Consider the following 111,749-nt stretch of genomic DNA (forward strand, 5'->3'; position numbering starts at 1 on the left):
ACGGGCGTGTTCGGCGCACTCAGCCTCGGATCATTGTACTCCAGTTCTTTCCCGCCCAGGCACGGGCTTTCTATCCAGGACCGTAAGGCCTCGATGGTGGCTTTCTCCACGCGCTCCGTCGTTTCCGTCACACGTCCAAGGCGTGAAAGGTGATCGATCCACCGAAGGAGCGTGACGATGATCAGAATGATGACGCCCATCGTCACGACGAAAAGGATGACGCGGCCCTGGTCGCCATAGGCTCCGGTTGCAAGTGCGATAATGCCAACGAGGCTGAAGAGGAACGAGCCGACAAAGGTGGCCAGCACATTTTGCGTCGTGCTGTCTTCCATTACGAGCTTGGTGGCCCGTGGTGTGACGTTGTTCGTTGCCGCTGAATAGGCGGCGACCATCGTGCTCAATGAGAAGGTGGTGACCGTCAGCATGCTCGAGGCGATGATGCCGAGGATCTTATCGACAGCGTCGGCACCGATCTTCGCGGGAAGCTCTGCCGGGATGTAGGAGGAGAAGGCGACGGCGAGAAGTGCGGTCACGACCCCTCCGACGGAGAACAACGTGGCCCTGAACCATATGCGCCGCACGATCTGGTTGAGCCACCACTGCCATTTCGATGTCATATAGTCCCCGCTCCATTACAACCCGATCGTCCACAATCGCCGACGACCCGGTTTCACTCCGACACTTTTCAGAGCGATAACGACGTCACGCAGAGGGCGTTCCGTAAATGGGATCGCCGCGCTTCTGGTCGGGCTGGACGCGTTTGCCGTGGTTTACGTGAGCCGCGATTTCGCGGCGCTAGTGCCGTGCGGATGGAAAAAAGGCCGAGGCTGCAAGCGCCAACCAGCCGAAGATCATGCCGAGACCGCCCGCGGGCGCGGCCATGGGAAAGAGGCTTTCGCCGGTAAAATGCTTGGAGACGAGATCGCCGGCGAAGAGTGCGGTTCCAAGGCCGAGAAGAAGGGCAGTGGGCAGGGCGGTCTTGACACGATCCCAACCAAGGTAAAGACCGAGGAGCACCGGCGCATGGGCAAGACACATGGCGGACGCATTGCCGAGCAGCACTGTCGCGCCCGTATGGGTGGCTGCGGCGGCAAGTGCGACGCCGGAGGCGCCGAGAACGCCGCTCAAAAACAGTGTCCCGGCTTTCAGGATAGCCTGGTTCATGGCTGCGCCTCTCCCTGGTTTTGCATGTGAAAGGCCAGTCTTTCGACCGGCGCCCAAATGATGTCCCGTAGCTTCGGGTTTTCGATCGTCTCATCCATGGCGCGGCGGAAGCAGAGCAGCCACTCATCCCTTTCGCTTGCGCCGATCGGTGCGACGAAATGGCGGCGGCGCAGCATGGGGTGGCCGTATTTCTCCACATAGACCGGCGGCCCGCCAAGATAGCCGGTCAGATAATCGTAGAACTTGCTCTCGCTGCCGGACAGATCGGCGGGATGGATGGCGCGGCAATGGGCGGCTTCCGGCAATGTGTCCATCAGCTGATAGAAGCGGCGGGTGAGCGCCCGCACGGTGGCGTCTCCACCAATGGCTTCATAGAGAGTGATCGTATCGTCTGCCACGCCTTAGCCGTCTCCGTTTGCTCCGCTTTTGGCGCGTCCTCAGGGAAAGTGCAAATGGAAAGGCCAGGATGCGGCAATTTGCGTTGGCGCATCCTGATGATCGTCAAAGACGATCAGCCGAAATTGCGGATGAGGTCGAGGCCCTGGTTCAGCAGCGCATTGGCCTCGTCTTCATTTGCCGCTTCCACATAGCAGCGCATTTCCGGGGCATTGCCCGAGGGGCGGAAGTGGATGGTGTTGCCATTTGTGAGCGTCACCCGCAGGCCGTCTATATCGCTGGTGGACTGGACTGCGCCGACGGGCTTGAGGAACGCTTCGAGATTGCTGCGCGAGGCACGCAGATGCTCCATCAGAGCCGAGCTCTTCTCCTGGGCGAAATCCTGCAGGCGGTCGGCGGCTGCGACCGGCAGCGAGTAGGCAGCGGCGACCTCGGACAGGGTCTTGCCTTCGCGTGCCTTCAATTGCAGCGTGGCGAGGATCGGCAGGAAGCAGTCGCGGGTGGGAAGGGGCGCGATCTGCTTGCCGTGCAGGGTAAAGGGCGTTGCCGTCAGGAAGCCGCCATTGGCCTCGAAGCCGACCACGTGGTCGCGACCTTCCGACAGCGCATCGGCCATGCTGGCGATGACGAAGGGCGAGCCGACTTTGGTGCGCACCACCTTGAAGTCACCCGCCGCCTCGATGCCGGAATTGGAGGTGACCGGCGTGACGACGACACCTGCTTTGAGAAAGTTCGAGGTAATGAGACCAATGAGATCGCCACGCAGCGGCGTGCCGGTTTCATCGGCAAGCAAAGGCCGGTCGCCGTCGCCATCGGCGGAGACAATCGCATCCAGACCATGCTCCGGCGCCCAGGCCTTCAGTTTCTCCAGCGTGTCGGGAGAAACGGCTTCGGTATCGACCGGAATGAAGCTCTCCGAGCGGCCAAGCGGCACGACGTCGGCGCCGCAATGGGCCAGGACGTCGACGAAGAGATCGCGCGCCACGGTGCTGTGCTGATAGACGCCGATCTTGAGGCCCTTCAGCGCATCGTCATGCAGGAGGCCAATGTTGCGCTCATAGAAGAGTTCGTTTGCCTCGCCGCCGCGGTTCTCGGCCGTGCTTTCCTCAACCGTCAGCTCGTCCTGCTTCAGGCTTGCGGCCAGATTGGCAATCGCGGTTTCGTCCTGCTTGTCGATTTCGCCATCGGGGCGGTAGAACTTGATGCCGTTGCGGTCTGCGGGAATGTGAGAGCCGGTGATCATCAGGGCCGCTGCCTTGAGCGACAGGCCGTAAAGCGCCAGCGCGGGCGTTGGCAGCGCGCCGCAATCGAGCGGCTTGAGGCCGGCGGCCTTCAGCGCGCCGATGCAGCTTGCGGCAATCGCCGGGCTCGAGTCGCGAAAGTCCTGTCCGATGAGGATCGGGTCGCCCTGTTTTGCCAGGCCGGAGTTCAGAAGATGATGGGCGAAGGCTGTGGCATAAAGGGCGGAAGCCTTGCCCTTCAGATCTTCCGACAGGCCGCGCAGACCGCTCGTTCCAAACTTCAAACTCATCTCAAAAAAGCTCCTTGTTCAAAATCTATTCGAGGCCCGAGACGTGGGCTCACAGTTTTCTAACCCGGAACATGCGGCATTGATCCCGGCCTGTCATCAGGAAAGACGGTATTGCGTTAACGTGCGAGCGGCATCGATCCTCTCGCAAAGCCTGCAACCGGTGGCTTTTGCCGGCCTTTTTGCTTACAGACTTTTTCTGGCACTGCTCCATATCGGCGCATTGCTTCCAGGGGATGACAAAGCAATGGACACTGTATCGATCGACAATCGCGGCGATTTTGGCCTTTGGGCCATTGAGCGTGCCAAGGAGATCATCGCGGTTGAAGCTTCGGCGCTCGCGATCGCGTCACGCGATGGCAAGGACGAGGAGATCCGCGACGCGGCGAATGCGCTGGGTGCGGCCATCTCCGCCGCACTTCTGGAAGTCTATGACGGGCTGGTGCCCGAGGAGTGATCGGCGCCGCGAAGGCCTGAATAGCGAAGCGCGATGAAGGCGGTGAGGCAGGCGACGGCAAAAGCATTGAGGTTGAACAGCTTGCCCAGATCCTCCGCGCTCCAGATGTGCAGCGCATCGCCGATCAGGTAGCGCGTGGTCAAGAACCCGGCAAAGACGACGCCCGTCAGGCCGATCTGCCAGAGTTTTTCGCCTGCCCTGAAAGATAGCGCCACGAGCATGATGCAGGCGGCAAAGAACAACTCGGTGCCCGATCCCGTGCCGAAGAGCTTGGTTTCGAACACCGTGTCGATGGTGCCGACGAGGGGAAGCGCAATTCTTGCCGCCAGCGCGGACCGCCTGGCGATGAAGGGGATGGCGAGAAAGAAGGGCATGGACAGCACGCTGATCCATGCCGCCTCGACCCCATTGCCGACGACCCACCAGATGGTCGGCGGGTAGAAGGGCTTGTTGGCAATGATGACCCAGGCCACGGTGACGGTGGCTGCCGTCAACGCGTCCTGTTTCGCGCTTGCGCCTCTGTCTGTCATTTGCCGACCGGTTTCAGCAGATAGTGTCCGACGCCCCAAACCTCGCCCTTGTCGTGGCCGAAAAGCCCCGCGGTGGCGAGGAAGAACAGTCTCCAGCGGCGGTGCCACAGCGAAGCGTCCTTGCCGTAAACACGCTGCAGGATCGGCGTGATCCTCTCCGACTTGGCGTCAAAATTGGCAAGCCAGTCCATGGCAGTCCGGCGGTAATGCGTGCCGGACCAGCGCCATTCGGCTTCCACGGCGTAGACATCGGCGAAACGATGCGGGAGATCATGCGCCGGCATGATGCCGCCGGTGAAGAAGTGATGCGCGATCCAATCGGCAGGGTCGTTCGGATCGAAGCGGTAGGAGCGGCTCTTGTGGGTGAAGACGTGGATGAACAGCCTGCCATCCGTCTTCAGCCAGCCATTGGTGCGTTCGAAAAGAGCGCGCCAGTTGGACATGTGCTCGAACATCTCGACCGAAACGATGCGGTCATAGGTCCCTGATGGCGAAAAGTCGTTCATGTCCGCGGTGATGACGGTGAGGTTGCTGAGGCCCTGGCGCTCTGCCTCACCGACAATATAGGCGCGCTGCGAGGCGGAATTGGAAACAGAGGTGATGCGGGCATTGGGAAACTGCCGCGCCAGATAAAGCGATAGCGAACCCCAGCCGCAACCAAGCTCCAGAACATCCATGCCGTCATGGATATCGGCGTGCTTGACGGTTTCAGCCAGTGCCGCGGTTTCAGCATCGGCGAGCGTGCTGGAATCGCCGAGGTAATAGCAGCAGGAATATTTTCGCTGCGGCCCGAGCACCAGAGAGAAGAATTCCGCCGGGACTTCGTAATGCTGGCGGTTGGCATCATCGGTGTGCGTGGCGACAGGAAAATCCGCCATGTCACGGGCGAAGGCCGCCTCCTTGCTCTCCGGCACCTTCTCCAGCCGGCGCTTGGTGCGGTTGCAGAGGAAATCGATGCCGGTCAGCGTGAGGCCGTCGGACAGCGGTGCCTTTTCGGCTGCGTTGATGGCGAATGCCAACATGTTCATGTCATGCCTCCTCTTTGCGTGGACCGGGGAAAAATGCGTTGACGCGTCGCTGAAGCGCGCGGAATTTCTCGCCGCGCGAACGCAGCATGTGCTCTTCAAGCGGCGGGATGCCGGACGCATGGACGAGCAGCCAGTACATCAACGCTGGCGCCAGCAGCGCTGCCCAGGCGAAAGGCGAGGGGCCCGTCAGCGCCAGCAGCGGCCATGAGCACCAGTAGAGCCACTCGAAGAAATAGTTGGGGTGGCGGGAATAGCGCCACAGGCCTTCCTCGCAGACTTCGGTCTTGGCTTCCGGCTTCTTGCGGAAGCGTGCCAGTTGCCGGTCCGACAGTGCTTCGCCGGCAATCGCCAGAAGACCGATGACGACGGCGATCAGATCCAGCGAGTGGGGGAAGCTGGCTGTGCTGAAGGCTGCCAGATAGATGGCAAGGACCAGAATGAACCCGGCAAGAGCCTGAATCTGCAGAAACAGGAAGAGGCGTTTAGAGGCATTGTCGCCCCATTCCTCGACGAGCTTGGCGTAACGCGGATCTTCGCCGCCGCCCTTGGTGCGAGAGCCGATGTGGCTGCCCAGCCGGATGGACCAGACGGCCACGAGCAGGAATGCGGCAAGCCTGCGCTCCTGCGTGCCATCGGCAATGACGATTGCGACGATGCCGCCGATACCGACGGCAAAAGACCAGATCGTATCGATCCAGCCGCTTGCCCCCGTGCGGCGTTGCACGGCCCAGGCCGCAATCATGGCAAGCGACAGGCCAAGGGCAATCAGAAACAGGAAGAGGACATCCATAGGAAAGTTCTTTCCGTGATCAGCATGATGAGTCTGCCAAATCTACGGAGAACGACCGGTCGCGGTTTCCTTGCAGAAGAAAAAAAATTCTTCCGCCATTTCTTGTGATCCGAAATCAAGGTCGGCGCGTTGTTCTCGTCATCGGTGCGCAGTGACGCCTCTTGTTAAAGGATTTGAGCATGAAAACGGTTCTTAGACTGTCCATCCTTGCCCTTGCTTTGAGTGGTGGCAGTGCCTTTGCAGATACGATCGAGGGTCAATGGGCGCGCGGCGATGGCAATGCCAAGGTCCGGATTGCGCCTTGCGGCTCCGACATCTGCGCCATCAACACCTGGATCAAGCCAGGCACACCAAAGGAAAAGACGGGCGACAAGCTGGTGATGAGCATCAAGCCGACATCTAACGGCGAATATTCCGGCACCGCTTTCGATCCGCAGCGCGACCTGACCTACAAGCTGACCGTCTCCGTCAAAGGCGCCAGCATGACCACCAAGGGGTGCGTATTGGCAGGCATCGTCTGCAAGGGCGTCAACTGGACGCGTATCAACTGATACTGGGATGCAGGGCGCGACAGCTTTGCGCGCTGTGCGTCCAGAAGTGCTTTAAGACGTGGGAGTTCTCATGAAACGGTTCGTCATCGCCTATATCGCGACCATGGTCTTCTTCCTGGCCATCGATGCGGTGTGGCTCAGCACCATGGCGGACCGTCTCTACCGCCCTCTGTTGGGTGATCTTCTGGCGCCGCAGTTCCGCCTTGTCCCCGCCGTGCTCTTCTATCTGATCTATTGTGCGGCCTTGAGCTTCTTTGCGGTTCTTCCCGGCCTCGACCAGCGCCGGCTGGTGGTGGCGCTGCGCAACGGCGCCTTCTTCGGCTTTGCCGCCTATGGAACTTACGATCTCACCAATCAGGCGACGCTCGTGACCTGGCCGACGACACTGACTATTGCCGATCTCATCTGGGGATCGGTTCTTTCCGCGGCCACGGCGTTCTGCTCCTGCTGGCTGACGGGAAAGCTGAATGGGCGTTCTGCCCATTAAGGACCCGGCCGTTTCCGTCTTGCGTATCGAGATGGCCGGGTTCAAGACGTGATGTTACCTCTCTTCTCAGGACGATCATGCCCAACAGTTTTCTGCCGATGCTCGGAACGGTTCTTGCCATGAGCATGATGACGCCTGCGATCGCTGCATCGGACAGCCCGACCAAGGGTGAGGAGAGGGTCGATGTCGGCGGCTTCAAGCTGAACAGCATCCTGCTGCCCGCCGGAAAGAAGGCCGATCTTCCGCCGATCGTCTTCATCCATGGCGCGAGTGCCAGCCTCTACGATCCGCTCTTTTCCTTCCGCGAGCCGCTGGAAGGGCGCGCGAAGCTGCTCTTCGTCGACCGGCCAGGGCACGGTCTTTCCGATATCGGGCCGAAGGAAAACATCCTGCCGGACGCCCAGGCCGATGCGATTGCCGAGGCGATGAAGAAGCGCGGCATCCGCAAGGCGATCATCGTCGGCCACTCCTTCGGCGGCGCGATCACCGCCGCCTTCGCACTGCGCCACAAGGATATGGTCGAAGGGCTCGTCTTTCTGTCACCCGCACTCTACCCGTGGCCGGGTGGCATCAGCTGGTATTATGACGCCGCGCGCGTGCCCGTGGCAGGCATATTCTTCAGCACCCTGATTGCCCCGCCTGCCGGGCTGATTGTGCTGAACGGTGCGGTCAAAGGCGTCTTCGCACCAAACCCCATGCCATCCGATTATGTTTCGAAGACGAAAGCCTACCGCGCCCTGCGCCCCGTCGCCTTTCGTCACAATGCCCAGGAAGTGGGCGCGCTGAACGGCTGGGCAAAAGATGCTTCTGCGAATTATCGGCAGATCAGAGCGAAGACGATTATCATTGCCGGGGATAAGGACGGCGTGGTCTCGACCGAGATCCACTCCAAGCATCTTGCCCGCGATATCCCAGGAGCAGAGCTCATCGTCGTCCATAATCTCGGCCACAAGTCGGATTACGTCGCCCGCGATCTGGTCGTCGCCGCGCTGGAGAAAATCGCTGGCAAGCCCCGCAATCTGAAAGCCATCGCCAAGACGGTGGAAACGCGGATTGCCAGCGACAAGGGCGCGATGTGACGGCAGGACGATATCTCGACTAGTCACGTCCGCACTTGTCGATCTTCATTGCATGCCGTATGTCTCAATCCAATAGTTCAAGGATTGTTGAAATATGGACGAGCGTCAGGCGCTTTCTTCATTCGCGGCACTTGCCCAGGAAACCCGGCTTCGCATCGTGCGGGCCCTGGTCGTTGCGGGGCCGGATGGACTTGCGGCCGGTAAAATTGCCGAACGCATGGGCGTTTCTGCCACCAATGTCTCATTCCACCTCAAGGAACTGGAACGGTCCGGGCTGATCAACCAGCAACGGATGTCACGCTCCATCATCTATCGTGCCAGTTTCGAGACGCTTGCCGAGCTTGTGACCTTCCTGATGGAAGACTGCTGCGCTGGCCACTCCGCGATCCGGCATAATGTCCCGCTGTCCGAAGGTCATGGGTCTGCTGCAAGAGTGAACGCCGTTGAATAAGTCGCGCGTTTCTGCCTCTCTCGTTTCAGCGCTCGGCCTGACGCAGATCATCGGCTATGGCACGCTCTATTACAGCTTCAGCATCCTTGCGCCCGGCATGGCGCAGGATCTTGGGCTTTCGCTGGCGCAGGTGTTCGGGGTGTTCTCCGTTTCCCTTTTTATCGGCGGGCTTTCGGCAATTTACATTGGCAGGCAGATGGACCGGTTGGGTGCGGCAACCATCATGGCGGTCGGGTCCGCGCTGGCATCGGTGATGCTCGTGCTGTGCGCCGCAGCACCTTCGGTTGCGACGTTTGCCATTGCCATCATCCTGCTCGAGGTTTCGTCCGGCATGGTGCAATATCAGGCGGCCTTCGCCACGCTGGTGGAGAGCGATGCCCATAGCGCTTCGCGGAGCATCGCCTATCTGACGCTGATTGGCGGCTTTGCCTCGACGATCTTCTGGCCGATCTCCAGCGTGCTTGCCGGCCATCTTTCCTGGCGTGAAATCTATCTCGTCTTTGCGGCGCTCAACCTTGTTATCTGCATGCCGCTGCATGTCTGGATCAGGAGCCTCGGCAAGACGGCGCGCGGTTTGCCCGCTCGCGCGAAACCGACCGTTGTCGGCGCCGTTCCGCCGCATAGGCGCCAGCGGACCATGCTCATCGTGTCCGTCGCTTTCGCGCTTCTGGGATTTACGCTTTCCGCCATGCTGGCGCATATGGTGCCTATGCTCGGATCAATCGGGCTGGGTGCTGCCGCGGTCGTGATCGGTTCTCTCTTTGGCCCGGCCCAGGTTCTGAGCCGTCTGATCAACATGGTGTTTGGAAAGCGTCTTTCGCCGCCGGGCCTCGCCGTTTTGTCCGCGGTGCTGATCGTGTCCGGAGTGGTGATGCTGCTGCTCAGCGCAGACTGGTTGCCGGGTGCAGTGGCCTTTGCCATCTGTCTCGGGCTTGGCTCCGGCATCAACAGCATTGCGCAGGGGAGCCTGCCGCTTTATCTCGCCGGCTCCGAAGGCTATGGCGCAATGACCGGCAAGCTGACCGCGGCGCGGCTTGCGGTTGGCGCTTTCGCGCCATTCGCCTTTGCTGCCGCCACGGAAAATGTGGGCCTAAGCTTTGCTCTTGCGGCAAATGCAGGACTTGGCGCGCTCAGCATTGCCGCTTTCGTCATTGTCGCGCGGTCCTGCCGGGTTCAAGTAGCGTAAGTGCGCCGCCGGTCAGACCGAATTCAGAGATACCCGCTTCTCAAGTGCTGCTGCTTCTTCCTTTCGCTCGCTGTAACGGCTGGTCAGATAGGGTGAGGCATCGCGTGTCAGAAGGGTGAACTTCACCAGTTCCTCACACACATCGACGACGCGATCATAATAGGAGGATGGCTTCATCCGCCCCTCGGCATCGAATTCCTGAAATGCTCTGGCGACCGAAGACTGGTTGGGAATGGTGATCATCCGCATCCAGCGGCCGAGGATGCGCATCTGGTTGACCGCATTGAAGGACTGGCTGCCGCCGGAAACCTCCATCACGGCGAGCGTCTTGCCCTGGGTGGGGCGCACGGAACCGAGCGACAGGGGAATCCAGTCGATCTGCGATTTCATGATACCGGTCATGGCGCCGTGGCGCTCCGGGCTGATCCAGACCTGCCCCTCCGACCATTGCGAGAGGTCGCGTAGTTCCTGTACCTTGGGATGACTGGCTGGTGCTTCATCCGGAAGCGGAAGTCCAGCGGGATCGAACAACCGCACTTCGCACCCCAAATGCTCCAGCAGGCGCCGGACCTCGAAGGCGAGGAGCCTGCTATAGGACACTTCTCTCAGCGATCCATAGAGTATGAGGATGCGCGGGCTGTGGACCGACATTGCAGGCCGCAGGGCCTCGGCCGCGATGGGATCGAGATGCTCGCTGCTTAAGGCGGGGAGGTGCTCAGACAATACGCTTTCCCTCATGATCGAGAACCTGTTCTCCATCTTCCTTGGTGAAGGCACCCTGATGGCTGTCGGGCAGAATTTCCAGCACCACTTCCGACGGACGGCAGAGCCGTGTTCCGAGCGGCGTAACCACGAAAGGCCGGTTGATCAGGATCGGCTCCTTCACCATGGCATCCAGCAGCTGCTCGTCGCTCAACGCCGGATCGTCCAATCCCAGTTCGGCATAGGGCGTGCCCTTTTCCCGGATCGCTTCGCGGACCGTCAGTCCAGCATCGGTGATCATCGCCTTCAACTCTGCGCGTGATGGCGGGGTTTGGAGATACTCGATGACCGTGGGTTCGATACCGGCGTTGCGGATCATGGCCAGCGTATTGCGCGACGTTCCGCAGGACGGATTGTGATAGATGGTCACATGCATGGTTATGCCTCCTTGGCTTGGGCGTTCTTTGAAACGGATGGGGCGCTTTCGTACCAAGCCTTCGAGCGGTTCACGATCCAGACGACGGACAGCATGACGGGCACCTCGATGAGCACGCCGACGACCGTTGCGAGTGCGGCACCAGACTGGAAGCCGAACAGGCTGATGGCTGCGGCCACCGCAAGCTCAAAAAAGTTGCTGGCGCCGATCAGGGCCGATGGGCCAGCAACGCAGTGCTGTTCGCCCGCCATCCGGTTGAGCAGATAGGCGAGGCCCGAATTGAGGTACACCTGGATCAGGATTGGAACCGCCAGAAGTCCGATAATGGCAGGCTGAGCGATGATCTGCTCGCCCTGAAAGCCAAAAAGCAAGATTAGCGTTGCCAGCAGTGCGACGAGAGAGAGCGGCTGCAGTTTCGATAGCAGGGCGTCCAGAGACCGCGTCGTCCCATCGGCGGTCAGCAGCTTTCGTAGGACCTGCGCGATGGCCACCGGGATTAGGATGTAGAGGACAACCGAGATTGTCAGCGTGGCCCACGGGACGGTGATTGCCGACAGCCCGAGCAACAAGGCGACGATCGGGGCAAAGGCGACAATCATGATTGCGTCGTTAAGCGCGACCTGAGACAGTGTGAAGTGCGGTTCACCCTTCGTCAAATTCGACCAGACGAAAACCATGGCTGTGCAAGGTGCGGCCGCCAGGATTATCAAGCCGGCAATATACGAGTCGATCTGGTCAGCGGGCAGCATCGGGCGGAAGAGCCAGCCGATAAATAACCAGCCCAAAAGTGCCATCGAGAAGGGTTTCATAGCCCAGTTGATGAACAGCGTCACGCCGATACCTCGCCAATAGCTGCCGACTTTCGCCAGCGAGCCGAAGTCGATCTTCAGCAGCATGGGGATGACCATCAACCATATGAGGATCGCAACTGGAATGTTGACGTTAGCGATCTCGGCAGCGCCAATGGTCTGGAAGAGGTTTGGCATCAGATGGCCAAAGGCAATCCCGACGATGATGCACAGAAAGACCCAGACGGTCAGGTACCGTTCGAACATGGACATCAGGCGCTCTCTCCTTCGGTTATGGTAGACCCTTCCATCCGGCCAATCTGTGCGAGCCTCTGTTCGAGGGCGAGGCGGTCGATGGATGTGATCGGCAGGCTTAAAAATGCTGATATGCGGTTCTTGAGAAACCGTGCCGCCTGCGCGAAGGCACGTTGAATTTCGACCTCGGTTCCCACGACTGCTGCCGGATCTTCGACGCCCCAATGGGCTGTTACGGGATGGCCGATCCAGACGAGGCAGGCCTCTCCGGCGGCGCTGTCGCAAACCGTGAAGATAAAGTCCATCTCCGGGGCATCTGGAGCGGCGAATGCCTCCCAGCTTTTGGAAGAGAAGCCTGTTGACGGATAGCCGAGCGTCTCAAGCTCCTTTAATGCGTGCGCATTCACCTCTCCCTTGGGCTGGCTGCCAGCGGAAAAGGCCTTGAATCGTCCTTCTCCATCCTTGGCAAGAATGGATTCGGCGAGGATTGAACGTGCGGAATTGCCCGTGCACAGGAAGAGCACGTTGTAGGTCTTGTCGGTCATGGTGGCGTTCCGTGTTAGGTTGTTGGCCTGCTCAGTTTCATGATCTTTGCCGAAGCGGGGCAGAGGCCCGATAACTGGCGGGTTGATAGGATTGCTTTCGGTGCGGCGTCGTGTCTGATGAGTGCAAAGCCGATGCTCTCAAAGAAATCCGCGGCACTTGTCGTCGCGAGATAGACCTCCGCGGACGGGTGCACCTCAGCCAGCGTCAGTTCGACCAACTGCCGTCCCAGCCCCTGCGAGCGGAAACCCGGCAGGATGACGACCGAGCGCAGGAGAGCATTCTTCTCATCGCAATGCTCGAGGCCGGAATAGCCGACGGCACGACCTTCCTCATCGACTGCGGAAAAGTATCTGCGGTCGGGTCCTTCGAGGTCTTCGACCAGCAGGCCTTCCGCCTCAAGTGCCTCGCGTTGCGCTTCCGACGCGGCTATCTGCTGGAGGATCAATTTGCGCATGGCGTCGCGCCTTCGGGCATGCAGCAGGGCGTCAAATCGGCGATCAGCGGGGCGCAGAGCGCGGCGTTGCCGTTGCAGCAATCCTTGAGCAGGAAAAGCGTCAGCGCACGAAAACCATCGAGATCGGCGCGATAGATAATGGAGCGGCTTTGCCGGTCGCTTTTCACGATGCCTGCTCGCTGCAAAATGCCGAGATGTGCCGACATCGTGTTTTGGGGCACGTCCACCAACCGAGCCAGTTCACCGGCCGCCACACCATCGGGCTCCGCCTTCACGAGGAGACGGAAGGTTTCAAGACGCGTGGGTTGCGCAAGGGCCGACAGCGCTGCAATGGCAAGATTAGTATCCATATATCCAGAATAATGGATATTTTGTCTGAGTCAACAGCGTGCGTGTTTCGGGCGTGGAGAACGCCGCAGGCTCTTGGTTTGCCTCAGTTTTCGATCAGATTGGCAACCGGCGCTGACAGCGAAAACACCAGCCCGTCCCTGTCGAAATCAATCCGACTCGTGCCTCCGAGATAGGAGGAGAGCGCCTTGTCGATCATCCTCGATCCAAAGCCGCGGCGGGTCGGCTGGAAGACTTCGGGGCCGCCGGTTTCTTTCCAGGTGAGGTCGAGGGTGGGACGGTCGGCGTCTTCGTTGAGTTTCCAGGTGAGCGAGACGATGCCGGTGTCGTTGGAGAGCGCGCCGTATTTGAAGGCGTTGGTGGCGAGTTCGTGGAAGGCGAGGGTAAGCGCAAGCGCGCATTTGGCCGAGAGATCGATCTCGGGGCCATCGATCAAAACCCGGCCGGCGCTATGTTCAGCAACGACGGCGTCCGCGAGTGTGCGCAGTTGCGTCGGGTTGTGGTGTGCGTTGATGAGGATGTCATGCCCGCGGCTCAGAGCGCCCAGGCGCGAAAGAAAGGTTGGCTTGGCGGTTGCCATGTCGGCGTCGTCTTTCAACGTTTGCGACGCGACGGCCTGCACCAGGGCGAGGATATTCTTGATGCGGTGCGCAAGCTCGTTGCGCAACAGGATCTGCTCATCCTCGAAGGACTTCAGAGCCGTGATGTCTCTTGAAATGGACAGGATGCCTTCGACCGCACCTTTGTCATCGAAAAGCGGGGAGACCTTCACATCCCAATAGCGCGGCGTGCCCTTGGCCGTATTGGCAAAGCCTGTGAAGCGCGCGGCGCGGCCGGCGCGCGCCTCTTCCAGTGCCGCGACGGCGTTGGCATTGCCTTGCCCTTCCCAAAAGTCGGGCCAGGGGCAGCCTTTGAACCGAGAAAAATCCTCGATCTCCATCACCCTCTGGCCGCCCTCGTTCATGAATTGCAAAGAGCCATCCAAGCCGATGACTTTGATGCAGTCATCCGAAGCGGCAAATGCCGCGGCAATGAAGCGGGAACTATTCGGGCCATCCAGCACTGGAAATTACCTTGAGCAAAATGCGGGTCTGCAAGAAATACCGCTTAATTCAATACCATAACCATTTAAGGCGCAACAGAAGAAGAAGTTCCTATCAATACTTCGTTAACGACGTGACGTGAGTTCTTTCACGTTGGATTTTCTGCGCTATGCATTGAGCAAAATTGCCTTGCCGGGGAGCGCTGACAAGCACGTTCAACGTCCAGGTCCCGAATTTCGTGGCCAGTCCGTATTGTTAGGGACGCCTGCTCCACAGGCGGTCACGAAGCGTCATGCCCATAAGCATGGCGAGGACGAAGAGGGTGACCTGCGGCGCACCGCCGGTGAGCGCTGTTACCGAGAGAGATGCGATTGCCGGGCCGGGGCAGAAACCAACGAGCCCCCAGCCGAGACCGAAAAGCGCTGAGCCGATGATGAGCGGCGCATCGATCTTCTGGTTTGTCGGCAGGTGGAACACATCGTCCAGCACGGGGTGCCCCATGCGCTGTGCTGCCCGCACGCCGATAAAGGCAATAGAGACGGCGCCGCCGAGGACGAAAGCGAGGCTCGGGTCCCAATTGCCGAAGACATCCAGAAAGGCTTGGACGCGGGCAGGGTTCAGCATGCCGGAAAGTGACAGGCCGAGGCCGAAGATCAGGCCGGACGCCAGTGCTGCGGAAAATCGAAGGATCGAGCGGTTCATCATCCGATGCTCCGCAGGACGGCAACGGCGGCGATGCCCGTTGCCAGAAATGTCGCGACCGCCGCCATGGAGCGGGAAGACAGCCGCGCGAGCCCCAGCACGCCATGGCCGCTGGTGCAGCCGGAGCCCATGCGCGAGCCGAAACCGACCAGCAATCCTGCGAGCGCGATGCGTGGCCAGGGCGTGGTGATCTCGATCTGCGGCCAGCCACCGAAGAGAGAAAGATAGGCCATCGGCCCGAGCAGCAGGCCCAGCACAAAGGCGAGATTGGTGGTGAGCCCGACGCCTTGGGTCAGGCGTCCGACAATGCCGCTGATACCGGCAATGCGGCCGTTGAGGACAAGCAGCATGACGGCGGAGGCGCCGATCAACAGGCCGCCGGCAAGGGAGGCGATATAAGGGCTCATGCCGTCTCCTTCGCGCAGAAAATGTTATAGAGCGCGGCGACCAGTTGGGCGGCCTTTTCCTCCGTCAGCCGGTAGAAAATCTGCTTGCCATCGCGCCTGGTATCGACAATGCCGGAGCCTCTGAGCACAGTGAGGTGCTGGGAGAGATGCGGCTGGTGCAGATCGAGCCGCTCCTCCAGATCGCCAACGGAGAACTCCCCTTCGACCAGGGTGCAGACGATCATCAGCCGCGCCGGGTGCGACAGGGTTTTCAGCAGGGTGGCGACATCTGCGGCGCGGTCTGCCATTTCGGCGGGCGAAAGCGCCAGGTCTTTTGGCAAAGCGGTCATTCCCAAACGGCTCCCTGCAAGGCATCCAGCGGAAACTTGAGATAGCGTTTGCCGTTCGCCTCCGGCTCCGGCAGGCGGCCACCGCAGATATTCACCTGTAGCGCATGAAGCATGAGCTTCGGCATGGGGAGCGTCTTGTCGCGTTGTGTGCGAAGCGTAACGAAATCCTGCCTGCTGACGCCTGCAATATGCGGGTTGGAGGCTTTTTGTTCGGCGACCGTACTTTCCCAACGGGGCGTCCGCCCGTTCGGCTGATAATCATGGCCGGTGAAGAGCCGCGTTTCATGCGGCAGGGCCAGAATATCCTGAATGGAATGCCAGAGGGCGTCCGCATCCCCGCCAGGGAAAACCGCGCGCGCCGTGCCGCCATCCGGCATGAACAGCGTGTCGTGGATGAAGGCCGCATCGCCGATGACATAGGTGATCGAGGCGAGCGTGTGGCCGGGGGAGAAGAGAACCCGCGCATCGAGTGAGCCGATTTTGAACGTCTCGCCATGGGCAAACAGGTGGTCCCATTGCGACCCGTCGGTCGCGAGGTCCGGCCAGTTATAGATATCCTTCCACAGTGCCTGGACATCCGCGACGCGCTCGCCGATGGCGCTGCGGGCACCTGTCTTGTGTTTCAGATAGTGCGCGGCAGAGAAATGATCGGCATGCGGATGCGTGTCGAGAATCCATTCGACTGTGAGACCCTGGGCACGCACGTAATCGAGGATCGCATCGGCATTGATGGTGGCTGTGGCGCCGGACTTCTCGTCGAAATCCAACACCGGATCGATGATGGCGCATTTGCCGGCATCGGGATCAGAGACCATATATTGAATGCTGGAGGTGCGGGCGTCGAAGAAACCTCGCACCTGCGGCCGCCGAGAAGTGTGGCGGGCAAGCCACGTCTCTGCGACGCCCATGTCGAAGCCATGGGCACGGCCAAAGGCAGCGACATCGGCTGCTTTCATCCGCCCATCTAGAACTTCGCCGATCACATAGAGGCTGAGCGAACGAGTGCCGCCTCTGCAATGGGCGAAAACCGGGCCATCGGACTGGCGCATGGCATCCTGGAAGGCTCGCACGTCCGCCTCGGTGATGGTACTCATCGTCACCGGAATGTGGCTATAGGCCAGACCATATCGGCCCGCTGCCTGCGCCTCCACTTTCGTGCCGAGTTGAGCCGTGTCCTCGCCATCCGGACGATTGTTGATGAATGTCGTGAAGCCTTGAGAGTGAAGAGCCTCGATGTCTTCGACACTTGGCTGGGTCGAGACCGATAGCTTGTCGGAGATTTTGGTGACAGGCATAGATGCCCTCCATCCTAAGTCATTATATATTATTTTATAATGTATAATGATATGGGCTGCAAGTGCTAAAGCTTTTCGCGATCTTTCAGATTCGCTCCTTCGCTTTAGACCCTTGTTTTGTCGCATGTCGTTATCGCAAAACCGCTGCACACTTTTGCGCGGACCATGCTTTAAAGCGTGGCGCGATCTTCAGATTCCCTCGCCACGCTTCAGCTCTTTGTCTTATAGTCTGTCACTATCGCCAGACCGCTGCGCCCTCTTGCGCGGCAGGCTTCAGTATTTCGGAATGGACGATGGCTTTCGGTCGAACGTTTCCGTCGTGCCGTCCGGCCTGTACAACGTCCAGGAGCCACTGAGATTTTGCGAGAGCCTTCCCTCACTTTTGCCGTCGCGGCTGACGGCATATCCGCCTCCAAGATTCTGCTGGAGTTCGTAGGTGCTTCCATCTTTCTTGAAGCATCGCGAGGCGTTCATCCCGCACTCGGCGAAGGCGCTGTTTGCTGCAAGCAGCATGATGGAAGATAGGATAAGTGGCTTCATGAGTTTGATCCTTTCGCTTTGTGTTCAGTTGGAAGTGACATCGATTTGAACTGTTCTGGGTGACCACCGCAGGATCCGCCCGGGTGAAGAATCCATCCGGAGGGGCAGGCGGCGGAGATCGATGCGCTCATCTCCCGGCCGAGACGGAGCACAACGCCTTCGTCCCTTTGGGTGGGCAACGTTTCGCCGTGATACCGGGAGATGCGTGCGACTATGAAAGGTCACCGTATGCGTGAACTGGCGTTACTGCCTTCGCATCGCGCATAGTCTGCCGCATCGCTGGCAAAGTCCTTCGCCGCATCGGCGGCATCGGCTGCGTCCTCTGCATATTCCGTCAGGGCGCGAATATAGGTCGCGACGTCGTTCTTGTAGGAGCGCATGTCATACTCCGAACAATTGGAATAAAGCACGCAGGAAGGCTGTGAAATTTTGGAGGGTGCCCTGGGAATGCGGACATCGCTGGAAGGCTCGGAGCAGCCCAGTGCCAGTGTTGGAGCGATCATGAAAACTGTACAAAGAAACGAAACGCGTCGCATGCTGGAAACCTCCGTTTGCATGGCTGATGAAAATTTGTGCCAGGGTTAAGGTGTTGCGCGGAACCGTGCAGTCTCTTGTCTGTCCATCGCGCCCACTTCACTATCGTTTTGCCCATTTGTCCTTTATGGTCGCGGGCTAAATGCCGCTGCGGAAAGACGACCCCGCTTTGCGTCCTGCCAAGGGCAGGTCGCCATGTGTTCGACCCGTCTGACCCTGAGATTCTCTCCCAATCTCTTCATTCGATGCGTCCTTCGTGGGTGGCGGTTACGACCGCCGTTGCCGAGTGGGTGCGATCGGTGAGTAGGGACTTGCCTTAGCCAATTGTCTTAGCCTCAGTGGCCGCTATCCGATCGGCGGATGGCTCTCACTGAGCGGCTGGCATTCTCCCCGGCATCAACCTGCGTGTACAGGCAAGACGATCGTCGAGCGGCGATCTGCATCTTTCAAAGCAGAATCCGTCCTCAATCGCGCGATACATGCCCGAAGACGAAATGGTTGCCGTTTCCATTGCCGCATCGGTTGCACCGCAACTTCCGTTCCAGCGGCATCAGTTGTTGCGACTTGCCAAACCGTCGCTGTAATTCCCATCGCTCCAGCATGCTCACCTCTCCGCATTGTCCGCATTTACCGCTGACCGAATACCATTGCGGCAGGTCGGCAAATGTAACCTCGTTGGCCTTTTGTCCTGCTATTTCGTCGCCTGCGCCCACCAGATCGATACCGCGACGGTGGCGCATGTCACTCCCGCTCGCCATTCGGTATCCATCCGCGCGTAAATCCTCGTCCCATCGCGGCGACGGCGACCGAAAGCTGTTGTTGCAGATGCTCGATCTCATCCAGCAGCGTTTCCACCGCCGCCTTCGCATCCCCGTCGTGGCATTGGATGACATATGCCGCAACATCCACGACTTGTTCGTTGATTTCGGCACACACGTTCCCGATCTCCTGTTTCAGAGCCACCTGCTCGTTGATGTGAAAGATGATTGATCCCTGTCCGGTCAGTCAGGCATCAAGTCGGTAATCTCGCCATGAGAGACCAGGAGACGGGGATCGGCCATGTCGCCACTCTCCTCATCCACGGTGACGGCATAGGCAGCAACACCAATATGGCGAGACGCCATTGCACCGGCAATCTTCTCGGCAGAGGCGGCGCTGGAAGCCTGTCGAATATCCCCCGGCACAATACCGCCGCGCCCCTTCTTGAACTGCACCACGATGATCTTCTCAGCTCCGGACATTGCTCGCTCTCTCATTTGTTCTATAAATGTTCTCATTTTTGGGAAGAGTCAAGACGGTGGTTTGACGCGATTTCGAAGGCGTGTCTCCAGCAGACCAAATATCCGCAGAAGATGGGATCGCGAGCGCCATATGCACGTCGAACAGAACTATTGGAAAATGGCGCACCCGACAGGATTCGAACCTGTGACCTTTGGAATCGGAATCCAACACTCTATCCAGCTGAGCTACGGGTGCACTCGTGACGCGTTTTTGAGTCGCGTTTGGATATGCCGGGTTTCTTAAACCAGCTTTCCTGTCTCTTCAATCCGTAAAATGTCGCCGGCGACAATGATATTGCCGATGAATCGGTATGATTAAAAATCATCTATTACTTCTTGCACGCTTTGCTTGTGTCTAATTCTTACGGGCTGGAATTTGTACTTCATCTTTCGCCGGTTGCATGATGAGTGGCTAGTTAACGAGAACGTGCATGATGATTTTTCGCGCTCGAGTTTGAGAAGAGCGAGATTAGTGGTTTGTTTACAATATATTGGTTGTAAGAACCAATATTTATGCGATGCTAATAGTAGGAAATTCTTATCGTTTCCACCATGGAAGATTTCATCCGTACGAACCCTAGACCTATGGATTAATTACTATTAAACATTGTTCTAATAAACATATGCCGCTAATGACCTCTCAAGCGGATGAATCACAGGAGGCCGGGATGACTTTGAATATGGCTTTTGACCAAGGTCGCGCGAAGGGTAAATACTCGGAAGCCGATGAGCCGTCGCTTGGGCATTCCAAGCTCTCGAAGCTCGATGTCGATTACTCCATTCTTTCCGAAGCAGTACTTTACAGGCTCCGCAGGGCGCAACTCGCGGTGGTGGGGGACTTCAACGAGAGCCTTCTTGCCTACGGTCTTCGTCCGGCTGATTTCTCCGTGCTGATCGTTGTGGCGAACAATACCGATCTGAAGCAGAGCGATGTTGCGGAGGCGCTTGGAATTCAGCGCGCCAACTTCGTGGCGATCATCGATGGTCTGGAAAACAAGGGGCTGCTCGCGCGCCGCAGATCGGCGACCGACCGCCGTGTCCACTATCTGGAGATGACGGAAGAGGGCAAAGCCACGCTCGACGAAATCCTGCAGATCTGGAAAGCCCATGAGGATAAGCTCGTTGGCCGGCTGGGTGGCGAGAAGGCTCGCGATCAACTTGTCGGCCTGTTGCGCAAGATCGAAGATTGATCCTAGGCGATAATGCTCGGTGCTCTCCATTGAACACTTGAAGGCGGTGCAGCTTTGCGCCGCTTTATTGTTGACGGGTTAGGGGTGGCGCGTCTGCGATGAGCGGACTGACCCATCATGGTGTTCGCCGTTGCAGCACGATCCTAGGACGAGACCTCTTGCTGCGCCATTCCCTTCATTGTGCGGTGGCTCTGGGGCAAGAGGTAGCGGTTTCCTCATCCGTATTGTGCTGTCGCTCGCCAGTCCACACGCAGAGCCGCTTAGGGCAAGTTCTCTCAGATCAAGGGCAATGGTCTGGCTGTTTCTCCAATGCCGCCGGGATGGGGTGCCTGTTATCTGGCCGGATCCTGACGCTGGAGACGCTGTTGCCGTGGGTCAAGCGTGTCGGCCTTCTCTAAACGCTGGTATATCCTGCCCACGCCGGCGCATTAGAGTAGCGTTCTGTCGATCACAATCCGGTTGGATAGGCGATTCTCGCGCCTCTCTTTGGCCTGCGGTCTTGCATTGTTGCGTTTCTGAGGGGATATGCTCGGCAAAATGCTTGAAGCGCTGTGCGTCCTGTTTGACGCCCAAGGACGCTTTACCTTTTTGAATCGACACATCGTGCTTTTCCGAAAATCGATTTCGATTTTCGGGCCGATGCAGTAAAGCCGGATGCTTGCGTGGATTTCGCATGAGAGGCTGGCGCAAGGGAGAGACCATGCTTTTGATCGATACGAACCATCCGATGTATCGCCCGCTCTGGGTGAGGCTGCTGATCGTTGGCGTCTGCGCTGGCTGGGCGGTGCTGGAGTTCGTCAATAACGAGCCCTTCTGGATGACCGTCGTCGGCGGCATCGCCCTTTATGCGGCCTATGTGCTGCTGTTTACCTTCAAGCCGGCCGAGCCGAAGCCGGACGAGCCAGCGGTTCGCTCCGAGCAGGACTGAGGCCTCACACCCGCTTTACCAGGCGTGTTTTCAGGTTCTGCCCATCAGCGGCAAAAGCCGGATGGCCTGATCAATCAGAAGATTGGCGGCCGTCATGCGCAAATGGGCGTTTTCGCGAAAGGGAGCGGGGACTGCGTCGGGGTGATTAAGCCTGGCAAACGCCCGCCGCTTGTCGCTGAGGCTTTCCAGCGTGTCCTTGTCGTTGATGGCAAGCTCGTGGCTGACATCTGCCAGAGAGGTCTTTTGAAGATAATCCGGCATCGGCGCCGGTTCAGGCTCTTCATCCCTCGGTTCGAAATTGGAGGCCGGCATATCCTCCAGCACATCGAGATAGGCAGAGAGCGGGCGATTGTCCGGCTCTGTCTCGGATGTGCTGGATGTCGCGATGGGGCCGGGGTCGAAGATGACGCGCGCGCTAAAGGGTGTCGCAATTTCCTCCTCAGGTCGGTCTTCCGCCTCGCGCTCAAGGCGCGCGACGACAGACTGGAAAACCGACTGGCCGAAAAGCATGACACCCCATCTCTTTGCGACCGCGCGATAGCAAGATGCGTAGATTTAAAAAGGTAAAGCGTCCTTTGTGCGCCCAACAGGACGCGCGGCGCTTTAGCAGGTCTACTGCGGCGGTCGTTGCTTCCCGCAGAGAGAATCACTCTAATATTGCCCGAGCCTTGAGCGTTACGCGGCCTTGCGGCTTTCCTCCAGCACCAGATCATAAAGAAGCTGGGCGCTGGGCGGCAGCACTCGGTCCTTCACCGTCAGCAGGCTGAATGGTTTGACGCTGAGTTCAAACTCGGTCGGCAGAATGCGGATGTCGCCCATAGGGGAATGCTGGCCGGAGAGAAACTCGGCCATTTCCAGCGCGAGCGGCGCGATTGCGTGGGTGGTGCTGACAATGGCGAGGGTGAGCACGGTGGAGGGCGTGTTGATGATGTTGCGTGGCAGCGAGACGCCCTGGGCGAGGAAGGCATCCTCGATCGTGCGCCTCAGCAGTGTGCCGGGCGGCTGGAACACCCAGTCGTAGTCACAGATATCCTCCAGCCGGGCAGGTGGGGCATTCAGCAACGGGTGATTCTTGCCGACAAGAAGACAGGCGCGCTCGATGCCGATTTCGTGGGCATTGAACAAGGCCGGGTCGAGATCGTCCGGAATGCGGCCGATGACGAAATCATGCCGTGCTGCCAGAAGCTCGCGCGCGAGAATATTGCTCGTTTCCACCTGGACGCTGATTTCGATGCCCGGATAGATATCCATTGCTTTACGAAGTGCGGGCACCACCATGCTGATGGCAGGCGCGGTGACCGCGCCGATATAGACCGAGCCGCCGCTGCCGGATTTCATCTGTGCGAGCTCCCGGCTTGCCTCTCGCAGCTCCAAAAGGATCTTCTTGGCCCGTCTTGCCAAGGCTTCTCCAAACTTGGTTAAGACAACGCCGCGTGATGCGCGCTGACAGAGCGGGCTCTTCACGATGGCCTCCATCTCCGACAGAACGCGCGAGGCCGCAGGCTGCGTCATGTTGAGGGCTGCGGCCGCAGCGCTTACTTGGCCGTGTTCTTCTACCATCACAAGCATACGTAAATGGGTCATTTTCAGCCCGGCGCGCAACAGGGGGTTGTCTTCGATGATCGAGGGAAACTCACTCAGATTCGTTTCATCGCGTTCCATTTTCGTCACCGTTTATGGCAGGAGAGCTTAGAATAAAAATTTGTATCGATTTAATATATCAAAATTGATATAGGAAAAGAGAGATATTCTATTTGACAGTTATATAGATTCAGAACAGTTTGCACCTCGTGCCGGGGAGGAGCGATGAAAGACGGATTATGCTCAGGGAGCCCGTTCGAGTAAGCTCGATTCTTCACTACCGCGCATGAATTTGACGGCATTCTGTAAGGATACAGAAGCCTAAAAGGGTTCCAAGGGAGAGAGTTCATGAAATCCATCATTTCGTTGTTTGCTGCCTGCGCTATCGGCGCTGCGGCATTTGCGTCGCCCGTCTGGGCGCAGGACAAGGGCACGGTCGGTATCGCCATGCCAACCAAGTCCTCCGCGCGCTGGATCGACGACGGCAACAACATCGTCAAGCAGCTTCAGGACGCCGGCTACACGACCGACCTTCAGTATGCTGACGACGATATTCCGAACCAGCTTTCCCAGATCGAAAACATGGTCACGAAGGGCGTCAAGGTCCTCGTTATCGCTTCGATCGACGGCACGACTCTGTCGGACGTTCTCAAGCAGGCCGGCGAACAGGGCATCAAGGTTATCGCCTATGACCGCCTGATCCGTAACAGCGGCGACGTCAGCTACTACGCAACCTTCGACAACTTCCAGGTTGGCGTTCTGCAGGCAACCTCCATCGTCGACAAGCTTGGCCTGAAGGACGGCAAGGGTCCGTTCAACATCGAGCTCTTCGGCGGTTCGCCGGACGACAACAACGCCTTCTTCTTCTATGACGGCGCAATGTCTGTCCTGAAGCCTTACATCGACAGCGGCAAGCTCGTCGTGAAGTCCGGCCAGATGGGCATGGACAAGGTCGGCACGCTGCGTTGGGATCCGGCAACGGCCCAGGCTCGCATGGACAACCTGCTCTCCGCTTACTACACCGACGCCAAGGTTGACGCCGTTCTGTCTCCTTATGACGGTATCTCCATCGGTATCATCTCCTCGCTCAAGGGCGTAGGTTACGGCACCAAGGACCAGCCGCTGCCGGTCGTTTCCGGTCAGGACGCTGAAGTTCCTTCCGTCAAGTCCATCCTGGCTGGCGAACAGTACTCCACCGTCTTCAAGGACACACGCGAACTCGCCAAGGTGACCGTCAACATGGTCAACGCGCTGATGGAAGGCAAAGAGCCTGAAGTCAACGACACCAAGACCTACGAAAACGGCGTCAAGGTTGTTCCGTCCTACCTGCTGAAGCCGGTTGCCGTGACCAAGGACAATGTTGAAAAGGTTCTGGTTGAAAGCGGTTACTACAAGGCTGACCAGCTGAAGTAATTTCTTCATGATCGTGGCGGGGAGGGACGTGATCGTCGCTCCCCGTTTATCCAAATAAGAACGCCGGATTGTACGGCGCAGGATTGTGATATGGACAACACCATTCTCGAAATGCGCAACATCACCAAGACGTTTCCAGGCGTGAAGGCGCTTGAAAACGTGAACCTCAAGGTTCGCCAAGGTGAGATACATGCGCTCGTCGGCGAGAATGGCGCGGGAAAGTCGACCCTTATGAAGGTCCTTTCCGGCGTTTATCCCGCTGGCACATATGATGGAGAAATCCACTACGAAGGTGAGCTGCGCAATTTCCGCGCCATCAACGACAGTGAAGATATCGGCATCATCATCATTCACCAGGAGCTGGCGCTCGTGCCGCTTCTGTCGATTGCAGAAAACATTTTCCTCGGAAACGAAGTCGCCCAAAACGGCGTTATCAGCTGGCAGCAGACCTTCAATCGCACCCGCGAGTTGCTGAAGAAGGTTGGCCTGAAGGAATCGCCCGAAACACTCATCACCGATATCGGTGTCGGCAAGCAGCAGCTGGTGGAAATCGCCAAGGCGCTGTCGAAGAGCGTGAAGCTTCTGATCCTTGACGAGCCGACGGCATCGCTCAACGAAAGCGATTCCGAAGCGCTGCTCAACCTGCTGATGGAGTTCCGCACCCAGGGGCTGACCTCGATCATCATCACTCACAAGCTGAACGAAGTGCGCAAGGTGGCCGACCAGATCACCGTGCTTCGCGACGGCATGACGGTGAAGACGCTCGACTGCCACAAGGAAGAGATCAGCGAAGACGTGATCATCCGCAACATGGTGGGTCGCGATCTGGAGGACCGCTATCCGCCGCGTGACGTGCCGATCGGTGAGACGATTCTCGAGGTCAAGAACTGGAACGCCTTTCACCAGCAGCACCGGGACCGTCAGGTCCTGCACGATATCAACATCAATGTCCGCAAGGGCGAGGTTGTCGGTATTGCGGGTCTGATGGGTGCGGGCCGCACCGAATTCGCCATGAGCGTGTTCGGCAAGTCCTATGGCCACAAGATCTCCGGCGAGGTTCTGCTTCACGGCAAGCCCGTGGATGTGAGCACCGTGCGCAAGGCGATCGATGCGGGCCTGGCTTACGTGACCGAAGACCGCAAGCATCTGGGTCTCGTGCTGAACGACAACATTCTGCACAACACCACGCTTGCCAATCTGGCCGGGGTGTCGTCTGGAACCGTCATCAACGACATTCAGGAAATGAAGGTCGCGACGGATTTTCGCAAGCGCTTGCGCATTCGTTCGTCTGGCATCTTCCAGGAAACGGTCAATCTCTCTGGCGGCAACCAGCAAAAGGTCGTGCTGTCCAAGTGGCTGTTCTCCAACCCGGACGTCCTCATTCTGGATGAACCGACGCGCGGTATCGACGTCGGCGCAAAATACGAAATCTACACCATTATCAACCAGCTTGCCGCCGACGGTAAGGGCGTTTTGATGATCTCATCGGAAATGCCCGAGCTGCTTGGCAATTGCGACCGCATCTACGTTATGAACGAAGGACGGATTGTCGCCGAATTGCCGAAGGGAGAGGCGAGCCAGGAAAGTATCATGCGCGCTATCATGCGCTCAGGGGAGAAGAACTGATGAGTTCGACCAACACATCCACCGAAGAGAACAACGTCATCTCGGTCGGCTCGTATATCCGGTCCAATATCCGTGAATACGGTATGCTGATCGCGCTCGTCGCCATCATGCTCTTTTTCCAGTTCTACACAGGCGGCATTCTCTTCCGTCCGGTCAACCTGACCAACCTCGTGTTGCAGAACTCCTTTATCGTCATCATGGCGCTCGGCATGCTGCTCGTCATCGTGGCAGGGCATATCGACCTTTCGGTCGGTTCGATCGTCGCCTTCGTCGGCGCCATAGCCGCCATTTTGACGGTCCAATGGGGTATGAACCCGTTCCTGGCTGCGCTGATCTGCCTCATCGTCGGCGGTGTCATCGGTGCTGCTCAGGGCTACTGGATTGCCTATCACCGCATTCCGTCCTTCATCGTGACACTGGCGGGCATGCTGGTTTTCCGCGGCCTGACGCTCTTTGTCCTCGGCGGTAAGAACATCGGTCCGTTCCCGTCCGACTTCCAGGTCATCAGCACCGGCTTCCTGCCGGATATTGGCGGCATCGAAGGCATCAACACCACCTCGCTGATCCTGACGATTTTGATTTCGGTGGTCCTTCTGGTGCTGGCTTTCCGTCGCCGTCAGGTGAACCAGAAGCATGGCATCGAGGTCGAGCCTTTCGGCTTCTTCCTGGTGCAGAACGTTCTGATTGCCGCTGCGATCCTCTTCCTCGGCTACAGCCTGTCGACCTATCGCGGCCTGCCGAACGTTCTCATCGTCATGCTGGTGCTGATTGCGATCTACAGCTTCGTGACCCGTCGCACCACGATCGGCCGTCGCATCTATGCGATGGGCGGTAACGAAAAGGCGACGAAGCTTTCGGGCATCAACACCGAACGCTTGAGCTTCCTAACCTTCGTCAACATGGGCGTTCTCGCCGGTCTTGCCGGCATGATTATCGCAACGCGCCTGAACTCGGCGACGCCGAAGGCCGGTGTGGGCTTCGAACTGGACGTGATTGCGGCCTGCTTCATCGGCGGTGCATCTGCTTCCGGCGGCGTTGGCAAGATCACCGGTGCGGTGATCGGCGCCTTTATCATGGGTGTGATGAACAACGGTATGTCGATCATCGGTCTCGGCATCGACTTCCAGCAGATGGTCAAGGGCCTCGTGCTTCTCGCCGCCGTGTTCTTCGACGTCTACAACAAGAACAAGGGCTGACCTTAGCGTTCGCCAACAGTTTTGAACGATAGCAAGTGGCCGGTTTCCGGCCACTTCCATGAGGAGGGGGCGTTTGAGGACGCCCAGGAAGGAACAACTATGCTCATTTCTCAAATCAAGGACGCCAGCGGCAAGATCATCGTTGCCGCGCGTGAAGATGGCGGCGAGGCCCACGCCGTCAACAATGCCGAGTCGGTTTATGCGCTGGCGATGGAAGCTGCCAATGGCGGCAAGTCTCTTGCCGATGTGATTGCTACCCATGGTTATGGCGAAGCGGTCGATCTGGAGAAAGCCTATTCCGAAGGTCGCTTCCTGCCGCCGATCACGCATCCCGATCCTGCGCATCTGCATCTGACCGGCACGGGCCTGACGCATCTGGGCTCTGCCGCCACGCGCGACAGCATGCACAAGAAGACCAGCGAAGCCTCGGATGACACGCTGACGGACTCGATGAAGATGTTCAAGATGGGTCTGGAGAATGGCAAGCCGAAGGCTGGCGAAAAGGGCGTTCAGCCCGAGTGGTTCTACAAGGGCAACGGCCATGTCTCGGCGGCACCCGGTGCAGCACTTGTTTCTCCGTCTTTCGCGCTCGATGGCGGCGAAGAGCCGGAAATGGCTGGCATCTATGTGATTTCGGACAAGGGCGAGCCCGTGCGCATTGGCTTTGCCGTTTCCAACGAGTTCTCCGACCATGTGACGGAGCGGATCAATTACCTCTATCTGGCGCATTCCAAGCTGCGTCCGGCAAGCTTCGGCCCGGAAATTCGCGTCGGCGCACCGCCATCCGACATCCGCGGCACGTCCCGTATTCTGCGCGACGGCAAGGTGATCTTCGAAAAGCCTTTCGTTTCCGGTGAAGACAACATGTCCCACACTTTCGCGAACCTCGAATATCATCATTTCAAATACGGCCTGTTCCGCGTTCCGGGCGAAGTGCATGTGCACATGTTCGGCACGGCGACGCTGTCCTTTGCGGATGGCATCAAGACCGAAGCTGGCGACGTCTTCGAAATCGAAGCCGGCGGCTTTGGCCTGCCGCTTCGCAACCCGCTGAAGGTTGCCGAAGAAGAGACGATTACGGTTCGTCAAATCTAACGGGCAGGGCGGTTCTCCTCAAAGGACTGCCGCCACACAGACATGATAAGAGGGCTCGGCGCATGGCGTTCGGGCCTTTTTTTGTGTTGCGAGGGAAGCGCCGATTGAAACGCCGTGCCTCCCTTTGGATGCACTAAAGACGCGTCTCACTCCTTAAATCTAGCATCGCGCTTTTCCAAAAAACGATCTCGATTTTCGGGCCATGCGGCAAGGCGTCTTCTTCAACTCGCCCACAGACCCACTTCGCCGATCTCGACGGAGTTACCGGCCGGATCGCGGACGTAAACGGAATAGGTACCGTTGTCCCAACGGAAGTAGAGGTCGATCTCTACACCCTTGGCGACGAAGTGATCGCGCCATGCATCGACCTCTGCCTTGTTTTCAGCCCTGAAACACACGTGCCCCGCTCCTGTGGTGCCATGACGGGGAAGCGGATTGCCGCCTTGTGCGATACGTGAGGTCTCCGGATTGAAGATCAGCAGCATCTGCTCGCCGCAGCGCAGGAAAACGAACTGGTTCTTGAAGGTTTTCACGACCTCCAGCCCGACGACATCGCGATAGAAGCGCTCCGCGGCATCAAGATCGGTCGCATAGATCACGGTTTCCAAAATGGCTTTCGGTGGCTGCATAAAAAGCTCCTGTTCGTTGATCTGCTGACTCTACGATAGTCGATCTTATGAACGCGATCGATTGCCAGATGACATGCCTTCACCGTAAGCGATCATGTGCGCGCTCAAGTCTGCGTCGTCGCTTGCAAGCGCCTTCGGTGAAGCTTTGGGGTGGAAGGCTGTAAGTCGCGCGGTGCACCGTCAAACGTCCCGGAATGCGTGGTAGAACTACCTACACCCACTCTCACTCTTGAGCTTAAGAATGGGTTCTGGAGGCTGTTTGGTGGATTAAGGGAACGGGCCCCTGGCACCTTAAATATTCATCGAGAGCGACGGGTCATCAATGGGCTCGTGCTATCAATTTGCTGGCATTCTTTGCAGGATGAGTTTCGTCCGCGACGCTGAGCGAGCCCTCTGCTTCGAGACGGAGGCATTTTTCCAGGCGATCCATTTTCCACAATACAAAAGAACAAAGGGAGTATATGGATTTCTCATGGACAATCCCGAGCACCTGTACACCGAACATGAAATCAGCGAGTTGGTATCTGGTGCCGGCCCGTTTGCGGCGGCGATGCGGGCATCGCGGATGCCGATGGTGATCACCGATCCGCGAAAGGCGGATAACCCGATCATCTTCGTCAATGATGCCTTCGCCAGGTTGACGGGCTACAGTCGCGAGGAAACGCTTGGCAAGAACTGCCGGTTTCTTCAGGGGCCGGGGACGAATGCCAACGACGTTCGTCGCCTTAAGCAGGCGATCGCGGAGCGCCGTTCCGTCGAACTGGACCTGCTGAACTACAAGCGGGATGGGTCGATCTTTTGGAACAGGCTGCTGATTTCGCCGGTCTTCGAGGGCGAGGAACTGGTGTATTTCTTTGCCACTCAATACGACGTCACACGCGAGCGTGCGGTCAAGGCCATCGAGCATCAGGAAGACTACCAGCTCGAACTGGAGCAGCGGATCGCCGATCTGATTGCCAGCGAAGAGCGTTTGAATTTCACGCTCAAGACAGGCAGTTTGGGAACCTGGGCGCTCGACGTTCCAGCGCAGAAGCTGTCTTGTTCTGCTCTTTGCAAGAAGAACTTTGGCCGCGGCCCGACGGACAGGTTCGATTACGAGGAACTCAAGGCGTCCATCCATCCAGGTGACTTCAACCGCTGGCAGGATGCGGTGATGTCTGCTCTTTCCACCGATGGCAATCTCCAGGTCGAGTACCGTGTCGTCCGGCCGGACGGGACTTTAAGCTGGGTTGAAGTTCGGGCAGAAACGAAGTTCAGCGCCGACGGGCAGCCGATCCTGATGAACGGCATCTCGATGGACATCACCGCGCGCAAGACAATTGAGGCGGAGAAAGCCGTCATTGCGCAAGAGATGGGTCATCGGATCAAGAACATGATGGCGACCGTCCAGTCGATCGTGAACCAGTCGATGCGCGGCGATTTTGACGTGGCGACAATGCGCAACAACATCACCAGCCGCCTCGATGCGCTTGGCCGGTCTCACGATGTGCTGCGGGGCAGGGACTTTCTCTCGGCCCATATCAGGGCTGTCATCGACCGCGCCATCGAGCCTTTCGATGCAGGCGAGCGTTTCGTCATCTCCGGTCCCGACTTTCTCCTGTCTCACCAGGGCAGCAACACGCTGGCGCTTTCCGTGCACGAGCTTGCGACGAATGCAGCCAAATATGGCGCATTGTCGAAAAGCGGCGGCGAGGTTCGCATCGAGTGGCGGATCGAGGGCGAAGACTTCCACTTCAGCTGGGCCGAGAGCGGTGGACCGCCCGTGGTGACGCCCCAGAAATCGGGCTTCGGGACACGTCTGATCAGAATGCTGGGCCTCGGCCTGAGTGGCAAAGCCTCGATCGACTACAACGAAACAGGCGTCGTCTTCACGGCATCGACCAGTCTCGCATCGCTTTCCGAAATCTGATCCACGGAGCAGGGTGTAATCTGGCCAAAATCCAATTGCTTCTTGCTTCTGGCGAAAAAGCGTTGATCGATGCAATGGTTGCGCCGGGCGTTCCATAGGCGAGGGACGGTGATCGGGACATTCGATGTGGAACGTCACGTTGGGCGTTGCCTAAAGTGTTGCTGTTCCTGACGGAAGTGTCGAAATCAGCCGATCTGGCCGTTGGTGGTCGTGCGCATTTCGTGCGACGCACCGCATTCCCATTCTCAGACGCACGGAGCCTGCTTGTGACGATCGATTTTAGACGTGGACGATGGTTGAACGAGCCGGTCAACGCGCAGGTGACGGAAGACAGCCTGAGGATCACGACGGATGCCAAGACGGATTTTTGGCGCGAGACCCATTATGGCTTCACCCGTGATACGGGCCATTTTCTCGGCATACCGGCAGCGGACGGGTTCACGGCGGAAATCCGCGTGCAAGGCGAGTTTCGCACCTTGTACGATCAGGCCGGCCTGATGGTGCGGATCGATGAGACCCGTTGGGTCAAGACGGGTGTCGAGTTCACCGACGGAGAGGCATTCCTGAGCACGGTTGTCACCAACGGACGATCGGACTGGTCCGTCTCGCAGCCTTTCAAGCAGCTTGACGATTTCTACATGCGCGTCACGCTGTCAAAGGGGGCGATGCGGATACAGGCATCGCGAGACCGGAGCTTTTGGCCCCTTCTTCGGCTGGCGTCTTTTCCAGTTGCGGAAACTTACGAGGTTGGTCCGACGGCCTGTACGCCGGAACGCAGCGGACTGAGCGTCCATTTCTCCGAGTTCACGATCGGTCCGGCGACCACAAAGGCTCTCCACGATCTAAGCTGAAGAAGAGAGGGCTGATGAAGGGCGATCACTCGCTGCCATTGCCACCGGTTCGAACGAGGACAATGGTGCGATAGTCCCGGAGTTCAAAATCGATTTCGATCTCTATCTCTATCCGGACCATCGTCAATTACGGGCTTTTGAAATCCAGTGGCTGTCGTGGTTCTCATGTTGGGACGAACGGTCCCCAGGCATTTCTGCCTCGTCCAGTTGCTGTAGCAGATGTGAGAAAAGCTCGTCCGTCTGTACCGATCTTCTCGATGCAGAGCGTGATGCTTGCTTTATGGCGTCGTGGCTCAAAAACCTAGCCAAGCGATAGTCTTGTCCTGTCACTGATCTGTCCCTGTTGTTCCCCACCCGGCAAACAGTTCCGGGTGGATTAGGTTCCGCGGGTGTGCGGCATCCATGGTGAAAAACAGGGGCGCGCCCATTAATGAGACAGTTATGGTTTCACAGCCGTTACATGCAGCCAGTCGGTCGGCTTGTTGTCGTAGCCGCTGCCCTTCGCTTCATCGATGGTGATGTGCTCCCATGAGAGTTGCTGGTAGACGTCTGAAAGCCAATCCGGGGAAGGGTAATTATAGAAGCGATCGAGTTCGTCGCGGCCTTCGGCCGTTCCGGCCTTGTAGCTGGCATAGAAGACACCCTTGTCTTTCAGGGCGGCATGAATGCGGGCGATGATCGATGGCAGGGTGGCGCGGGGCACATGCAGCAGGCAGGCATTGGCCCAGATGCCGTCATAGGCGTTCTGCTCGGCAATGTCTTCGAACAGCAAGGTGCTGGTTGCGACGCCCAGCCGTTCTGCGGCCGCGCGCGCCATTTCAGGCGTGCCGTCGGTGGGATGGACGTCGAAGCCGCGGGCAAGCATGGCTTCGCTATCCTGGCCTGCGCCACAGCCGAGTTCGAGAATGCGGCCGCCTGGTGGAAGCGCTGCGAGAAAGGCCTTAAGGCGAGGGGAGGCGTTTACGCCTCGCGTGGTGTAGGCGGCAACTTCGCGGGCGTAGAAACCGATCGTATCGTCATCGCGGGCAGTCATGAATGCTCTCTCCTCAGTCACATTCCATTGAGGTAAAGCGCTTAGCAGTTTTGCGCGATCGTCTCCACCTCTGCCGGTTGGGTTCAGACTGCTTCCAGGCTTGATGCGTGGCCGTTGGTGCGCTGGCGACCACAAGTGTTTCAGAGCTTGACGATGTCAGAGCGGCACCACCATGATTGTGAGGAGCCGCAGGACGGACGCGTTCGTTTGTGTCAGAAAGGTATGATGATGACGGTTGATGTGAGTCTGACATCTTACCCGGGTCTCGATGATCGCATTACGGTGATTCGGGCGGGTGATGAGGTCGATGCTGTGTTCGTCAGCACCGAGCGTTTCAATGTGCTGGTCGATACGCTGGGGACGCCGGCCCTGTGCCAGCATGCGCTGGAACTGCTTGCCGATCGCATGCGGGATCGACCGCTCATCGTCGTCAACTCGCATATGGACTGGGACCATTTCTGGGGCAATTGTGCCATCAGCGATGCGCCGATCGTTGCCCATCAATCCGCGATGGAGCGATTGCGCGATCCGTCTGCGCTTCACACGCTTGAACAGAAGAGAACGACCGAGCCCCGCTTTGACGAGGTCGAGCTTGTGCCACCGACATTGACCTTCAGCGGTGAGAGCATGACGCTACATGGTGGGGATCTTAGTCTGCATCTTCTGCACACGCCGGGACATACGCCGGACCATCTTGCCGTCTGGATACCGGAGATCGAGACGTGCCTGGCGGTGGATGCGGTCGAGCATCCCATCCCGGAAGTTTGGAGCAGCGCGCCTGACGATCTGCGCAGTCTTCGCTCCTCGTTGAACCTCATTCGCAGCTTGGAGCCGAAGCAGCTTGTTCTTGCCCATGGTCAGACGAGTGACCCCGCCGTCTTGGATCGCAACATCGCCTATTTTGAAAACATTCAAGAGGCCGTGGCTCTCGTTCCTGCATCTGAGTTGATGAGCGCGGCTCTGGATCAACGCGAGGGAATGAGGCTGGAAGACTTCGTTGATCTTCCGGCGGGCATGTCTTTCGAGGCCCGGGAGTTTTACGAACGCTGCCACCGCTCCAACCTTGCGGCTACAGTCGCGACGCGGGGAGCGTCTTGATCTGTCAGCTGGACGATGAAGCCGAGTATAGTGTGGTGAAAGATCCTGGAGACGCCTGTCGCGATTGATCGCAGAGCCCATTCAAACCGGCGTGGACTTTGGCTCTACAGCATCGGCCCGAAAATCGGACTCGATCTTCGCAACGGCGCATCAACTCTGCGACTGACTTTGGCTCTGGGATTCATGGACGGTGACGGAGACGCTCAGGCTTTCGCCGGAGACGCCAACGCGCATGCCCGACACCGGGGCGCAGTCGCGGTAGGATAGGCCGGTGGCGATGCGGACATAGCGCTCATCCGGGCAGATCTTGTTGGCCGCATCGAAGCCGACCCAGCCCAGGCCGGGAAGATGGGCTTCACCCCAGGCATGGGTTGCCACCTGTTCTTCGACGCCTTCCATCATCAGGTAGCCGGAGACGTAACGGGCAGGATGGCCGAGCAGGCGGGAGGCGGCAATGAAGATATGGGCGTGGTCCTGGCAGACACCCTTGCCAGCTTCCAGCGCCTGTTCCGCCGTGGTTTCGGTGCCGGTGCTGCCGGTCTGGTATTCAACCTCCAGGTGGATCAAGGCCATGAGTTCGTGAAGGCGTTCCAACTCGGTGCTGCCTGAACTCTGTCGGGCCATCTCGCGTATCAGCTTGCCGGGCTTGGTCAGCGGCGTATCGCGCATGAAGAGCCAAAGCGGCGCGTTGCCGATATGGGCGCCGAACACGCCTGCCTTGTCCTTCGTTTCCACTTCCCCGCTTGCCGTAACCTTCACGGCGCGGCTTGGGCCTTCGCTTTCCACAAGCTCGATGCGGTTGCCGAAATGGTCGTCGTAGCGCGTTTCTACTGTCGCGCCCTCAACGGCGACGTCCCAGTTGAGCACGGTCTGCGTCGGGCCGCTGAGCGGTGTTAAGCGCAGGCGCTGAAGGGAGTATGGCACCAGCTCTTCGTACAGATATTCGGTCGTATGATTGATCTTCAGACGCATTCGCCCCGTATCCCCGTCTTGTACCGCCTACTGATAGAAGCGGTAACCTTCCGTGATTTCCTGACCCAGCTGGCCGTTCCTGTTGATGAAGGCTTCCAGGAACTCGTGCAGGCCCCGATCCATCACGCGGTCGATGGTGGTTTCCTTCAGTGTCGACAAAATGGCGTCCGACGTTTCGTGTGCCTTGTGCCGCTCGCCATAATCCTTGGCGAGATAGCCGAGGTTGCTGACGATCTTCTCATAGCAATAGGCGAGCGAACGCGGCATGCGGGCGTTGAGAATGAGGAAGTCGGCAATGTTGGCGGGTTTGTATTCCGCGTCGTAGACCCAGCCATAGGAGCGGTGGGCCGAAACCGAGCGCAGGATGGATTCCCATTGTGCATTGTCGAGCGACGAACCGACCTGTGCTGCCGCAGGCAAAAGCACGTAATATTTGACGTCGAGGATGCGCGCGGTGTTGTCCGCCCGCTCGATGAACGTGCCAATGCGCGAGAAATTGTAGAGGTCGTTGCGTAGCATCGAACCGTGGAAGGCGCCGCGCACCAGGCCTGCCCGATGCTTGATGACATCGATGACATGCGGCATTTCCGCCGGTTTAAGGCGGCGTCCGAGCAGGCTTTTCAGCTCGATCCAGAATTCGTTGGTCGCTTCCCAAGTCTCGCGCGTCAGCGCGGTGCGCACCATGCGGGCGTTGTTGCGGCCGGAGTCGATGCAGGACATCACGCTCGACGGGTTGGTCTTGTCGCGCAGGAGATAGTCGATCGCATCTGCCGACGTGACCTTTTCGTTGTCTTTGAGAAAGGCTTCGCGAACGCCCGCACTTTGCAGCACGCCGTCCCAATCTTCATCCGCACTGCCGCTTCGCGTCAGCGATACGCGCAGGCCGGCATCGACGAGGCGCGCGATGTTTTCGGCGCGCTCTATATAGCGGAACATCCAGTAGAGCCCGTTTGCAGTTCTTCCCAACATGGCTCAGTCCTCCAGTACCCAGGTGTCTTTGGTGCCGCCACCCTGGCTGGAATTGACCACAAGCGAGCCCTGTTTGAGGGCCACGCGGGTCAATCCGCCTGGAATGATTTTGACCTTGTCGGACACAAGCACATAGGGACGAAGATCGACATGGCGTGGCGCGATGCCGTTCTTCACCATGATCGGGACAGTCGAGAGCGAAAGCGTCGGCTGGGCGATGTAATTGTTCGGACGCGCGCGCAGCTTCTCGGCAAACAAGGCGCGCTCCTTCTTCGAGGCTGTCGGGCCGACCAGCATGCCGTAACCACCGGAGCCGTGCACTTCCTTGACGACGAGATCGGCGAGATTGTCGAGCACGTATTTCAGGCTGTCCGGTTCCGAACAGCGCCATGTCGGCACGTTTTCCAGAAGCGGCTTGCGGCCGGTATAGAACTCGACGATTTCCGGCATGTAGGAATAGATCGCCTTGTCATCGGAAATACCGGTGCCGGGCGCATTGGCGATGGTGATATTGCCCGCGCGGTAGACATCCATGATGCCAGGAATGCCAAGCGCCGAATCTGGGCGGAAGGTGAGGGGATCGAGGAAATCGTCGTCGACCCGGCGATAGAGCACGTCGATGGCTTCATAGCCCTGCGTGGTGCGCATCTTCACCTTGCCGTCCATGACGCGCAGGTCCGAGCCTTCCACCAGTTCCACGCCCATCATGTCGGCCAGGAAGGAATGCTCGTAATAGGCGGAGTTGTGGATGCCGGGGGTCAGGACGGCAACGCGTGGCTTGCCCTTGCAGCCGGGGGGCGCAAGCGACGCCAGCGACTGGCGCAGTTGATAGGGGTAGTCTTCGACGCGCTGAACCCGGTTCTCATGGAAGAGTTCTGGGAACATCTGCATCATGGTTTCGCGGTTTTCCAGCATGTAGCTGACACCCGACGGCGTTCTGGCATTGTCTTCCAGCACGTAGAACTGGTCTTCGCCGGTGCGCACGATGTCGGTACCGACAATGTGGGTGTAAACGCCGCCCGGCGGGCGGAAGCCGATCATCTGCGGCAGGAAGGCTTCGTTCTTCTCGATCAGTTCGCGGGGGATACGACCTGCCTTGATGATTTCCTGCTTGTGGTAGATGTCGTCCAGAAAGGCGTTGAGCGCGATGACGCGCTGTTCGATGCCCTGGGCAAGCTTGCGCCACTCCTTGCCGGAAATGATGCGCGGAATGATGTCAAAGGGGATGAGCTTTTCGGCGCTGTCGGCGTGGCCGTAGACGGCAAAGGTGATGCCGGTTCTGCGGAAGATGTTTTCCGCGTCCTTGGATTTCTGGATCAGGTGCGACCGGTCCTGTCGGCTATACCAGTCGTTGTAGTTTGCGTATGGGCTTCGCGGCGTGGTGTCCGCATTTATCATTTCATCAAATGCCAACTTTCAGATCCCCTTTTTGTACATTTGAATACAAGGTTGGAAGCAATGCAAGCCGCATGAGCGGTCGGCGATCCAGATTTTTTGGGCCGCCTCGGTCCCTCAAAGCGACTGAAAATAAAGCAATCTTTTCCTCTCAGCATCAAAATGCGGCAGCGCGTGGAAAGTTCATTCCGTGTTGGCAGAATAGCTGAGGTTTTTACGCCCGATGCAAAGGCTCAATGCCTATAAATTGAGCGCATTTTTATTGTGCGTCCTTCCCCCAGAATTGAGTGCCGGAGGAGAAGATGCAGTGCGGCCAAGGCAGAATAAGAATGGACTCGGCAAAGGGACGTAGTGCCCACTGGTCCTTAACCTCCGGCCAGGGATATTAGATATTTGTTAACCATAAAAATATACCTCTGGTTAAATCGAAAGATTCGTGACGGCAGGGGGTAATATGTCGATTTCGCGTCGTGGTGTCCTGTTCGGGTTGCCACTTTTCCTGGCAGGCTGTGCAAGTATCAATCCCGCAGGCCAGCGGCAGAACTATGCGGCTCTGCCGAATGAGCAGTTTCCCATGGCAGCCATGCCGCTTGAGAAGATGAAGCCGGAACTGCGCCGCCAGGAAGTGGCCTATGAAACCACCTATCCGGCAGGAACCGTGGTCGTCGACACACCGGCACGCCGCCTCTATTTCGTTCTCGGCGATGGCCGCGCCGTTCGCTACGGTGTGGGTGTCGGTCGACAGGGTCTGGCGCTGAAGGGCAATGCCTATGTGGGCCGCAAGGCCGAATGGCCAAGCTGGACGCCGACCCCGAACATGATCCGCCGCGAGCCGGAACGGAACCTGAAATATGCTGGCGGCATGCCAGGCGGTCTTAACAACCCGCTGGGTGCGCGTGCGCTTTATCTTTACCGCAACGGCAATGACACGATGTTCCGCCTGCATGGCACCAACCAGCCGCAGTCGATCGGACATGCCATGTCGAGCGGGTGTATCCGTATGCTCAACCACGATATCATCGACCTTTACGAGCGCGTTCCGGTCGGCGCCCGCGTGGTCGTGATCCAGGCCTGAAGCATCTCGTTAACGCCCTGATCGGGCGTTAGAGCGGCCTTGTTGAACAATGAGGCCGCCCCAATGGCCCGATCGGTGGGGCGCTTTCAACCTGATATGAAGGTATGCGCATGTGCCGTTTTCTTGCCTATTCCGGCTCACCTGTCTGGCTCGACACTCTGCTGATCGAGCCGGAGAGTTCGCTGATCAGCCAGTCGCTTGCCGCAAGGGAAGCCAAGACGGTGGTGAACGGCGATGGGTGCGGGATCGGCTGGTATGGCGAAAGACCGGAGCCGGGGATCTATCGCGGCATCCTGCCCGCATGGTCTGACAGGAACCTCACCTCGCTGTGTCATCAAATCCGCGCCGGCATGTTTCTGGCGCATGTGCGCTCCGCCACCACCGGCGGCGTTTCCATGGCCAACTGCCATCCCTTCGGTTTCGGCCGGCACCTCTTCATGCATAACGGCCAGATCGGCGGCTATGAGAAGGTGAAGCGCGCCATCGAGGCGCATATTTCCGATGATGTTTACTGCTCGCGGGCCGGCAATGGCGATAGCGAGGCAATGTTCCTGATTGCCGCTGGCCTCGGTCTCGATAAGGACCCAGTCGATGCGCTTTCGCGCACCATCGAAATCTGCATGGATGTGGTGCTGGATGCGGGCGTAGACCAACCCATCCGTTTCAGCGCCATCCACGCCGATGGCGATACGCTGCATGCCTTTCGCTGGTCGAGCGACGCGCGCCCGCCGACCCTTTACTGGCGCAATATGGGAGAGGGCATCGCCATCGCCTCCGAACCCTTCGGCACCGGCGGCGAGATGTGGGAAATCATCCCTGCCAATACGGTGGCGACGGTGACCAAGGGCAAGATCGAGTTCAAGCCCTTCACGCCTTACTATCGCGATGCAGTTCTGATGACCGCCTGAGTGCGGTGTGCCGTCAACCGAAACCTAAAACATGTGGATCAATTTCTGGCGCCAATAGATGCTGCCGGTTGAATTCCGCTATGCAAGGCGGGAAACGGGGCATTTTTTCAACTCAACGGAGAGTTGCGCCTGTGGCTGATGGATCCCCTTTTTTTTGATAGCGGAAATGTGATTATCGGGCGCTCGATTTCGCGCCTATCGACGAAGCGCAACCCAGAGCAAATGCGATGACCGTATTTCCATCGTACGAGCTTCAACCCTTTGTTTTTAAGCATTTCTAGACACGAAGCTAAGCACCGCCGCTGGAAATGCGCCACTCAGGAACGCTTGAATGTCCATATTTGAAAAATTGTCCCGCTACCAGCCTTACGCCCTTGCAGCACTGCGCATCATTGCAGCACTTCTCTTTATCGAACACGGCACGCAGAAGCTGTTCGGCTTTCCGCCAGCGCAGATGGAAGGCTCGCTTCCGCCGCTCCTTCTTGCAGCTGCTCTGCTGGAACTCGTCGGCGGGGTTCTCATTCTCATCGGCCTCTTCACCCGCCCGGTGGCCTTCATTCTGTCCGGCCAGATGGCCTTTGCCTATTTCATGGCACATGCGCCGAAAAGCTTCTTCCCCGCTATCAATGGCGGTGATGCTGCGATCCTCTTCTGCTTCGTCTTCCTGTTCTTGGTGACTGCCGGTCCGGGTGCGTTCGCAGTCGACAAGCGCTAAGACGCCCTTGTTCGCCGTCATCCCTGGGCTCGACCCAAGGATGGCGGAGAGCGGGCTATTGGGATTCAACCGCGACTCCCATCGGAGGCGCTTAAAGTCAGTGCCTTCTCAATTTTCGGAAAGCACGATGCGTCGATTCAAAATGGGAAAGCATCCTTTGAGGGTCCAATAGGACGCACGGCGCTTTAAAACGCTTCCAGCGCGCCCTTCGGTAGCCACTGGCTGATCTTGGCGCGCAGCAATTCCGGGCTGATGGGCTTAGATACGTAGTCGTCCATGCCCGACGCCAAGCACAATTCGCTGTCCAGATCCAAAGCGTGCGCCGTAACGCCGATGATCGGCACGCGGCCGAGGCGGCCGTCTTCGTCATCTTCCATCTGACGGATGGATTGGGTGGCGTGGTAGCCGCTCATGACCGGCATCGACACGTCCATCAAGATGAGCGCCGGGCTCTCGTTGCGCCAGGCTTCCACTGCCTTCTTGCCATTGGCGACGATGCGGAAGCTGAGTCCCGTTTGCTGCAGGATCTGGCTGAAGACGATCTGGTTCACATCATTGTCTTCCGCCACCAGCACGTCGATGCCGGAGCCGTTCTTGCGGGGCGGCGGCGGCAGGTGAAACGGCTGATCATCCTCAACAGGTGCGGTGATCGAAGGCGAGGGCATGTCCGTCAGAGCAAGAGCGGGAATAAGCGCTTCCAGCGTCTCGCGAAGTTTTCGCCTGCGCACCGGCTTGGCAAGGTAGGCTTGAGCGTTCTCGCAGGCGTTGTCCTCTCCGAGCGCGGTCAGCAGGATCACGGGTATGTCCTGCATGCCGGGATGACGGCGGAGGTACGCGACCACGTCATTGGCACGCATATCGGGCATCGCTTCATCGACAAGGAGAGCGGCGGGGCGCAGACCGAGCGCTACGGCTTCCTCCAGAACGGCAAGCCCTGTCGTGCCGTCTTCGGCGGCATAGGCGTCCAGCTTCCAGTCGCTGAGGTGTCTTGTCAGAATATCGCGGCTCATCGCATTGCCATCGATCACCAGGATGCTTGCATGGGCAGGCCATGGAGGTATGACGGGTTGCGCCGAAATCACGCAAACCGGCAGCGTCACGGTAAAGACCGATCCACTGTCCTCTTCGCTTTTCGCTTCGATCAGGCCATCGAACAGAGACACGATCCTGAGGGTTTCAGCGAGCCCGGCTGCGGCGGGTGCAGAACGACTCGTTTGACCAAGGATAGAGGCAAGTTGCTCCTGCGACATGCCGATGCCGGTATCTTCGACGGTCAGCCGAATTGAGGCACTGTCCGCAACGTTCTCAGCCTTCAGCCTGACAATGACATGACCGGACCGGGTAAAGCCGATGGCATTGCTGACGAGGTGGGTGACGATCTGACGGAAGCGCGCCGCGTCCGCTTCGATCGTGATCTCTGCCGATGCATCGATGTCGGTGAAGAGTGTGAGCCCCTTCTCTTCAGCATGGAAGGCGAGCAGCGACGCAATCTCTTCCACCAGATCGGCGGGATCGAAGACGCTGGTCTGCAAGGATGCCGAGGCGTCAGTCGCAGAAGCGCTCAGCACAGCGTCCAGGCTTCGCAGCAACGCGTTGCCGGAGTGAACGATTGTGTCCGCATAGATCTTTTGTCGCGCGTCGAGGTCGGTTCGGGCCAGCGCGTCTGCCATGCGAAGAATGCCGGTGAGCGGCGTCTTGATCTCGCAGAGCCACCGGGCGTCATCGCTGCGGTGCCGACCATCTTCTTCTGCACCCTGACCGTGATTTTCTATAACTCTGACCGAGTTCGGCCGTGGCGCACTGTCGAAGTCCGGCATCTTTTCGAAGACTTCGTAGAGAAAGATCTGCCCGGTCTCGTCGATGAAGCGCTCGCATCGCAGGGTCTGCGCCTCGGGCAAGACGCCGCGACAAGTGGCGACCTCGTCGGTGGCGAAGACGAGACAGCGGCGTTCCTTATCCTCCCGCTCCACATCGTCCGCGGTGTTGAAGATGAGGCGGCTGGTTTGCCCGGCGAAGTCTTGTTGGTTCTTTCCGGCAAAACGGGCATAGGCTTGGTTGACGCAGATATAGCGCAACTCGCTATTCTTGACGCAAGCCGGCAGGTGCAGGGACGAAACGCCCTGGCAAGCCTTTTCCAACAAGCTGCCCTCGATAATCAAGCCGTACTCCGCACCATCAATGGAATCAAAATATCTTTAATCTGATCGCAAGCTAGGAGAGGTGCGCATGAAAAACCATGGGCGACCAAGGCTTTTCACGCTTTTTTAACCATAAGCATCAGGTTGGGAGCATGGTTGCCGCGAAAGATTTGCTTGACTTTTTTCGGCAAAACGACCACATGCCTGTCAAGCTTTCACCTTCCACAGCCGCGTGAGCTGTAGCGTCCACTTGAAAATTATACGCACGCATGAAGGAAAAGCGCAGGCAATACAGAATACGGCGACCCTTCGCCGGTGCTCAGCGCAGAAAGTCATTTCAACCACCAAGTTCCCAATTCACGCGGGGTTCTTGACGCCAAGACAACCGGACAGCATGGGCTGAACCGGCTGAAGCGTTTTGGCGCCCCGAAAGGTATTCTATTGACCAGTTTTAACGAACTCGGCCTCTCCGAAAAGCTCGTGGCTGCGGTCACCGCTCTCGGTTACACGACACCAACACCTATTCAGGCGAAAGCCATTCCCTTCCTCATGGAAGGTCGCGACGTCATTGGTCTGGCTCAGACCGGCACCGGCAAGACCGCTGCATTCGGCCTGCCGATGATCGAAATGCTGATGAAGCATGCAGAACGTCCTGCAAACCGCACCACCCGCTCCCTGATCCTTGCGCCGACGCGCGAACTGGTCAACCAGATCGGTGAAAGCCTGCGCGCCTTCGTGAAGAAGACGCCGCTTCGCATCAACCAGGTTGTCGGTGGTGCGTCGATCAACAAGCAGCAGCTGCAGCTGGAAAAGGGTACCGACATTCTCGTTGCCACGCCTGGCCGCCTGCTCGACCTGATCGCGCGCAACGCGATTTCGCTGTCCAAGGTCACGCATCTCGTTCTGGACGAAGCCGACCAGATGCTGGATCTCGGCTTCATTCACGACCTGCGCAAGATTTCCAAGATGGTGCCTGCCAAGCGTCAGACGCTTCTCTTTTCGGCGACCATGCCGAAGACGATTGCCGATCTCGCCGGTAGCTACCTGACCGATCCGGTCAAGGTGGAAGTGACACCTCCGGGCAAGGCTGCCGACAAGGTGGAGCAGTATGTTCACTTCGTTGCCGGCAAGAACGACAAGACCGATCTTCTGAAGAAGTCTCTGTCGGAAAACCCCGATGGCCGCGCCATCGTCTTCCTTCGCACCAAGCATGGTGCGGAAAAGCTCTACAAGCATCTTGAGCATATCGGCTTCAAGGTCGCGTCGATCCATGGCAACAAGAGCCAGGGCCAGCGCGAGCGCGCGTTGAAGGGCTTTAAGGATGGTGAAGTCAAGGTGCTGGTGGCGACGGACGTTGCTGCACGCGGTATCGACATTCCTGCCGTGACGCATGTCTTCAACTACGATCTGCCGGAAGTGGCGGATGCCTATGTGCACCGTATCGGCCGTACGGCCCGTGCCGGTCGCGATGGTATTGCGATTGCATTCTGCGCACCGGACGAAACCCGCCTGCTGCACGACATCGAAAAGCTGATGAAGATCGAAATTCCGGTCCTGTCCGGCGAGCGTCCAGAAGGTCTTGCCAGCCCGACCCGTGGCAGCGGCAACCGTGGCGGCCGTGGAAACGGCGCCGGCAATGGCGGTCGTCGTCAGGGTGGCGAGCGCGGCGAGCGTGCACATGGCGATCGTCCGGCCCGTGCTCATCGTGAAGGCGGTCACCGTGAAGGTGGTCATCGCGACGGTGGACGTCGCAACGGCGATTTCCGTGGACAGCGTGCGGGCGAGTTCGCTCCTGTCGAGCGCGACAACGATCTGGAAGTCACGTCCGATTTCAAGCGTACCAAGGTTGAAGGTGCCGAAGGCGCCAAGGCTGCAGGTCCGCGCAAGCATCGTGGCGGCCAGGGCCGTCCGGCCCGCAAGGCTGGCTCCTTTGCCGCTGCCGGTCAGGCTCGTCCTGCCGGTAACGCCGGTCGCGGTCGCAAGCGCGGCTGATATAACTTTGTAAAACTGGAAACGCCCGGACGATGATCCGGGCGTTTTTGTTTTGGGTGTTTTGCAGGGGCTTGGCGCTCAGGCCGTATGGCGGCCTTGTTTGATCCCGCAGAGCATTTCGCGCTTGCCGGCAAAGCCCTTTCGGCGCTCGACTGCAAAGCCTGCGGACTGCAAGTTTCGGCGGACAAATCCAGCAGCGGCATAGGTCGCAAAGGTTCCGCGCTCTCGCGTCTTGTCGTAGATCGCGCTCATGATCTCTACCGACCACATGTCCGGATTGCGCGATGGCGCAAAGCCATCGAGGTACCAGGCGTCGAAGACGAGGTCGCTTTGCTTGATACCCTGTAACGCCTCGCCGCAGACGACGGTGAGCTTCGTCTGCTCATCCAGTTGCAGCTCAACGATACCGTGGGGCTCTTCCGGCCAAAGCGCGACGAGGGCCTGACGCTCGGCATTCACCTCGGGCCAGCGCGACAGCGCCCGGTCGATCTCTGCGGCGCGCATCGGGTAAAGCTCGAAGGACACGAAGTGCAATGTCTTGCCAGGCTTGCGCGCAATCCTCCACTGCCGCCATGTCTCGGTGAGATTGAGCGCGGTGCCGAAGCCGAGTTCTCCGATCACGAAGGTGTCTTTCGGGTGATCTTCCCATCTATCCGGCAGTCCGTTGCCGTTGAGAGAGACATGCTCGCATTCCAGCCGCCCCTCGGTCTGGCAATAAAAATGATCGCCAAAGGCCAGGGAATAGGGCATATCGCCCTCTCGCCAATCCAGCATGTTGTTGCCGGTGCTGTCCGGTCTTGCATCTTCGGGATGTGTCATGGTCCAAGCCGATAGTCTTCCCGACCACCAAGGTCAATCGCCATTACCCTCCAGTGCCGCGCTGCTGATTGTCGGCGGTGGCATAATGGGCCTGTGGGCGGCGCTGAAGGCGGACCGTCTGGGGATCGATACGGTGCTGGTCGATGCCGGCCAAACGGGAAGCGGCGCAAGCGGTGGCCTACTCGGCGCCCTGATGCCGCATATGCCGGATCGCTGGAACGACAAGAAGCAGTTTCAGTTCGATGCGCTTCTGACGCTTGAAGACGAGATTGCGCAGCTGGAAGCCGAAACCGGCATGTCGGCCGGTTATCGGCGATGCGGGCGCATCATCCCGCTGCCGAAGCCGCATCTGCGGCCCATCGCCGAACGCCATCGCCAGGAGGCGCTCACCAATTGGGATCAGCAGGGGCAGCGTTTTCACTGGCATGTGCTGGACGCGCCGCCGGTGGAAAACTGGGTCGATGCATCCGCGGGGCAGGCGGGCTTTGTGCATGATACCTTTGCCGCCAAGGTCTCTCCTCGGGCGTTGGTTGCGGCACTCACTGCGCGTCTTAAAGCTTCGCGACACGTGCGTGTCGTGGAGGGCCAACGGGTTGTCTCGCTGGGCAAAGAGCGTGTCGCGCACTTCGATGATGGCGCGCGCCTGTCATTTTCCCATGCCATTGTCTCGGCGGGCCATACTTCCTTTCCGCTCTTGACGCAGGCATTTGCGCTTCCCTCTGAGCCAGCACTGGGTCAGGCGGTGAAGGGCCAGGCGGCCCTGTTGCGGGCGACGATCGATCCGGCCATGCCGGTGGTCTTCCTCAACGGGCTTTACATCGTGCCGCATGAGGACGGAACGGTTGCCATCGGCAGCACCAGCGAGGAAGATTTTGCCGATGCTCTCAGCACCGATGCGAAGCTGGACGCTCTGATGGATGCGGCAAGGGAAATTGTGCCGGCGCTTTCAACGGCCGAGGTGATCGAGCGTTGGGCCGGTCTTCGTCCAAAAGCAATTGGTCGTGATCCGATGGTGGGTGCACATCCTGATTGCCCTCAGATTGTAGCCCTGACCGGCGGCTTCAAGGTCAGCTTCGGTCTGGCGCATCGTCTTGCGAATGCTGCGCTTTGCGCCGTTGAGGGCCAGGATATGGATGTGCCCTCAAGCTTCCGCACCGAAACGCACTTGGCTCTCGCTCACGGAAATCTTTGATTCGTCTTCGTTTTGCGTCGTCAATCTGTCACGCAAATCACCTATCTGCTGTCGCCATGCACATACAGACGTAAATCCCAGTTGAGCGGGGCGAGGTGACGACGCATGCGGTACGCCATTCATTACACGCCTTCCCCGAACGACCCGATGACCTTTGCTGCTGCGTCGTGGCTTGGTCGTGACGTCTATTCCGGCCACAGCGTCGAGCCGCCGCCGCATACCGGGCTTGGGATGCAGGAGCTCTCCTACTTCACTGCACTTCCGCGCCGATACGGTTTCCACGGTGCGATCAAGGCGCCGTTTTACCTCGCCGAAGGCATGACCGAGGCCGGTCTTCTTCGCGACCTGATGCGGTTTGCCGGTACGCACCAGCCCTTCACGCTGCCGCCGCTTGAAATTGCCAAGCTGGGCAACAGCTATGGGCTCGTCCCATCCTGGCCGTCGGAGACGCTGAATTTCCTCGCCGCAAGCGTGGTGCAGGACTTCGACCGCTACCGCGCGCCTCTGTCGGATGCCGATATCGACCGGGCCGATCCGCACCGGCTCTCTGCCGCCCAACTGACCAATTTGCATCGCTGGGGACACCCTTACGTCATGGATGAGTTTCGTTTTCAGATGACGCTGACCGGCGCCATCGTGCCAGCCGATTGCGCTCGCCTGGAGCGGGCCTTGCGAAGCGTTTTCGCCGCCCTGCTGGAGCGACCGCTGGAGTTCGCCAATCTGGCGCTCTTCGTCGAAGAGGAGCCGGGGGCGCCTTTCAGGGTGCATTCGCTGCATCCCATGGGCCGCGTCTCGGCGCGCAAGATCGCCTGATTGCAAGGCGCGCTGGAGGGTCCAGCCCAGCGTAAAAGCCGCGGGCGCTTTTGGTGAAATTGCGCTGAAACGCTCTCGACTTTCCGGTCTGCGATGCTACCGTTCACGAAATTTCGTGAAGGTGATTTGATGATTTCCGCAGACTATCCCCGCAATCTCATTGGTTATGGCCGCAACGCTCCCGATCCGAAATGGCCGGGAGATGCACGCATCGCCGTGCAATTCGTCATCAATTATGAAGAGGGCGGGGAAAGCTGCATTCTCGACAATGACAAGGCGTCGGAATCGCTGCTCTCCGAAATCGTCGGGGCGCAGCCGTGGGCCGGTCAGCGCAACCTCAACATGGAATCGATCTACGAATATGGCTCGCGCGCCGGTTTCTGGCGTCTCTGGCGCATGTTCACGTCGCTCGGCGTGACCACCACTGTCTATGGCGTCACCTCCGCGATGGCGCGCAATCCGGAAGCGGTTGCGGCGATGAAGGAAGCGGGATGGGAAATCGCCAGCCACGGCTATCGCTGGCTGGAATATAAGGATTTCTCCGAAGAGGAAGAGCGCAAGCACATTCTCGAAGCCGTGCGGCTGCACACCGAACTGACGGGCGAACGGCCCTATGGCATGTATCAGGGCAAGCCGTCCGACCATACGCTGAAGCTGGTGATGGAGGAGGGTGGCTTCCTCTATTCCTCCGATTCCTACGCCGACGATCTGCCCTATTGGGTCAAGGGTTCGAAGAACGATCCGTTTCTGATCATCCCCTATACGCTTGAAACCAACGACATGCGCTTTGCCACGCCGCAGGGCTTCAATTCCGGCGATCAGTTCTACACCTATCTGAAGGATGCCTTTGATGTGCTCTATCAGGAGGGCGTGGAAGGCTCCGCCAAGATGATGAGTGTCGGCCTGCATTGCCGTCTGGTCGGACGTCCGGGACGTGCGGCAGCGCTTCGTCGCTTCATCGAATATGTGCTCGGCCATGAGAAGGTCTGGATACCGCAGCGGATCGACATCGCGCGCCACTGGCACGAGCATCACAAGCCGGAGGCGCTTTGATGCTAGAGCGTGACGATTTCATCAGCCGTTTCGGCGGCGTGTTCGAGCATTCGCCCTTCATCGCCGAACGCGCTTATGATGCAGGTCCAGTGATAGAGCCGCTGACGGCCAGAGGTGTTCATGAGGCCTTGTGCGCGCCGTTTCGTGCCGCCTCTTATGAGGAGCGTCTCGGCGTCTTGCGGGCGCATCCGGATCTTGCCGGCAAGCTCGCCATTGCCGGCGGGCTGACCGAGGACAGCAAAAAGGAGCAGGCCGGTGCCGGGCTCGACCGGCTGACGCCGCAAGAGCATGCGCGCTTCACCGCGCTCAATACGGCCTATGTTGAGAAGAACGGTTTTCCGTTCATCATCGCGGTGAAGGGTCTCAACAAGGACGACATTCTGCGTGCCTTCGAAGAGCGCATTCACAACGACGCCGAACAGGAATTTGCCACGGCAACCGCGCAGGTGGAGAAGATCGCTTACTTGCGCCTTTCCGCGCTGTTGCCTGAGGCTGCTGCCTGATGCGGCAGCTTTCCACGCGGCCTTTCTCGCCCTATATTCCCCGCCAGCAAAGGATTTGAGCGATGAGACCGTCGGACGTGCTGGAGCAGAATCGAGAGGCGATCCGCGAAGCGACCAAGCGCTTCAACGCGGCCAATCCGCGAGTCTTCGGTTCGGTGGCGCGCGGCGAGGACCGGCCGGACAGCGACCTCGATATTCTGGTCGATGCCTTGCCAGGGACGACGCTCTTCGATCTCGGCGGGTTGCTGGAGGAGCTTTCGGACATGATGAGAGGGACCGACGTCCATCTTCTCACAATGGGCGATCTTCCTGAGCGCATTCGCTTTCGGGTCGCAGAAGAAGCAAGGCCGATATGAGATCGGACAGCCTGCTTCAGCACATTGAGACTATAGAGACGATCGCGTCGAGAGTTCAGAGCTTCGTGCGGGACATGGACGAGGCGTCGTTCCTCTCCGATACGCGGACTCAGATGGCGGTGATGCTGTGCTTGGTTCTCATCGGCGAAGCCGTAATCAAGATTGATGGTGAGGCACCGGAATTCTTGGCGCAGCATCCCAATGTGCCTTGGGCACCGATCAGAGATATGCGAGACCTCATTCTGCTTGACTATGTCCAGGTCGAGTTGCCTGCCATCTGGCAGGCGGTCACCGAAATTATCCCGGATCTGCAAGAGGGTGTTGCCACCATCCGAAACTGGCGCGCGCAAGGTGAATAAGCATTGAATGAATTTCTGGAAATCCGCCCTCTCGAGCGCGAAGCCTTTCGTGCCTTTGGCGATGTCATCGAAGCCGATCCGTCGACGATGCGCCTCATCAATGGCGGCAACACCGAGCGGTATCATGCGCTCGCTCAAGCCGATGTGGTCGGTGAGGGCGCGCGCGTCGTGATCAATCTCTTTCGCGGCACGCCTCGACGCTTTCCCCATGCCATCGATATGATGGAGCGGCATCCGTTTGGCAGCCAGAGCTTTTCGCCGCTCTCAGCGCGAGCTTTTTTGGTGGTGGTTGCGGCGGATGAGGGTGGCAAGCCCGGTCGGCCCCAGGCCTTTCTCGCTGCGCCCGGGCAAGGGGTGAACTACCACCGCAATGTCTGGCACCATCCGTTGATGACGATTGGTGAGACGAGCGATTTTCTGGTGGTGGACCGCGATGGTCCAGGCATCAATCTGGAAGAGTATTTTTACGAGCAACCCTTTTTCATAGCGGAGCCACGTCCATGACCGGCCTGACGACCCACGTTCTCGATGCTGCCCACGGCACGCCTGCGCAAGGACTGAAAATCGATCTCTACCGGCTGGATGGCGAGCGTCGCGAGAAGTTGAAGAGCGTCGAAACCAATAGCGATGGCCGGGTGGATGGTGGGCCGCTGCTGGTGGGGGAAGAGTTCCGCGCCGGGCAATATGAGCTGGTTTTCCATGCCGGGGACTATCTGCGCCAGAAGGGCCTTGTGCTGCCGGAACCGGCTTTCCTCGATATCATCCCCATTCGCTTCGGCATCGCCGATGAGGCGGGGCATTACCACGTGCCGTTGCTGCTTTCGCCCTTCAGCTACTCCACCTATCGCGGGAGTTGATCGTCATGATCTTTGCTGCGATTGCCGATGTCCACGGAAACTATGCAGCACTTGAAGCGGTGCTGGCCGATATTGAAAAGCTTGGCATCACCGACATCGTCAATCTCGGCGATTGTTTCAGCGGTCCGCTGGAAGCGGGGCGCACCGCGAGATTGCTGATCGATCGAGGCATTCCGACGGTGCGCGGCAATCATGACCGCGCTTTGATCGAGGAGCAGCCGGATGAGATGGGGTCGTGGGAAAAGACGATTTACCCGCAGCTTTCTCCAGCGGATCTCGAATGGCTGAAAGCGCTGCCATTCGACATGGTGTTCAAGGACGTGGCCTATTGCTGCCATGGTTCACCGGCTGGCGATCTGGATTATTGGCTGGAGCGCATCCTGCCGGAAGGCGTGCTGCATCTGCGTGCCCGCGCCGAGATCGAAGCGCTTGCCCGCAGCATCGATCAGCCAATCATGCTTTGCGGCCACACCCATATTGCCCGCACCGTGCAGCTTTCCGACGGTCGCCTGATCGTCAATCCGGGCAGTGTGGGTTGTCCCGGCTGGAAGGATGACGAGCCGGTCTATCACCAGGTCGATGTCGGCCATGGGCTGGCGGCCTACGCGGTTCTGGAAGACACCGCGCATGGCTGGCAGGTGACCCATCACAATATCCGCTATGACGCAGCCCCCATGGCGGCATTGGCCCGCGAGAATGGCATGGACCGTGTTGGCAACGCGATCGAGAGCGGATGGTTAGACTGAACTGGCCTGATCTGGGCGGAGCTCTGCTGTCAGAGCTCAGCCGTTGCTTGTCATGACCACGCAGGAATAGGAGCGTGCCTTTAGGTCCTTGCAGGCCGAAAGCGCCTCTGCCTGAGTGTCGAAGCCGGTGAAGCGGGCGCGGTAGAGTGTTGCGCCGCCGGTTCTGACTGCTTCGGTATAGGGTGCCACACCGGCATGGTCTGAGGATAGTGAATCCTTGGCAGATTTCAGCATGGAGAGGGCGGCGGCTTCCGAGTCGGTTGCGGCGATCTGCACTTCCCAGCGGCTTCTGCCTGGAGGAACGGCGGAGGGGGCTGCGACGGATGTCTGCATCATGTCGGCCATCATGCCATCTGCCGCCGCAATTTGATTGGCGATCGGGTCATGGCGCTCGGCAAACATCGGAAGAGGTACGACGGAGGGTGGCGTGTCGAAGGTGCGGCTGGTGCTGGCGCTGGCGACCAGCTGCTCGGTGTTGCGCGTGCGCGATGCTTTCGGAAGAGTGCGGTCAAGCAGCGCGACGACCTGATTGTCGCGGCGTTGGGCGCTCTGCCCACCCAAGACGACGGCGACGACGCTGCGGCCATTGTGATTGACGGCGCTGACGATGTTGAAACCGGAAGCGTTGGTGTAACCGGTCTTGATGCCGTCGACGCCCTTGTAGCGCGTCAGCAGGCGGTTATGGCCGCGGATCGTCTTGCCGCGAAAGGTGAAGGATGTGGAGCTGAACATCTTGTATTCGCGGGGGAAATCCCGCTGCAGTGCGAGGCCGAGTTTCGCCATGTCACGTGCGGTGGTGACTTGCGATTTGTTCGGCAGGCCGGATGCGTTGCGGAACACGGTCTTCGTCATGCCAAGCTGGCGCGCCTTGCGTGTCATCATGTCGGCAAAGCGGGCCTCGGAGCCGCCGAGATAGTCGCCCATGCCTTCAGCCAGATCATTGGCGGATTTGACGATCATGCCATAGACGGCTTCGCGTACCGTGAAGGTGGTGCCGGCGCGGACATAGAGCTTGGAGGGAATGGTCGCCGCGCCATTCTTCGACATGGTGATGCGCTGATCCCAGGTGATGCGGCCCTTATGCAGCGCCTCGAAGGTCAGATAGAGGGTCATCATCTTGGTCAGCGATGCGGGATATTTCAGCTGATCGGCATTCTGCGAATCCAGCACCTTTCCAGAATTCGCATCGATGACGATATGCGCATAGCGTGCCTGCGCTGGTGCTGCCCCGAAAGTGAGGATCGCGCAGAAAAATGCCAAAGCGAAAAGCCACGCTTCAGCCGTTCCCCGTCTGATCGTACCCGACATGAAATTCCCCTTACTGCCCATCGAATGCGGGTCTGTCCCGAAGCTGCCCGTTCCGCATAAGGTAACGCCGCTTTCGGGCAACAAAACCGTTCAAAGTTTAAAGACTGCCTTCATGCTTAATTAAGTATGAAAATCGACCCCCACTGGTGGCGGGTCAGATTTGGGGCTTGGCGGGCGGATGAAGGGTTTCTGCAGTGCTTCGGACGGCTGTGTCAGGCGGCTCGACACGATAGCAATCACCCGGAAAAGCCATCTGCGAGTGCTGAATTTCCGGGGTCTTTTAGGTGGTCGCCACACAAGGCGGGGCGTCCACACAGCTGGTGGCAGATGCGTTCGGTAGATCAACCGGCGTCCATCTTGAGAGCCGGCTTCAAGCACGTCGCCCTCACGTCATTGTGAGGGCGCAGGAAGGTCGGATCGGTGCGGTTTTGCCGTGATCAGGCGTTCTGAACGAGGATGCTGCGATCGATATCAGTGATCAGACGCTTGCCGCAGAGCGCCATGGTGATGTCCATTTCCTTGCGGATGATCTCAAGTGCTGTCGTCACGCCAAGCTTTCCGTTTGCGCCGAGACCGTAAAGGAAGGGGCGGCCGATATAGGTGCCCTTGGCGCCGAGCGCGATGGCTTTCAGCACGTCTTGGCCGGAACGGATGCCGCCATCCATATGGACTTCGATCCTGTCACCCACGGCATCGACAATCTTCGGCAGCATGGCGATGGAGGAGAGTGCGCCGTCCAACTGACGACCGCCATGGTTGGAGACGATGATGGCATCCGCACCCGTGTCGGCCGCAGCGCGGGCGTCTTCCTCATCGAGAATGCCCTTGAGGATCAGCTTGCCGCCCCAGCGTTCCTTGATCCACTCGACATCTTTCCAGGAGAGGCGCGGGTCGAACTGCTCTGCCGTCCAGGACGAGAGGGAGGAAAGATCGGAGACGTTCTTGGCATGGCCGACAATGTTGCCGAAGCTGCGACGCTTGGTCTGCAGCATGTCGAGGCACCATTTCGGCCGCGTCGCCATTTGCCAGATGTGCTTGGGCGTGAATTTCGGCGGAGCAGAGAGGCCGTTGCGCAGATCCTTGTGGCGCTGGCCGAGGATCTGAAGGTCGAGCGTCAGCACCAGCGCCGAGCACTTGGCGGCCTTTGCCCGGTCGATCAGGTTGTTGATGAAGTCGCGGTCCTTCATCACGTAAAGCTGGAACCAGAAGGGTCGCGAGGTGACGGATGCGACATCCTCGATCGAGCAGATGCTCATGGTCGAGAGCGTGAAGGGAACGCCGAACTCTTCGGCGGCTTTGGCCGCCAGCATCTCACCATCGGCGTGCTGCATGCCGGTGAGGCCCGTTGGAGAGAGTGCCACCGGCATCGAGACCTTCTCGCCAATCATTTGCGTTTCCAGCGAACGATTGGTCATGTCCACCAGCACGCGCTGGCGCAGCTTTATCTTTTGAAAATCGTCCTCATTGGCGCGGTAAGTGCCTTCGGTCCATGCGCCGCTATCGGCATAGTCGAAGAACATTTTCGGCACGCGACGTTGCGCCTGTTTCTTCAGGTCTGCGATGGTGAGGATTTTGCTCATGGATAAAGCCTTCAAATTTGAATGACATTTGGCCATAGCACGGATTTCGGCACCATGTCACCGGAATCGTTGCGCAAGCGGGTAGGAAAGGGTGCTCACCTCGCGTGTTACGCTGCAAGGGCAAAGCAGCATTCATCCGTTCGCGGAATGAAGTTCCAGTTCGACTGCCTTGCCCGCCAGCCGTGCAATGTCCAGCAGGCGCGCGAGGCTTACTCCGTTGCGGGCCATGGCAGAAAGGCCGGCCATGCTTGAGCAGACGAAGTCGGCCAGCCGATCCGCCTTGTCGGGAAATTTTTGGGCGATGTGAGACCGGATGACCTGGCCTGCTGCCGCATAGAACACCCTTGCGGCGTTTCGGGCTTCCTCATCGTCGCAGCGGGTGCTTTCGATCACCAGACACCCCCTGGCCTCGGGATCTGCCGCATACCGCCGCGCGGCATCTTCCATCACCGCCGTCAGGCTTTCGCCGATGGGCCTATCCGACTGCAACAGATCTGGCAGCGGGATAGCGTCGGTCCTGTTGTACTGATCGAGGACCCGCCGGTAGAGACCGAGCTTGCTGCCAAAGGCGGCGTAAAAGCTTGGCGGGTTGATTCCGAGTGCCGCCGTAATCTCCGCGACACCGAGCGCATCGAAGCCGCGCGCGTGGAAGAGATGCTTTGCCGTAGCAACGGCCTCATCAGGATCGAAGCGGCGCGGGCGGCCTCGGGGCCGGATGTTTTTTGTATCGTTCACTACATAATACCTTGACCGGGATACTCTTTGGGTATTTATGTATCGATCATTACGTTAATCTTCAAGGAAGCACAGACCATGTTCGAAGGAAAATCCATTCTGGTGCTTGGCGCGAGCCGTGGCATCGGTGCTGCCATCGTGCGCCGTTTCGCAGCCGATGGCGCAAAGGTCACATTCACCTATGGCGCCTCCAAAGATGCGGCGGAGAGCCTCGCCGGCGAAACGGGAAGCACCGCGATCCAGGCCGATAGCGCTAACAGAGATGCGGTTATCAAGGTTGTGCGCGAGAGCGGCCCTCTGGATATCCTCATCGTCAATTCCGGCATCGCCATCTTCGGGGATGCCCTCGACCAGGACCCGGATGCAATCGATCGTCTTTTCCAGATCAACATCCAGACGCCCTATCACGCATCGGTCGAGGCGGCGCGGCAGATGCCGGAAGGCGGGCGCATCATCGTCATCGGCTCGGTGAATGGCGACCGGATGCCGGTGCCTGGCATGGCGTCCTATGCGGTCAGCAAGTCGGCGCTGCAGGGACTGGCAAGAGGGCTTGCGCGTGACTTCGGGCCCCGTGGCATCACCATCAATGTCGTGCAGCCCGGCCCCATCGATACCGACGCCAACCCTGAAAGCGGGCCGATGAAGGATCTGATGCACAGCTTCATGGCGATCAAGCGCCATGGCCGCCCGGAGGAAGTGGCTGGCATGGTGGCCTGGCTTTCCGGCCCGGAAGCGGGCTTCGTGACCGGTGCGATGCACACGATCGACGGCGCCTTCGGAGCCTGATGTGAACAGGGCGGAGGGAGCCGGCTTCCTTCGCCTTTCCTACGGGATAAGAGCCACCAGCCGCGCTCAGCTTATGCGCTCGGCTGGGATTTCACCACGTCGATAAAGGCGCGCAGCGGTGGCGGAACCGATCGATGGCCGGGATAATAGAGCGCCATTCTCTCAGGCGCATGCATCCAGGACGTGAGCACCGGTTTCACTTGGCCGGCAGCGATCGCGGGTTCGGCAATCCAGCTTACGACATAAGCGATCCCCAGACCACTTGCGGCAGCCTCGATCATCAGATCCTCGTCATCCAGCACCACGGTTCCGCCCGTCTCGACGGTAAGTTCTTGCCCAGCGCGCTCGAACTCCCATTTGTAAAGCTTGCCGCTCGGCAGGCGGTGGCCTATGCAGCGATGTTGAGTGAGATCGTGCGGCGTCGGCGGTTCTCCGGCGCGCTCGAGATAGGCGGGTGAGGCGACGCAGAGAAAGTGCACGGGCTTGCCGAAAGGGACGGCGACCATGTCCTTCGGGATGGCCTCCATCAGGCGAACACCGGCGTCGAAGCCGGCGGATACGATATCGATCAACCGGCCATCCGCCACAAGATCGACGTTGACATCCGGATACCGCTCCGTCATCAGCGGCAGGATTTCCCGCACAAGATAGGCGATGGTGACACGCGGCGCGTTGATCCTCACTCGCCCCGCCACATTGCCGCGAAAGGCAGCCGTGGCATCGAGCGCCTCATCCAATGAATTCATCACCTTGTGCAGCCGATTGAGCAGTGAAAGTCCCGCTTCCGTGGGCGAGACGCTGCGGGTCGTCCGGTTGAGCAACCGCACGCCAAGGCGTTCCTCGAGCGCGCGCACGGTGTGGCTCAAGGTGGACGGTGCAGTTCCAAGCTCGTCCGCTGCGCGACGAAAGCTGCGATGGGTGGCGACGGCCATGAAGGCGGTGAGTTCGGTCAGGGATGGACGCATGATTGATGGGAATTTTGCATGAGCGCATCCCAACTTCAACGTCTAATCGCATCAATGCGTCATTGCTATCTCTCCACCAGCCGAGGTGAACGATCCCGGCCGATTAAAGGAGAAGCACATGACAAAATCAGAAGCAATTTTCCCGGCCCGCCGTCAGGCACTTTACGACATGCACCGCTATTCCGCCGCCATCCGCTCCGGCGATCTTCTGTTCATTTCCGGACAGGTTGGCGCGCGCGAGGATGGATCGCCCGAGCCAGATTTTGGGAAGCAGGTTGAACTGGCCTTCGACAATCTTCAGGCGGTGTTGGAGGCCGCCGGCGGCACGTTTGAGGGCATCATTGACGTGACGACGTTCCATACCGATCCGGAACAGCAATTCGAGGCGGTGCTTACCGTCAAAGACAAGATCTTTGCGGAGGCGCCCTATCCGAACTGGACTGCGGTCGGCGTAAACTGGCTTGCCGGTTTCGACTTCGAAATCAAGGTGATCGCACGTCTTTCTCGAGCATGAAGTGGCAGATCAATGGCTCAGTTGGGCCTCAATTGCAGTCTTGTCGATCACGGACCAGACAGAGACGATCTGCAGATCGCGGAACTCATAGAAGACGTTTTCGGCGAAGGAAATGCGCCGCCCGTTGATGGGAAGTCCGAGGAACATGGATTTCGGCGAGCAGTCGAATTCCAGCCTTGCCGCGATGAAGGGCGGATCGCAGGCAAGGAGTCCGATCTTGAAGGAAAGATCCGGAATCGTCTCGAAGTCGTTGATCAACATGCTCCTGTAGCCATCAAGCCCGAAGCTCCGGCCGTTATGCGTCACGTCGGAGGCAACGAATGTCCCGAGATCATCCCAGCGTTGGTCGTTGAGGCACGCAATGTAGGCGCGATAGTGATCTGCGAGCTGTGTCATTCAAACCGGTCCTTGCTGTTGAAACGGAGTGTCCCTTCATCTGAAGTCGGATTCGCTGCAGGAGTTCCGCTTATCGCTAAATCAGAAATTCAAAATCGATAAACTCCGGACTTCAAGCGGATGGTGTTCCCGATCCCGATAGAGCTGCCGTCAAGAAAACCACGGTGACAAAAAGCAGAACAGGCGGCCCAAGGCCGCCTGTTCGCATATGTTTCGCTGGAGACTTCTTGTCTTAAAACTCTTCCCAGCTGGCCGAAGCGGCTGTTGCCGCTGCAGCACCGCCACCGCCAAACGCGCTGGCGACCTTACGACCAAGGGCATGAGCAGGGGAGGCGGCAGGCTTGGAGGCGCTTGTGGCGGCTTTGGGTGTGCCTGCTACCGGTGCTGCCGTGCTGCGGTTCCAACCAGCCGTTTCACCAAGATTGAAGCGAGACAGCAGCTGGTTCAGCGATGCCGCTTCTTTGGCAAGGCTGTGGCTGGCCGCGGTGGATTGCTCGACCATCGCCGCATTCTGCTGCGTTCCCTGGTCCATCGAGTTGACGGCCGTGTTGATCTCCTGGAGTCCGGTTGACTGTTCGCGCGAGGATTCGACGATCGCATTGACGTGGCGGTTGATCTCCTGAACTTCACCGACAATGACTTCAAGCGCGCGGCCGGTTTCGTCGACGAGTTCCACGCCTGAGCGAACATGCGTTCCGGAATTGGTGATGAGTTCCTTAATTTCCTTAGCGGCCTTTGCCGAGCGCTGCGCCAGTTCACGCACTTCCTGTGCAACGACCGCGAAGCCCTTGCCGGCTTCACCCGCGCGTGCGGCCTCGACGCCTGCATTTAGCGCCAGAAGGTTGGTCTGGAAGGCGATCTCATCGATGACGGAGATGATGTTGGTAATCTCTCCCGATGAGCGCTCGATTTCCTGCATGGCGGTGACGGCCTTGCGGACGACATCACCGGATCTTTCCGCGCCGTGACGCGCCTTGTCCACCAGCTTGCCGACTTCTTCCGCACGTCTGCTGGAGTCTTTCACCGTTGTGGTGATTTCTTCCAAAGCGGCGGCGGTCTCTTCGACGGAAGCTGCCTGCTGTTCGGTACGCTTGGAGAGATCGTCTGCCGCGGCACGGATTTCATTGGCACCGGCATCGATGCCCCTGGCGTTTTGTCCGACGGCCCTCAGCGCATCGTTCAGGTTTTCGACAGAACTGTTGAAGTTGGTGCGCAGTGTATCGAGATGAGAGACGAACGGCGTGTCGATCCGGTTGGCAACGTCGCCTGCTGCAAGCTTGTTCAGCGCGGTTGCCAGTTGATCGACGGCGAACTGAATGTCCGCCACGTCTTTGGCCTTCTGCGCCTCACGTTCTGCGCGTTCCTTTTCCGTCAGGCTGAGATTGGCTGCGGCCTCTTTCTCCATCCGCATCTTGTCGAGCGCGTTGTCGCGGAAGACGGAAACGGCCTTGGCCATCTGGCCGACTTCGTCGTGGCGCTCCTGGCCCTCCACGGGGGCTTGCGTTTCACCATCGGCCAGCGAAATCATGCGCTGGCGCAGATTTGCGATCGGGGTCGTTATGCCTCTTGCGGCAACAATCAGCGATGCGATGATGCCGATGGCGAATGCTAAGCCGGCAAGGGAAAGCGACCAGAAGATCGTGACATCCGTCTCTGCGCTAAGAGCTTTGCTTCTCGTTGCTACCTCATTCAATTCCTGTGTCAGGAATTTAGATGCCTCGTCAGCCAGCGGGATGAGCAAGTCATCAGCTTTCGCCAGCTCTGCTTTTGCTTGCGCATCTTGATCCGCGGCACCCAGTTTGACCGCTTGGTCGGTAATGGCAACGACGGCTTTCGCCTGAGCAGTGATTGCATCGATGGCAGCCTGCTCCCCTGGCAGCCCTTCGCGCGCGGCTGCGAGCCGGTCGAATATTTTCGTTTTGCTCTCATTGTAGAAAGCAATGGCCTTCTGCATGCCTGCACTATCCCGATCGTAAACGAGAATCTGGTAGGCGGCATAGGCTGTGGCCGTCAGGTTTCTGTTCGCACGGGCCATCGCGGTTGCCCCTGTGGTGTCCTTCGAAATAAAGGTTGAGTAGGTGTTGTCGGCGCGCTTGTAATTGTAGGACATGTAGAGCGTGGCGCTCATCCCAACAGCGCACAGAGGCAGCACAAGAGACAACACTTTTGTGCGAATGCTGGCATTCTTCAGAAATGACATAGATCTTCCGTTCCGATCAAAAATGCCTGTACGACGCAGGGGCAGCACTTTTGGAACCGGGAACCGGTGCCACTGCAGGGATTAAGGCAGATAGACTCTCCACATGACAAAGGGTCCTAGCCATCATGGCGACCATTCTTTGTCTGTTACAACGTAAGACAATATAGTTTAAATGAAGTGAATAATTATAAGCATTGATTAATATTAATGAATAATTATGCAACTATTAGTATTATGTCTGTTTTTTACTTACTGCGCAGCTTTTGACGCGCTGCCTGCCACATAGGTCTCAACCACAGTTCTGTCGTCACCCATCGTCAACATCAGGAACAGTTCTTCTGTCAGCGATGTGACCACTTCCATCTTCAGTGCCATGGCAGGTGTGGAGGAAGCGTTGAGGACGGTGATGTCGGCATCGGTTCCGGCATCAAGCGTGCCGATCTTGTCCACCATGGACAGGGCTTCAGCATTGCCGCGGGTCATCAGATACCAGCTTTCCAGCGGGTTCAACCGCTTGCCGAGCAATTGCTGGATCTTGTAGGCCTCATCCATCGTGCGCAGCATGGAGTAGCTGGAGCCGCCGCCAATATCGGTCGCGACCGCAATGCGCACCGGCTTTTCACGCCGTTGCAGCTTCTTCATCGGGAAAAGACCGGAGCCGATAAAGAGGTTGGAGGTTGGGCAGTGGACGGCGACAGCGCCCGTCTCCGACAGAACGTCCGCTTCGCGATCGGACAGATGAATGGCGTGGCCAAGCAACGTCTTGGTGCCCATCAGGCCGTAGCGCACGTAAATGTCAGTGTAGTCGATCGCTTCCGGGTAGAGTTCGCACGTATATTTGATCTCGTCGAGATTTTCCGAAAGATGCGTCTGGATGAAGAGATCGGGAAACTCCTGCGCCAAGGCCTGGGCGGCTTCCATCTGCTTCGGCGTGGAGGTGATGGCAAAGCGCGGGGTGATGGCGACATGGTTGCGGCCCTTGCCATGCCAGTCGGCAATCACCTGGCGCGTCTCGTCATAGCCGAGTTCCGGCGTATCCAGGAGCCCTTGCGGCGCATTGCGGTCCATCATCACCTTGCCGCCGACCATCAGCATGTTACGCTTCAGGGCTTCGGCAAAGAAGGCATCGGCAGACGTCTTGTGGACGGAGCAATAGGCGACCGCCGTGGTGGTGCCGTGGCGGATCAGTTCGTCGTAGAAATGCGTTGCGATACGCTGAGCATGCGCGCTTTCGACAAAACGGCACTCCTCCGGGAACGTATAGGTGTTCAGCCATTCCAGAAGGTTTGCGGCATAGGAGCCGATCACCTGCATTTGCGGGAAATGCAGATGCATATCGATAAGGCCCGGTACGATGAGGTGAGGGCGGTGATCCTTCTCCGTCACCCCTTCGGGTGCCTGGGCACGAATATCGGTATACTCACCGATCGCTGCGATCTTTCCCTCGGAGACCAGCAATCCGCCATCCTCGATATAGAGATAGCTTGCGGTGTCGTCGATGGAGAAGGGGGCGCGCTTGAAGCTCAAAAGGCGTCCGCGCAGCAGCAGCATGCTCATTCAGTCTTTCCTTCAGAAACGGCGCTTTCATACCATGCGGTCAGCACCTTGCGTTCCTGTGGCGTGATCGCCGTAATGTTGCCGGGGGGCATGGCATGGGAGCGGCCCGCCTGTAAATAGATTTCCCGCGCATGGGCGGCAATTTGGGCATCGGTCTCAAGCTTCACAGCCTTCGGCGTAAAGGGAACGCCCTCCCATACCGGCTCGGCGGCGTGGCACATGGAACAGCGACCCTGGACCACGTCACGAGCGCTGGCGAAATGCGCGTCTGTGAGGAAGATCTGCTGGGCAGGCGATAGTTTTGCCGCAGCGGCCTCCTGCTCGCCCGTCAGTACTTTCGGCACGGTGGAGAGCCACATGATGAGGATGAAAATGATGGCAGTGACAAGCCATGTCCATGTCGGCTTGCCCTTGCGGGCATGGGTGGTGTTGAACCAGTGACGGATCGTCACGCCCATGAGGAGGACCAGCGCTGCAATGACCCAGTTGAACTGCGTGGCGAAGGCCAGCGGATAATGGTTCGACAGCATGAAGAAGATGACGGGTAGCGTCAGATAGTTGTTGTGAAGCGAACGCTGCTTGGCGATGCGGCCATATTTCGGGTCCGGCGTGCGCCCCGCGATCAGGTCTGCGACAACAATCTTCTGGTTGGGGATGATGATGAAGAAGACGTTGGCCGACATGATGGTGGCGGTGAAAGCGCCAAGATGCAGGAAGGCGGCGCGGCCGGTAAAGACCTGCGTATAGCCCCAGGCCATCGCAACCAGCGCCACATAAAGCACGATCATCAGGCCCCAGGTGTTGTTGCCGAGCGGCGATTTGCAGAGGAAATCGTAAAACAGCCAACCGACGGCAAGCGAGGCGAGCGACAGGCCGATCGCCTGCAGCTGCGTCAACTCCAGCACCGAATGATCGATGAGGAAGAGATCGGCACCGCCGTAATAGACGATACAGAGCATGGCAAAGCCGGAGAGCCAGGTGGCGTAGCTTTCCCATTTGAACCAGGTGAGATGTTCCGGCATCTGCGCGGGTGCGACCAGATATTTCTGGATGTGATAGAAGCCGCCGCCATGCACCTGCCACTCCTCGCCATAGGCGCCCGGTGGCATGTTCGGGCGTTTGACCAGCCCGAGATCGAGCGCGATGAAGTAGAAGGAAGAGCCGATCCAGGCAATGGCGGTGATCACGTGCAGCCAGCGAACGGCAAAGGCCATCCATTCCCACGCAATGGCGTATTCGTACATTCTGTTCCCCTGTCTTTGCATCGCACAATGCGAAAAATCGTTGTGCGATGGAAGAGGCAATGCGGTGTTTTGCGCAGGAATGTCGTGCGGTTTAGGCAGGTCGTCTCATCCGTCAAACAGCATCTGCAAATTCCGAGAGGATCCAATCCCTGAAGATCTTGATCTTCGGCACATTGCGGCGGCTTTCCGGATAGACCAGCCAATAGTCGTGTCCATCGTTGCAGACGAGATCGAAAGGCTGGATCAGTCGTCCGGCGGCCATATCCTCGGCAAAATGGGTGGGGTTGACGATGGCGACGCCATGTCCTGCCATGGCAGCCGCGGCTTCGAGATACTGAAAGCCAAAGCTGCTGCCGGTACGGCTGTCGAGATCGGTGTCCGGCACGCCGGCTTCACGGAACCAGTGCTTCCACCACCGGTCCTGCGGGCTGATGATGGTGAGCTTCAGGAGGTCGGCTGGCTCTTTCAAGCCACCCATCTTTTCCACAAGAATCGGACTAACGACGGGCGCAAAATCCAGGCGCATGATGCGGTGACAGATCAGCCCCGGCCAGTTACCCTTGCCCCAGCGAATGCCGACATCGATGTTTTCGCGCAAGAGATCGACGATCTCGTTGCTGAGTGCAAGGTGAACGGCCGTCTTGGGATTGGCCTCCTGAAAACTGCCAAGCCGCCGCGCGAGCCATTGCTGAGCAAAGGTCGGCGTGGCGGAGATGGTCAGCACGTCGGAGACGCTTTTGCGAGTATCGGCAACGGCTGTTTCCAGCATGGTCAGAGCTTCGGAGGTCTGCCGCGCCAGCTTCTCCGCCGCCGAAGTGAGCGTGACCTGCCGCGGGCGGCGCACGAAGAGCGTGGCGCCCACATAGTCCTCCAAGAGCTTGATCTGGTAGCTCACGGCTGTCTGCGTCATGCCAAGCTCGTCGCCCGCCTTGGTGAAGCTCAAATGCCGCGCCGCGCTTTCGAACACGCGCAGCGCGTTTAATGGGACGTTTCTCGACATCTTCATGGATAAGCTCTCTTCATCTATACCCTCTGACGTTTCATTGGCTATCAGCGATAAAATCAAGCAAATTCTCCTCACAGCATCAAAACATCTGAGGAGACACAGCAATGGGTGCCATGGCGTTAAACGCCTGGCTGCGCATATTCGCGTGGCTATGGAACACAGATTGGTTCGGAGAAGGATATAAGCCGTCGGACACGCTTCACGATGAAGAGTTGAGCGACCATCTGAAGCGGGATCTCGGCTTCATCGAGGGGCGGAACCGGATTGGGCCGGAGCCCGTGCAACAAAGCGATGAATTGCGTGAAGCACTTCGGACGTCACCAAGGCCGCTATGATGGCGGGGCGTTTGTCTTTGACGAGCGTGCCGCCGATGGGCAGTACGAGATTGTCGAGCGTGCCATAATGCCCCTCGCGGGCGAGCCAGTTGGCGAAGGTGGCGCGCTTGGTCTTTGATCCGATCATGCCGACATAGGCGAGGTCGTCCCTTGCTAAAGCTTCCTTGGCGATCAGGAAGTCCAGCGCGTGATCATGGGTGACGATGATTGCCGCGCCGCCTGCAGGAATGTTGCTTACCATCGCTTCCGGGATCGCCGTCAGATGTGTCGAGACGGTGCCGGGGAGCCCCACCAACTCTTCTCGGCGGGTCTCAACGACTGAGACTGTGAGGGGCAAAAGCGACAGGCTGTTTGCCAGTGCCTTGCCCACATGGCCGGCACCGAAGATGAAAACGGCCGGTTGTTGATCCTCGGCCTTTCGCATGCGCGTGATCAGCGCATCAGCTACCGAGTCCGTCACCTTGATAAAGCGCAGAAGGGTTCGTCCGCCGCAGCACTGGCCAATTTCCGGGCCGAGCGGAATGGCCAGGTTATCTATTTCCGTCCTGCCATCCAGCATGGCACGGGCGTGATCGATCGCCATATATTCGAACTGCCCACCGCCGATCGTTTCCCAGATGCGGGTGGCCGACACCAGCATGAAGGTCCCGGCCTCGCGCGGTGACGAGCCCTTGACGGCTTCGATCTCCACGAGGATCGCAGGCCCTTCGGAGAGGAAGGCGATCAGTGTTTGGCTCACGACTCTCGCCTCACACCTTCTTCAACCGCTCCACCGCCATCAGCACGCGCTCCGGCGTTGCCGGGGCATCGAGGCGTGGGCAGACCTTGTAGTCGGCGACCGACGCAACCGCCATGGAGAGTGCTTCCAGAACCGAGTTGGCGAGCATGAAAGGCGGTTCGCCGACAGCCTTGGAGCGGCCGATGGTGGGTTCGGCGTTTTCGGACCATTCCGCCAGCCTGACGTTGAAGATCTTCGGACGGTCCGAGGCGAGCGGGATCTTGTAGGTGGAGGGCGCGTGGGTGCGCAGCCGCCCCTTGCCATCCCACCACAGTTCCTCCGTCGTCAGCCAGCCCATGCCCTGGACGAAGCCGCCTTCGATCTGGCCTATGTCGATGGCCGGGTTCAGCGACTTGCCGACATCGTGGAGAATATCGGTGCGCTCCATCATGTACTCGCCGGTCAGCGTATCGATGGTGACTTCCGAGCAGGAGGCGCCGTAGGCGAAGTAGTAGAACGGCGTGCCACGTCCGGCGGCGCGATCCCAGTGGATTTTCGGGGTCTTGTAGAAGCCTGCGGCAGAGAGCTGCACGCGGGCGAAATAGGCCTGTCGAACGAGATCGTTGAAGGCGATTTCTTCTGCGCCGATGCGAATGCGGTTTGGCAGGAAGGCGATATCCCGTTCTGTGACATTCCATTTCTCGGCGGCGAACTTGATCAGCCGTTCCTTGATCTGGCGGGCCGCATCAAGTGCTGCCATACCGTTGAGATCGGTGCCGGAGGAGGCGGCAGTTGCCGAGGTGTTCGGCACCTTGCCGGTCGTGGTGGCGGTGATCTTCACCCGGCCGATGTCCACCTGGAACGTATCGGCAATGACCTGCGCGACCTTGGTGTAAAGGCCCTGGCCCATTTCCGTGCCGCCATGGTTCAGGTGGATGGAGCCGTCATTATAGACATGCACCAGCGCACCCGCCTGATTGAAGGCGGTCATGGTGAAGGAGATGCCGAATTTCACCGGTGTCAGGGCAATGCCCTTGCGCAGGATCGGACTTGTGCGGTTGAACGCAACGATCGCCTCACGGCGCGCGCGGTAATCGCTGGAAATCTCCAACTCCTCCACCACGCGGGCAATGATGTTGTCTTCCACTTCCTGGTGATAGGGCGTGGTGGTGCGGCCAGAACCGGTCTCGCCATAGAAGTTCAGCTTGCGGATATCGAGCGGGTCCTTGCCGACCGCATAGGCAATTTCCTCGATAAAGCGCTCAGCACCGAGCATCCCTTGCGGGCCACCGAAACCGCGAAAGGCGGTGTTGGACACCGTGTGGGTTTTCAACGGCTTGGAGGCAAGCTTTACATGCGGATAGAAGTAGCTCGAATCCGCATGAAACAGCGCGCGATCGGTGACCGGGCCGGAAAGATCGGAGGAGAAGCCGCAACGGGCGGCATAGGTCGCATCGACTGCGTGAATGCGCCCCTCGTCATCGAAGCCCAGTTCGTAATCGACGCGGAAATCGTGGCGCTTGCCGGTGGCGACCATGTCTTCATCGCGGTCCGGGCGGATTTTGACGGCGCGCTTCAGCTTCTTGGCGGCGATCGCGCAGAGTGCAGCAAACTGATTGCCCTGCGTTTCCTTGCCGCCGAAGCCGCCGCCCATGCGGCGCACCTGCACGGTGACGGCATTGGAGGGCACCTGCAGAATGTGGCTGACGATGTGCTGGATTTCGCTTGGGTGCTGGGTAGAACTCCACACCGTCACCTCGTCATCCTCGCCGGGCACCGCCATGGCGATATGGCCTTCGAGGTAGAAATGCTCCTGTCCGCCAATCCGCATCGTGCCGGTCAGGCGACGCGGTGCGACATCCATCTCCACATCCGCATCACCGCGTTGCAACACCATGCCGGGGGTAACGAGCGGCTCGCCATTTTCGAGTGAGGCGTCGATATCGGTGAAGTGCGGCAGATCCTTGTAAGCGATCTTCGCCTTGCGCGCCGCATGGCGGGCAATCTCGCGCGTCTCGGCAAAGACGGCAAAGATTGGCTGGCCGTGGAATTGCACCAGCGTTTCGGCCAGCAGCGGCTCGTCGTGGCGCCCGCCGGAGGACACGTCGTTTTCACCCGGCACATCCTTGCCGGTCATCACCCAGACGACGCCGGGGGTGGCTTCGACCTCGGAGAGATCCATCGATACGATTTCGGCATGGGCCCGGTCCGAAAGGCCCAGCGCGCCGTGGATCAGGCCTGCGGGTTCTGGAATGTCATCGATATATTCGGCACTTCCGGTGACATGCTTATGCGCTGAATCATGGCGCAGCGACCCATGCATCTTGCCATCGACGTCGGTCTTGGCGCGTTCGAATGTGGTGGTGTCCATGTCTCAGACCTCTCTTCTCGCTGGAGAGGTAAAGGGTTCCCCTACGCCCTCATTCCTGTGCTCGTCACAGGAATCCAGCCAAGGCGCGTCTGCGCCGCATAAAACTCTCTCGCGCCCAAGGACTTGGGCGCACTGGATTCCTGTGACAAGCACAGGAATGAGGGAGGAATGATCCAGGCTTCCCATCACGCCATCTCCTCAAAACGCTGCAACTCCTGCTTCTTTCCCGATGTCTCTAGGAAGAAACGGGTCAGCAGGTTCTTTGCCGTCAGCTGACGATACTGCGCGGTGGCGCGCCAGTCGGTCAGCGGCTGGAAATCCGCGTCGATCGTATCGCGCGCGGCATCGATGGTGTCTTGCGTCCAGGCCTTGCCCTTCAGGGCCTCTTCCAGAGTCTTCGCCCGCTTCGGCGTGCCGGCCATGCCGCCAAAGGCGATGCGGATATCCTGCACGCTGCCGTCTTCGCCAAGGGTCAAATGATAGGCGGCGCAGAGTGCCGAGATATCCTCGTCACGGCGCTTGGAAATCTTGTAGATGGCGAAGTGGCTGTCGTTGGTTGGCAAGGGCACTTCGATCTTCTCGACGAATTCGCCGGGAAGCCTGTCCTGCTTACCGTACTCGATGAAGAAGGTTTCGAGCGGCATTGCGCGGCTGCCGGAGGAAGAGCGCAGCGTCAGCGTCGTACCCAGCGCAATGAGCGGCGGGGGCGTGTCGCCGATGGGCGAGCCGTTGGCGATGTTGCCGCCGATCGTTCCCATGTTGCGCACCTGCTGTCCGCCGAGGCGATCGATCAGCCGACCGAATGCCGGGATGTTGTCTGCAAGCGTGTCGAAGGCCTGGGCGTAGGTGACGCCAGCGCCGATCGAAATCCTACCGTCAGCAACCGAGATCGACTGCAGCTCGCTCAGGTGATTGATGAAGATGACGGTCTTAAGCTCCCGCATCTGCTTGGTGACCCAAAGGCCCACATCCGTCGATCCGGCAACGATGGTCGCCTTCGGCTCTTCGGCATAGGCGTTTGCAAGCTCGGTGAGATTGCCCGGAATGATGGTGCGATGGCCGTCCTTGGTAACCGTGATCGTGTCGTTCTGCTGAATGCCCCAGAGGCGCGACATGATGGTGGCGCGGTCGCTTTCGATCGGGTCGAACAGCGTGCTTGGCCTGGCAGCAGTCACGCTTTCGGCGGCTTTGACGATGGGTTCATAGCCGGTGCACCGACAGAGATTGCCTTGCAGCGCCTTTTCGATATCGGCGCGCGAGGGCTTGCTGCTGGACAGCCAGAGACCGTAAAGCGACATGACAAAGCCCGGCGTGCAAAAGCCGCATTGCGAGCCATGATAATCCACCATGGCCTGCTGAACCGGGTGGAGCGTACCGTCCTTGCCGGCCAGATGCTCCACCGTGACGATATGCGTGCCATGCAGCGAGCCGAGGAAACGGATGCAGGCATTGACGCTTTCATAGCGCAGCGAGCCTTCCAGGAGCCTGCCGATCAGCACGGTGCAGGCGCCACAGTCGCCTTCGGCGCAGCCTTCCTTCGTGCCCGTCAGGCGTTTGCGCAGCCTCAGATAGTCGAGCAGGGTTTCCGTCGGCGCGAAGTCCGACAGAGTGATCGTCTCGTTATTGAGGATGAAGCTGATTGCGTCTTTCATGCACTGCCTTCGTCTTTGTTCCGGTTTCGGGTTGGGCCCGAATGAATTGCGGTGTTCGATCTACTGCGCGGTCCAGCCGCCGTCGATGGAAATATGCGTGCCGGTGATCTGCTTTGCCGCGTCGCTTGCGAGAAAGAGCGCCGTTGCCGCCACATCTTCCACGGCCACGAATTCCTTGGTGGCCTGCAGGCGCAAGAGCACGTCGTTCTTGACCGCCTCTTCACTGATGCCGCGGGCCTTCGCCGTATCCGGTATCTGCTTTTCCACCAGCGATGTCAGCACATAGCCTGGGCAGATGGCATTCACGGTGATGCCGGTTTCGGCCAGTTCCAGTGCTGCGGATTTCGTCAGGCCCATGATACCATGTTTTGCCGCAACATAGGCAGATTTGAATGGCGAGGCGACAAGTCCGTGCGCGGAGGCAATGTTGATGATGCGGCCTTTGCCGGCAGTCTTCATCAGCGGAATGACGGCGCGCATGGTGTGAAAGGCGCTTGTCAGGTTGATGGCGATGATGCGGTCCCACTCTTCCGGCGGAAACTCGTCTACTGGTGCCACATGCTGGACGCCCGCATTGTTGACCAGCACATCCACCGAGCCGAGCTTTTCCTGCGTGGTCTTGACGAGATCGAAAATCTCGTCCGGCTTGGTCATGTCGGCGGGGTGATAGAGCACGCGCGTGCCGCTTTCCGCCTCCATCAAAAGCCTGTTGCTTTCGATGTCGTCGGGATCGCCGAAGCCGTTCAGCATGACGTTGCAGCCATTATTGGCGAAGGCTTGCGCGATGCCCAAGCCAATTCCGCTGGTCGAGCCCGTAACGATCACTGTCCTCAGCATGCGTTCCCCTTTTTTTGACGTCGATGCAAGACTTTACAGCACGTTATGCTCAAACCGGGGGAACTGGCAATTGGATTCGAAACCGACGCCGCTTGTGGCTTGACTTTGTCTGTTGAGCATATTGTGGTGCGCGCGACTGATTTCAGGGAGGAATGAATGGGCGGCTACGTTATCGCCATTGACCAGGGCACCACGTCCACGCGCGCGATCATCTTCGACGGATCGATGAAGGTGGTGGGAACGGGCCAGAAGGAGTTTCGGCAGATCTTCCCGAATTCCGGCTGGGTTGAACACGATCCGGAGGAAATCTGGGAGACGGTGGTCTGGTCGATCAAGCAGGCGCTGGACAAAGCCAGTCTCAAGGGCTCCGACATCGCTGCCATCGGCATCACCAACCAGCGCGAAACGACGCTGATCTGGGATCGAGAAACCGGCAAGCCGCTGCACAATGCCATCGTCTGGCAGGACAGGCGCACGGCGAAGATTTGCGACAAGCTGAAGAAAGCCGGGCATGAGAAGGTCTTCGCCAAGCGCACCGGTCTGCTGCTCGACCCGTACTTCTCCGGTACCAAGCTGTCCTGGCTGCTCTCCAATGTGAAGGGCGCGCGCAAGAGGGCGGAGAAGGGCGAGCTTTGCTTCGGCACGGTCGATACCTTCCTCATCTGGCGGCTGACGGGCGGCAAGTCTTTCGTGACCGACGCCACCAATGCCTCGCGCACGCTGATGTTCAACATCGAGAAGAATGTCTGGGACAAGGAACTCCTCGACATTCTCGACGTGCCGAAATCCGTCCTGCCGGAAGTTCTGGATTGCGCCGCGGACTTCGGCATTGCCGATGCTGACCTGTTCGGCGCGGAAATTCCGATCCTGGGTGTCGCCGGAGATCAGCACGCTGCCGTCATCGGCCAGGCCTGCTTCTCTCCCGGCATGCTGAAATCCACCTATGGAACGGGCTGCTTTGCGCTTTTGAACACGGGCGAGGACATCGTTCGCTCCAAAAACCGGCTGCTGACGACGATCGCCTACCGCCTGGACGGCAAGTCCTATTACGCGCTGGAAGGCTCGATCTTTGTTGCCGGTGCTGCGGTTCAGTGGCTGCGCGACGGGCTGAAGATGATCGGCTCCGCACCGGAAACCGGAGCGCTCGCCGACAAGGCTGACGATGCACAGGAAGTCTATCTCGTGCCCGCCTTTGTCGGTCTCGGCGCGCCCTGGTGGGATGCCGAAGCACGCGGCGCAATGTTCGGCCTGACGCGCGGCACCGGCCCCGCCGAATTTGCCCGCGCCGCACTGGAGGCCGTCTGCTACCAGACTGGCGATCTGCTGGATGCCATGCACAAGGACTGGAAGAACGACGATTGCGATATCGTCCTTCGCGTCGATGGCGGCATGGTTGCCTCCGATTGGACGATGCAGCGCCTCTCAGACCTGATCGATGCGCCTGTCGACCGTCCGGTGATCCTCGAAACCACCGCACTCGGTGCCGCATGGCTTGCGGGCAGCCGGGCAGGGGTGTGGCCGGACATGAAGGCCTTTGCCGAAACCTGGGCGCGCGACCGCCGCTTCGAGCCGAAGATGGATGACGAGGTGCGCACGCGGAAACTCAAAGGCTGGAAGAATGCGGTGCGCCGGACGCTCAGCAACGTTTGAGCACTGCTCCATCCATCGAGAAAATCGAAGTTTCCGGTTCAGATTTTGAATTTGCGCCGGGAACCTTCGATGTCTATCTGAGGGCATGAGCGTGGCCAGTTTTTGCAAGCGAGCGCTCCGGACAAAGCGAGGAGCGCACCCATGGAACTTGGTCTTTACACCTTTGCCGATGTCAATCCGAACCCGGCCGATGGTCGTGGCCCGGAAGGTGTGCGTCGCCTGAAGAACCTTTTGGAAGAGATCGAGCTTGCCGATCAGGTGGGGCTTGATGTCTACGGCCTGGGGGAGCATCATCGGCCTGATTACGTCGTATCATCGCCTTCGACCGTGCTCGCGGCTGCGGCGGTCAAGACGAAGACCATCCGGCTTTCCAGTGCCGTTTCGGTTCTGAGCTCCGATGATCCGATCCGCGTCTTCCAGCAGTTCGCCACCGTCGATCTGTTGTCGAATGGGCGCGCCGAGATCATGGCGGGGCGCGGCTCCTTCATCGAGTCCTATCCGCTCTTCGGTTACAATCTCGAGGACTATGACGATCTCTTTGCCGAGAAGCTCGATCTGCTTCTGGCAGTGAGAGACCGCGAAATCGTTACCTGGTCGGGTGAAAAGCGTGCGCCGATCAATGGGCGCGGTGTCTATCCGCGTCCGTTGCAGGAGGCTTTGCCCGTCTGGATCGCCGTTGGCGGCACGCCGCAATCGGTGGCGCGGGCCGGTGCCATGGGTCTGCCTGTGGCGCTTGCCATCATTGGCGGCGAATATCGCCGCTTTGCGCCGCTCTTCGATCTCTACCGGGAAGCGGCGCGCCGTGCAGGCCAGCCGGTCGAAAAACAGAAGACCAGCATCAATGTTCACGGCTTCATCGCCGACACCACCGACAAGGCGGCTGATCAGTTCTACGGCCCGCAGGCGGAGGTGATGAACCGGATTGGCCGCGAGCGCGGCTGGGGTCCGACCAGCCGGGCACATTACGATATGGCACGAAGTGCGGAGGGCAATCTCTTCCTCGGCGAGCCGGAACTGGTGGCGGAAAAGATCATCAAGGCGCATGGCGTCTTCAAGAATGATCGCTTCCTGTTGCAGATGGCAATCGGTCTGATGCCGCATGATCAGATCATGCGCGGGATCGAGCTTTACGGCACGAAAGTCGCCCCAATCGTCAGAAAAGAATTGACTGGCAGTGCCGATAGGGCGAAAGCCACGGCATGATCGGGCGCCTTTTGGCGCCCTTTGCCGAAGACATTGCGCAGGATATGGACGCAGAATGGTTATCTCGACGGAAGAAGAGCTCGAAAAGCTGAAGGATGTTGGCCGGATTTGTGCCCTTGCTATGCAGACCATGGCCGACGCGCTTGAGCCGGGGATCACCACCGCCGAACTCGACGCCATCGGTCGCAATATCCTGGAAAGCAATGGCGCGCAGTCGGCACCGGAATTCTGCTACCAGTTTCCGGGCGCCACCTGCATCAGCGTCAACGAGGAAGTGGCCCACGGCATTCCAGGCCCGCGCATCATCAAGGCGGGTGACCTCGTCAATATCGATGTGTCGGCGGTGAAGGATGGCTTCTTTGGCGATACCGGCTCTTCCTACGCCGTGCCGCCGGTCAAGAAGGATATCGAGCGCCTTTGCCGCGATGGCAAACGCGCGCTTTGGACGGGGTTGCAGCAGGTGAAGGCGGGTAGGCCGCTTGCCGATATCGGCAACTCCATCGGCGCTTTTGCCAAGAAGAACCGTTACACGCTGATCACCAATCTCGCCAGTCACGGCATCGGCCGGTCGCTGCACGAGGAGCCGAAAGAGCTTGCCACCTGGCCGGACAAGGACGAAACCCGCATCATGACCGACGGGCTGGTCTTCACTGTCGAGCCATTTCTCTCCACGGGCGCCTATTGGGCCGAAGATGGTGACGACGACCCTTGGACGCTGTTCAGCGACCCGAGCGCGCCGACGGTGCAGTTCGAGCACACCGTGATCGCCACCAAAAACGGACCGCTGATCCTGACGCTTGCCGAGTAAGGCGGGCGCTCCTGCAGGGCTTTCTGTCATGCGGCTGTCATGTTGCAGCCGCCATCAACGGTTTTGGCTTACATCTTCGTAACTTAGCGTTTGCTGCATTGCGTCAGCGAAGTGTCTGGCCTAATTTCTCCCAAAATCTGCTTCGCCAATAATGGCTGATCTCAAGCTCGCGAGAGTTCGAACGTGTTTCATTCCTTCTTTCCCAAACCCAAGCTGTTTTTTACCTCTGCCATTGTTTGGTCCTTGCTCATGATAGGCCTCTGGTATGCAGGCGGGAGAAACTGGGGTGCGGCACTCGGCATGCCTCCAGCAACACCAGGAGAGCCGCCGATCACGGGCGTATCTATTTTCTGGTCCCCGCCATTCCTTTGGTTTTACATCTATTACACCGCTGCGGTGCTTGTATTTGCGGGCTTCTGGTTCACTTACAGCCCACACCGCTGGCAGATGTGGTCCGTTCTCGGCTCTGCCCTCATTGTCTTTGCGACGTATTTCTCCGTGCAAGTCAGCGTGGCGATGAACGCATGGTACGGCCCATATTATGACCTCATCCAGCAAGCGCTTGCCAAGACCGCGCCGGTGACTGCCGAGCAGCTTTATCTCGGCCTCGTCGGCGTTTCAGGCATCCTGTTTTTTGCGATCACCGTCGGCGTGCTCAATCTCTTCTTCGTCAGCCACTACATCTTCCGTTGGCGCACGGCGATGAACGACTTTTATATGGCAAACTGGGATAGGCTTCGTCATATCGAAGGCGCTTCTCAGCGTGTTCAGGAAGACACGATGCGCTTCTCCTCGACCGTCGAGGGGTTGGGCGTCGGTTTCGTCAGGGCCATCATGACCCTGATCGCTTTCCTCCCCGTCCTCTTCACCTTCTCCGAAACCATCAACGAGCTGCCGATTATCGGTTACGTCCCGCATGCTCTGGTGTGGGCGGCAATCTTGTGGTCGCTCTTCGGAACGGGCTTTCTTGCACTTGTGGGTATCAAGCTACCCGGCCTTGAATTCCGCAATCAGCGCGTGGAGGCGGCTTATCGTAAAGAGCTGGTTTATGGTGAAGACCACGCAGATCGTGCTCAGCCGCCGACTGTGCAGGAGCTGTTTTCGAATGTCCGGAAGAACTATTTCCGGCTCTATTTTCATTACATGTATTTCAACGTTGCCCGCATTTTCTATCTGCAGGCTGACAACATCTACAGCTTGATCGTTCTCATTCCATCAATCGCAGCAGGCAAGGTGACGCTTGGCGTGTTCACGCAGATCGGCAACGTGTTCGATCAGGTGCGCGGATCGTTCCAGTATCTCATCAATTCCTGGACGACGATCGTCGAACTGATGTCGATCTACAAACGTCTGAAAGCGTTTGAGGCTGCTATCTACGACCAACCGCTGCCGGAGATCGATCAGCGCTATTTGAAGCGTGAAGCGGAAGAGGGCGAGTTGGCTGCGGACAAGCCGTAAGGCTCGACGCGTTCAACTCTGACACCAACCCCGGCATTAAGCCGGGGTCGAGCCGGAGGATTTGTGCTGGCCCGCTTCCGGCGGGGGCCGGAACGATGGTCAATTGAAAGCCGTTGGCTGAAAAATGTGACGGTGCCGCTGTCGCTGCGCCGGCAGCGCTCGCCCTCTTACCCTTGCGACTTTTCCTTACGCCGCGCGTCAATCATCGGCATCGCCTCTTCATAGCTGACGCAGGCGACATCGTCCTTTTTGCAGACCTCGCGCAGCAGCCGCTCATAGGCGTTCCAATAGGCGCCGCCATTCATCTTGACGAAATGGAAGCCGAGTTGGAGGGGGATGCGTTCGCCCTCATATTGCTTGTCGAAGGCGGCGCGGAAGGCTTTATAGGCGCGTTCTTCGAATTCGGCGGACTTGGCGGGCGTCTCGATTGCCATGGAATGGCGGACGAAGAGATTGTAATCCATGGCAATAATCGGCCGGTCGCCCGGTCCTTCCGGGATCAACGGCAGGCCGAAATGTTCGATGCCATCCTTGCGCACGGGCCATGCCGGTCCCTTCGTGATGCTGGTGGCGTCGAAGACGAAGCCGTGTTTTTTCTGTGCGGCGGTGAGCGCATCGCCTTGCGACAGGTAGGGCGCTCGAAAGCCGTTGATGCCGTGCACGAAATCGTGCCAGCCCTGCGGCTCCTCATCCTTCTTGCCGATTGCCGCCCAGGCGTTTCCAAGCGTGCTGGTGAAGGTGGTGAACTCTGCGTCCCATTGATCCGCGGTCCAGTTGCCGCCATCGAAGTGGCCGCAGGTGTGGTTGGCGATTTCGTGGCCTTCCTGGCGGGCGTCCCAGATGTGGTGCAGGCGCGTTGCCACCTCTTCCACCGATTGGCCGAAGCCGACATTGGAGCGGCCAAGTTTCTGGCCGGGGCCCTGATAGCTCTTGGCGCTAGTCTTGCGGTCCATCACCAGCGTGCAGGCAAGAAAATAGGTGAAATGCGCGCCGACTTCCTTGGCGGTCGCGCGGCTTCTCGCCCACAGCGCATTGTCGCCTGCGCCATCGAAAGACACCAGCACGAGCTGCTTTGGCTTTGCCACACCTTCGACAGCCTGCGCATAGGCTTGCGGCGCGCAGGCGAGAGACAGGGTGATGACGGCAAGCGAACGCAACATGAGGGAACCACGCGGAATTTTCAAAAGCGGCCTTTTGAGCTTGGAATAAGGCGAAGCTTTGATTTGACTGGCTTTTTCCAGGGGTTATACCAAAGATCACCGATGCTGACCCCTTCGATAGCCCGGAAATCGGCCGCCGGGGGCGTCGAAATCCTCGACCGATGAAAAGCATCGCTCTGCGGTTTCTCCTACCCGGGCGACCGTTTCCAGGCTATCGAAGGGGTCAGCATCAGTGATCTTTGGTATTCGCCATAACTCATTGTCAAAAGATTATCCTCCCCGCGCAAGGACGCCACCATGCTTCTGCTCGTCGTCTCTCTCATCCTGTTCTTCGCCACCCATTCTCTCAGGCTTTTTGCGCCGGGGCTTCGTGCGCGTCTGATCGATAACATGGGCGAAAAGCCCTTCAAGGGCGTCTATTCGCTCGTCAGCGTTCTCACCATCATCTTCATTGCCTATGCCTTCAATGAAGCGCGGCAGGTGACGGGCATGCTTTATTACCCGCCGGTCTGGATGGCCCATATCGCGGTCACGCTGATGCTCATTGCGATGATCTGTCTTGTGGCAAGTGCCCTGCCGGCCGGGCACGTCGCAACGAAGACCAAGCATCCGCTGATCCTTGCGGTGAAGATCTGGGCTTTCTCGCACCTGCTTGCCAATGGCGAGACCTCCTCCGTCATCCTCTTCGCCTCCTTCCTCGCCTGGGGCGTGGTGATGCGGATTTTCCTCAAGCGCCGTGCACGCGCCGGTGAAAATCTCACTCGTCCCTTCGTTTCGGCGCGCTACGATGCGGTCGCGGTTCTCCTTGGCGTGGTGCTGTGGGCTGCATTCATCTGGAAGCTGCACGAATGGTTGATCGGCGTCCAGCCGATTGCGATGTAGGAAACTGACGTTTCCCCCTTACATCTCAAGGAAAATAGGCTAGAAGGCCCACCAATAAATGTGGTTGGCCTTTTTGCGGCTTTCCGCAACCAGATTGCCTTGGCATGTCCGCAGACCGATCGGCTTTTTGCCTTTCGGTGCGGGTAACGGAGAATTCGATGGCGAACGAGAATGACAGCTTCATCCGCGAAGTGAACGAGCAGATCCGCTCAGAAAAATTGAGCAACTTCTGGGGTCGTTACGGCGCGGTCGTGATTGGCGCTGCCGTTTTGATCGTGCTCGCTTCTGCGGGCGCCGGCATTTACGAATATTGGAGCAACAGCCGGGCTTCGGCGTCTGGCGACCAGTTCTCCAACGCATTGAAGCTTGCCTCCGAAGGCAAGAATGACGAAGCGTTGAAGGCACTGACGGAACTGGAAAGCGCCGGCCACGGTGAGTACCCGATCCTCGCCAAGTTCCGCTCTGCAACGCTTCTGGCGCAAAAGGGCGATGCGGCTGGCGCTATCGCAGCCTTTACCGCGATTGGCAACGACTCCAGCGCGCCGCAGATTTTCCGTGACATGGCAAAGGTGCGCGCAGCGTTCCTTCTGATTGACAACGGCACATATGAGCAGGTCTCGGCAGAGGTAGAAGCGCTCTCCAGCGATGGCCAGCCGCTGCGCAACTCCGCACGTGAGGCGCTTGGTCTTGCCGCTTATAAGGCTGGCAATCTTGCCCAGGCGAAGCAGTGGTTCGAACTCATCACCGGTGATTCCCAGGCGCCGCGCAATGTGGCGAACCGGGCGCAGGTCCTGCTCGATAATATTGCCGCATCCGGCAAGGCAGCGTAAATTCTCATTTCCTGCAGCGACGGGCGGTCATAAGGATTGCCGCGGACTGCATCGGTTTTCTGTTGAAGGCGTCGGACCGGAGCCCGTTGGGTTTCCGGTCCGACGCTATAGAAGTTAGGGCACTATCATGACCTTCACCGTCGCCATCGTCGGACGTCCGAATGTCGGCAAATCCACGCTTTTCAACCGTCTGGTTGGCAAGAAGCTGGCGCTTGTGGATGACACGCCAGGCGTGACCCGCGACCGTCGTCCGGGCGACGCCAAGCTCGTGGATCTGCGTTTCACCATCATCGATACCGCGGGTCTCGAGCAATCCGCACCGGAGACGCTACAGGGTCGCATGTGGGCGCAGACGGAAGAGGCGATCGAGGAAGCCGATCTGACGCTTTTCGTCGTCGACGCCAAATACGGACTGACACCCGCCGACCAGACGCTGGGCGAAATGCTGCGCCGTCGCGGCAAGCCGGTCGTGCTGGTTGCCAACAAGTCGGAAGCGCGTGGCTCCGATGGCGGTTTCTATGATGCCTATACGCTCGGTCTTGGCGAGCCATGCCCGATTTCCGCCGAGCACGGCCAGGGCATGATCGATCTGCGCGATGCCATCGTTGCCGCGATCGGTGAAGATGTCGCCTTCCCGCCCGAAGACGATTTCGAAGAGGCCGAAACCGACGTCGTGCTTTCCGGTGAAGAGGAAGAAGACGAGGATTACGAGCCCGCCTATGACGACAACAAGCCGTTGCGCGTTGCGATCATCGGTCGCCCGAATGCCGGCAAGTCGACGCTGATCAACCGCTTTCTCGGCGAAGACCGTCTTCTGACCGGTCCGGAAGCCGGTATTACCCGCGACAGTATCTCGGTCGAATGGGATTGGCGCGGCCGCACGATCAAGATGTTCGACACCGCTGGCATGCGTCGCAAGGCGAAGGTGACCGAGAAGCTGGAGAAGCTTTCGGTGGCGGATTCGCTGCGCTCCATCCGTTTCGCCGAAACCGTCGTCATCGTCTTCGATTCCACCATTCCTTTCGAGAAGCAGGATCTGCAGCTCGTCGATCTGGTCATCCGTGAAGGCCGCGCTGCTGTGCTCGCCTTCAACAAGTGGGATCTGGTCGAGGATGCACAGGCGTTTCTCGCCGATTTGCGTGAAAAGACCGAGCGCCTTCTGCCGCAGGCGCGCGGCATTCGTGCCGTTCCGATTTCCGGCCAGACGGGCTACGGCCTCGACCGGCTGATGCAGAGCATCATCGACACCGACAAGGTGTGGAACCGCCGTATCTCCACCGCCAAGCTCAATCGCTGGCTGGATATGCAGGTTACACAGCATCCGCCACCGGCCGTGTCGGGCCGTCGTCTGCGCCTGAAATACATGACGCAGGTCAAAGCACGGCCACCGGCCTTCATGATCTCCTGCACGCGGCCCGAGGCCATTCCGGAATCCTACACGCGCTATCTGGTGAACGGTCTGCGCAAGGATTTCGACATGCCAGGCGTGCCGATCCGGGTGCATTATCGCGGGTCGGACAATCCCTTCGAGCACAAGGCGAAGAAGCGGTAGTCAGGGGGCTGGCTCGCTGAGGGGAGCCTCTACACTCCGTGATCCTTGGGCTTAACCCTGCGACGCACACGCATCTGGAACCAATAGATCCTCGGGTCAGGCCCGAGGATGACGGCAGAGGGTAGCGTAGCGCACTCCCTCAAGCTGCCCGTGCACTTACTTCAGGTCAAACATCATGCTGATCAAGCAGAGCGACTATCATCGCATCTATCGCGTCATCAACAGCCTGCTTCTCAACGAGAACGCCGATCCCGCCACGGCATCGATGTATTTCAGCACATTTGGTGCCTTCATTCTGGAGCACCACTACAAGGTGAAGGCGAAGCCGAAGGGTGGGTTGGCGGCCTATAATCTTGGCGGCATGATGCTGCTGTTTGCCGATCACCGCGAAGACGGCCATGTGACGGGTGCTGGCGAGAACTTCCATTGCTGGGTGGAGGCAGATGGCTGGGCGATCGATTTCATGGCGCCGGCTTTTCCGCAAGCGGCAGACGGCCTCTCGGTTCCGCCGAAGATGTTCCAGAAGCCTTTGTCATCCATGGCCTCTTCCATCAACGACCTGGCCCAGTCGGGCGACTTCTTCTTCAAGCATGAGGCAGAGGCCATGGCGCAGCGCTTCGCCGATTGGCGCAAGCATGGAATGATAGGCGATCTCGCTTCGATTGCCGCCGGCTGGTTTCGCAAGTCTCCCAAGCAGATGCAAAGCGAGATTTCCGTCAACGACAGCAATGGCAAGAGCCGCACGATCCCGCTCGCAGGCAATATGCTGAACGGCGCTTGGTGATCTAAAGCATGCGCGCAAACGCGTGCAGCGGTTTTGCGATAAGTGGACGGCCTGCGTAACCTCGCGGCAGCCGCCTGACGTCAATCAGCAGCCCGACCCCGTTCTAAAGATAACGGCAGTCGCGTCCTGACGCCTTCTGCCAGCAATGGGCTCGTGCGTCCACTGAAAATGCAGGCAATTTGCCTGTAATCCGTTCACATCGCATGGGCGGCGCAGAAGCCGGGAAGGCCGCTGGTGGCGGCAGAGGTCACGTTGTCGAGAAACTGGCGGGACGCCTTTTCCCAGGAATAGTTGCGGGAGACGGCAAGGGCTGCTTCCGGGGAGCAATCGAGCGCGGCAAGGCAGGCCTGGCGCAAATCCGAGCTAAGCGCACCCGCCTTCGGATGTCCGCCGAGAATATCAAGCGGACCGGTCACCGGGAACGCTGCGACCGGTACGCCGCTTGAGAGTGCTTCCAGAATGGTGTTGCCGAAGGTGTCTGTCTTGGAGGGGAAGACAAAGACGTCGGCCTGCGCATAGGCCTTTGCCAGCTCTTCGCCGGTCTTCACGCCGGTGAAGAGCACATCGGGATGTTTCTGCTGAAGCTCGGCGCGGGCAGGGCCGTCACCGACAACGACCTTTGAGCCCGGCAGATCGAGATCGAGAAACTCCGGCAGGTTCTTTTCCACCGAAACGCGGCCAATGGTCATGAAGATCGGGCGGGGGAGGCCGAAGGGGCGCTCTTCCTTTTGTCTGGGGCGGAAGAGCTTGGCGTCGATGCCGCGGCTCCAGCGTTTGAGGTTTTTCACGCCCTTGGATTGGAGTTCCGTCTCTAGGCTTGGCGTTGCCACCATGCAGGCGCTCCCGCCATTGTGGAACCAGCGAACGAAACCGTAGAGCCAGCTTTCCGGCACGGGGAAGCGTGCCGCCACATATTCGGGAAAACGCGTGTGGTAGCTGGTGGAAAAGCCCATGCCGTGCTTGATGCACCAGCGGCGCGCCATGAAGCCGAGCGGGCCTTCCGTTGCAATATGCACATAGGATGGCTGGCTCTTCTCGATTTCCTTCGAAACCCGGCGATAGCTGGCGACGGAAAGGCGAATTTCCGGATAGGTGGGGCAGGGAATGGAGTGGAAGCTCTGCGGCGTCACCATCCGGACCTCGACGCCCATGCGTTCAAGCTCGACATTGGTGTTCTCGATGGAGCGCACCACGCCGTTGACCTGCGGATGCCATGCATCCGTGACGATGGTAATTCTGGTCATGCCGTGCCGACCCTCGCCGCTTGCGACTCTCCGGTGATCCACCGGCCTTCGCGTGTATGCGACAGGCGTGTTACAGCATCATGTCAGCGGATTTAAAGCGGATGATGAAGTTTGAGATCCGCTCCTCACGCGTCAAATCCTTGTCTTTTCGGATGTCGTTATCGCAAAATCGCTCCACGCGTTTGCGCGACGTCCTTCAGGCCTTCGGAAGCAGGTCCGGGCTGATCAGCGCGCCGTGGTGGCCGATGACGGTGGCAGCAGCCTTGGCGGCGAAAGTGGCCGCCTCCTCAGGTGTGCTGCCAGTGACGAAGCGGGACAGGAAGGCGCCGTTGAAGCTGTCTCCGGCACTCGTCGTATCCACCACCTTCACGGCCTGCTCGGCGGGCGCATGGCTGCGTTCACCACCGAAATCGAGCGTTGCGCCCTTGGCACCATCTTTCACCACGATATTGGCAACGCCGAGCGCGCGATAGCGCGCAATGGTCGCCTCAACATCCGTGTCACCAAAGTTACCAGCCTCGTCGTCGAAGCTTGGCATGACGAGCGTGGCAGCGCGCGCTCCATTGGTGATCGTCTCCAGCATGATCTCGCGGTTGGCCCAAAGGCGCGGGCGGATATTGGGATCGAACACGACCTGCTTGCCGGACGCCTTGGCGCGGCGCAGTTCGGAGAGGAAAGTGTCCACCGCAATCGGGGTGGCGAGAATGGCAAGGGTGATGCCGGAGAAATAGACGATGTCGGCCGCGTCGATAGTCTCTCGCAGATGATCGGCGTCAGCCGCCAGCTGGCGGGCGGCAGAGGTGCTGCGCCAATAGCTGAAGGTGCGCTCACCGTCATTCAGATTGATGAGGTAGAGGCCAGGCGTGCCGTCCGAAATTCGGGAGATATGCTGCGTACCGATGCCTGCGCCCTCGATGAAGGACAGCATCTCCTGCGACAGCGGATCGTCGCCCAGCGCGGTGAAATAGTCCACCGACCAGTCCTGCGGCAGGCAGGCGCGTGCATACCAGGCGGTGTTCAGCGTGTCTCCGGCAAAGCCCTTGCGCAGCAGGCCGTCACCGGCTTGCGAAAGCTCCACCATGCATTCGCCGATCGAAAGAAACCGTCCACCCACTGCACTCTCCTCCTGTCGTGACGCTTCGCCATTACGACGCCGTGGGCCGGCTTGCAAGGGCGGCGAAAGCCGATTGCGGGTCTCTTCTCACATTCGACAAGCATTGGCCGTTTACGGATCAATCCGGGCTTTATATGGTTGGGCAGCTTCACTTTGGAGATCGTTCATGCCGCAAGCCTCGTCTACCACCGGACACAGAGTTCACGATGCAGACTGGTGGAGGGGAGCGGTCATATATCAGGTCTATCCGCGCTCGTTTCAGGATACGACGGGGGATGGTTTCGGCGATCTGGCGGGGATTACCAAGCATCTGCCCTATATCCATGCGCTTGGTGTGGATGGCATCTGGCTCTCGCCCTTCTTCACCTCGCCCATGGCGGATATGGGCTACGACGTTTCCGATTACTGCAATGTCGACCCGCTGTTCGGGACGCTTGCAGATTTCGATGAACTGATCACTGAGGCGCACAAGCTCGGCATAAAAGTCATCATCGACCAGGTGATCTCGCACACATCCGATCAGCATCCCTGGTTCAAGGAAAGCCGGACAAGCCGCACCAATGCGAAGGCGGACTGGTATGTCTGGGCAAACCCGAAGCCGGATGGCACGGCGCCTACCAATTGGCTCTCGGTCTTTGGCGGTCCGGCCTGGGAATGGGATGGCGTGCGCAAACAATATTACATGCACAACTTCCTCGGCTCGCAACCGGATCTCAATTTTCATAATCCGGACGTTCAGGACGCCCTTCTGGACACCGTCAGGTTCTGGCTGGAGCGGGGTGTCGACGGCTTCCGGCTGGATACGGTCAACTACTACTTCCACGACAAGCTGTTGCGCGATAACCCGCCACATGAGCCGGATAGCGACGATGCCGGCCTCGATGCGCCGGACGTCAATCCCTACGGCATGCAGAGCCATCTCTACGACAAGACGCAGGTGGAGAACCTCGCCTTCCTCAAGCGATTCCGCGCTCTGCTGGATGAATATGAAGGACGCATGACGGTGGGCGAGGTGGGCGATGGTGCGCGCTCACTCAAAACCGTTGCCGCCTATACGGCGGATAACGACAAGCTCAACATGTGCTACACCTTCGACCTGTTGGGGCCGGATTTCACCGCCAGCCATATTCGCGGTGCCGTCGATGGCTTCCAGAAAGCCGTGACCGATGGCTGGGTCTGCTGGGCTTTTTCCAACCACGACGTTGTTCGTCATCTCAGCCGCTTTGCCGAAAGTGTGGAAGAGCAGATCCGCGTGGCAAAGCTTGCCATCTGCGTGCTCGCATCCCTGCGCGGCTCGATCTGCCTTTATCAGGGTGAAGAGCTGGCGCTGACGGAGGCGGATCTTGCCTTCGAGGATCTGCGCGATCCTTACGGCATTCGCTTCTGGCCGGCTTTCAAAGGCCGCGACGGGTGCCGCACGCCGATGGTATGGGAGACGGGCAAGCCGCATGCCGGCTTCACCACCGCCGAAAAGCCGTGGCTGCCAGTTCCTTACGCCCATGCCATGCTGGCGGCGGATGGGCAGGAGCGGAAATCGGACTCGGTTCTCAATCATTACAAGGCGATGCTGGCCTTCCGTCGCAGCCATGCGGGCCTGCGCGATGGCGACATGACGTTCCTCGATACGAATCAGGATTTGCTCGTCTTTACGCGTGAGAAAAACGGCGAGAGCCTGCTCTTCGTCTTCAACCTGACGCGTCAGCCAGCCGATTTTCGCCTGCCGCCAGAGTTTCGCGTCGTCGAGCATCTGGCAATGCCCGGGTTTGAGCCGGCCTTCGATATCGATACGGTGAAGCTGGAGCCACTGGATGCGTTCTGCGCGCGGATCGAGCGGTCGTAATCGGTTAGATCACGGACATGCGGCCTCAGAGGAGGCCCTTCGTCATTTCGGTGTCGAGGCTGAGAATGAAGCGGCGCAGCAATGTCCTGTCGAACTGGCCCTCGCGATCCATCATCCAGGACAGAGCCTGCTGTGAGGACCAGCCCTTCTTATAGGAACGGGCGGATGTGAGGGCGTCGAACACATCACAGATCGTGCTCATGCGCACTTCCGGGCTGATCTGCGCGCCGGAGAGGCCTTGCGGATAGCCTCTGCCATCGATCCGCTCATGATGGTATCGACAGATATCCAGCACCAGTTCCGGCATATCCGATTGTTTTTGCAGAATCTTGTAGCCAAGCTCGGGATGTTGCTCGACATATAATCGCTCTTCGGCGGTGAGCGGCCCCTGCTTGTGCAGAACCTCCCGCGGGATGGAAAGCTTGCCGACGTCGTGCAGGATTCCGGCAACGCAGAGCTGCTGGACTACGGCTTCATCCATTTCCAGCGATCGGGCAAAATGCGTGAGCAGCGCCGCGACGGACAGCGAATGGACGAAGGTTGCGGTATCGCGTGACCGAAGGCGCGAGATCCCGATGTAAAGACCGGGGTTCTCGTCCATTGCCCGGCCGATATCGTCCGCAAGTGGCGCAAATGCATCGATGGCGATATCGCGACCGTCAAACACACCCTCGATGAGGCTTTTCGCTTCATCGGCCTGCGCGCTTATCTTTTGTGCGACGCGGCTCTTGTCTTCCTTGCTGGCAGTCCTGATCGTTTTCGGCACCGCACCGTCAACACCAGCGTCCGGGGCATTCGTGCCGAGCGCAGTGTTGATAAAAACACCGCTGATCTCACCATTCACGATGGCGGAGAGTTGCTTGGCGTTCTTCACCGTGAAACGGCGGCCAACAGCAGGGTCATCCTGCCAGGGGCCTTCTATGCCCTCGACAAACATGCCGATCTTGACTTGCTTTTTGTCGATGCGTTTGATGACCAAAGATTTCCTCCAGGTCGCCGGTCATTGAACGATCATCATATATACTTCCTCAGGCCTTAATTTACTATGATTTTGGCACGCGCGGGAAATAGAATTAGACTATTTACTTATGATTGTCTCCGCGAGCAGGCACGTGTTCATCCTTCAGCCGTGATGAGCTTGAAAAGATCGACATCCACCAGGCCCTTATCGGAAATCTTCAGGTGAGGTATGACGGGAAGAGGCAGAAACGCCACCTGAAGGAAGGGTTCTTCCAGTGTCGTGCCCAGCGCATAGGCCGCTTGGCGCAGGGCGTGCAACGTGTCGCGCACGCTCTCATAAGGCTCCAGGCTCATCAGACCGGCAACGGGGAGGGCGATCTCGCCGGTGATCCTGCCGTTTTCCGCCACGACGAAGCCGCCCTTGATCTCTCCGAGACGATTGGCAGCGAGCGCCATGTCATCTTCGCTGACGCCCACGACGCAGATATTGTGGCTGTCATGGCCGACGGTGGAGGCGATGGCGCCTTTCTTCAGGCCGAAGCCCTGAACGAAGCCGTTGGCGTGATTGCCGTTCTTGCCGTGCCGCTCGATGACGGCCACCTTGATGATGTCGTTGTCGAGATCGACGCTCGTCTGGTTGCCGTCGCTTGGCAACTTGTAGCGGCGATGTTCGGTGATGATTTTGCCCGGCAATACGCCGAGAACGGACGTCTTGCCTTCCGTTACCGGCACGCCAAAATGGGCGGCGAGCACCCGCCTTGCCTTGACGCTGTCGAGACCGACCGGATCAACCGATTTGCGGGTGGCGAAAAGCGCGTCCGTGACGCGTCTGCCTGCGGAGAAGACCATGGAGGCCTTGCAGTTCTGCAGCGCGTCGATCACCACCAGATCGGCGCGCCAGCCGGGTGCCACGAGACCACGATCGCGCAAGCCGAAGGCTTTGGCTGCCGAAATCGATGCGGCGCGGTAGACGGCCAGCGGCTGAACGCCGTTGGCGATGGCAGTGCGGATCATGTAGTCCAGATGACCCTGTTCGGCGATATCGAGGGGATTGCGGTCATCGGTGCAGAGCGCCAGATAGGGCGACAGGCGCTCGGTGATGATCGGCATCAGCGCGTGCAGGTCTTTCGATACCGACCCTTCGCGGACCAGGATATGCACGCCCTTGCGGATCTTTTCGAGCGCTTCCTTGGCGCTTGTGCATTCATGCTCGGTGCGGATGCCGGTCGACAGATAGCCGTTGAGCCCGGTGCCGGACAGAAGCGGCGCGTGGCCGTCGATATGCTGGCCTCGAAACGCTTCGAGTTTCGCCATGCAGATCGGATCCTTATGGATCACGCCGGGGAAATTCATGAATTCCGCAAGACCGATGACCTGTGGATGATCGCGGAAGGGCAGGAGCTTTTCGATCGGCAGATCCGCGCCAGCGGTTTCCAGATGGGTGGCGGGCACGCAGGAGGAAAGCTGCACGCGGATATCCATGATGGTCTCGAGCGAGGAATCCAGGAAGAACTGGATACCCTCCGCGCCGAGCACATTGGCGATTTCATGCGGATCGCAGATCACGGTCGTCACACCATAGGGCAGGACGCAACGGTCGAATTCGTGCGGCGTGACCAGCGAAGATTCGATGTGAAGATGGGTGTCGATGAAGCCCGGCACGACGATCTGGCCGGAGATGTCGATCTCCTCGACGCCGTGATAGGTCTCGCAGGTGCCAACGATCGTATCGCCGCAGATTGCAATATCGGACGCAACCAGTTCACCCGTGACCAGATCGAAGAAGCGTCCGCCCTTCAGAACGATATCCGCCTTCTCCCGTCCGGTTCCCTGGTCGATCTTGCGTTCGAGTTTCGATACCACGCGTCACCTCATTTCGATTCTGTGCCTTGCGACAATTAAGCCTGGAAAGCGCTATTCATGCAAAAAGAAAACCGGGCGCGTTGAGCGCGCCCGGTTCGATCAGCTTGTCTTTCGGTTGCGGTCACCATCCTCGCGCTCGATCAGCGGAGGAGGGCGCAGCACCTTATTCGGCCGAAACGATCTTGCCGCCCTGCCACTTGTAGAGCGAGAAGGCCTGCGAGGTCAGGTCACCTGTTTCGCCATAGGTCAGCTTGCCGATGGCTGTCGGGATCGGCTCGCCGCCCTTCAGCGCCGTGGCAACCGCTTCGGAATCCTCAGCAGAGCCAGCCTTTTCGATGCCGGCTTTGAGAACTTCCACGGCGGCATAGGCATTCAGGGTGAAGGCTTCGGCCGGAATGTTGGCGGCCTTCAACGCTTCAGCGGCTGCCTTGGAGTCCGCGCTCTTCGTTGCATCAGCAGCATTGGTGAAGATGGTGCCATCTGCCGCAGTGCCACCGATATTGGCGAATTCGGAGTTGGAAAGGCCATCACCGGCAATCACGGTTGCCTTCGCGCCGATGTCGTGCAGCTGGCGTACCAGAAGACCGGCTTCCGGATGGTAACCGCCGAAATAGACGACGTCGACGCCCTCGGACTTGAGACGGGCTGTCAGCGCGCTCAGATCCTTTTCGCCCGGTGTCAGCGCGTCATACATGACTTCCGTCACGCCGCCGGCATTCAATGTCTTCTTGAAGGCGTCGGCAAGGCCCTTACCGTAAGCGCCCTTGTCGTGGATGATGGCGATCTGACGGTCCTTCAGCTGTGCCAGCACGAATTTCGCAGCCACTTCTGCCTGCTGGTCGTCACGACCGCAGGTGCGGAAGATGTTTGTCAGGCCGCGATTGGTGAGGTCCGGTGCCGTTGCTGTGGGTGTGACCATGACGACGCCGTTTTCAGCGAAAACGTCGGAGGCCGGAATGGCAACGCCGGACGTGACCGGGCCGACGACGAATTTGATGCCGTCTGCAACCAGCTGGTTGGCGGCGGAAACGCCCTGCTTGGGTTCGCCGGCATCATCGGCAAGCTTCAGCACGACCTTCTCGCCGAGAATGCCGCCATTCTTGTTGATGACATCGACGGCAGTCTGCGCGCCGTTCTTCACTTGGTCGCCATAAGCGGCAACCGGACCCGTGAGCGGCGCCACGAGACCGATGACGATCTCGGCATGCGCTGCGGGTGCAAAGGCCACGGAGGCGGCAAGCGCCAGGCCGGTCAAAATCTTGATTTTCATTCATTTCTCCTTGGGTTGGGCGCATCGCCCGATTCGGCCCGATACCGGCAACGTGCTCGCTGATACGAGGCGCCGTTCGTCAGGCAAAGGAGTGCCGTTTCACATTTGAATTCCGTACCCCAGTCTTGCTTTGTGACAAGGCGATGGCGATTTAGCAAGTCGTGTTTGATCTGGAAGCGGCGCGTGGACGTAAAAGCCCTTGTAAAAGCTATGTGATCGCCGCCACAGTAGACAGGCGATGTTTGGTCTATGACAGCGCGATAAAGACTGGCTTTTCCATCAGGCGGGGAGGATATTATGACGATGCTATCGTCCGATGAAGAATTTCTGTCCCACCTGCCTGTCTTCCGGCATTTCGAAGATGTCGCTGAGCCGGAACTCTATCGTCCGCTTCCCGACGGCTGGGCGCTGGCGCTTGCCGACATCGTCGATTCCACCGATGCCATTGCGCAAGGCCGGTACAAGTCCGTCAATATGGCGGGTGCTGGCGTCATTTCCGGCATCCTCAACGCCTTGGACCGCCATGATCTGCCCTTTGTTTTCGGCGGCGATGGTGCGGCTGTCGCCGTGCCGCCGCAGGCGATCGAAGCATCGCGCGCGGCGCTCTCGAAAGTCCGGCGGTGGGTGAGCGAGGATCTTGGCCTGACGCTGCGTGCAGCACTCGTGCCATTGACGGAGATCAGGGCCAATGGGCTGGATGTGCGCGTGGCGCGGTTTCAGGCGAGCGATGACGTGTCCTATGCGATGTTCTCCGGTGGCGGCAACAACTGGGCCGACATGCAGATGAAGGGCGGGCACTATCTTGTCGACGAGGCGGGGGCAGGCGACAGGCCTGATCTTTCCGGCCTGTCGTGCCGGTGGAATCCCATACAGGCGCGCTATGGTGCGGTGGTGTCGATCATCGCCACCCCGCGTCCGGGCGGAGACATGGCGGCCTTCCGTCGGCTGGTTGCCGATATCGTCACACTTGCGAATGAGGACGGTCGCGAAGGCCACCCCGTGCCTGTCGAGGGGCCGGCACTCGGTTTCATTCGTGAGGGGCTGGTGATGGAGGCCAAAGCGCTGTCCGGTCTCGGCGATCGTGTGTCGCAGTTTCGCAAAGGCTGTTGGGTGGCGTTCCAGACCGTTCTGATCACGGTGCTCTACTGGTTGCGAAAGCCGGTGGGGCGCTTCGACCCTGTTCAGTACAAGACGACAGTCGCGAGCAATACGGACTTTCGTAAGTTTGACGACGGGCTGAAGATGACGATCGATGTGGATGCAGACCGGCTTTCCCGCATCAAGGCGCGGCTGGAAGGTGCGGAGCGTGACGGTGTCTGCTTTTATGGATTGCATGAGCAGGATGCGGCCCTGATGACCTGCGTCGTTCCGTCACCACTGTCACGCGATCACATGCATTTTGTCGATGGGGCTGCCGGTGGCTATGCGCGTGCCGCGCAGATGCTGAAAGAGCGTTCGGCATCATCGGTCTGAACGGTCGAGGTGCCTGTGTGGCGTGAGCCCTAAAGACTCATCTGGAGCGGCGCGCACCCCGCTTCCAGGCTTTTAAAGCGCGTCGCGATCTCTCAGATTCGCCCCTCGCGCTTTAGGTATTAGTTTTGTCGCGGGTCGGTATCGCAAAACCGCTGAACAGTTTTGCTTTGACCATGCTTTAAAGCGCCGCGCGGCCATTGGGCGCACAAAGACGCTTTACCTTTTTGATCGTGCTTTGCGAAGATCGAGCCCGATGTTCGGGCCGATGCTGTCGATCAGGCAGCGGACTTGCTGTCGCTCTGCGCGCAGTAAATTTCTTCCAGCGATGCCAGGATCTTCTTCACCGAGTCCGACGTGCTGGAATAGTAGATCGTCTGTGCATCGCGGCGCGTCTTGACGAGGCGTTGTGCACGAAGCTTGGAGAGATGCTGAGACAAGGCCGACTGGCTAAGGCCAACCTGGGTAGCTAGAACGCCGACCGGAACTTCACCCTCAACCAAGCTGCAAAGAATCATCAGCCTTTTGGGGTTAGCCATTGCCGACAGAAGCCCTGCCGCTGCATTAGCCTGTTCTGATAAGGTCTGCGTTGTCATTTCCAGTCTCCTAATTCGAAGCCGCCCCTAGGCTTTCTTGTCCGGCAACGAATTGCCCCATGCGTCAAGTTTTACCAACATGGTCGCGAGACTGTATATACCTAAATCTAAGGTAAAGGCCACGCTTTATTAGAAGTGTCGTAATTTAGACACTCATTATCTCGCAAGGCTGTTTTGGAGTATTATTTTCTGCTAAAAATCGTAAGTAACGCGAAAGGAGAAATGATTAATGTCAAATCCGGTCAAAAATAATATTTTTTTATTCTTCTTATTTTTGACAGCTGTAGTCATATTTTGATCTCAAATCTCGGCATGTCCCAAATCTAGTAGTGTGTGCGTTGCGGGGTGAGGAAAAGAAAGCAGCGCAGGCCTGTCGGGCCTACGCTGCTTCGGATGCTGTGGTATTGAAAAGATCCCGTTCTTTGGAATCAGACCGCCCTTGGCTGGTTCTCCTCCAGCCAGGCAGAATCTAGACGTTGCGGTGACGCGTCAGTCCCCGGACGATGTCTTCCGAAGTGATGGTGCCAATGACCGCACCCTGTTCGACGACGCCGATCGTGCCGGGCTGTCTTGCCATGGCATCGAGAATGTCGATCAAGGGCAGGGAAGGGCGAGCCGTGGCCACGACCGGGCTGTTGCCGTTGTCGACTGCCACGCCGCGCCGCATCACGTCGGCGGCGGTCAGCATGGAAATCGGGTTCATGTTCTGCACGAAATCCGCAACATACTGGGTGGCGGGGTTACGCACGATCTCCTGAGGCGTGCCGCACTGGATGATGCGTCCACCTTCCATCATGGCGATGCGATTGCCGATGCGGAAGGCCTCGTCCAGATCGTGGCTGACGAAGAGGATCGTTTTCTTCAGCCTGCTTTGAAACTCCAGCAGCTCTTCCTGAAGTCGGCTGCGGATCAGCGGGTCGAGGGCTGAGAACGGCTCGTCCATCAACAGGATCGGCGCGCCGGTCGCAAAGGCGCGGGCAAGACCCACACGCTGCTGCATGCCGCCGGAAAGCTCGCCCACCTTGCGCTCGGCCCAGTCGGAGAGATTGACGAGTTCGAGCTGTTCGGCAACGCGCTTCTTGCGCTCGGCCTCCCGCACGCCGGAAAGCTCCAGCCCGAAGCCGACATTGTCGGCAACATTGCGCCAGGGCAGGAGTCCGAACTGCTGAAAGACCATGGATACGGTGCGGGAGCGAAGGTCGCGCAGCGCCTTGGACGATGCCCGATAGGGATCGACATAGCCCGTATCGGTCTTGACGCTGACACTGCCGCGCACCACCGGGGCAAGGCGGTTGACGGCGCGCAGCAGCGTGGATTTGCCGGAGCCCGACAGCCCCATGAGGACGAGGATTTCGCCCTCCTTGACCGAGAGCGAGGCATTGGCCACGCCAAGCACCAGACCGGTCTCTTTGTTGATTTCGCTGCGGGTCCGCTCCGCATCGATCAGCGGAAGCGCAAGGTGAGGATTGTCGCCGAAGACGATATCGACGTTTCCGAAGATGATCGCGTCACTCATACTTCATCCTCCGAGCCTGGCAGGCGAAAGAGCCGGTCAAGAATGATCGCCACGATGACGATACAGAGACCCGCTTCGAAACCCATGGCGATGTTGACCGTATTCAGCGCGCGAACCACCGGCACGCCAAGGCCGTTGGCGCCGACAAGGGCGGAGATCACCACCATGGAAAGCGATAGCATGATGGTCTGTGTCAGCCCCGCCATGATCTGCGGCATGGCAAAGGGGAGTTCCACCTTGCGCAGCACCTGGGAAGGCGTGGCGCCGAAGGCGACGGCGGCTTCCACCAGCGCCGGCGGCGTGGAAATGATACCAAGTCGCGTGAGACGGATGGGAGCGGGGACGGAGAAGATCACTGTTGCGATCAGGCCCGGCACCATCCCGAGACCGAAGAGCACCAGTGCCGGGATCAGATAGACGAAGGTCGGGATCGTCTGCATCAAATCCAGAACGGGACGCATGAAGCTGTAGACCCATTTGCGCCGTGCCGCGAGAATGCCGAGCGGGACGCCGATCAGCATACAGACGGAGCTTGCCGCGATCACGAGCGCCAGCGTTTCGGTGGTCGCTTTCCAATATCCGAGATTGATGATGAGAAGCAGGCCAAGGGCTGTGAAGAGCGGCATTCCGATGGAGCGTCGCATCCAGGCGGAGAGCGCGGTCAAAAGCGCCACGATGATGAGAGGGTGGGGCGCCTGTAGCAGGTAGAGGATAGCGTCGATAACGCTTCCGAAAATAAAGGCTAACCAATCAAAAAAGAAAGAAAGATTTGTGGTCAGCCAGTCGACTGCCTCTTTGGCGTAACGACCGACCGGTAAACGATTTTGGGGTGCACTGAGCCATTCCACGGTAAGATTTTGCCTTTCGTGAACGGGGTCATCTATTCGGCTGCCGACGCTTGAAAGGTCGGAAGCCGGGCGTAGCAGGCGGGTAACCGGCCCTTACAGGCCGATATTCTTCTTGGCTGCAGCCAGCGCGTCGCCGCTGCCGTCCTTGGTCTTGACACCTGCGAGCCATGGCTCGATGGCGCTCGGGTTCGCCTTCAGCCATGCGGCGGCTGCGGCTTCGCCTTCCATGCCGTCATTCAAGATCTTGCCCATGATCTCGTTTTCCATGGGAAGGGAGAATTGCAGGTTCTTGATGAAGGTGCCGACATTCGGGCATTCGTCGAGGTAACCCTTGCGGACATTGGTGTAGATCGTCGCGCCGCCGAGGTTCGGACCGAAGACGTCGTCGCCGCCTGTCAGATAGGTGAGCTTGAAATTGGAGTTCATCGGGTGGGGTTCCCAACCGAGAAACACGATGGGCTCGCCAGCCTTATCGGCACGCGCCACCTGCGCCAGCATGCCCTGTTCGGAGGATTCCACCACCTGGAAGTCCTTCAGGCCGAAAGTGTCCTTTTCGACCATGCCGAGAATCAGGCGGTTGCCGTCATTGCCGGGCTCGATGCCGTAAATCTTGCCGCCAAGCTGGTCGCTGTGGGCTGCGATATCCTTGAAGTCCTTGATGCCGAGTTCGGCACCCTTGGCATTGGTCGCAAGCGTATATTTTGCACCCGTCAAGTTTTCGCGCACCGTCTCGACCGACTTGTCTTCGCGGTAAGGTTTGATATCGCCTTCCATCGTCGGCATCCAGTTGCCGAGGAAGACGTCGATGTCCTTGTTTTTCAACGACGTATAGGTCACCGGAACGGAGAGGATTTTCACGTCGGTGTCGTAGCCGAGGCTTTTCAGAATGACGGAAGCCGTGGCGGTCGTCGCGGTGATATCGGTCCAGCCGACATCAGAGAAGCGGACGGTTCCGCAGCTTGCCGGTTCGGCAGCCTGGGCGCTGGTGGAAAAGACGGCGATTGCTGAAATTGCCGCGGCAAGAGCCAGACAGCGACGTTGATGTGCAAGCATTGCTTACTCCTTTTTTTGTTCCCTTATCATTATCAATATCCGCCAATCACAATCAACTCATGCGCATTTGCGTGAGCGGCGGTGTTGTTTGCGACATTGTACACTATCAGCCGCCACGAACAGAATTTCTATTCGAATCGGGTTTTGACCGTAAAGCTGTGACTTTCGTTCGGACACCCTTCCTTCCGCGGGTCCTGCGGGGCAAAAGAGCCTGAAACCTGATTCTTTCGTTGTCGTTTGTCTTTTCGGGATAACCGGTTTCCACTTATCTCCGCCAGACTTTAGAGGGCATGATGGCCAAGCTCTATTTCAATTACTCCGCAATGAATGCTGGAAAGTCCACCATGCTCCTGCAGGCGTCCTACAATTATCAGGAGCGCGGAATGCGGACCCTGATCTTCACCGCCGCCTTCGACAACCGGGCCGGTGTGGGAAAGGTGGCCTCGCGCATCGGCCTGTCGTCGGATGCGATGATCTTTGAGGACAGCACGGATATTTTCGCCGAGGTGGCGCGCTTGCATGGCGAGGAGCCGGTCGCCTGCGTCTTCATCGACGAGGCGAATTTTCTTTCCGAACATCATGTCTGGCAGCTCGCCATGATTGCCGACAGGCTGAACATTCCGGTGATGACCTATGGTCTGCGGACGGATTTTCAGGGCAAGCTTTTTCCCGCTTCCAAGGAGCTTCTCGCGATTGCCGACGAGCTTCGGGAAATCCGCACCATCTGCCATTGCGGGCGCAAGGCAACGATGGTGGCGCGCTTCGATGAAAGCGGCAAGGTGGTGAAGGAGGGCGCGCAGATCGATGTGGGGGGCAATGAGAAATACGTCTCCTTCTGCCGCCGCCACTGGGTGGAGGCCGTTCAAGACACCTGAGCCGCGCGTTCTGCTCCGTTTGATTTTGGTCAAAGAAGGCAGGTGCGTGGGGGAGTAGGACCTGGCGTGGAAAGACCGCATCCGGCGGTTCCACTTCAGGAGTAAGCGCAATGCAAAGTCACGTTCTTCGTCTTTTTACAGCCGCCGCCATTGCCGGCTTCTTCACCTTTCCCGCCGCTGCCGCCGAAATCGAGATCAAGATGCTGAACAAGGGCGCAGATGGGCAGGCCATGGTGTTCGAGCCCGCAGCCGTGAAAGCAAATGTGGGCGATGTCATCACCTTCGTTCCGGTCGACAAGGGCCACGATGCCGCTTCGATCAAGGAGCTGGTGCCGGAGGGTGTGGCGGAAGCCAAGGGCAAGATGAACGAGGCGCTGAAGGTGACCGTCGACAAAGAGGGCGCTTACGTCTTCAAGTGCACGCCGCATTTCGGCATGGGCATGGTAGCGCTTGTGGTCGTTGGCGATCAGCCTGCCAACCTCGATGCGGTGAAGGCCGGAAAGATGCCCAAGAAGGCGCGTGAGAGACTGGATGCGGAACTGGCAAAGCTCAATCTGTAAGCGTCCCTTCCTTCAAGCTCTCGCATTGAGATGAGGCCGTTCGTGGATATATGAAACGAGCGGCCTTATGCGTGTCGCGATCTTTCGGATTTTCTCCCCGCTTCGGCTCTTGTTTTGTCGCATGTCGTTATCGCAAAACCGCTGCACAGTTTTGCGCGACATGCTTAAGTGCCCCATCGATTCGGGAGAGAGAACCTGCCATGGCGAAGACGCCGCCCCTTGAGAGCGAGATTGAAAAGGCCAAGGCGGCGGTCAGCGACACGCACGCAGCCGAGGTCAGCCTGCTCCAACTGTTCTCGACACTCTTTGGCGCAGATGACGCGGATGCGAAGGCGCAGCTCAGTCATGAGCGCGAGCGTCAAGCGCTCGATTCCCTCCTTGCACGCTATGATGAAGTTGAGAAGACACTCGCCAATCTCACGCTCTATCTTTCCGGTGACATCGAAAAATGTTTCGAGCGTTTTGACGCCGCCAGCGAACGGACGCGTTACGAGAATTTCGTCGCCTTCTTCTCGCGCAACAGGGCGACGAAGCTTCAGGCCGAACGGGTAAAGACGTTTGCGATTGCCGGGACCTTGAAGCGGCTGCTGTTTCTTTCGGATGATGTGGCCGTGCTTCTGGCGAGCGAGAAAGCTGCCGCTTCGGAGCTTTACGAAAGATGCGAAGCGCCGCTGACTGCGATGATGGAAAAGCGCCGCCAGTCGGCAGCCGAGATCGAGGCTGGGCGTCAGCGGCTGAAAGAGATCAACGCGTCGCTCGCAACCGTGCAATGGAAGCTCGGCAGTGTGACGGATGACAAGCGCCGCGCTTCACTGGAAGCCGAACGGGAAAGTCTGTCGCTTGAACTGGAAGAGCAGGAAAAATCCTATCAGGTTTTGAGAACCCGCCACCAGCGTCTGGAAGACCAGATTCAGCTGCAGGAATCGCTGTCGCAAAGCGCGACCCAGCGGCTTTCGGCACATGCCATGCTCTACAACATGCTGTCGCTTGCGATGGAGCGCGCCATCCAACTCTATGGCGCCGTGACCATGACGCTTGACGGGCTGATGCGGGACATTGAAAAACACACGTCGCCACATCCCCATCTTCTCGATCTTCTCAGGATCCACGCGCACAACGCCATCACGCTCGATGATATCGACAAGCGCAAGGCCCCCGTCAGCGAGGCCTTTGTCCGCCGCTACAGAATAGAACGATCCCGTATCGTGGCGATTGAAGGTGCTGCGCGGTAAAAAGATACCTTTGCTGCGTTGTATCCATCGCGCGCGCACCTATCTGAGAACGAAGCTGTACTCGCAGAGGAGTGGGCCGTTGACTGACAATCGAGAGAGGTGAGTATGCTTGATTCCGTTTCGGCGTTCTTCAGACGTGTTTTCAGCGCGCTTGGACGAGGCCTGTCGGTTCTTGGTGCGGCGCTGATCTGGCCGTTCCGCGCGCGGCAAGGATCTGCCGGCGCGCGGGCATGGATGGTGCAGGCACCGCTTGCCGTCGGTCTCGTGCTCATCTTCGGTCTCTATGGCTACTTCATCTGGCAAACCCAGGTCTGGACGAACTTCAATCCGGATTACGTCAACGACTACAAGCTTTCGACCCGCACCGTCGGAGCAGGGCAGGAACTGCCTGCCACGCCTGCGACAGTGCCTCAAGCGCAAACAGAGGCGCAGCCAACGACCGAGGGAGCCGCAACCGCGCCAGCCCCGGTTGCCGCAGCTGCCGTTGCCCGCAGTTGCCAGCCATCCGCCACCGTCGATGTTGCGGCAGGGCTTATCGATTTCAATGTCGATCAGAATGCCTGGATTTCTTCCATGCTGCTCTACAAGCTTGGCCTCTTCGGCGTCGATTGGGACAGTACGCCGTTTCTGGACAACAAGGCCTCCTTCCAGCGCGGCGTGAACCAAGCCGTTCGCCGTACCGCGGTGGAGCTTGTCGATACGCTTGGTCGTGTGCGCGGAACGTCCGGCATCAACAACGACCTGCAAAATGCCCGTGGCAATCTGCAATATGACGAGTATTCCTGGTATTTCGGTCTGAGCCCCTTCGGCCCGAAGACCCCGACGCCAAGCTACTACCGCTCGGCCGCAGACAGTCTGCGCAAGTTCAACACCAGTCTAGCTCAATGTACTTCGGTCTTCGATACGCGTGCGGACAACCTCATCCAGTTCATCGATCGCATCGCCAACGATATTGGCGGCACCTCCGCGATCCTTCGCGAGCGTTCCGAGAATTACAATGGCGGCTGGTTCGATACGCGTGCCGACGATCGCTTCTGGTTCGCTTATGGCCAGCTTTACGGCTATTACGGCATTCTCTCAGCCGCTGGCGCGGATTTCCAGCAGGTCATTCGCGAGCGCAATGTGACAAGCTTGTGGAACGATACATTGGCGCAGACGCGGGCAGCCCTTCGCATTCAGCCCTTCATCATCTCCAATGGCGATGAAAGCGGGTGGATCATGCCATCGCATCTGGCGACCATGGGCTTCTATGTGCTGAGGGTTCGCTCCAACCTTGTGGAGTTGCGTTCCGTGCTGGACCGCTAAGCGCAGGTGCTTAGCCAGCGCTCCGACTGGATAGCGGAGCGCTTGAGCCGGCCCTGAAACTCCTGAGTGGTTGTGCAGCTGGCACGCTCCGTCAAGCGGAGACGTAAAGCGTCAGGAGCGAACCGCGACGTCGCGCGGCGCTTCGATCATGATCAACTGATCACTTTCAGTCGAATGGCCTTGGCGACGAGCTGGGTCCGGTTGACGCAATCCAGCTTTTTGATCGCATTGTTCAAATAGGCGTTGATCGTGTGGTCGGACAGCGAAAGGATTTGTCCGATCTCGGAGGAGGTCTTTCCGTGAGACGTCCAACGGATGACTTCGATCTCGCGCTTCGTCAGCGTTTTCGGCGCCACCAGTTCCGCCTTGCGAATACGATCGTAAACGTCGAAGGCATGGATGGCGACAATGCCCAGCTCATTGAGCACATTCTGACTGGGCTTTGGCGAATCTCCTTCGAAACGCAGAACGTATCGACGGCCGTTGAGACAGTTGATGGGCGCGATCACGCCACTGACGAGGCCGTATTGTACCATCAAATTCTTCAACTCCGCGCTATAGGGCGGCACGGGAATGTCGTCTTCGAAGCACCAATATTGCGGCATCGATGAATTGGCAATTTTTGCCAGGATGGGGCAATCCGGCAGTTTGCGATGCTGATCGACGCTACGAATGAAGTTGACCGGGACAGTCGTTTCAAGCACCACGGGGGCCAGAAGGTCGTCGCCCTGGGTCGGCACCTTCATCAGCGTGGTGTGGGTGAAGCCGAATGTTTTGGTGAGACGGGAAACGGTCTGCAGCCACTCAGGACGACTTTGGGAGGCCACTATCTCCTGACTGAATACAGACTGCCGTTCCAGTGTTGTCATGGTGATTACATTCGATAAGGTTTATATGTTAACATCAAGAAATATACGAACGGCAACAAATTTCCACCCCTAATTTCCAATAGTCCCAACTTTGGTTAGCACGGTGTTTTTCTAATCGTTTGAATATCTTGATTATTGGAGCGGTTGGACGCAGGACTTTCAAAGTCGCGGGGTTTGCTCCGCGACCGGGCTTCCGTCTTGTGCCTGTCAAAGCGTGCCGCATGTCGCGCAAAACTGCTGCACACTTTGCGCGACATGCTTTGGATTGACGAGATCAAAGATCGAGATCGGCCTTGCCGGGCTTCGGCTTGTTCATCAGCTTTTCCAGGAAACCCAACATCACGGCAGACATGACGAAGGCGAGGTGGATGATGGTGAACCACATCAGCTTGCTGTCGGAATACTGGTTGGCGTTCAAGAAGATCTGCAACAAATGGATCGAGGAGATGGCCACGATTGAGGAGGCGACCTTGATCTTGAGACTGCCGGCGTCGAGCTTTCCGAGGAACGACACCTCATCGTCGGCTTCATCAAAGCGGCTGACGAAGTTCTCATAGCCGGAGATCATCACCATCACGATGAGGCTTGCCACCAGCGCCGCGTCAATCAAGGCCAGCATGGCGAGAATCATGTCCGCATCCGTGTAGACGAAGACGTTCTGGGCGATCTTCAGAAACTTCAGTGCGAAGGAAAAAGCGTAGACGGCCAGTGCTGCCACGAGTCCGAAATAGAAGACCACGAGGATCCAGCGGCTTGAGAGAATGATTCGTTCAATAATGAGTTCAAGTGATTTCATGTCAGCGGGGCGCCCTTGGCTCGCGTTGAGATAATGTGCGTATTCGTAAAGCGGTGATTTAAGCGGACGAAACCGATCTTCAAGACCATAGCATGCTGCACATTCTGTTTATCACGGGATGTTTTACGGTGGACCGAGCATGAGGTTGCCGCACGTTCGGCGTCACAATTTTGCAACAATATGGTCCTCGCTAAATGATGACTGTTATAATCATATTTATTATGTTGACTCACATAATCATGTTTTCTAATTCTCCCCCAGCGGCTCAGCCGTCACATTTCAGCACATATCCGTCGAGCTAGCCTGAGGCTGTAGCGCGCACCGTCGCGCTTGCCTCTTGCTGTTCGACATCAGGGGGTCATCATGCTTATCCGCGGTTCTCAATCCGCCTTGTTCGTCTGCACGGCGCTGGCGCTTGTGCTCAATAGCGTTGGCGCAGAGGCGCAGACCGTGTCTCCGCAGGACGGACAAGAGCCCACGGTGCTGAAACGCATTACCATCAAGGGCGCGCGCGTTGCGTCGGGTAACCCGGCGGCGAATGCAGCGTCCGATACGCCGCTTGCGAGCGTGACGACGGCAGACGAGATCCGCAAGAAGGACATCAGCAATCTGCGCGATCTCGGCAATACGACGGAGCCTGGTGTGGATTTCACCGAGAGCAAGCCAGGCAAAGTGGGCGGGCTTTTCATCCGCGGTCTCGGTGGTCCACGCATCGTCACGCTGCTTGACGGAATCCCGGTTTCCTCCTTCGGCAACCTCGTGCGTGCGGGTGCGTCATCGCCAACGACGGGCTTGAGCGACGGCGCAAACACGTTCGACTTTGCAGCGCTCTCGACTGTCGATGTTGTGCGCGGCGCGGATTCGAGCCGCATCGGTCCAGGTGCCATGGGCGGCGCGCTGGTGTTGAGAACGCTCGAACCGGAAGACCTGATAGACCCAGAAAAGGGCTGGGGCGGCGTGGCGAAGCTTGGCTATGACAGCTCCGACAAGAGTCTCGATGGTTCGCTGGCGGTTGCGAAAAAGATCGAGAACACCTCGGTGTTGTTCCAAGGCGCTTACAAGAAGGGTCATGAGCGCGACAACCTCGGCAAGCAAGACATTGACGGCTTCCAGCGGACCGCGCCAAACCCTGCCGATTTCGATCAGAAAAATGTCATGGCCAAGGTCCGTCAGGATCTTGCTGGTGGGCATCGCATCGGTGTGACCGCAGAGCGCTATGATCTCGATACCGATTTCGACCTGAGAACAATGCAGAGCCCCACAGTCGTTATATCCGGTGGGCGTCCTGCTACAACCTATCTGCCCGGTCAGGGCTGGGGTGAGGAAAACACCCACCGCGACCGCGTATCTTTCGATTATAGCTACGAGGCGGAGAGCGAAGACTCCGTTATCGACGCGGCCAATGCAACGATCTTCTGGCAAAAGCTGACCAAAGAAGCTGGATCGGATGGCCTGCGCACCAGCGATTCCGCTCGGTACATGAGACACAACAGGGTGGAGGAAAACTCCTACGGTCTGACGGGCAACGCCATCTCGCGTTTCGATGCCGGCTCTCTCGACCACGAAATTCGCTTTGGCGGCACGCTGCAGTTTTTCCAGACCGAACAATATCTGGCAGGTCTGCCCGCAAGCGCTGCCGTCAACAAGCCAGATATGCCGGATGTGGATGGCAAGAAGCTTGGCATCTATCTCGATGATCGTATCGGTTTTGGCGATAGCGGTTTTGCTTTGACCCCGGGCGTGCGCTTCGATTGGTATGATTATGATCCGCAGACGACGGCCGGTTACAACGGCGCATTGACACCAAAGAGCGGTACGCGCCTCTCGCCGAAAGTGTTGGCGACATATCAAGTCACGCCTGAAACCGAGCTTTTCGCGCAATGGTCGATGACATATCGCGCGCCGACGATCGATGAGTATTACATCTACTTCCCGAACACGGGCTACGAGGTTCGCGGCAATCCGGACCTGAAGCCAGAGACCGGGCAAGGGTTCGAAGTCGGTGCGAATTATGAGAGCGGCGATCTTTCTGGAAAAGTCACCGTATTCCATAACCGCTACTCGAACTTCATCGAGGACTACACCGTCTCACAGGCGCCGCTCGTCATGTCATGGCGCAATGTCGATAAGGCGCAGATTTCTGGTATCGAGCTAAAAACCCGCAAGGAGTTTGCAAACGGGCTTTTCCTCAACGGCTCTATTGCCTACGCCTATGGACGAAACAGCACTGATAAATCCTATCTACGATCCGTTGCGCCGTTCAAGGCGGTGGCAGGCGTCGGCTATGATCAGGATATTTGGGGCGTCGAATTGTCCGGCATCTTCTCAGCACCAATGCCCAACGATAACAATCCCAACACGTTCGATGCGCCGGGCTACGGCATCGCCAACCTGACGGGCTGGTGGGAGCCGGAACAGTTGAACGGCCTTCGCATCCAGGCTGGCGTCTACAATATTTTCGACAAGAAATATTGGAACGCCGTTGCCGCTCGCGACGTCAACCCGACGGCACAATCCAGCGGCAATCAGCCGGTCGATTTCTACACCGAGGCGGGAAGGTCGTTTAAGGTCTCTCTGACCAAGACGTTCTAATGCGGTTTTTCTGGATCGATATGGTGGCGCGGAAGCGCCACCGTTTCAACTGAACTACGCCGCGGTTTTCACCGGCAATACAAATACCCGCCCTTCCGCTCCAGCACATCCAGATGGAGATGGTCCTGATGGGTCGCGTCGCTTCCAGGCGACAGGACGGTGCGGAAGAACAGGCAGGCGGCGGTGGTGATGGTGCGTTGGAAGGCGCCTTCCATGGTGCCGTCCTCGGTGCGCGGTTTCATCACCATGGGCTCGCCCTTGTCGAAGGTCATGGTCGCAATGTCGACGGCGTTGCCCTTGGCATGTTCCGACATCTTGCCTGTCGCCGCGCTGTTGCGATTGCGGCAGATATAGGTGGAGGCATTGCCAAAGGCCGTGACCTGACGGTCGGGCATGGCGATCTTGGCGGTGGGGATGACCACGTCCTTTGTCCAGCGGGAAAGCGCAAGCGCTGCCTCGCAGCGCATCGTTCCCTTCGGCTCGAGTTTGATGCCGGGCAGAACCGCGGAGACCTCAAGGGGTGAAGCGATGCCGCAGCCGTCTTCTTCGCCCTTGATCGGCTCGATCTCCTTAAACTCGGCGCCGAGCTCTTTCAGTTGCGACAGGCAGGCTCTCAGCTCTTCCGGGTTCTCTTGCATCACCGGTTCGGGCGCGGGCTCTTCTGCTTTCTTCTCTTCAGCGGGCTTTTCCTCGGCCGGCTTTGCATCGCCGGGCTTGCCTTGTTCGGCTTTGTCGGCGTCTGGCTTTTCATCCGCAGACTTCTTCTGCTCCGGCGTGTTGCTTTCGCTCGGTGACGCATCTTGGGGCTCTGGCGTCTGAGGTTTTTCCTGCGGCTTAGGCACCGTGTTCTCTGGTGGTGGCGAGACCTGCTCGGACGCCTTCTCGTTCTTTTCCGGCGAGGTCGCCTGTTCAGGCGTTTCCTGCTGTGGCTTTGCTTCCGGAACGGGTACCTGTTTTGGCGGTTCGGATGCGGCAATCAGCAGCGATGCCGCTGACAGAATGAAGAAACGATGAAGCATGTCGGTCTGTCGCCCCCTGTCGCGCAGATGGTTGCGCGAAAGCCAGAACGCGCCAATGGGCGATACGGTTCAGGAACGGCCCGCAAATCCGCTTGCCAAGCGGGTTTATTGCCGCTAACAATTTCGCCCATGAACACAACATCGAAGAACATTGCGATCTGGTGGTGGGGCAGCTGAGGCGGCCTTGACCAGTCATGTTCACACGACACGTCCAAGCCGCCCGAAATTTCAGGCGGCTTTTTTGTTATTCTGCCGCCGGTCATCATCGGGTCTAAAAACGGGAACTGCAGGTAAAATGGTTACAATCACTCAGGATGACGGTTCGGAAATTTACGAGACCAAGGGCGGCATCAAGGTCTCACGCAAGCGTCGCGAAGCCGATTATGCCAGCGCGATCGACAGCTACGTCGATGGTCTCGACTCCCGTCGCGGCGCGGTCTTCTCGTCCAATTATGAATATCCTGGCCGCTACACGCGCTGGGATACCGCCATCATCGATCCTCCGCTTGGCATTTCCTCTTTCGGCCGCAAGATGTGGATCGAAGCCTATAACGGCCGCGGCGAAGTCCTGCTTTCCTTCATCGCAGAGAAGCTGAAAGCAACGCCAGATCTGACGCTTGGTGCGTTGACCGCCCGCCGTCTCGATCTGACGGTCAACGAGCCGGACCGCGTCTTTACCGAGGAAGAGCGCTCCAAGATCCCGACCGTTTTCACGCCGCTTCGTGCCATTGTCGACCTGTTCTATTCCAGCGCGGACTCAGCCATCGGGCTTTTCGGCGCCTTCGGTTACGATCTCGCCTTCCAGTTCGATGCCATCAAGCTCTCGCTGCAACGACCGGAAGACCAGCGCGACATGGTGCTCTTCCTGCCGGATGAAATTCTGGTGGTGGATCACTATTCCGCCAAGGCCTGGATCGACCGCTACGACTTCGAGAAGGCCGGGCTGACGACCGAAGGCAAGTCGGAAGAGACCACGGCCGAGCCATTCAAGACCACCGATACGATCCCGCCGCGTGGCGACCATCATCCTGGTGAATATTCCGAACTGGTCATCAAGGCGAAAGAGAGCTTCCGCCGTGGCGACCTCTTCGAAGTGGTGCCCGGCCAAAAGTTCATGGAGCGCTGCGACAGCAATCCATCGGCGATTTCCCGTCGCTTGAAGGCGATCAACCCGTCGCCCTATTCCTTCTTCATCAATCTTGGACATCAGGAATATCTGGTCGGTGCATCGCCGGAAATGTTCGTGCGCGTCTCCGGTCGCCGCATCGAGACCTGCCCGATTTCGGGCACCATCAAGCGCGGCGACGATCCGATTGCCGATAGCGAGCAGATCCTCAAGCTGTTGAATTCGAAGAAGGACGAGTCCGAACTGACCATGTGCTCGGACGTCGACCGCAACGACAAGAGCCGTGTGTGCGAACCGGGCTCCGTCAAGGTCATCGGCCGTCGCCAGATCGAGATGTATTCGCGCCTCATTCACACGGTGGACCATATCGAGGGACGTCTGCGCGACGACATGGATGCATTTGACGGCTTCCTCAGCCACGCCTGGGCCGTAACGGTGACGGGGGCGCCAAAGCTTTGGGCGATGCGCTTCATCGAAAACCATGAAAAGAGCCCGCGTGCATGGTATGGTGGCGCCATCGGCATGGTTGGCTTCAATGGCGACATGAATACGGGACTGACGCTGCGCACCATCCGCATCAAGGATGGCATTGCGGAAGTGCGGGCAGGGGCGACGCTGCTCAACGATTCCATTCCACAGGAAGAAGAAGCGGAAACCGAACTGAAGGCATCGGCCATGATTGCAGCCATTCGCGATGCAAAAGCCCAGAATTCGACCATCGGCAAGCGCGATGCCGCCAAGGTCGGAACGGGCGTCAAGATCCTGCTGGTCGATCACGAAGACAGTTTCGTGCATACGCTGGCGAATTACTTCCGCCAGACGGGTGCGACGGTCTCGACCGTTCGCACACCGGTGCCGGCGGAAATCTTCGATCGTTTCCAGCCGGATCTCGTGGTTCTCTCACCCGGACCGGGCAACCCCGGCGATTTCGATTGCAAGGCGACGATCAAGGCTGCCCGTGCGCGTGAGTTGCCGATCTTCGGCGTCTGCCTCGGGCTTCAGGCGCTGGCCGAAGCCTATGGCGGCGAGCTTCGCCAACTGGCGATCCCGATGCACGGCAAGCCCTCGCGCATCCGCGTTCTGGAGCCGGGTCTCGTCTTTTCCGGTCTGGGCCGCGAAGTCACCGTCGGTCGTTACCACTCGATCTTTGCCGACCCGGCCACGCTTCACCGCGATTTCATGATCACGGCGGAAAGCGAAGACGGCACGATCATGGGCATCGAGCACACCAAGGAGCCGGTGGCAGCGGTGCAGTTCCACCCGGAATCGATCATGACGCTTGGCGGCGATGCCGGTATGCGGATGATCGAGAATGTGGTGACGCATCTGGTGCGCAAGGCGAAGACCAAGGCGGCGTGATCATTTGAAATCTTTTGGCGGCGACTTTAGGCGCCGCCATTTCTCCTGATCGCGTGAGCGCTGGTGAAGATCCTCAAATATATATTTATTGTTCTGGCTCTTGCCGTTACGGGCATCGCTCTTGGCGTGGCTGTGCCAAGGCAGCCGACCCTCTCCGATGACGCGTCGCCTGCGGAATCATCCCGTCGCATTTTGGTGCTCAGCAATCCGATCCATACCGATATTGCGGTGCCGGTGGATGCGGACTTGCTGGCGCGCTTTGCCTTCCTGCGGGATGGCAACCTCGAGATCAATCATCCCGGCCTTCGCTATATCGTCTTCGGCTGGGGCGGTCGGGCGTTCTATACGCAAACGCCGACATGGGCGGATCTTAAACCCATGCCTGTATTGAAGAGCTTTACCGTCGACCAGTCGGTGATGCATGTGGCGCTTGCCGGCGATATCCCGCTGTCAGAACCGAGTGTCATGGCGGTTGATCTCTCGGCTGCGGGATATGCGAGAATGCTCGATTTTATTGTTGCGAGCTTTTCACGGCCGGAGGGGAGGGAGGTTCCGCTCATTGGCCAGTCTTACGGTGCAGACGATGCGTTTTTCGAAGCGGAAGGCGCTTTCAACGTGCTGGTCGGCTGCAACATCTGGACGGCGGCGGCCCTTCGGCAGGCGGGGATCGGCACGGGGTGGTGGACGCCGTTGCCCTGGCTTTTAACGACGTCCTTGCGTTTTCATAATGATGCGGGCGTGTTCTCAGGTGGGCCGCGGCGGGTCGGCGGGTTAGGGTGAGCGACGGTCGAGCCGGTTGGCACTGTTGCTGTACCCCTTACGTTCAACGCTTCGGCGCGCCCCGAATTGACACGACACTGCCAGTCGGATGACATGGCACCTGAAGCCTCGCCCGAAGAAAGCCAGCCACAATGCTCGACCTTCACCAACTTCTGATCGTCTACATCGCCTATATCATTGCGACCGCGAGCCCAGGCCCGAGCAACATGACGATCATGGGCGTCGCCATGAGCCAGGGCAGGGCGCCGGCTGTGGTGCTTGCACTTGGGGTCATGACCGGGTCTCTCACTTGGGCTGCGATTGCCGCAACTGGCCTCTCCGCCGTGCTGGCTTCCTTCGCCAATGCGCTGTTCGTCATCAAGATATTGGGTGGGATCTATCTGCTCTATCTGGCCTACAAGTCTGCGCGCTCGGCTTTCATCAACGCGCCGCAAGCAGGAATTGGCGCAGGGAATGGCGGCAAGGCGGATTACGGCAAGCTCTATCGGCGTGGGCTTTTGCTGCATCTCACCAACCCGAAGGCGGTTCTCGGGTGGATGGCGGTCATGTCGCTTGGCCTCAAGCCCGGTGCTGGTCCTGCCACGCTTGCCGCGATCGTTGGCGGTTGCGGGTTGCTTGGCTTGGTGGTCTTCTGTGGCTACGCCCTTCTGTTCTCCACCGCGCCCGCCATCCGCATGTATCAAAAGGCCAAGCGCTCGATCGAGGCAACGCTTGCTCTCTTCTTCGGCTTTGCGGGTATCAAGCTGCTGCTCAGCAGGGTTTGATAGACTGCGGCAATCAGACGGGAATTCACATGTCGCACGAAACCCACACCACCCGCTTCACCCGTGTCTGCCCGATCCTGCGTATTTTCGATGAGGCCAAGGCGCGGGAGTTCTATGTCGACTTCCTCGGCTTTTCGGTGGATTGGGAGCATCGTTTCGGAGAGAACTTTCCGCTTTATATGCAGGTTTCGCGCGCAGGATTGGTTCTTCACCTTTCCGGACATCATGGCGATGCGACGCCTGGTTCGACTGTGTTTGTCGAAACCCTTGGCGTAGAAGCCTATCGGTGCGAGCTTGCGGCGAAGGACTACACTTACATGAAGCCGGGCGTCGAGCCGCTGCCTTGGGGCCTGCAGATGGAAGTGACCGATCCCTTCGGCAATCGTATCCGCTTCTGCGAGCGGCTAGAGACGGAAAGCGCTTGACCCTTCTGCAAGATTAAATCATAGAACGCGCCAATAGCGAACCGCCTGCACGAACCCTCGTGCGGGCGGTTCGTGCGTTTTAGGGTTCATTTCTGCAATTCGTTTGCATCTGCACGGGGTTTCGCCATGAATGATGAAGGTAACGCTCTCGTCCGAAAGCTGGCTTTCTGGGGCATTCCGTTTTCGTTTCTCGTCCTTGGACTGAAACTCTCGGCATGGTGGGTCACGGGCTCCGTCGCGCTGCTGTCCGACGGTCTGGAATCGACCGTCAATGTGGTTGCGGCCTTCATTGCTTACTTCGTCATTCGCTATGCGCAGAAGCCAGCCGATGACGATCATCAGTTCGGCCACCACAAGGCAGAATATATATCTGCTGTGGTGGAGGGTGTGCTGATCGTCGTGGCGGCGCTGTTGATCGTCAAGGAAGCCTGGGGTGGGTTGTTCGAACCGCGCCTGCCGGAAGCGCCGGTGCTGGGTCTGGCGATCAATGCGTTTGCCGGCGGTCTCAATGCGGTCTGGGCGACGATCCTCATTCGCGTCGGTCGCAAGCATGCTTCGCCTGCGCTGACGGCCGATGGCCATCACATCATGTCGGATGTCGTGACCTCGGTTGGCGTTCTGATCGGCCTCGTGCTGGCGATCGTTACCGGCTATGCGATCCTCGATCCGCTGCTCGCCATTCTGGTTGCCATCAATATTCTCATCCAGGGCTCGAAGGTCATTCTCCATTCGCTGAGCGGATTGATGGACAAGGCGGTGGAGCCTGAGGAGGACGAGGCAATCAAGAAGGCCATTGCAGAGCATTCCGCTGGCGTTCTCAATGTGCATGACTTGAAGACGCGCCGGGCAGGGTCTGCCGCCTTCATCGATTTTCACGTCGTCGTGCCCGCCAGCATGTCGGTGGGCGCGGCGCATGAGATTTGCGATCGCCTTGAAGATGCCATAAGGGGCGTGATACCCGGGGCCACACTCGCCATCCACGTCGAGCCTGAAAGCGAACAGGCGCATGGCGTCAGGGTCAATGTTTTAGAACCAGGAGTTTAAGCCATGTCAGTGACGGATGTTTCCGGCCTATCTCAGCTGGGCGCGCAGGTCGCAGCCCCTGAAAATCCAGAAAGTGCCGTTCTGGAGCGCGTGCCGAATGGAAATGCAGGGACGGATTACGTCGTGCGCTTCACCGCGCCGGAATTCACCTCGCTGTGCCCGATGACGGGACAGCCGGATTTCGCCCATATCGTCATCGACTATATTCCCGGTGACTTTCTGGTGGAATCGAAGTCGCTGAAACTCTTCCTGCATTCCTTCCGCAACCACGGTGCCTTCCACGAGGATTGCTCGATCTATATCGCCAAGCGGCTGGTCGATCTGCTGGCGCCCAAGTGGCTGCGTATTGGCGCTTACTGGTATCCGCGCGGCGGCATTCCCATCGATGTGTTCTGGCAGACCGGGCCAGCGCCCGAAGGCGTCTGGCTGCCGGATCAAGGGGTGGCGACCTATCGTGGTCGCGGCTGACAGCCTATCCAGGAATCTCCGTTGGTCGCCTGCAAATTGCAATGTCTGCGATTCCAGTGCTCACACCAACGGAAGTTCCTGATCAAGACTCAGACGAAGGAGCTATCGTCGCCTGAGTCGTAATCCGTGTCATTGCTGCTGTCGTCATAGCTCGGGTCATTGTCATCAGGCGTGTAATCGGCCTGCTGCACGTCGTTGCCGTTGTTATCGGCATTGGCCTGCTGTTGGTCGTCGCCATAGTAATTGTTGATGACCGTTTCCTCGACTGGCGCATTGCCAAGTGCATTGCCGCCGGAGAAGGGCGAACCCCAACCGGATGACGCCATGTGGTTGGAGAAGATGCCGCTTAGAGAATTGGCAAGCAGCATGCCGCCTGCGACACCCGCGGCGGTTCCAAGCGCACCCTGAAGGAAACTGCCGCCACCGCCACCGGAGCGTCCGAAGCCGGATGTCTGCTGGCTCCACGGCCCACTCGGCTGCTGTGGCTCGGTGCTTCTGCCCCAAGGTCCAGATGTCTGGCCGGACATATCGTTGCGATAGATCGACTGCGGCTGTGGGGGCTGCGGGGTTGGAGCAGGGGCGGGCGCCTGCGGCTGGTTGGTGCCGAAAATGGAGCTTAGGAAGCCGCCCTGGGTTCCGCGCTGTTGATCGCCCGCACCGGTTTCCAGCTGGTGGATGCGTTCTTCAAGCTGCTTGATGTGGGCGGCGGCCGCTTCCAATCCCTTTTCCTGCACGATGACGGCCTGTGCGAGGTAATAGGGTGCATGCGGCTGATCCCGGACCGACTGGTCGATCAGCGCTTCGGCTTCCGGGTCACGGGCGGTGGACGATGCGGTCCTGATCCTGTCGAACAGGCCCTTGAGCAGTTGGGTTTCTTCTGGTGACATCTCTTGCCTCCTTGGCATGTCGAGAAACGCATACCAAGGAAGTAGAGTTCAAATCGGATTTTTCAAAGCCCCGATTTCTTACATTTCTGTAATCCGATACCTCATCCGCCAAAGGCGAGCGAGAGACCTGCCAGCGCTGTCAGGCCACCGGCGATGCGGGCTGCGATGGGACCGAAGCGCGAGACGCCCAGACCAAGGGCCACACCGGCAAGATGCAGAAGTGCTGTGGCGATCATAAAGCCGATGCCGAACTGCAGCGCGCCAGCCGTTCCAAGTTCCCCGCCATGGGCGTGACCGTGGAAGAGTGCGAAAACGCCGACAATGGCGGCCGCCGCAACGGTCGGCAGCTTGGCAGCGATGGCGACCAGAAGGCCAAGACCGATGACGGATGCAAGGATAGCAGGCTCGACGAAGGGCAGTTCGATGCCGTAGACCGCCATGAAGAAGCCGATCGCCATGGTGCCGACAAAGGCTGCCGGGACAGCCCACAATGCGTTTTTGCGGCCTTCTGTCGTGGCGATCTGCGATGCCCAAAGGCCAACGGCCACCATGGCAAGGATATGGTCTGCACCAAACAGCGGGTGTGAAACGCCGGCCATGAAGGAGCCGTGCTCTTCCGGATTGAGATGGGCGAAAGCGGGCAGGGTGGTGGCGCCAAGGCCGGCTGCGGCAAGGATAAGTCTTTTCAACATCGTTCCCTCTTCAAATGTCTGGTCGGGTGCCTGCCGTTCTTGGGATAACGGCCACACCTTATCGCAACCAACGATATGTCGATTCAGAAGAGCCTGTCCATGCGGCATTTGCCGGTGGTCCATGGATTGATCGCTTTTATTAAGCAGTTCCGCGCCTTGTCTTTTTCGCTCATTGTTTTACGACACAAATCACACTATGTCCGATAGGCACTGAATTATGTTGGAGACCGTCCGTATGAACGAAGAAGAAGACGACAAGAGCAAGGAACTGCCGATCGGTAAAGAAACGGAAGCGAATCTTTTCAAGTCGCGTTCGATCTTCATTTATGGCGGTATTACCCAGGAACTGGCGCAGAAGGTCTGCACGCAGCTTGTCGCCCTCGCTGCTGCGAGCGACGACGACATCCGCGTCTACGTCAATTCGCCAGGCGGCCACGTCGAGTCCGGCGACAGCATCCACGACATGATCAAGTTCATCAAGCCGAAGGTCTACATCATCGGCACGGGCTGGGTCGCATCTGCCGGCGCGCTGATCTACGTATCGGTGCCGAAGGAGCGTCGTCTTTGCCTGCCCAACACCCGCTTCCTGCTGCACCAACCCTCCGGTGGTACGCGCGGTATGGCGTCCGACATCGAAATCCAGGCGCGTGAAATCATCAAGATGAACCAGCGCCTGATCAGGATCTTCTCCAAGGCCACCGGCCAGACGGAAGAAAAGATCGCCAAGGACATCGATCGCGATTACTGGCTCGGCGCAGACGATGCCGTGTCCTATGGTCTGGTCGGCAAGATAGTCGAGCACCAGTCGGAAGTCTGACAGTCTGTCCGATAATCGCCGTTGGTGGACTGCAAATGGCAATTTCTGCGCTTCCGGTGCTCACGTACCTTAAGTACGCTGCGCTCCAGTTCTCGAAATCACCATTTTCGTCTCACCATCGACAATTCTTGAACAGACTGTGAGACGTTTCGATCTGGATTCAAAGCCCGTACCGGTGAATGCCGGCGCGGGCTTTTGCTTTGGGTCTGAAGTACGGTCGTCTCCCACCGCAACCTCACGCAATGTGAGGCCTGCAAGGCAAGCGAAAGAGCAGGTCGGCACCCGGAATGGCTGTAATGGCCTTGCACGACTCTGTGTTTTTTGGTCAGCCTCTACTCGATCCATTATCAGAGTAGACCATGTTCAAAGATTTCTCCCTCCAGGCCCTGTTCATGGGCTGCCTCACGGCTTTCGTCGGCTTTGCCAGTTCCTTTGCCGTGGTGCTGCAAGGGTTGAAGGCGGTTGGCGCGACGGATTTCGAGGCGGCGTCCGGCTTGATGGCGCTGTCGGTTTCGATGGGGCTTTGCGCCATCGTGCTGTCGGTGACAACCAGACTGCCGGTCAGCATCGCGTGGTCCACGCCCGGAGCAGCACTGCTGGCGACAACGGGCGTGATCGAGGGCGGGTTTCCGGCTGCTGTGGGCGCCTTCATCATCTGCGCCGCCTTCATCATCATTGCCGGGCTGTTCCGCCCGCTTGGGCGCGCGGTGGCCTCCATTCCGGCGCCGCTTGCCAATGCCATGCTTTCGGGCGTCATCATCGGGCTCTGCTTTGCGCCGATCAAGGCCATCGGTTTCAATCCAGCACTCGGCCTGCCGATCATTCTGGCCTGGATCGTCGTTGGGGCCTTCAAGCGGCTGTTTGCCGTGCCTGCCGCACTCGCAGCTTTCGTGCTGGTGATGATCTTCGGTGTGGACATCCCCGCTGGTGCCTTCGATGCGCTGGCGCAATCTTTGACGCCGCCGATGGAATGGGTGACACCGAGTTTCAGCCTGCATGCGGTGGTTTCCATCGCGCTGCCGCTCTTCATCGTCACCATGGCATCGCAGAATATTCCCGGCATCGCGGTGCTCAAGGTCAATCATTACGATCCGCAGCCCGGGCCACTCTTTGCCAC

Annotated in this window: 113 protein-coding genes and 1 tRNA gene (2 of these 114 only partly in view); 53 read left to right on the top strand and 61 right to left on the bottom strand. The window is 58.8% G+C overall.

Translation table 11 applies throughout. From position 1 onward, the window contains the following. The 4 genes from ACTJK5_RS01890 to ACTJK5_RS01905 form a co-directional block, all read right to left on the bottom strand. Nucleotides 1-617, bottom strand: partial view of a DUF2254 domain-containing protein gene (locus tag ACTJK5_RS01890; RefSeq protein WP_440611709.1) — the 5' end (the start) only. The gene continues 640 nt to the left of window position 1, outside the view; only the first 617 of its 1,257 coding nucleotides appear in the window; its start codon is at nt 615-617; its stop codon lies beyond the left edge, outside the window. 178 nt (nt 618-795) lie between these two features. Then, entirely contained in the window at nt 796-1,164 is a 369-nt protein-coding gene (locus tag ACTJK5_RS01895; RefSeq protein WP_440611710.1) for a DUF423 domain-containing protein, read from the bottom strand. Then, a complete protein-coding gene (locus ACTJK5_RS01900; protein WP_062426251.1) occupies nt 1,161-1,562 on the bottom strand; it encodes a group II truncated hemoglobin in 402 nt (133 codons plus the stop codon). The genes ACTJK5_RS01895 and ACTJK5_RS01900 overlap by 4 nt, the downstream gene beginning before the upstream one ends. 113 nt (nt 1,563-1,675) lie before the next feature. After that, a complete protein-coding gene (locus ACTJK5_RS01905; protein ID WP_440611711.1) occupies nt 1,676-3,091 on the bottom strand; it encodes a phosphomannomutase in 1,416 nt (471 codons plus the stop codon). Between the two features lie 244 nt (nt 3,092-3,335). On the opposite strand from ACTJK5_RS01905, the gene ACTJK5_RS01910 reads away from it, so the two are divergent. Next, nucleotides 3,336-3,545: a hypothetical protein gene (locus ACTJK5_RS01910; RefSeq protein WP_062426615.1), complete on the top strand. Its 210-nt coding sequence runs from the start codon at nt 3,336-3,338 to the stop codon at nt 3,543-3,545. Here ACTJK5_RS01910 and ACTJK5_RS01915 read toward each other — a convergent pair. The 3 genes from ACTJK5_RS01915 to ACTJK5_RS01925 are packed head-to-tail and all read right to left on the bottom strand — an operon-like array spanning nt 3,518 to nt 5,893. Continuing rightward, nucleotides 3,518-4,075 (bottom strand): hypothetical protein, encoded by a 558-nt coding sequence (locus ACTJK5_RS01915; RefSeq protein WP_440611712.1) that lies wholly within the window; start codon nt 4,073-4,075, stop codon nt 3,518-3,520. The two genes, ACTJK5_RS01910 and ACTJK5_RS01915, sit on opposite strands and share 28 nt — an antisense overlap. Next, a complete protein-coding gene (locus ACTJK5_RS01920; protein WP_440611713.1) occupies nt 4,072-5,103 on the bottom strand; it encodes an SAM-dependent methyltransferase in 1,032 nt (343 codons plus the stop codon). The genes ACTJK5_RS01915 and ACTJK5_RS01920 overlap by 4 nt, the downstream gene beginning before the upstream one ends. A gap of 1 nt (nt 5,104) precedes the next feature. Beyond that, entirely contained in the window at nt 5,105-5,893 is a 789-nt protein-coding gene (locus tag ACTJK5_RS01925) for a DUF1295 domain-containing protein (protein WP_113180673.1), read from the bottom strand. A 179-nt stretch (nt 5,894-6,072) separates the two neighbouring features. Here ACTJK5_RS01925 and ACTJK5_RS01930 point away from each other — a divergent pair, with 179 nt between their 5' ends. From ACTJK5_RS01930 to arsK, 5 genes are all read left to right on the top strand, one after another. Next, on the top strand, nt 6,073-6,444 hold the full coding sequence (locus tag ACTJK5_RS01930) for a DUF2147 domain-containing protein (RefSeq protein WP_440611714.1): 372 nt from the start codon (nt 6,073-6,075) through the stop codon (nt 6,442-6,444). A gap of 70 nt (nt 6,445-6,514) precedes the next feature. Then, on the top strand, nt 6,515-6,931 hold the full coding sequence (locus ACTJK5_RS01935) for a DUF2177 family protein (RefSeq protein WP_111850375.1): 417 nt from the start codon (nt 6,515-6,517) through the stop codon (nt 6,929-6,931). Nucleotides 6,932-7,008: 77 nt separating this feature from the next. Next, on the top strand, nt 7,009-8,010 hold the full coding sequence (locus ACTJK5_RS01940) for an alpha/beta fold hydrolase (protein ID WP_440611715.1): 1,002 nt from the start codon (nt 7,009-7,011) through the stop codon (nt 8,008-8,010). A 94-nt stretch (nt 8,011-8,104) separates the two neighbouring features. Then, nucleotides 8,105-8,461 (top strand): ArsR/SmtB family transcription factor, encoded by a 357-nt coding sequence (locus tag ACTJK5_RS01945; RefSeq protein ID WP_440611716.1) that lies wholly within the window; start codon nt 8,105-8,107, stop codon nt 8,459-8,461. After that, nucleotides 8,454-9,647: an arsenite efflux MFS transporter ArsK gene (arsK, locus tag ACTJK5_RS01950; RefSeq protein WP_440611717.1), complete on the top strand. Its 1,194-nt coding sequence runs from the start codon at nt 8,454-8,456 to the stop codon at nt 9,645-9,647. Before ACTJK5_RS01945 ends, arsK begins: the two co-directional genes overlap by 8 nt. 12 nt (nt 9,648-9,659) lie before the next feature. Here arsK and arsH read toward each other — a convergent pair whose 3' ends face one another. The 17 genes from arsH to ACTJK5_RS02035 all read right to left on the bottom strand — a co-directional run bounded on the left by arsH (nt 9,660) and on the right by ACTJK5_RS02035 (nt 19,502). Next, complete coding sequence (gene arsH / locus ACTJK5_RS01955; protein ID WP_440611718.1) at nt 9,660-10,406, bottom strand: arsenical resistance protein ArsH; 747 nt, start codon at nt 10,404-10,406, stop codon at nt 9,660-9,662. Further along, nucleotides 10,363-10,785, bottom strand: coding sequence for an arsenate reductase (glutaredoxin) (gene arsC, locus ACTJK5_RS01960; protein ID WP_062440031.1), 423 nt, complete (start codon nt 10,783-10,785; stop codon nt 10,363-10,365). The genes arsH and arsC overlap by 44 nt, the downstream gene beginning before the upstream one ends. Before the next feature lie 2 nt (nt 10,786-10,787). Next, nucleotides 10,788-11,846: an ACR3 family arsenite efflux transporter gene (arsB, locus tag ACTJK5_RS01965; RefSeq protein ID WP_440611719.1), complete on the bottom strand. Its 1,059-nt coding sequence runs from the start codon at nt 11,844-11,846 to the stop codon at nt 10,788-10,790. Then, nucleotides 11,846-12,373 carry an arsenate reductase ArsC gene (locus tag ACTJK5_RS01970; protein WP_440611720.1) on the bottom strand — a complete coding sequence of 176 codons (528 nt, stop codon included), beginning with the start codon at nt 12,371-12,373 and terminating at the stop codon, nt 11,846-11,848. Before ACTJK5_RS01970 ends, arsB begins: the two co-directional genes overlap by 1 nt. 14 nt (nt 12,374-12,387) lie before the next feature. Continuing rightward, the gene (locus tag ACTJK5_RS01975) at nt 12,388-12,828 is read right to left on the bottom strand and encodes a GNAT family N-acetyltransferase (RefSeq protein WP_440611721.1); all 441 of its coding nucleotides are present in this window, start codon (nt 12,826-12,828) and stop codon (nt 12,388-12,390) included. Then, nucleotides 12,816-13,178 (bottom strand): ArsR/SmtB family transcription factor, encoded by a 363-nt coding sequence (locus tag ACTJK5_RS01980; protein WP_440611722.1) that lies wholly within the window; start codon nt 13,176-13,178, stop codon nt 12,816-12,818. The genes ACTJK5_RS01975 and ACTJK5_RS01980 overlap by 13 nt, the downstream gene beginning before the upstream one ends. An 83-nt stretch (nt 13,179-13,261) precedes the next feature. After that, a complete protein-coding gene (locus tag ACTJK5_RS01985) occupies nt 13,262-14,239 on the bottom strand; it encodes a sensor histidine kinase (RefSeq protein WP_440611723.1) in 978 nt (325 codons plus the stop codon). A 235-nt stretch (nt 14,240-14,474) separates the two neighbouring features. Then, a complete protein-coding gene (locus tag ACTJK5_RS01990) occupies nt 14,475-14,921 on the bottom strand; it encodes a DUF6691 family protein (RefSeq protein WP_440612550.1) in 447 nt (148 codons plus the stop codon). Then, nucleotides 14,921-15,328: a YeeE/YedE family protein gene (locus ACTJK5_RS01995; protein ID WP_440611724.1), complete on the bottom strand. Its 408-nt coding sequence runs from the start codon at nt 15,326-15,328 to the stop codon at nt 14,921-14,923. Before ACTJK5_RS01995 ends, ACTJK5_RS01990 begins: the two co-directional genes overlap by 1 nt. Continuing rightward, nucleotides 15,325-15,657 carry a sulfite-sensing transcriptional repressor BigR gene (gene bigR, locus ACTJK5_RS02000; RefSeq protein ID WP_440611725.1) on the bottom strand — a complete coding sequence of 111 codons (333 nt, stop codon included), beginning with the start codon at nt 15,655-15,657 and terminating at the stop codon, nt 15,325-15,327. Before bigR ends, ACTJK5_RS01995 begins: the two co-directional genes overlap by 4 nt. Next, nucleotides 15,654-16,952 carry a bifunctional sulfur transferase/dioxygenase Blh gene (gene blh, locus ACTJK5_RS02005; protein WP_440611726.1) on the bottom strand — a complete coding sequence of 433 codons (1,299 nt, stop codon included), beginning with the start codon at nt 16,950-16,952 and terminating at the stop codon, nt 15,654-15,656. The genes bigR and blh overlap by 4 nt, the downstream gene beginning before the upstream one ends. A 273-nt stretch (nt 16,953-17,225) precedes the next feature. After that, complete coding sequence (locus ACTJK5_RS02010) at nt 17,226-17,492, bottom strand: hypothetical protein (RefSeq protein ID WP_062440053.1); 267 nt, start codon at nt 17,490-17,492, stop codon at nt 17,226-17,228. Nucleotides 17,493-17,713: 221 nt separating this feature from the next. Further along, nucleotides 17,714-17,872 (bottom strand): hypothetical protein, encoded by a 159-nt coding sequence (locus ACTJK5_RS02015; RefSeq protein WP_162741055.1) that lies wholly within the window; start codon nt 17,870-17,872, stop codon nt 17,714-17,716. 618 nt (nt 17,873-18,490) lie between these two features. Beyond that, nucleotides 18,491-18,784 (bottom strand): hypothetical protein, encoded by a 294-nt coding sequence (locus ACTJK5_RS02020; RefSeq protein ID WP_440611727.1) that lies wholly within the window; start codon nt 18,782-18,784, stop codon nt 18,491-18,493. Further along, entirely contained in the window at nt 18,768-18,962 is a 195-nt protein-coding gene (locus ACTJK5_RS02025) for a hypothetical protein (protein WP_207773694.1), read from the bottom strand. The genes ACTJK5_RS02020 and ACTJK5_RS02025 overlap by 17 nt, the downstream gene beginning before the upstream one ends. Before the next feature lie 65 nt (nt 18,963-19,027). Continuing rightward, a complete protein-coding gene (locus ACTJK5_RS02030) occupies nt 19,028-19,267 on the bottom strand; it encodes a hypothetical protein (protein ID WP_062426274.1) in 240 nt (79 codons plus the stop codon). Between the two features lie 158 nt (nt 19,268-19,425). Next, nucleotides 19,426-19,502: transfer RNA gene (locus ACTJK5_RS02035), tRNA-Arg, on the bottom strand. Nucleotides 19,503-19,974: 472 nt separating this feature from the next. On the opposite strand from ACTJK5_RS02035, the gene ACTJK5_RS02040 reads away from it, so the two are divergent. Both ACTJK5_RS02040 and ACTJK5_RS02045 read left to right on the top strand, forming a co-directional pair. Continuing rightward, entirely contained in the window at nt 19,975-20,496 is a 522-nt protein-coding gene (locus ACTJK5_RS02040; RefSeq protein WP_438370295.1) for a MarR family winged helix-turn-helix transcriptional regulator, read from the top strand. A gap of 700 nt (nt 20,497-21,196) precedes the next feature. Beyond that, nucleotides 21,197-21,424, top strand: coding sequence for a hypothetical protein (locus tag ACTJK5_RS02045; RefSeq protein ID WP_112521083.1), 228 nt, complete (start codon nt 21,197-21,199; stop codon nt 21,422-21,424). A gap of 30 nt (nt 21,425-21,454) precedes the next feature. Here the strand turns inward: ACTJK5_RS02045 and ACTJK5_RS02050 are convergent, their stop codons facing one another. Then, on the bottom strand, nt 21,455-21,934 hold the full coding sequence (locus ACTJK5_RS02050; protein WP_440611728.1) for a hypothetical protein: 480 nt from the start codon (nt 21,932-21,934) through the stop codon (nt 21,455-21,457). A 165-nt stretch (nt 21,935-22,099) separates the two neighbouring features. Beyond that, a complete protein-coding gene (locus tag ACTJK5_RS02055; protein WP_062426277.1) occupies nt 22,100-23,086 on the bottom strand; it encodes a LysR family transcriptional regulator in 987 nt (328 codons plus the stop codon). A gap of 267 nt (nt 23,087-23,353) precedes the next feature. On the opposite strand from ACTJK5_RS02055, the gene chvE reads away from it, so the two are divergent. The 4 genes from chvE to araD1 all read left to right on the top strand — a co-directional run bounded on the left by chvE (nt 23,354) and on the right by araD1 (nt 28,335). Further along, nucleotides 23,354-24,418, top strand: a complete 1,065-nt coding sequence (gene chvE / locus ACTJK5_RS02060) for a sugar ABC transporter substrate-binding protein ChvE (RefSeq protein WP_062426278.1) — start codon at nt 23,354-23,356, stop codon at nt 24,416-24,418. A 90-nt stretch (nt 24,419-24,508) separates the two neighbouring features. After that, nucleotides 24,509-26,044 (top strand): sugar ABC transporter ATP-binding protein GguA, encoded by a 1,536-nt coding sequence (gguA, locus tag ACTJK5_RS02065; RefSeq protein WP_062426279.1) that lies wholly within the window; start codon nt 24,509-24,511, stop codon nt 26,042-26,044. Next, nucleotides 26,044-27,240 (top strand): multiple monosaccharide ABC transporter permease, encoded by a 1,197-nt coding sequence (mmsB, locus tag ACTJK5_RS02070; protein WP_062426280.1) that lies wholly within the window; start codon nt 26,044-26,046, stop codon nt 27,238-27,240. Before gguA ends, mmsB begins: the two co-directional genes overlap by 1 nt. A 99-nt stretch (nt 27,241-27,339) precedes the next feature. Next, nucleotides 27,340-28,335, top strand: coding sequence for an AraD1 family protein (araD1, locus tag ACTJK5_RS02075; RefSeq protein WP_440611729.1), 996 nt, complete (start codon nt 27,340-27,342; stop codon nt 28,333-28,335). 221 nt (nt 28,336-28,556) lie between these two features. Here the strand turns inward: araD1 and ACTJK5_RS02080 are convergent, their stop codons facing one another. Then, complete coding sequence (locus tag ACTJK5_RS02080; protein WP_440611730.1) at nt 28,557-28,964, bottom strand: VOC family protein; 408 nt, start codon at nt 28,962-28,964, stop codon at nt 28,557-28,559. 472 nt (nt 28,965-29,436) lie between these two features. On the opposite strand from ACTJK5_RS02080, the gene ACTJK5_RS02085 reads away from it, so the two are divergent. Beyond that, entirely contained in the window at nt 29,437-30,873 is a 1,437-nt protein-coding gene (locus tag ACTJK5_RS02085) for a PAS domain-containing protein (protein ID WP_440611731.1), read from the top strand. 266 nt (nt 30,874-31,139) lie between these two features. Beyond that, nucleotides 31,140-31,724, top strand: a complete 585-nt coding sequence (locus ACTJK5_RS02090) for a DUF1349 domain-containing protein (RefSeq protein WP_440611732.1) — start codon at nt 31,140-31,142, stop codon at nt 31,722-31,724. Between the two features lie 439 nt (nt 31,725-32,163). Here the strand turns inward: ACTJK5_RS02090 and ACTJK5_RS02095 are convergent, their stop codons facing one another. Continuing rightward, a complete protein-coding gene (locus ACTJK5_RS02095; protein ID WP_440611733.1) occupies nt 32,164-32,757 on the bottom strand; it encodes a class I SAM-dependent methyltransferase in 594 nt (197 codons plus the stop codon). Between the two features lie 228 nt (nt 32,758-32,985). On the opposite strand from ACTJK5_RS02095, the gene ACTJK5_RS02100 reads away from it, so the two are divergent. Further along, on the top strand, nt 32,986-33,855 hold the full coding sequence (locus ACTJK5_RS02100) for an MBL fold metallo-hydrolase (RefSeq protein ID WP_440611734.1): 870 nt from the start codon (nt 32,986-32,988) through the stop codon (nt 33,853-33,855). 150 nt (nt 33,856-34,005) lie between these two features. On the opposite strand, the gene ACTJK5_RS02105 is transcribed toward ACTJK5_RS02100, so the two are convergent. From ACTJK5_RS02105 to ACTJK5_RS02115, 3 genes are read right to left on the bottom strand one after another with little or no spacing between them, the layout of a single operon-like run. Continuing rightward, entirely contained in the window at nt 34,006-34,827 is an 822-nt protein-coding gene (locus ACTJK5_RS02105; protein ID WP_113180653.1) for a transglutaminase-like domain-containing protein, read from the bottom strand. Between the two features lie 27 nt (nt 34,828-34,854). Continuing rightward, nucleotides 34,855-35,796 (bottom strand): alpha-E domain-containing protein, encoded by a 942-nt coding sequence (locus ACTJK5_RS02110; RefSeq protein ID WP_062598758.1) that lies wholly within the window; start codon nt 35,794-35,796, stop codon nt 34,855-34,857. 3 nt (nt 35,797-35,799) lie between these two features. Next, the gene (locus ACTJK5_RS02115; protein WP_062426290.1) at nt 35,800-37,209 is read right to left on the bottom strand and encodes a circularly permuted type 2 ATP-grasp protein; all 1,410 of its coding nucleotides are present in this window, start codon (nt 37,207-37,209) and stop codon (nt 35,800-35,802) included. Nucleotides 37,210-37,645: 436 nt separating this feature from the next. Here ACTJK5_RS02115 and ACTJK5_RS02120 point away from each other — a divergent pair, with 436 nt between their 5' ends. From ACTJK5_RS02120 to ACTJK5_RS02130, 3 genes are all read left to right on the top strand, one after another. Further along, on the top strand, nt 37,646-38,266 hold the full coding sequence (locus ACTJK5_RS02120) for a L,D-transpeptidase (protein WP_440611735.1): 621 nt from the start codon (nt 37,646-37,648) through the stop codon (nt 38,264-38,266). 110 nt (nt 38,267-38,376) lie between these two features. Continuing rightward, on the top strand, nt 38,377-39,174 hold the full coding sequence (locus tag ACTJK5_RS02125) for a class II glutamine amidotransferase (protein WP_062440083.1): 798 nt from the start codon (nt 38,377-38,379) through the stop codon (nt 39,172-39,174). 331 nt (nt 39,175-39,505) lie between these two features. Beyond that, nucleotides 39,506-39,889 carry a DoxX family protein gene (locus tag ACTJK5_RS02130; RefSeq protein WP_440611736.1) on the top strand — a complete coding sequence of 128 codons (384 nt, stop codon included), beginning with the start codon at nt 39,506-39,508 and terminating at the stop codon, nt 39,887-39,889. Between the two features lie 185 nt (nt 39,890-40,074). Here ACTJK5_RS02130 and ACTJK5_RS02135 read toward each other — a convergent pair whose 3' ends face one another. After that, the gene (locus ACTJK5_RS02135; protein ID WP_440611737.1) at nt 40,075-42,048 is read right to left on the bottom strand and encodes a response regulator; all 1,974 of its coding nucleotides are present in this window, start codon (nt 42,046-42,048) and stop codon (nt 40,075-40,077) included. A 420-nt stretch (nt 42,049-42,468) separates the two neighbouring features. Here ACTJK5_RS02135 and ACTJK5_RS02140 point away from each other — a divergent pair, with 420 nt between their 5' ends. Continuing rightward, complete coding sequence (locus tag ACTJK5_RS02140; protein WP_062440091.1) at nt 42,469-44,019, top strand: DEAD/DEAH box helicase; 1,551 nt, start codon at nt 42,469-42,471, stop codon at nt 44,017-44,019. 78 nt (nt 44,020-44,097) lie between these two features. Here the strand turns inward: ACTJK5_RS02140 and mnmD are convergent, their stop codons facing one another. Continuing rightward, nucleotides 44,098-44,838, bottom strand: coding sequence for a tRNA (5-methylaminomethyl-2-thiouridine)(34)-methyltransferase MnmD (gene mnmD, locus ACTJK5_RS02145; RefSeq protein WP_440611738.1), 741 nt, complete (start codon nt 44,836-44,838; stop codon nt 44,098-44,100). On the opposite strand from mnmD, the gene ACTJK5_RS02150 reads away from it, so the two are divergent. From ACTJK5_RS02150 to ACTJK5_RS02190, 9 genes are all read left to right on the top strand, one after another. Then, complete coding sequence (locus ACTJK5_RS02150) at nt 44,837-46,030, top strand: NAD(P)/FAD-dependent oxidoreductase (protein WP_440611739.1); 1,194 nt, start codon at nt 44,837-44,839, stop codon at nt 46,028-46,030. The genes mnmD and ACTJK5_RS02150 overlap by 2 nt on opposite strands. A gap of 105 nt (nt 46,031-46,135) precedes the next feature. After that, on the top strand, nt 46,136-46,843 hold the full coding sequence (locus tag ACTJK5_RS02155) for a DUF1045 domain-containing protein (RefSeq protein WP_062598754.1): 708 nt from the start codon (nt 46,136-46,138) through the stop codon (nt 46,841-46,843). 129 nt (nt 46,844-46,972) lie between these two features. Beyond that, the gene (gene puuE / locus ACTJK5_RS02160; protein WP_062426299.1) at nt 46,973-47,896 is read left to right on the top strand and encodes an allantoinase PuuE; all 924 of its coding nucleotides are present in this window, start codon (nt 46,973-46,975) and stop codon (nt 47,894-47,896) included. Next, the gene (gene uraD / locus ACTJK5_RS02165) at nt 47,896-48,399 is read left to right on the top strand and encodes a 2-oxo-4-hydroxy-4-carboxy-5-ureidoimidazoline decarboxylase (protein ID WP_440611740.1); all 504 of its coding nucleotides are present in this window, start codon (nt 47,896-47,898) and stop codon (nt 48,397-48,399) included. Before puuE ends, uraD begins: the two co-directional genes overlap by 1 nt. A 62-nt stretch (nt 48,400-48,461) precedes the next feature. Further along, nucleotides 48,462-48,755 (top strand): nucleotidyltransferase family protein, encoded by a 294-nt coding sequence (locus ACTJK5_RS02170; protein WP_112359940.1) that lies wholly within the window; start codon nt 48,462-48,464, stop codon nt 48,753-48,755. Next, nucleotides 48,752-49,114 carry a HepT-like ribonuclease domain-containing protein gene (locus ACTJK5_RS02175; protein WP_440611741.1) on the top strand — a complete coding sequence of 121 codons (363 nt, stop codon included), beginning with the start codon at nt 48,752-48,754 and terminating at the stop codon, nt 49,112-49,114. The genes ACTJK5_RS02170 and ACTJK5_RS02175 overlap by 4 nt, the downstream gene beginning before the upstream one ends. A gap of 3 nt (nt 49,115-49,117) precedes the next feature. Beyond that, complete coding sequence (locus ACTJK5_RS02180; RefSeq protein ID WP_440611742.1) at nt 49,118-49,618, top strand: ureidoglycolate lyase; 501 nt, start codon at nt 49,118-49,120, stop codon at nt 49,616-49,618. Beyond that, nucleotides 49,615-49,971, top strand: a complete 357-nt coding sequence (gene uraH, locus ACTJK5_RS02185) for a hydroxyisourate hydrolase (protein ID WP_113266947.1) — start codon at nt 49,615-49,617, stop codon at nt 49,969-49,971. Before ACTJK5_RS02180 ends, uraH begins: the two co-directional genes overlap by 4 nt. A 5-nt stretch (nt 49,972-49,976) precedes the next feature. After that, entirely contained in the window at nt 49,977-50,717 is a 741-nt protein-coding gene (locus ACTJK5_RS02190; RefSeq protein ID WP_440611743.1) for a metallophosphoesterase family protein, read from the top strand. Between the two features lie 36 nt (nt 50,718-50,753). On the opposite strand, the gene ACTJK5_RS02195 is transcribed toward ACTJK5_RS02190, so the two are convergent. The 3 genes from ACTJK5_RS02195 to ACTJK5_RS02205 form a co-directional block, all read right to left on the bottom strand. After that, on the bottom strand, nt 50,754-52,025 hold the full coding sequence (locus tag ACTJK5_RS02195; RefSeq protein ID WP_440611744.1) for a serine hydrolase: 1,272 nt from the start codon (nt 52,023-52,025) through the stop codon (nt 50,754-50,756). Between the two features lie 437 nt (nt 52,026-52,462). Then, nucleotides 52,463-53,605, bottom strand: coding sequence for an alpha-hydroxy acid oxidase (locus ACTJK5_RS02200; protein ID WP_062440115.1), 1,143 nt, complete (start codon nt 53,603-53,605; stop codon nt 52,463-52,465). A 132-nt stretch (nt 53,606-53,737) separates the two neighbouring features. Next, a complete protein-coding gene (locus ACTJK5_RS02205) occupies nt 53,738-54,340 on the bottom strand; it encodes a TetR/AcrR family transcriptional regulator (protein ID WP_312808505.1) in 603 nt (200 codons plus the stop codon). 78 nt (nt 54,341-54,418) lie between these two features. On the opposite strand from ACTJK5_RS02205, the gene bdcA reads away from it, so the two are divergent. Continuing rightward, nucleotides 54,419-55,126: an SDR family oxidoreductase gene (gene bdcA, locus ACTJK5_RS02210; protein ID WP_440611745.1), complete on the top strand. Its 708-nt coding sequence runs from the start codon at nt 54,419-54,421 to the stop codon at nt 55,124-55,126. A 71-nt stretch (nt 55,127-55,197) separates the two neighbouring features. Here bdcA and ACTJK5_RS02215 read toward each other — a convergent pair whose 3' ends face one another. Further along, nucleotides 55,198-56,094 (bottom strand): LysR family transcriptional regulator, encoded by an 897-nt coding sequence (locus ACTJK5_RS02215; protein ID WP_440612551.1) that lies wholly within the window; start codon nt 56,092-56,094, stop codon nt 55,198-55,200. A gap of 115 nt (nt 56,095-56,209) precedes the next feature. Between ACTJK5_RS02215 and ACTJK5_RS02220 the strand changes: the two genes are divergently transcribed. Further along, the gene (locus ACTJK5_RS02220; protein WP_440611746.1) at nt 56,210-56,605 is read left to right on the top strand and encodes a RidA family protein; all 396 of its coding nucleotides are present in this window, start codon (nt 56,210-56,212) and stop codon (nt 56,603-56,605) included. Nucleotides 56,606-56,614: 9 nt separating this feature from the next. Here ACTJK5_RS02220 and ACTJK5_RS02225 read toward each other — a convergent pair whose 3' ends face one another. From ACTJK5_RS02225 to ACTJK5_RS02265, 9 genes are all read right to left on the bottom strand, one after another. After that, nucleotides 56,615-57,001 (bottom strand): ester cyclase, encoded by a 387-nt coding sequence (locus ACTJK5_RS02225; RefSeq protein ID WP_440611747.1) that lies wholly within the window; start codon nt 56,999-57,001, stop codon nt 56,615-56,617. 232 nt (nt 57,002-57,233) lie between these two features. Further along, nucleotides 57,234-59,201 (bottom strand): methyl-accepting chemotaxis protein, encoded by a 1,968-nt coding sequence (locus tag ACTJK5_RS02230; RefSeq protein WP_440611748.1) that lies wholly within the window; start codon nt 59,199-59,201, stop codon nt 57,234-57,236. Between the two features lie 249 nt (nt 59,202-59,450). Continuing rightward, nucleotides 59,451-60,758, bottom strand: coding sequence for a guanine deaminase (guaD, locus tag ACTJK5_RS02235; RefSeq protein WP_440611749.1), 1,308 nt, complete (start codon nt 60,756-60,758; stop codon nt 59,451-59,453). Then, nucleotides 60,755-62,002: a urate hydroxylase PuuD gene (gene puuD, locus ACTJK5_RS02240; protein ID WP_440611750.1), complete on the bottom strand. Its 1,248-nt coding sequence runs from the start codon at nt 62,000-62,002 to the stop codon at nt 60,755-60,757. Before puuD ends, guaD begins: the two co-directional genes overlap by 4 nt. A gap of 112 nt (nt 62,003-62,114) precedes the next feature. Then, nucleotides 62,115-63,008 carry a LysR substrate-binding domain-containing protein gene (locus tag ACTJK5_RS02245; RefSeq protein WP_440611751.1) on the bottom strand — a complete coding sequence of 298 codons (894 nt, stop codon included), beginning with the start codon at nt 63,006-63,008 and terminating at the stop codon, nt 62,115-62,117. Nucleotides 63,009-63,251: 243 nt separating this feature from the next. Further along, complete coding sequence (gene xdhC, locus ACTJK5_RS02250) at nt 63,252-64,082, bottom strand: xanthine dehydrogenase accessory protein XdhC (RefSeq protein ID WP_162741914.1); 831 nt, start codon at nt 64,080-64,082, stop codon at nt 63,252-63,254. Nucleotides 64,083-64,092: 10 nt separating this feature from the next. After that, a complete protein-coding gene (gene xdhB / locus ACTJK5_RS02255) occupies nt 64,093-66,432 on the bottom strand; it encodes a xanthine dehydrogenase molybdopterin binding subunit (protein WP_162739488.1) in 2,340 nt (779 codons plus the stop codon). 185 nt (nt 66,433-66,617) lie between these two features. Continuing rightward, nucleotides 66,618-68,084 (bottom strand): xanthine dehydrogenase small subunit, encoded by a 1,467-nt coding sequence (gene xdhA / locus ACTJK5_RS02260; RefSeq protein WP_113261596.1) that lies wholly within the window; start codon nt 68,082-68,084, stop codon nt 66,618-66,620. A 60-nt stretch (nt 68,085-68,144) separates the two neighbouring features. Then, nucleotides 68,145-68,921 (bottom strand): 3-hydroxybutyrate dehydrogenase, encoded by a 777-nt coding sequence (locus tag ACTJK5_RS02265; RefSeq protein WP_113266935.1) that lies wholly within the window; start codon nt 68,919-68,921, stop codon nt 68,145-68,147. 156 nt (nt 68,922-69,077) lie between these two features. On the opposite strand from ACTJK5_RS02265, the gene glpK reads away from it, so the two are divergent. The 4 genes from glpK to sbmA all read left to right on the top strand — a co-directional run bounded on the left by glpK (nt 69,078) and on the right by sbmA (nt 74,040). Continuing rightward, a complete protein-coding gene (gene glpK, locus ACTJK5_RS02270; RefSeq protein WP_113261594.1) occupies nt 69,078-70,571 on the top strand; it encodes a glycerol kinase GlpK in 1,494 nt (497 codons plus the stop codon). A 141-nt stretch (nt 70,572-70,712) separates the two neighbouring features. Next, on the top strand, nt 70,713-71,774 hold the full coding sequence (locus ACTJK5_RS02275) for an LLM class flavin-dependent oxidoreductase (RefSeq protein WP_313593114.1): 1,062 nt from the start codon (nt 70,713-70,715) through the stop codon (nt 71,772-71,774). Between the two features lie 55 nt (nt 71,775-71,829). Continuing rightward, nucleotides 71,830-72,582, top strand: coding sequence for a type I methionyl aminopeptidase (map, locus tag ACTJK5_RS02280; protein WP_062426321.1), 753 nt, complete (start codon nt 71,830-71,832; stop codon nt 72,580-72,582). Nucleotides 72,583-72,765: 183 nt separating this feature from the next. Beyond that, nucleotides 72,766-74,040, top strand: coding sequence for a peptide antibiotic transporter SbmA (gene sbmA, locus ACTJK5_RS02285; protein WP_062426322.1), 1,275 nt, complete (start codon nt 72,766-72,768; stop codon nt 74,038-74,040). Between the two features lie 167 nt (nt 74,041-74,207). Here the strand turns inward: sbmA and ACTJK5_RS02290 are convergent, their stop codons facing one another. Next, the gene (locus tag ACTJK5_RS02290; protein ID WP_335322216.1) at nt 74,208-75,200 is read right to left on the bottom strand and encodes a polysaccharide deacetylase family protein; all 993 of its coding nucleotides are present in this window, start codon (nt 75,198-75,200) and stop codon (nt 74,208-74,210) included. A gap of 297 nt (nt 75,201-75,497) precedes the next feature. On the opposite strand from ACTJK5_RS02290, the gene ACTJK5_RS02295 reads away from it, so the two are divergent. The 4 genes from ACTJK5_RS02295 (at nt 75,498) to ACTJK5_RS02310 (ending at nt 79,248) form a co-directional block, all read left to right on the top strand. Next, entirely contained in the window at nt 75,498-76,082 is a 585-nt protein-coding gene (locus ACTJK5_RS02295) for an NnrU family protein (RefSeq protein WP_335322217.1), read from the top strand. A gap of 158 nt (nt 76,083-76,240) precedes the next feature. After that, nucleotides 76,241-76,912 (top strand): tetratricopeptide repeat protein, encoded by a 672-nt coding sequence (locus ACTJK5_RS02300; protein ID WP_335322218.1) that lies wholly within the window; start codon nt 76,241-76,243, stop codon nt 76,910-76,912. 127 nt (nt 76,913-77,039) lie between these two features. Beyond that, the gene (gene der / locus ACTJK5_RS02305; RefSeq protein WP_440611752.1) at nt 77,040-78,464 is read left to right on the top strand and encodes a ribosome biogenesis GTPase Der; all 1,425 of its coding nucleotides are present in this window, start codon (nt 77,040-77,042) and stop codon (nt 78,462-78,464) included. A gap of 175 nt (nt 78,465-78,639) precedes the next feature. Next, on the top strand, nt 78,640-79,248 hold the full coding sequence (locus ACTJK5_RS02310; protein ID WP_440611753.1) for a DUF2026 family protein: 609 nt from the start codon (nt 78,640-78,642) through the stop codon (nt 79,246-79,248). 194 nt (nt 79,249-79,442) lie between these two features. Here the strand turns inward: ACTJK5_RS02310 and ACTJK5_RS02315 are convergent, their stop codons facing one another. Together ACTJK5_RS02315 and ACTJK5_RS02320 are read right to left on the bottom strand one after the other, a co-directional pair. Further along, nucleotides 79,443-80,492 carry a bifunctional monoglucosyl/glucuronosyl diacylglycerol synthase gene (locus ACTJK5_RS02315; RefSeq protein ID WP_335322220.1) on the bottom strand — a complete coding sequence of 350 codons (1,050 nt, stop codon included), beginning with the start codon at nt 80,490-80,492 and terminating at the stop codon, nt 79,443-79,445. Between the two features lie 196 nt (nt 80,493-80,688). Continuing rightward, nucleotides 80,689-81,606: a sugar kinase gene (locus tag ACTJK5_RS02320; protein ID WP_335322221.1), complete on the bottom strand. Its 918-nt coding sequence runs from the start codon at nt 81,604-81,606 to the stop codon at nt 80,689-80,691. Between the two features lie 166 nt (nt 81,607-81,772). Between ACTJK5_RS02320 and bglA the strand changes: the two genes are divergently transcribed. Next, a complete protein-coding gene (gene bglA / locus ACTJK5_RS02325; protein WP_335322222.1) occupies nt 81,773-83,446 on the top strand; it encodes a beta-galactosidase BglA in 1,674 nt (557 codons plus the stop codon). 25 nt (nt 83,447-83,471) lie between these two features. Here the strand turns inward: bglA and ACTJK5_RS02330 are convergent, their stop codons facing one another. The 3 genes from ACTJK5_RS02330 to ACTJK5_RS02340 form a co-directional block, all read right to left on the bottom strand. Then, nucleotides 83,472-84,425, bottom strand: a complete 954-nt coding sequence (locus tag ACTJK5_RS02330; RefSeq protein ID WP_335322223.1) for an HD-GYP domain-containing protein — start codon at nt 84,423-84,425, stop codon at nt 83,472-83,474. 137 nt (nt 84,426-84,562) lie between these two features. After that, entirely contained in the window at nt 84,563-86,269 is a 1,707-nt protein-coding gene (gene ade / locus ACTJK5_RS02335; RefSeq protein ID WP_440611754.1) for an adenine deaminase, read from the bottom strand. A 163-nt stretch (nt 86,270-86,432) separates the two neighbouring features. Then, nucleotides 86,433-87,539 carry a branched-chain amino acid ABC transporter substrate-binding protein gene (locus tag ACTJK5_RS02340; protein ID WP_062426333.1) on the bottom strand — a complete coding sequence of 369 codons (1,107 nt, stop codon included), beginning with the start codon at nt 87,537-87,539 and terminating at the stop codon, nt 86,433-86,435. A gap of 303 nt (nt 87,540-87,842) precedes the next feature. Between ACTJK5_RS02340 and ACTJK5_RS02345 the strand changes: the two genes are divergently transcribed. Next, the gene (locus ACTJK5_RS02345) at nt 87,843-89,012 is read left to right on the top strand and encodes a DUF3095 domain-containing protein (RefSeq protein WP_113261670.1); all 1,170 of its coding nucleotides are present in this window, start codon (nt 87,843-87,845) and stop codon (nt 89,010-89,012) included. Nucleotides 89,013-89,287: 275 nt separating this feature from the next. On the opposite strand, the gene ACTJK5_RS02350 is transcribed toward ACTJK5_RS02345, so the two are convergent. From ACTJK5_RS02350 to ACTJK5_RS02365, 4 genes are all read right to left on the bottom strand, one after another. After that, on the bottom strand, nt 89,288-89,605 hold the full coding sequence (locus ACTJK5_RS02350; protein WP_113226667.1) for an ArsR/SmtB family transcription factor: 318 nt from the start codon (nt 89,603-89,605) through the stop codon (nt 89,288-89,290). A 469-nt stretch (nt 89,606-90,074) separates the two neighbouring features. Beyond that, nucleotides 90,075-91,121, bottom strand: coding sequence for a choline ABC transporter ATP-binding protein (gene choV, locus ACTJK5_RS02355; protein WP_113261580.1), 1,047 nt, complete (start codon nt 91,119-91,121; stop codon nt 90,075-90,077). Beyond that, nucleotides 91,118-92,005, bottom strand: coding sequence for a choline ABC transporter permease subunit (gene choW / locus ACTJK5_RS02360; protein WP_312929894.1), 888 nt, complete (start codon nt 92,003-92,005; stop codon nt 91,118-91,120). Before choW ends, choV begins: the two co-directional genes overlap by 4 nt. 57 nt (nt 92,006-92,062) lie before the next feature. Beyond that, nucleotides 92,063-93,022, bottom strand: a complete 960-nt coding sequence (locus ACTJK5_RS02365) for a choline ABC transporter substrate-binding protein (RefSeq protein ID WP_113261579.1) — start codon at nt 93,020-93,022, stop codon at nt 92,063-92,065. Nucleotides 93,023-93,315: 293 nt separating this feature from the next. On the opposite strand from ACTJK5_RS02365, the gene ACTJK5_RS02370 reads away from it, so the two are divergent. From ACTJK5_RS02370 to ACTJK5_RS02385, 4 genes are all read left to right on the top strand, one after another. Continuing rightward, nucleotides 93,316-93,897: a thymidine kinase gene (locus tag ACTJK5_RS02370; protein ID WP_111850454.1), complete on the top strand. Its 582-nt coding sequence runs from the start codon at nt 93,316-93,318 to the stop codon at nt 93,895-93,897. A 110-nt stretch (nt 93,898-94,007) separates the two neighbouring features. Beyond that, a complete protein-coding gene (locus ACTJK5_RS02375) occupies nt 94,008-94,457 on the top strand; it encodes a pseudoazurin (protein ID WP_335322227.1) in 450 nt (149 codons plus the stop codon). A 200-nt stretch (nt 94,458-94,657) separates the two neighbouring features. Further along, complete coding sequence (locus tag ACTJK5_RS02380; RefSeq protein WP_335322228.1) at nt 94,658-95,689, top strand: hypothetical protein; 1,032 nt, start codon at nt 94,658-94,660, stop codon at nt 95,687-95,689. Between the two features lie 105 nt (nt 95,690-95,794). After that, nucleotides 95,795-96,994 (top strand): DUF2333 family protein, encoded by a 1,200-nt coding sequence (locus ACTJK5_RS02385; protein ID WP_312808541.1) that lies wholly within the window; start codon nt 95,795-95,797, stop codon nt 96,992-96,994. Between the two features lie 152 nt (nt 96,995-97,146). Here ACTJK5_RS02385 and ACTJK5_RS02390 read toward each other — a convergent pair whose 3' ends face one another. Together ACTJK5_RS02390 and ACTJK5_RS02395 are read right to left on the bottom strand one after the other, a co-directional pair. Then, nucleotides 97,147-97,863, bottom strand: a complete 717-nt coding sequence (locus tag ACTJK5_RS02390) for a helix-turn-helix transcriptional regulator (RefSeq protein ID WP_082447309.1) — start codon at nt 97,861-97,863, stop codon at nt 97,147-97,149. A gap of 274 nt (nt 97,864-98,137) precedes the next feature. After that, nucleotides 98,138-98,659, bottom strand: coding sequence for a TIGR00645 family protein (locus tag ACTJK5_RS02395; RefSeq protein ID WP_335322229.1), 522 nt, complete (start codon nt 98,657-98,659; stop codon nt 98,138-98,140). A 363-nt stretch (nt 98,660-99,022) separates the two neighbouring features. Here ACTJK5_RS02395 and ACTJK5_RS02400 point away from each other — a divergent pair, with 363 nt between their 5' ends. Then, nucleotides 99,023-101,251: a TonB-dependent hemoglobin/transferrin/lactoferrin family receptor gene (locus ACTJK5_RS02400; RefSeq protein WP_440611755.1), complete on the top strand. Its 2,229-nt coding sequence runs from the start codon at nt 99,023-99,025 to the stop codon at nt 101,249-101,251. A 68-nt stretch (nt 101,252-101,319) separates the two neighbouring features. Here ACTJK5_RS02400 and ACTJK5_RS02405 read toward each other — a convergent pair whose 3' ends face one another. Then, nucleotides 101,320-102,270 carry an extensin family protein gene (locus tag ACTJK5_RS02405; RefSeq protein WP_440611756.1) on the bottom strand — a complete coding sequence of 317 codons (951 nt, stop codon included), beginning with the start codon at nt 102,268-102,270 and terminating at the stop codon, nt 101,320-101,322. Nucleotides 102,271-102,565: 295 nt separating this feature from the next. Between ACTJK5_RS02405 and ACTJK5_RS02410 the strand changes: the two genes are divergently transcribed. The 6 genes from ACTJK5_RS02410 (at nt 102,566) to queF (ending at nt 108,236) form a co-directional block, all read left to right on the top strand. Next, the gene (locus ACTJK5_RS02410) at nt 102,566-104,755 is read left to right on the top strand and encodes an anthranilate synthase (RefSeq protein ID WP_440611757.1); all 2,190 of its coding nucleotides are present in this window, start codon (nt 102,566-102,568) and stop codon (nt 104,753-104,755) included. A 63-nt stretch (nt 104,756-104,818) separates the two neighbouring features. After that, nucleotides 104,819-105,535, top strand: coding sequence for a TIGR02117 family protein (locus ACTJK5_RS02415; RefSeq protein WP_440611758.1), 717 nt, complete (start codon nt 104,819-104,821; stop codon nt 105,533-105,535). A 131-nt stretch (nt 105,536-105,666) separates the two neighbouring features. Next, a complete protein-coding gene (locus tag ACTJK5_RS02420) occupies nt 105,667-106,299 on the top strand; it encodes a LysE family translocator (RefSeq protein ID WP_312807902.1) in 633 nt (210 codons plus the stop codon). Between the two features lie 29 nt (nt 106,300-106,328). Next, nucleotides 106,329-106,724 (top strand): glyoxalase superfamily protein, encoded by a 396-nt coding sequence (locus ACTJK5_RS02425; RefSeq protein ID WP_335322233.1) that lies wholly within the window; start codon nt 106,329-106,331, stop codon nt 106,722-106,724. 126 nt (nt 106,725-106,850) lie between these two features. Next, a complete protein-coding gene (locus ACTJK5_RS02430; protein ID WP_112955125.1) occupies nt 106,851-107,768 on the top strand; it encodes a cation diffusion facilitator family transporter in 918 nt (305 codons plus the stop codon). A 3-nt stretch (nt 107,769-107,771) separates the two neighbouring features. Further along, a complete protein-coding gene (gene queF / locus ACTJK5_RS02435) occupies nt 107,772-108,236 on the top strand; it encodes a preQ(1) synthase (protein ID WP_062426350.1) in 465 nt (154 codons plus the stop codon). An 89-nt stretch (nt 108,237-108,325) separates the two neighbouring features. Here queF and ACTJK5_RS02440 read toward each other — a convergent pair whose 3' ends face one another. Next, on the bottom strand, nt 108,326-109,123 hold the full coding sequence (locus ACTJK5_RS02440; protein ID WP_440611759.1) for a DUF2076 domain-containing protein: 798 nt from the start codon (nt 109,121-109,123) through the stop codon (nt 108,326-108,328). Nucleotides 109,124-109,224: 101 nt separating this feature from the next. Continuing rightward, nucleotides 109,225-109,815, bottom strand: a complete 591-nt coding sequence (locus tag ACTJK5_RS02445) for a HupE/UreJ family protein (RefSeq protein WP_062426352.1) — start codon at nt 109,813-109,815, stop codon at nt 109,225-109,227. A 235-nt stretch (nt 109,816-110,050) separates the two neighbouring features. On the opposite strand from ACTJK5_RS02445, the gene ACTJK5_RS02450 reads away from it, so the two are divergent. Then, the gene (locus tag ACTJK5_RS02450; RefSeq protein WP_062426353.1) at nt 110,051-110,632 is read left to right on the top strand and encodes an ATP-dependent Clp protease proteolytic subunit; all 582 of its coding nucleotides are present in this window, start codon (nt 110,051-110,053) and stop codon (nt 110,630-110,632) included. A 359-nt stretch (nt 110,633-110,991) separates the two neighbouring features. Then, nucleotides 110,992-111,749 carry the 5' portion of a benzoate/H(+) symporter BenE family transporter gene (locus tag ACTJK5_RS02455; protein ID WP_335322234.1) on the top strand. 439 nt of this gene lie beyond the right edge of the window, so the window shows 758 of its 1,197 coding nt (coding positions 1-758); its start codon is at nt 110,992-110,994; its stop codon lies off the right edge, out of view.

This window comes from Agrobacterium sp. 22094 (assembly GCF_052046015.1).
Taxonomy (GTDB): Bacteria; Pseudomonadota; Alphaproteobacteria; order Rhizobiales; family Rhizobiaceae; genus Agrobacterium; species Agrobacterium cavarae.

Excerpts from the sequence above, each read along its gene's own strand:
- bigR (WP_440611725.1), bottom strand. The coding sequence starts at position 15,657 with ATGACCGCTTTGCCAAAAGACCTGGCGCTTTCGCCCGCCGAAATGGCA.
- mmsB (WP_062426280.1), top strand. The coding sequence starts at position 26,044 with ATGAGTTCGACCAACACATCCACCGAAGAGAACAACGTCATCTCGGTC.
- ACTJK5_RS01910 (WP_062426615.1), top strand. The coding sequence starts at position 3,336 with ATGGACACTGTATCGATCGACAATCGCGGCGATTTTGGCCTTTGGGCC.
- ACTJK5_RS02220 (WP_440611746.1), top strand. The coding sequence starts at position 56,210 with ATGACAAAATCAGAAGCAATTTTCCCGGCCCGCCGTCAGGCACTTTAC.
- ACTJK5_RS02030 (WP_062426274.1), bottom strand. The coding sequence starts at position 19,267 with ATGTCCGGAGCTGAGAAGATCATCGTGGTGCAGTTCAAGAAGGGGCGC.
- ACTJK5_RS02290 (WP_335322216.1), bottom strand. The coding sequence starts at position 75,200 with ATGTTGCGTTCGCTTGCCGTCATCACCCTGTCTCTCGCCTGCGCGCCG.
- ACTJK5_RS02110 (WP_062598758.1), bottom strand. The coding sequence starts at position 35,796 with ATGTTGGGAAGAACTGCAAACGGGCTCTACTGGATGTTCCGCTATATA.
- ACTJK5_RS02055 (WP_062426277.1), bottom strand. The coding sequence starts at position 23,086 with ATGGAACGCGATGAAACGAATCTGAGTGAGTTTCCCTCGATCATCGAA.
- ACTJK5_RS02365 (WP_113261579.1), bottom strand. The coding sequence starts at position 93,022 with ATGCTTGCACATCAACGTCGCTGTCTGGCTCTTGCCGCGGCAATTTCA.
- ACTJK5_RS02245 (WP_440611751.1), bottom strand. The coding sequence starts at position 63,008 with ATGAAGATGTCGAGAAACGTCCCATTAAACGCGCTGCGCGTGTTCGAA.
- ACTJK5_RS02150 (WP_440611739.1), top strand. The coding sequence starts at position 44,837 with ATGGTCCAAGCCGATAGTCTTCCCGACCACCAAGGTCAATCGCCATTA.
- ACTJK5_RS02410 (WP_440611757.1), top strand. The coding sequence starts at position 102,566 with ATGGTTACAATCACTCAGGATGACGGTTCGGAAATTTACGAGACCAAG.
- ACTJK5_RS02100 (WP_440611734.1), top strand. The coding sequence starts at position 32,986 with ATGACGGTTGATGTGAGTCTGACATCTTACCCGGGTCTCGATGATCGC.
- ACTJK5_RS02175 (WP_440611741.1), top strand. The coding sequence starts at position 48,752 with ATGAGATCGGACAGCCTGCTTCAGCACATTGAGACTATAGAGACGATC.
- ACTJK5_RS02085 (WP_440611731.1), top strand. The coding sequence starts at position 29,437 with ATGGACAATCCCGAGCACCTGTACACCGAACATGAAATCAGCGAGTTG.
- ACTJK5_RS02380 (WP_335322228.1), top strand. The coding sequence starts at position 94,658 with ATGGCGAAGACGCCGCCCCTTGAGAGCGAGATTGAAAAGGCCAAGGCG.
- ACTJK5_RS02350 (WP_113226667.1), bottom strand. The coding sequence starts at position 89,605 with ATGACAACGCAGACCTTATCAGAACAGGCTAATGCAGCGGCAGGGCTT.
- choV (WP_113261580.1), bottom strand. The coding sequence starts at position 91,121 with ATGAGTGACGCGATCATCTTCGGAAACGTCGATATCGTCTTCGGCGAC.
- ACTJK5_RS02095 (WP_440611733.1), bottom strand. The coding sequence starts at position 32,757 with ATGACTGCCCGCGATGACGATACGATCGGTTTCTACGCCCGCGAAGTT.
- ACTJK5_RS02155 (WP_062598754.1), top strand. The coding sequence starts at position 46,136 with ATGCGGTACGCCATTCATTACACGCCTTCCCCGAACGACCCGATGACC.
- araD1 (WP_440611729.1), top strand. The coding sequence starts at position 27,340 with ATGCTCATTTCTCAAATCAAGGACGCCAGCGGCAAGATCATCGTTGCC.
- ACTJK5_RS01940 (WP_440611715.1), top strand. The coding sequence starts at position 7,009 with ATGCCCAACAGTTTTCTGCCGATGCTCGGAACGGTTCTTGCCATGAGC.
- ACTJK5_RS02105 (WP_113180653.1), bottom strand. The coding sequence starts at position 34,827 with ATGCGTCTGAAGATCAATCATACGACCGAATATCTGTACGAAGAGCTG.
- ACTJK5_RS02420 (WP_312807902.1), top strand. The coding sequence starts at position 105,667 with ATGCTCGACCTTCACCAACTTCTGATCGTCTACATCGCCTATATCATT.
- guaD (WP_440611749.1), bottom strand. The coding sequence starts at position 60,758 with ATGAGCATGCTGCTGCTGCGCGGACGCCTTTTGAGCTTCAAGCGCGCC.
- uraH (WP_113266947.1), top strand. The coding sequence starts at position 49,615 with ATGACCGGCCTGACGACCCACGTTCTCGATGCTGCCCACGGCACGCCT.
- ACTJK5_RS02375 (WP_335322227.1), top strand. The coding sequence starts at position 94,008 with ATGCAAAGTCACGTTCTTCGTCTTTTTACAGCCGCCGCCATTGCCGGC.
- ACTJK5_RS02040 (WP_438370295.1), top strand. The coding sequence starts at position 19,975 with ATGACTTTGAATATGGCTTTTGACCAAGGTCGCGCGAAGGGTAAATAC.
- ACTJK5_RS01895 (WP_440611710.1), bottom strand. The coding sequence starts at position 1,164 with ATGAACCAGGCTATCCTGAAAGCCGGGACACTGTTTTTGAGCGGCGTT.
- ACTJK5_RS02385 (WP_312808541.1), top strand. The coding sequence starts at position 95,795 with ATGCTTGATTCCGTTTCGGCGTTCTTCAGACGTGTTTTCAGCGCGCTT.
- chvE (WP_062426278.1), top strand. The coding sequence starts at position 23,354 with ATGAAATCCATCATTTCGTTGTTTGCTGCCTGCGCTATCGGCGCTGCG.
- arsB (WP_440611719.1), bottom strand. The coding sequence starts at position 11,846 with ATGTCCATGTTCGAACGGTACCTGACCGTCTGGGTCTTTCTGTGCATC.
- ACTJK5_RS02390 (WP_082447309.1), bottom strand. The coding sequence starts at position 97,863 with ATGACAACACTGGAACGGCAGTCTGTATTCAGTCAGGAGATAGTGGCC.
- ACTJK5_RS02010 (WP_062440053.1), bottom strand. The coding sequence starts at position 17,492 with ATGAAGCCACTTATCCTATCTTCCATCATGCTGCTTGCAGCAAACAGC.
- ACTJK5_RS02275 (WP_313593114.1), top strand. The coding sequence starts at position 70,713 with ATGGAACTTGGTCTTTACACCTTTGCCGATGTCAATCCGAACCCGGCC.
- arsC (WP_062440031.1), bottom strand. The coding sequence starts at position 10,785 with ATGCATGTGACCATCTATCACAATCCGTCCTGCGGAACGTCGCGCAAT.
- ACTJK5_RS02125 (WP_062440083.1), top strand. The coding sequence starts at position 38,377 with ATGTGCCGTTTTCTTGCCTATTCCGGCTCACCTGTCTGGCTCGACACT.
- ACTJK5_RS01990 (WP_440612550.1), bottom strand. The coding sequence starts at position 14,921 with ATGAACCGCTCGATCCTTCGATTTTCCGCAGCACTGGCGTCCGGCCTG.
- ACTJK5_RS02230 (WP_440611748.1), bottom strand. The coding sequence starts at position 59,201 with ATGTCATTTCTGAAGAATGCCAGCATTCGCACAAAAGTGTTGTCTCTT.
- ACTJK5_RS02080 (WP_440611730.1), bottom strand. The coding sequence starts at position 28,964 with ATGCAGCCACCGAAAGCCATTTTGGAAACCGTGATCTATGCGACCGAT.
- glpK (WP_113261594.1), top strand. The coding sequence starts at position 69,078 with ATGGGCGGCTACGTTATCGCCATTGACCAGGGCACCACGTCCACGCGC.
- ACTJK5_RS01970 (WP_440611720.1), bottom strand. The coding sequence starts at position 12,373 with ATGACCGACAAGACCTACAACGTGCTCTTCCTGTGCACGGGCAATTCC.
- ACTJK5_RS02425 (WP_335322233.1), top strand. The coding sequence starts at position 106,329 with ATGTCGCACGAAACCCACACCACCCGCTTCACCCGTGTCTGCCCGATC.
- ACTJK5_RS02265 (WP_113266935.1), bottom strand. The coding sequence starts at position 68,921 with ATGCTGAGGACAGTGATCGTTACGGGCTCGACCAGCGGAATTGGCTTG.
- xdhA (WP_113261596.1), bottom strand. The coding sequence starts at position 68,084 with ATGAAAGACGCAATCAGCTTCATCCTCAATAACGAGACGATCACTCTG.
- ACTJK5_RS02370 (WP_111850454.1), top strand. The coding sequence starts at position 93,316 with ATGGCCAAGCTCTATTTCAATTACTCCGCAATGAATGCTGGAAAGTCC.
- ACTJK5_RS02120 (WP_440611735.1), top strand. The coding sequence starts at position 37,646 with ATGTCGATTTCGCGTCGTGGTGTCCTGTTCGGGTTGCCACTTTTCCTG.
- ACTJK5_RS01915 (WP_440611712.1), bottom strand. The coding sequence starts at position 4,075 with ATGACAGACAGAGGCGCAAGCGCGAAACAGGACGCGTTGACGGCAGCC.
- ACTJK5_RS02310 (WP_440611753.1), top strand. The coding sequence starts at position 78,640 with ATGCTGATCAAGCAGAGCGACTATCATCGCATCTATCGCGTCATCAAC.
- ACTJK5_RS02190 (WP_440611743.1), top strand. The coding sequence starts at position 49,977 with ATGATCTTTGCTGCGATTGCCGATGTCCACGGAAACTATGCAGCACTT.
- map (WP_062426321.1), top strand. The coding sequence starts at position 71,830 with ATGGTTATCTCGACGGAAGAAGAGCTCGAAAAGCTGAAGGATGTTGGC.
- ACTJK5_RS02405 (WP_440611756.1), bottom strand. The coding sequence starts at position 102,270 with ATGCTTCATCGTTTCTTCATTCTGTCAGCGGCATCGCTGCTGATTGCC.
- ACTJK5_RS02050 (WP_440611728.1), bottom strand. The coding sequence starts at position 21,934 with ATGCTTTTCGGCCAGTCGGTTTTCCAGTCTGTCGTCGCGCGCCTTGAG.
- ACTJK5_RS01995 (WP_440611724.1), bottom strand. The coding sequence starts at position 15,328 with ATGAGCCCTTATATCGCCTCCCTTGCCGGCGGCCTGTTGATCGGCGCC.
- ACTJK5_RS02300 (WP_335322218.1), top strand. The coding sequence starts at position 76,241 with ATGGCGAACGAGAATGACAGCTTCATCCGCGAAGTGAACGAGCAGATC.
- ACTJK5_RS01930 (WP_440611714.1), top strand. The coding sequence starts at position 6,073 with ATGAAAACGGTTCTTAGACTGTCCATCCTTGCCCTTGCTTTGAGTGGT.
- bdcA (WP_440611745.1), top strand. The coding sequence starts at position 54,419 with ATGTTCGAAGGAAAATCCATTCTGGTGCTTGGCGCGAGCCGTGGCATC.
- ACTJK5_RS02400 (WP_440611755.1), top strand. The coding sequence starts at position 99,023 with ATGCTTATCCGCGGTTCTCAATCCGCCTTGTTCGTCTGCACGGCGCTG.
- ACTJK5_RS02045 (WP_112521083.1), top strand. The coding sequence starts at position 21,197 with ATGCTTTTGATCGATACGAACCATCCGATGTATCGCCCGCTCTGGGTG.
- mnmD (WP_440611738.1), bottom strand. The coding sequence starts at position 44,838 with ATGACACATCCCGAAGATGCAAGACCGGACAGCACCGGCAACAACATG.
- xdhB (WP_162739488.1), bottom strand. The coding sequence starts at position 66,432 with ATGGACACCACCACATTCGAACGCGCCAAGACCGACGTCGATGGCAAG.
- ACTJK5_RS02450 (WP_062426353.1), top strand. The coding sequence starts at position 110,051 with ATGAACGAAGAAGAAGACGACAAGAGCAAGGAACTGCCGATCGGTAAA.
- ACTJK5_RS02170 (WP_112359940.1), top strand. The coding sequence starts at position 48,462 with ATGAGACCGTCGGACGTGCTGGAGCAGAATCGAGAGGCGATCCGCGAA.
- der (WP_440611752.1), top strand. The coding sequence starts at position 77,040 with ATGACCTTCACCGTCGCCATCGTCGGACGTCCGAATGTCGGCAAATCC.
- ACTJK5_RS02200 (WP_062440115.1), bottom strand. The coding sequence starts at position 53,605 with ATGAGCAAAATCCTCACCATCGCAGACCTGAAGAAACAGGCGCAACGT.
- ACTJK5_RS01975 (WP_440611721.1), bottom strand. The coding sequence starts at position 12,828 with ATGCGCAAATTGATCCTCCAGCAGATAGCCGCGTCGGAAGCGCAACGC.
- ACTJK5_RS01920 (WP_440611713.1), bottom strand. The coding sequence starts at position 5,103 with ATGAACATGTTGGCATTCGCCATCAACGCAGCCGAAAAGGCACCGCTG.
- ACTJK5_RS02315 (WP_335322220.1), bottom strand. The coding sequence starts at position 80,492 with ATGACCAGAATTACCATCGTCACGGATGCATGGCATCCGCAGGTCAAC.
- arsH (WP_440611718.1), bottom strand. The coding sequence starts at position 10,406 with ATGGAGAACAGGTTCTCGATCATGAGGGAAAGCGTATTGTCTGAGCAC.
- ACTJK5_RS02395 (WP_335322229.1), bottom strand. The coding sequence starts at position 98,659 with ATGAAATCACTTGAACTCATTATTGAACGAATCATTCTCTCAAGCCGC.
- ACTJK5_RS02015 (WP_162741055.1), bottom strand. The coding sequence starts at position 17,872 with ATGCGCTCCTACAAGAACGACGTCGCGACCTATATTCGCGCCCTGACG.
- ACTJK5_RS02020 (WP_440611727.1), bottom strand. The coding sequence starts at position 18,784 with ATGGCGAGCGGGAGTGACATGCGCCACCGTCGCGGTATCGATCTGGTG.
- blh (WP_440611726.1), bottom strand. The coding sequence starts at position 16,952 with ATGCCTGTCACCAAAATCTCCGACAAGCTATCGGTCTCGACCCAGCCA.
- ACTJK5_RS02340 (WP_062426333.1), bottom strand. The coding sequence starts at position 87,539 with ATGAAAATCAAGATTTTGACCGGCCTGGCGCTTGCCGCCTCCGTGGCC.
- ACTJK5_RS02440 (WP_440611759.1), bottom strand. The coding sequence starts at position 109,123 with ATGTCACCAGAAGAAACCCAACTGCTCAAGGGCCTGTTCGACAGGATC.
- bglA (WP_335322222.1), top strand. The coding sequence starts at position 81,773 with ATGCCGCAAGCCTCGTCTACCACCGGACACAGAGTTCACGATGCAGAC.
- ACTJK5_RS01980 (WP_440611722.1), bottom strand. The coding sequence starts at position 13,178 with ATGGATACTAATCTTGCCATTGCAGCGCTGTCGGCCCTTGCGCAACCC.
- ACTJK5_RS01905 (WP_440611711.1), bottom strand. The coding sequence starts at position 3,091 with ATGAGTTTGAAGTTTGGAACGAGCGGTCTGCGCGGCCTGTCGGAAGAT.
- ACTJK5_RS02130 (WP_440611736.1), top strand. The coding sequence starts at position 39,506 with ATGTCCATATTTGAAAAATTGTCCCGCTACCAGCCTTACGCCCTTGCA.
- ACTJK5_RS02225 (WP_440611747.1), bottom strand. The coding sequence starts at position 57,001 with ATGACACAGCTCGCAGATCACTATCGCGCCTACATTGCGTGCCTCAAC.
- uraD (WP_440611740.1), top strand. The coding sequence starts at position 47,896 with ATGCTAGAGCGTGACGATTTCATCAGCCGTTTCGGCGGCGTGTTCGAG.
- ACTJK5_RS01945 (WP_440611716.1), top strand. The coding sequence starts at position 8,105 with ATGGACGAGCGTCAGGCGCTTTCTTCATTCGCGGCACTTGCCCAGGAA.
- ACTJK5_RS02345 (WP_113261670.1), top strand. The coding sequence starts at position 87,843 with ATGCTATCGTCCGATGAAGAATTTCTGTCCCACCTGCCTGTCTTCCGG.
- ACTJK5_RS02430 (WP_112955125.1), top strand. The coding sequence starts at position 106,851 with ATGAATGATGAAGGTAACGCTCTCGTCCGAAAGCTGGCTTTCTGGGGC.
- ACTJK5_RS02195 (WP_440611744.1), bottom strand. The coding sequence starts at position 52,025 with ATGTCGGGTACGATCAGACGGGGAACGGCTGAAGCGTGGCTTTTCGCT.
- queF (WP_062426350.1), top strand. The coding sequence starts at position 107,772 with ATGTCAGTGACGGATGTTTCCGGCCTATCTCAGCTGGGCGCGCAGGTC.
- puuE (WP_062426299.1), top strand. The coding sequence starts at position 46,973 with ATGATTTCCGCAGACTATCCCCGCAATCTCATTGGTTATGGCCGCAAC.
- gguA (WP_062426279.1), top strand. The coding sequence starts at position 24,509 with ATGGACAACACCATTCTCGAAATGCGCAACATCACCAAGACGTTTCCA.
- ACTJK5_RS01935 (WP_111850375.1), top strand. The coding sequence starts at position 6,515 with ATGAAACGGTTCGTCATCGCCTATATCGCGACCATGGTCTTCTTCCTG.
- ACTJK5_RS02295 (WP_335322217.1), top strand. The coding sequence starts at position 75,498 with ATGCTTCTGCTCGTCGTCTCTCTCATCCTGTTCTTCGCCACCCATTCT.
- ACTJK5_RS01925 (WP_113180673.1), bottom strand. The coding sequence starts at position 5,893 with ATGGATGTCCTCTTCCTGTTTCTGATTGCCCTTGGCCTGTCGCTTGCC.
- ACTJK5_RS02445 (WP_062426352.1), bottom strand. The coding sequence starts at position 109,815 with ATGTTGAAAAGACTTATCCTTGCCGCAGCCGGCCTTGGCGCCACCACC.
- puuD (WP_440611750.1), bottom strand. The coding sequence starts at position 62,002 with ATGTACGAATACGCCATTGCGTGGGAATGGATGGCCTTTGCCGTTCGC.